The 92,459-nt window shown below is 67.3% G+C and carries 89 protein-coding genes, 1 tRNA gene, 1 pseudogene and 1 riboswitch; of the genes and pseudogenes, 55 read left to right on the top strand and 36 right to left on the bottom strand.

The window, feature by feature from the left end:
* Positions 1-79 precede the first annotated feature (79 nt).
* The 7 genes and pseudogenes from J0I42_RS17425 (at position 80) to J0I42_RS17395 (ending at position 8,124) form a co-directional block, all read left to right on the top strand.
* Positions 80-1,462, top strand: coding sequence for an aldehyde dehydrogenase family protein (locus J0I42_RS17425; protein ID WP_291656586.1), 1,383 nt, complete (start codon positions 80-82; stop codon positions 1,460-1,462).
* Between the two features lie 300 nt (positions 1,463-1,762).
* Positions 1,763-2,578, top strand: a pseudogene (gene efeU, locus J0I42_RS17420) (iron uptake transporter permease EfeU); the annotation flags it as partial.
* A gap of 114 nt (positions 2,579-2,692) precedes the next feature.
* On the top strand, positions 2,693-3,598 hold the full coding sequence (locus J0I42_RS17415; protein ID WP_465247691.1) for a cupredoxin domain-containing protein: 906 nt from the start codon (positions 2,693-2,695) through the stop codon (positions 3,596-3,598).
* The gene (gene efeB / locus J0I42_RS17410; protein WP_291656585.1) at positions 3,595-4,914 is read left to right on the top strand and encodes an iron uptake transporter deferrochelatase/peroxidase subunit; all 1,320 of its coding nucleotides are present in this window, start codon (positions 3,595-3,597) and stop codon (positions 4,912-4,914) included. Before J0I42_RS17415 ends, efeB begins: the two co-directional genes overlap by 4 nt.
* Position 4,915: 1 nt before the next feature.
* Positions 4,916-5,740 (top strand): iron uptake system protein EfeO, encoded by an 825-nt coding sequence (efeO, locus tag J0I42_RS17405; protein WP_291656583.1) that lies wholly within the window; start codon positions 4,916-4,918, stop codon positions 5,738-5,740.
* Positions 5,741-5,847: 107 nt separating this feature from the next.
* Positions 5,848-6,828, top strand: a complete 981-nt coding sequence (gene rocF, locus J0I42_RS17400) for an arginase (protein ID WP_291656581.1) — start codon at positions 5,848-5,850, stop codon at positions 6,826-6,828.
* A gap of 150 nt (positions 6,829-6,978) precedes the next feature.
* Positions 6,979-8,124: a Gfo/Idh/MocA family protein gene (locus J0I42_RS17395; RefSeq protein ID WP_291656580.1), complete on the top strand. Its 1,146-nt coding sequence runs from the start codon at positions 6,979-6,981 to the stop codon at positions 8,122-8,124.
* On the opposite strand, the gene J0I42_RS17390 is transcribed toward J0I42_RS17395, so the two are convergent.
* The 4 genes from J0I42_RS17390 to J0I42_RS17375 all read right to left on the bottom strand — a co-directional run bounded on the left by J0I42_RS17390 (position 8,113) and on the right by J0I42_RS17375 (position 9,894).
* Positions 8,113-8,598, bottom strand: coding sequence for a PALP domain-containing protein (locus J0I42_RS17390; RefSeq protein ID WP_291656579.1), 486 nt, complete (start codon positions 8,596-8,598; stop codon positions 8,113-8,115). The two genes, J0I42_RS17395 and J0I42_RS17390, sit on opposite strands and share 12 nt — an antisense overlap.
* Positions 8,599-8,649: 51 nt before the next feature.
* Positions 8,650-8,931 (bottom strand): hypothetical protein, encoded by a 282-nt coding sequence (locus J0I42_RS17385; RefSeq protein ID WP_291656577.1) that lies wholly within the window; start codon positions 8,929-8,931, stop codon positions 8,650-8,652.
* Between the two features lie 325 nt (positions 8,932-9,256).
* A tRNA-Ala gene (locus J0I42_RS17380) sits at positions 9,257-9,332 on the bottom strand.
* Between the two features lie 166 nt (positions 9,333-9,498).
* Complete coding sequence (locus J0I42_RS17375; protein ID WP_291656576.1) at positions 9,499-9,894, bottom strand: TIGR02300 family protein; 396 nt, start codon at positions 9,892-9,894, stop codon at positions 9,499-9,501.
* Between the two features lie 214 nt (positions 9,895-10,108).
* Between J0I42_RS17375 and aroA the strand changes: the two genes are divergently transcribed.
* From aroA to J0I42_RS17360, 3 genes are all read left to right on the top strand, one after another.
* On the top strand, positions 10,109-11,452 hold the full coding sequence (aroA, locus tag J0I42_RS17370; protein WP_291656575.1) for a 3-phosphoshikimate 1-carboxyvinyltransferase: 1,344 nt from the start codon (positions 10,109-10,111) through the stop codon (positions 11,450-11,452).
* Positions 11,449-12,099 (top strand): (d)CMP kinase, encoded by a 651-nt coding sequence (gene cmk, locus J0I42_RS17365; RefSeq protein WP_291656574.1) that lies wholly within the window; start codon positions 11,449-11,451, stop codon positions 12,097-12,099. Before aroA ends, cmk begins: the two co-directional genes overlap by 4 nt.
* Before the next feature lie 113 nt (positions 12,100-12,212).
* A complete protein-coding gene (locus J0I42_RS17360; protein ID WP_291656573.1) occupies positions 12,213-13,019 on the top strand; it encodes a DUF1194 domain-containing protein in 807 nt (268 codons plus the stop codon).
* Between the two features lie 2 nt (positions 13,020-13,021).
* On the opposite strand, the gene hrpB is transcribed toward J0I42_RS17360, so the two are convergent.
* Positions 13,022-15,526, bottom strand: coding sequence for an ATP-dependent helicase HrpB (gene hrpB, locus J0I42_RS17355; protein ID WP_291656590.1), 2,505 nt, complete (start codon positions 15,524-15,526; stop codon positions 13,022-13,024).
* A gap of 78 nt (positions 15,527-15,604) precedes the next feature.
* Between hrpB and trpA the strand changes: the two genes are divergently transcribed.
* The 6 genes from trpA to J0I42_RS17325 all read left to right on the top strand — a co-directional run bounded on the left by trpA (position 15,605) and on the right by J0I42_RS17325 (position 20,920).
* Positions 15,605-16,450 (top strand): tryptophan synthase subunit alpha, encoded by an 846-nt coding sequence (gene trpA / locus J0I42_RS17350; protein ID WP_291656572.1) that lies wholly within the window; start codon positions 15,605-15,607, stop codon positions 16,448-16,450.
* Positions 16,451-16,555: 105 nt separating this feature from the next.
* Positions 16,556-17,455, top strand: coding sequence for an acetyl-CoA carboxylase, carboxyltransferase subunit beta (gene accD, locus J0I42_RS17345; RefSeq protein ID WP_291656571.1), 900 nt, complete (start codon positions 16,556-16,558; stop codon positions 17,453-17,455).
* 26 nt (positions 17,456-17,481) lie between these two features.
* Positions 17,482-18,804, top strand: coding sequence for a bifunctional folylpolyglutamate synthase/dihydrofolate synthase (locus tag J0I42_RS17340; RefSeq protein ID WP_291656570.1), 1,323 nt, complete (start codon positions 17,482-17,484; stop codon positions 18,802-18,804).
* 41 nt (positions 18,805-18,845) lie between these two features.
* The gene (locus J0I42_RS17335) at positions 18,846-19,268 is read left to right on the top strand and encodes a hypothetical protein (protein WP_291656569.1); all 423 of its coding nucleotides are present in this window, start codon (positions 18,846-18,848) and stop codon (positions 19,266-19,268) included.
* 14 nt (positions 19,269-19,282) lie between these two features.
* Positions 19,283-20,125 carry an aldo/keto reductase gene (locus J0I42_RS17330; protein ID WP_291656567.1) on the top strand — a complete coding sequence of 281 codons (843 nt, stop codon included), beginning with the start codon at positions 19,283-19,285 and terminating at the stop codon, positions 20,123-20,125.
* 132 nt (positions 20,126-20,257) lie between these two features.
* Positions 20,258-20,920, top strand: a complete 663-nt coding sequence (locus tag J0I42_RS17325; RefSeq protein ID WP_291656565.1) for a L,D-transpeptidase — start codon at positions 20,258-20,260, stop codon at positions 20,918-20,920.
* A gap of 3 nt (positions 20,921-20,923) precedes the next feature.
* On the opposite strand, the gene J0I42_RS17320 is transcribed toward J0I42_RS17325, so the two are convergent.
* The gene (locus J0I42_RS17320; RefSeq protein ID WP_291656564.1) at positions 20,924-21,808 is read right to left on the bottom strand and encodes an aldose epimerase family protein; all 885 of its coding nucleotides are present in this window, start codon (positions 21,806-21,808) and stop codon (positions 20,924-20,926) included.
* Positions 21,809-21,943: 135 nt separating this feature from the next.
* On the opposite strand from J0I42_RS17320, the gene J0I42_RS17315 reads away from it, so the two are divergent.
* The 3 genes from J0I42_RS17315 to J0I42_RS17305 all read left to right on the top strand — a co-directional run bounded on the left by J0I42_RS17315 (position 21,944) and on the right by J0I42_RS17305 (position 24,417).
* On the top strand, positions 21,944-22,840 hold the full coding sequence (locus J0I42_RS17315; protein ID WP_291656563.1) for a 2-dehydro-3-deoxygalactonokinase: 897 nt from the start codon (positions 21,944-21,946) through the stop codon (positions 22,838-22,840).
* Positions 22,837-23,757 (top strand): ribokinase, encoded by a 921-nt coding sequence (locus tag J0I42_RS17310; RefSeq protein WP_291656562.1) that lies wholly within the window; start codon positions 22,837-22,839, stop codon positions 23,755-23,757. Before J0I42_RS17315 ends, J0I42_RS17310 begins: the two co-directional genes overlap by 4 nt.
* A 132-nt stretch (positions 23,758-23,889) precedes the next feature.
* Positions 23,890-24,417 carry a retropepsin-like aspartic protease family protein gene (locus J0I42_RS17305; protein WP_291656561.1) on the top strand — a complete coding sequence of 176 codons (528 nt, stop codon included), beginning with the start codon at positions 23,890-23,892 and terminating at the stop codon, positions 24,415-24,417.
* Positions 24,418-24,548: 131 nt separating this feature from the next.
* Here the strand turns inward: J0I42_RS17305 and J0I42_RS17300 are convergent, their stop codons facing one another.
* The 3 genes from J0I42_RS17300 to J0I42_RS17290 form a co-directional block, all read right to left on the bottom strand.
* Entirely contained in the window at positions 24,549-25,154 is a 606-nt protein-coding gene (locus J0I42_RS17300) for a TadE/TadG family type IV pilus assembly protein (RefSeq protein WP_291656560.1), read from the bottom strand.
* 6 nt (positions 25,155-25,160) lie between these two features.
* Positions 25,161-25,802 (bottom strand): TadE/TadG family type IV pilus assembly protein, encoded by a 642-nt coding sequence (locus tag J0I42_RS17295; protein ID WP_291656558.1) that lies wholly within the window; start codon positions 25,800-25,802, stop codon positions 25,161-25,163.
* 183 nt (positions 25,803-25,985) lie between these two features.
* Positions 25,986-26,486 (bottom strand): pilus assembly protein N-terminal domain-containing protein, encoded by a 501-nt coding sequence (locus J0I42_RS17290; protein WP_465247690.1) that lies wholly within the window; start codon positions 26,484-26,486, stop codon positions 25,986-25,988.
* Between the two features lie 415 nt (positions 26,487-26,901).
* Here J0I42_RS17290 and J0I42_RS17285 point away from each other — a divergent pair, with 415 nt between their 5' ends.
* The 9 genes from J0I42_RS17285 to J0I42_RS17245 all read left to right on the top strand — a co-directional run bounded on the left by J0I42_RS17285 (position 26,902) and on the right by J0I42_RS17245 (position 35,622).
* Positions 26,902-27,075 (top strand): Flp family type IVb pilin, encoded by a 174-nt coding sequence (locus tag J0I42_RS17285; protein WP_291656555.1) that lies wholly within the window; start codon positions 26,902-26,904, stop codon positions 27,073-27,075.
* A gap of 143 nt (positions 27,076-27,218) precedes the next feature.
* Positions 27,219-27,731 (top strand): A24 family peptidase, encoded by a 513-nt coding sequence (locus J0I42_RS17280; protein WP_291656554.1) that lies wholly within the window; start codon positions 27,219-27,221, stop codon positions 27,729-27,731.
* Positions 27,732-27,854: 123 nt separating this feature from the next.
* Positions 27,855-28,613 carry a Flp pilus assembly protein CpaB gene (gene cpaB / locus J0I42_RS17275; RefSeq protein ID WP_291656552.1) on the top strand — a complete coding sequence of 253 codons (759 nt, stop codon included), beginning with the start codon at positions 27,855-27,857 and terminating at the stop codon, positions 28,611-28,613.
* Complete coding sequence (locus tag J0I42_RS17270) at positions 28,610-30,058, top strand: type II and III secretion system protein family protein (protein WP_291656551.1); 1,449 nt, start codon at positions 28,610-28,612, stop codon at positions 30,056-30,058. Before cpaB ends, J0I42_RS17270 begins: the two co-directional genes overlap by 4 nt.
* Before the next feature lie 35 nt (positions 30,059-30,093).
* On the top strand, positions 30,094-30,837 hold the full coding sequence (locus tag J0I42_RS17265) for a CpaD family pilus assembly protein (protein ID WP_291656550.1): 744 nt from the start codon (positions 30,094-30,096) through the stop codon (positions 30,835-30,837).
* A complete protein-coding gene (locus J0I42_RS17260; RefSeq protein ID WP_291656548.1) occupies positions 30,837-32,102 on the top strand; it encodes a CpaE/TadZ family protein in 1,266 nt (421 codons plus the stop codon). Before J0I42_RS17265 ends, J0I42_RS17260 begins: the two co-directional genes overlap by 1 nt.
* Before the next feature lie 80 nt (positions 32,103-32,182).
* Positions 32,183-33,631: a CpaF family protein gene (locus tag J0I42_RS17255; protein WP_291656547.1), complete on the top strand. Its 1,449-nt coding sequence runs from the start codon at positions 32,183-32,185 to the stop codon at positions 33,629-33,631.
* 27 nt (positions 33,632-33,658) lie between these two features.
* On the top strand, positions 33,659-34,636 hold the full coding sequence (locus J0I42_RS17250) for a type II secretion system F family protein (protein ID WP_291656546.1): 978 nt from the start codon (positions 33,659-33,661) through the stop codon (positions 34,634-34,636).
* Between the two features lie 8 nt (positions 34,637-34,644).
* Positions 34,645-35,622, top strand: coding sequence for a type II secretion system F family protein (locus J0I42_RS17245; RefSeq protein ID WP_291656544.1), 978 nt, complete (start codon positions 34,645-34,647; stop codon positions 35,620-35,622).
* Between the two features lie 173 nt (positions 35,623-35,795).
* Here the strand turns inward: J0I42_RS17245 and J0I42_RS17240 are convergent, their stop codons facing one another.
* Positions 35,796-36,689, bottom strand: a complete 894-nt coding sequence (locus J0I42_RS17240) for a tetratricopeptide repeat protein (RefSeq protein ID WP_291656542.1) — start codon at positions 36,687-36,689, stop codon at positions 35,796-35,798.
* Positions 36,690-36,819: 130 nt separating this feature from the next.
* Between J0I42_RS17240 and J0I42_RS17235 the strand changes: the two genes are divergently transcribed.
* From J0I42_RS17235 to J0I42_RS17225, 3 genes are all read left to right on the top strand, one after another.
* A complete protein-coding gene (locus J0I42_RS17235) occupies positions 36,820-38,202 on the top strand; it encodes a leucyl aminopeptidase family protein (RefSeq protein ID WP_366509842.1) in 1,383 nt (460 codons plus the stop codon).
* An 80-nt stretch (positions 38,203-38,282) separates the two neighbouring features.
* Positions 38,283-38,636 carry a MarR family winged helix-turn-helix transcriptional regulator gene (locus J0I42_RS17230; protein WP_199091118.1) on the top strand — a complete coding sequence of 118 codons (354 nt, stop codon included), beginning with the start codon at positions 38,283-38,285 and terminating at the stop codon, positions 38,634-38,636.
* Between the two features lie 41 nt (positions 38,637-38,677).
* Positions 38,678-39,535 (top strand): C40 family peptidase, encoded by an 858-nt coding sequence (locus J0I42_RS17225; RefSeq protein WP_291656538.1) that lies wholly within the window; start codon positions 38,678-38,680, stop codon positions 39,533-39,535.
* 1 nt (position 39,536) lies between these two features.
* Here the strand turns inward: J0I42_RS17225 and mutS are convergent, their stop codons facing one another.
* A complete protein-coding gene (gene mutS / locus J0I42_RS17220) occupies positions 39,537-42,275 on the bottom strand; it encodes a DNA mismatch repair protein MutS (protein ID WP_291656536.1) in 2,739 nt (912 codons plus the stop codon).
* A 104-nt stretch (positions 42,276-42,379) separates the two neighbouring features.
* Here mutS and J0I42_RS17215 point away from each other — a divergent pair, with 104 nt between their 5' ends.
* Both J0I42_RS17215 and J0I42_RS17210 read left to right on the top strand, forming a co-directional pair.
* Entirely contained in the window at positions 42,380-44,212 is a 1,833-nt protein-coding gene (locus J0I42_RS17215; RefSeq protein WP_291656534.1) for a methyl-accepting chemotaxis protein, read from the top strand.
* Positions 44,213-44,332: 120 nt separating this feature from the next.
* The gene (locus J0I42_RS17210) at positions 44,333-46,618 is read left to right on the top strand and encodes an NADP-dependent malic enzyme (protein WP_291656532.1); all 2,286 of its coding nucleotides are present in this window, start codon (positions 44,333-44,335) and stop codon (positions 46,616-46,618) included.
* A 60-nt stretch (positions 46,619-46,678) separates the two neighbouring features.
* On the opposite strand, the gene J0I42_RS17205 is transcribed toward J0I42_RS17210, so the two are convergent.
* Positions 46,679-46,981 carry a plasmid stabilization protein gene (locus J0I42_RS17205; protein ID WP_291656530.1) on the bottom strand — a complete coding sequence of 101 codons (303 nt, stop codon included), beginning with the start codon at positions 46,979-46,981 and terminating at the stop codon, positions 46,679-46,681.
* A gap of 198 nt (positions 46,982-47,179) precedes the next feature.
* Between J0I42_RS17205 and J0I42_RS17200 the strand changes: the two genes are divergently transcribed.
* From J0I42_RS17200 to J0I42_RS17190, 3 genes are all read left to right on the top strand, one after another.
* On the top strand, positions 47,180-48,937 hold the full coding sequence (locus tag J0I42_RS17200; protein WP_291656528.1) for an ABC transporter ATP-binding protein/permease: 1,758 nt from the start codon (positions 47,180-47,182) through the stop codon (positions 48,935-48,937).
* Positions 48,938-48,979: 42 nt separating this feature from the next.
* On the top strand, positions 48,980-49,546 hold the full coding sequence (locus tag J0I42_RS17195; protein WP_291656526.1) for a hypothetical protein: 567 nt from the start codon (positions 48,980-48,982) through the stop codon (positions 49,544-49,546).
* A gap of 188 nt (positions 49,547-49,734) precedes the next feature.
* The gene (locus J0I42_RS17190; RefSeq protein ID WP_291656524.1) at positions 49,735-50,682 is read left to right on the top strand and encodes a lysylphosphatidylglycerol synthase domain-containing protein; all 948 of its coding nucleotides are present in this window, start codon (positions 49,735-49,737) and stop codon (positions 50,680-50,682) included.
* A gap of 10 nt (positions 50,683-50,692) precedes the next feature.
* Here J0I42_RS17190 and J0I42_RS17185 read toward each other — a convergent pair whose 3' ends face one another.
* The gene (locus J0I42_RS17185; RefSeq protein WP_291656522.1) at positions 50,693-51,442 is read right to left on the bottom strand and encodes a hypothetical protein; all 750 of its coding nucleotides are present in this window, start codon (positions 51,440-51,442) and stop codon (positions 50,693-50,695) included.
* Positions 51,443-51,568: 126 nt separating this feature from the next.
* Here J0I42_RS17185 and J0I42_RS17180 point away from each other — a divergent pair, with 126 nt between their 5' ends.
* Both J0I42_RS17180 and J0I42_RS17175 read left to right on the top strand, forming a co-directional pair.
* The gene (locus J0I42_RS17180; protein ID WP_291656520.1) at positions 51,569-52,204 is read left to right on the top strand and encodes a glutathione S-transferase family protein; all 636 of its coding nucleotides are present in this window, start codon (positions 51,569-51,571) and stop codon (positions 52,202-52,204) included.
* 160 nt (positions 52,205-52,364) lie between these two features.
* Positions 52,365-53,603 (top strand): multidrug effflux MFS transporter, encoded by a 1,239-nt coding sequence (locus J0I42_RS17175; protein ID WP_291656519.1) that lies wholly within the window; start codon positions 52,365-52,367, stop codon positions 53,601-53,603.
* A 138-nt stretch (positions 53,604-53,741) separates the two neighbouring features.
* Here J0I42_RS17175 and J0I42_RS17170 read toward each other — a convergent pair whose 3' ends face one another.
* Complete coding sequence (locus J0I42_RS17170) at positions 53,742-53,951, bottom strand: cold-shock protein (RefSeq protein WP_047581044.1); 210 nt, start codon at positions 53,949-53,951, stop codon at positions 53,742-53,744.
* Positions 53,952-54,268: 317 nt separating this feature from the next.
* Here J0I42_RS17170 and J0I42_RS17165 point away from each other — a divergent pair, with 317 nt between their 5' ends.
* Together J0I42_RS17165 and J0I42_RS17160 are read left to right on the top strand one after the other, a co-directional pair.
* Positions 54,269-54,955, top strand: coding sequence for a fumarylacetoacetate hydrolase family protein (locus J0I42_RS17165; protein WP_291656518.1), 687 nt, complete (start codon positions 54,269-54,271; stop codon positions 54,953-54,955).
* Between the two features lie 128 nt (positions 54,956-55,083).
* Positions 55,084-56,013, top strand: a complete 930-nt coding sequence (locus tag J0I42_RS17160; protein WP_291656516.1) for a dihydrodipicolinate synthase family protein — start codon at positions 55,084-55,086, stop codon at positions 56,011-56,013.
* Positions 56,014-56,220: 207 nt separating this feature from the next.
* Here the strand turns inward: J0I42_RS17160 and J0I42_RS17155 are convergent, their stop codons facing one another.
* Both J0I42_RS17155 and J0I42_RS17150 read right to left on the bottom strand, forming a co-directional pair.
* Positions 56,221-56,700 carry a copper chaperone PCu(A)C gene (locus J0I42_RS17155; RefSeq protein WP_291656514.1) on the bottom strand — a complete coding sequence of 160 codons (480 nt, stop codon included), beginning with the start codon at positions 56,698-56,700 and terminating at the stop codon, positions 56,221-56,223.
* Between the two features lie 109 nt (positions 56,701-56,809).
* Positions 56,810-57,187 (bottom strand): hypothetical protein, encoded by a 378-nt coding sequence (locus J0I42_RS17150; RefSeq protein WP_291656512.1) that lies wholly within the window; start codon positions 57,185-57,187, stop codon positions 56,810-56,812.
* Between the two features lie 412 nt (positions 57,188-57,599).
* Here J0I42_RS17150 and J0I42_RS17145 point away from each other — a divergent pair, with 412 nt between their 5' ends.
* From J0I42_RS17145 to J0I42_RS17125, 5 genes are read left to right on the top strand one after another with little or no spacing between them, the layout of a single operon-like run.
* The gene (locus tag J0I42_RS17145; RefSeq protein WP_291656510.1) at positions 57,600-57,848 is read left to right on the top strand and encodes a hypothetical protein; all 249 of its coding nucleotides are present in this window, start codon (positions 57,600-57,602) and stop codon (positions 57,846-57,848) included.
* Between the two features lie 7 nt (positions 57,849-57,855).
* On the top strand, positions 57,856-58,029 hold the full coding sequence (locus J0I42_RS17140; RefSeq protein ID WP_291656509.1) for a hypothetical protein: 174 nt from the start codon (positions 57,856-57,858) through the stop codon (positions 58,027-58,029).
* Between the two features lie 7 nt (positions 58,030-58,036).
* A complete protein-coding gene (locus J0I42_RS17135) occupies positions 58,037-59,155 on the top strand; it encodes a methionine ABC transporter ATP-binding protein (protein WP_291656507.1) in 1,119 nt (372 codons plus the stop codon).
* On the top strand, positions 59,145-59,810 hold the full coding sequence (locus J0I42_RS17130) for a methionine ABC transporter permease (RefSeq protein ID WP_291656505.1): 666 nt from the start codon (positions 59,145-59,147) through the stop codon (positions 59,808-59,810). The genes J0I42_RS17135 and J0I42_RS17130 overlap by 11 nt, the downstream gene beginning before the upstream one ends.
* Before the next feature lie 40 nt (positions 59,811-59,850).
* A complete protein-coding gene (locus J0I42_RS17125; protein WP_291656503.1) occupies positions 59,851-60,648 on the top strand; it encodes a MetQ/NlpA family ABC transporter substrate-binding protein in 798 nt (265 codons plus the stop codon).
* 89 nt (positions 60,649-60,737) lie between these two features.
* Here the strand turns inward: J0I42_RS17125 and J0I42_RS17120 are convergent, their stop codons facing one another.
* Positions 60,738-62,939 carry an esterase-like activity of phytase family protein gene (locus tag J0I42_RS17120; RefSeq protein ID WP_291656501.1) on the bottom strand — a complete coding sequence of 734 codons (2,202 nt, stop codon included), beginning with the start codon at positions 62,937-62,939 and terminating at the stop codon, positions 60,738-60,740.
* A gap of 70 nt (positions 62,940-63,009) precedes the next feature.
* Complete coding sequence (locus J0I42_RS17115; protein ID WP_291656499.1) at positions 63,010-63,435, bottom strand: hypothetical protein; 426 nt, start codon at positions 63,433-63,435, stop codon at positions 63,010-63,012.
* A gap of 125 nt (positions 63,436-63,560) precedes the next feature.
* Between J0I42_RS17115 and J0I42_RS17110 the strand changes: the two genes are divergently transcribed.
* Both J0I42_RS17110 and J0I42_RS17105 read left to right on the top strand, forming a co-directional pair.
* Positions 63,561-64,376 (top strand): helix-turn-helix domain-containing protein, encoded by an 816-nt coding sequence (locus tag J0I42_RS17110; RefSeq protein WP_291656497.1) that lies wholly within the window; start codon positions 63,561-63,563, stop codon positions 64,374-64,376.
* Positions 64,377-64,455: 79 nt separating this feature from the next.
* Positions 64,456-64,647 carry a CsbD family protein gene (locus J0I42_RS17105; protein ID WP_291656495.1) on the top strand — a complete coding sequence of 64 codons (192 nt, stop codon included), beginning with the start codon at positions 64,456-64,458 and terminating at the stop codon, positions 64,645-64,647.
* Positions 64,648-64,714: 67 nt separating this feature from the next.
* Here the strand turns inward: J0I42_RS17105 and dnaJ are convergent, their stop codons facing one another.
* Together dnaJ and dnaK are read right to left on the bottom strand one after the other, a co-directional pair.
* Positions 64,715-65,848, bottom strand: a complete 1,134-nt coding sequence (dnaJ, locus tag J0I42_RS17100; RefSeq protein WP_291656493.1) for a molecular chaperone DnaJ — start codon at positions 65,846-65,848, stop codon at positions 64,715-64,717.
* Positions 65,849-65,982: 134 nt separating this feature from the next.
* On the bottom strand, positions 65,983-67,896 hold the full coding sequence (gene dnaK, locus J0I42_RS17095) for a molecular chaperone DnaK (protein ID WP_291656491.1): 1,914 nt from the start codon (positions 67,894-67,896) through the stop codon (positions 65,983-65,985).
* 332 nt (positions 67,897-68,228) lie between these two features.
* Between dnaK and J0I42_RS17090 the strand changes: the two genes are divergently transcribed.
* Entirely contained in the window at positions 68,229-69,086 is an 858-nt protein-coding gene (locus J0I42_RS17090) for a hypothetical protein (protein ID WP_291656489.1), read from the top strand.
* Positions 69,087-69,233: 147 nt separating this feature from the next.
* On the opposite strand, the gene J0I42_RS17085 is transcribed toward J0I42_RS17090, so the two are convergent.
* From J0I42_RS17085 to J0I42_RS17040, 10 genes are all read right to left on the bottom strand, one after another.
* Positions 69,234-69,974 (bottom strand): hydroxyethylthiazole kinase, encoded by a 741-nt coding sequence (locus J0I42_RS17085; protein ID WP_291656487.1) that lies wholly within the window; start codon positions 69,972-69,974, stop codon positions 69,234-69,236.
* Positions 69,971-71,863 (bottom strand): phosphomethylpyrimidine synthase ThiC, encoded by a 1,893-nt coding sequence (gene thiC, locus J0I42_RS17080; RefSeq protein ID WP_291656485.1) that lies wholly within the window; start codon positions 71,861-71,863, stop codon positions 69,971-69,973. Before thiC ends, J0I42_RS17085 begins: the two co-directional genes overlap by 4 nt.
* Positions 71,864-71,940: 77 nt before the next feature.
* Positions 71,941-72,045: riboswitch (TPP riboswitch) on the bottom strand.
* Positions 72,046-72,149: 104 nt separating this feature from the next.
* Positions 72,150-72,350: a hypothetical protein gene (locus tag J0I42_RS17075; RefSeq protein ID WP_291656483.1), complete on the bottom strand. Its 201-nt coding sequence runs from the start codon at positions 72,348-72,350 to the stop codon at positions 72,150-72,152.
* Positions 72,351-72,411: 61 nt separating this feature from the next.
* Positions 72,412-72,702, bottom strand: coding sequence for a hypothetical protein (locus J0I42_RS17070; RefSeq protein ID WP_291656482.1), 291 nt, complete (start codon positions 72,700-72,702; stop codon positions 72,412-72,414).
* Positions 72,703-72,814: 112 nt separating this feature from the next.
* A complete protein-coding gene (locus J0I42_RS17065; protein ID WP_291656480.1) occupies positions 72,815-73,891 on the bottom strand; it encodes an OmpA family protein in 1,077 nt (358 codons plus the stop codon).
* A 1,127-nt stretch (positions 73,892-75,018) separates the two neighbouring features.
* Complete coding sequence (locus tag J0I42_RS17060) at positions 75,019-75,924, bottom strand: polysaccharide deacetylase family protein (RefSeq protein WP_291656479.1); 906 nt, start codon at positions 75,922-75,924, stop codon at positions 75,019-75,021.
* A 10-nt stretch (positions 75,925-75,934) separates the two neighbouring features.
* On the bottom strand, positions 75,935-77,647 hold the full coding sequence (locus tag J0I42_RS17055; RefSeq protein WP_291656478.1) for a dipeptide ABC transporter ATP-binding protein: 1,713 nt from the start codon (positions 77,645-77,647) through the stop codon (positions 75,935-75,937).
* Positions 77,644-78,522: an ABC transporter permease gene (locus J0I42_RS17050; protein WP_291656477.1), complete on the bottom strand. Its 879-nt coding sequence runs from the start codon at positions 78,520-78,522 to the stop codon at positions 77,644-77,646. Before J0I42_RS17050 ends, J0I42_RS17055 begins: the two co-directional genes overlap by 4 nt.
* Positions 78,519-79,493 (bottom strand): ABC transporter permease, encoded by a 975-nt coding sequence (locus J0I42_RS17045; protein WP_291656476.1) that lies wholly within the window; start codon positions 79,491-79,493, stop codon positions 78,519-78,521. The genes J0I42_RS17050 and J0I42_RS17045 overlap by 4 nt, the downstream gene beginning before the upstream one ends.
* A 22-nt stretch (positions 79,494-79,515) precedes the next feature.
* Positions 79,516-80,217, bottom strand: coding sequence for a creatininase family protein (locus J0I42_RS17040; RefSeq protein WP_291656475.1), 702 nt, complete (start codon positions 80,215-80,217; stop codon positions 79,516-79,518).
* Positions 80,218-80,356: 139 nt separating this feature from the next.
* On the opposite strand from J0I42_RS17040, the gene J0I42_RS17035 reads away from it, so the two are divergent.
* The 5 genes from J0I42_RS17035 to J0I42_RS17015 all read left to right on the top strand — a co-directional run bounded on the left by J0I42_RS17035 (position 80,357) and on the right by J0I42_RS17015 (position 85,303).
* Positions 80,357-80,893 (top strand): MarR family winged helix-turn-helix transcriptional regulator, encoded by a 537-nt coding sequence (locus J0I42_RS17035; RefSeq protein ID WP_291656474.1) that lies wholly within the window; start codon positions 80,357-80,359, stop codon positions 80,891-80,893.
* A 32-nt stretch (positions 80,894-80,925) separates the two neighbouring features.
* Positions 80,926-82,518, top strand: a complete 1,593-nt coding sequence (locus J0I42_RS17030) for an ABC transporter substrate-binding protein (RefSeq protein ID WP_291656473.1) — start codon at positions 80,926-80,928, stop codon at positions 82,516-82,518.
* Between the two features lie 75 nt (positions 82,519-82,593).
* Positions 82,594-83,541 carry an isoaspartyl peptidase/L-asparaginase family protein gene (locus J0I42_RS17025; protein WP_291656471.1) on the top strand — a complete coding sequence of 316 codons (948 nt, stop codon included), beginning with the start codon at positions 82,594-82,596 and terminating at the stop codon, positions 83,539-83,541.
* Positions 83,538-84,575 (top strand): ketopantoate reductase family protein, encoded by a 1,038-nt coding sequence (locus tag J0I42_RS17020; protein WP_291656469.1) that lies wholly within the window; start codon positions 83,538-83,540, stop codon positions 84,573-84,575. Before J0I42_RS17025 ends, J0I42_RS17020 begins: the two co-directional genes overlap by 4 nt.
* Complete coding sequence (locus tag J0I42_RS17015; RefSeq protein ID WP_291656466.1) at positions 84,548-85,303, top strand: SDR family NAD(P)-dependent oxidoreductase; 756 nt, start codon at positions 84,548-84,550, stop codon at positions 85,301-85,303. Before J0I42_RS17020 ends, J0I42_RS17015 begins: the two co-directional genes overlap by 28 nt.
* A 4-nt stretch (positions 85,304-85,307) precedes the next feature.
* On the opposite strand, the gene J0I42_RS17010 is transcribed toward J0I42_RS17015, so the two are convergent.
* From J0I42_RS17010 to J0I42_RS16995, 4 genes are read right to left on the bottom strand one after another with little or no spacing between them, the layout of a single operon-like run.
* Complete coding sequence (locus J0I42_RS17010; protein ID WP_291656465.1) at positions 85,308-85,742, bottom strand: VOC family protein; 435 nt, start codon at positions 85,740-85,742, stop codon at positions 85,308-85,310.
* A 31-nt stretch (positions 85,743-85,773) separates the two neighbouring features.
* A complete protein-coding gene (locus J0I42_RS17005; RefSeq protein WP_291656463.1) occupies positions 85,774-86,256 on the bottom strand; it encodes a DUF1579 domain-containing protein in 483 nt (160 codons plus the stop codon).
* 50 nt (positions 86,257-86,306) lie between these two features.
* Positions 86,307-86,852 carry an SRPBCC family protein gene (locus J0I42_RS17000; RefSeq protein ID WP_291656462.1) on the bottom strand — a complete coding sequence of 182 codons (546 nt, stop codon included), beginning with the start codon at positions 86,850-86,852 and terminating at the stop codon, positions 86,307-86,309.
* Between the two features lie 39 nt (positions 86,853-86,891).
* The gene (locus J0I42_RS16995; protein WP_291656460.1) at positions 86,892-87,239 is read right to left on the bottom strand and encodes an ArsR/SmtB family transcription factor; all 348 of its coding nucleotides are present in this window, start codon (positions 87,237-87,239) and stop codon (positions 86,892-86,894) included.
* Between the two features lie 154 nt (positions 87,240-87,393).
* On the opposite strand from J0I42_RS16995, the gene J0I42_RS16990 reads away from it, so the two are divergent.
* On the top strand, positions 87,394-88,848 hold the full coding sequence (locus tag J0I42_RS16990) for an AMP nucleosidase (RefSeq protein ID WP_291656459.1): 1,455 nt from the start codon (positions 87,394-87,396) through the stop codon (positions 88,846-88,848).
* 7 nt (positions 88,849-88,855) lie between these two features.
* On the opposite strand, the gene ubiB is transcribed toward J0I42_RS16990, so the two are convergent.
* Positions 88,856-90,412 carry a 2-polyprenylphenol 6-hydroxylase gene (ubiB, locus tag J0I42_RS16985; protein WP_291656457.1) on the bottom strand — a complete coding sequence of 519 codons (1,557 nt, stop codon included), beginning with the start codon at positions 90,410-90,412 and terminating at the stop codon, positions 88,856-88,858.
* A gap of 106 nt (positions 90,413-90,518) precedes the next feature.
* Complete coding sequence (gene ubiE, locus J0I42_RS16980) at positions 90,519-91,280, bottom strand: bifunctional demethylmenaquinone methyltransferase/2-methoxy-6-polyprenyl-1,4-benzoquinol methylase UbiE (protein ID WP_291656456.1); 762 nt, start codon at positions 91,278-91,280, stop codon at positions 90,519-90,521.
* A gap of 114 nt (positions 91,281-91,394) precedes the next feature.
* Between ubiE and mutM the strand changes: the two genes are divergently transcribed.
* Positions 91,395-92,291 (top strand): bifunctional DNA-formamidopyrimidine glycosylase/DNA-(apurinic or apyrimidinic site) lyase, encoded by an 897-nt coding sequence (gene mutM, locus J0I42_RS16975; protein WP_291656454.1) that lies wholly within the window; start codon positions 91,395-91,397, stop codon positions 92,289-92,291.
* Positions 92,292-92,459: the final 168 nt, after the last annotated feature.

Genomic DNA, 92,459 nt, shown 5'->3' with positions numbered 1-92,459 from the left:
GGCAGCGCTCCGGCATGGATCCCGGATCTTCGCTTCGCTACGTCCGGGATGACCCGCGCCATTCCGAGGAGAAAGACCCATGCTCCAGGTTGTTCAGGCCTATGACCGCGCCCCGATCACCGAGATCGGGACCGATGACGAGGCTGCGCTCGAACGCAAGCTGCAGGCGGCGCAAGCCGTCTTCAAGGACCGCGACAACTGGCTGAAGCCGCATCAGCGCATCGCGATCCTGCGCAAGCTCGCGGGCCTCCTCGAAGCCAGGCGCGACCATTTCGCCATGCAGATCGCGCACGAGGGCGGCAAGCCGCTGCCGGACGCGATCGTCGAGGCGAACCGGGCGGTCGACGGCGTCTACAATGCCGCCGAGGAACTCAGGAACTTCGCCGGGCGCGAGATCCCGATGGGGCTCTCGGCAGCGGCGGCCGATCGATGGGCCTTCACCACCAAGGAGCCGATCGGCATCGTCGCGGCGATCTCGGCCTTCAACCACCCGCTCAACCTGATCGTGCATCAGGTCGCGCCGGCGATCGCGGTCGGCTGTCCGGTCATCGTCAAGCCAGCCGGCACGACGCCGCTCTCCTGCATCGATTTCGTCAAGCTGGTGCATGAGGCCGGGCTGCCGGAAGCCTGGTGCCAGACATTCGTGCCCGCAGAGACCGCGCTGGCGGAGAAATTCGCGACCGATCCGCGCATCGCTTTCCTGAGCTTCATCGGTTCGGCCAAGGTCGGCTGGTACCTGCATTCCAAGCTCGCCCATGGCGCCCGCTCGGCGCTGGAGCATGGCGGCGTCGCACCGGCGATCGTCGACAGGAGCGCCGATCTCGAGGGGATCATCGAGCCGATCGTGAAGGGCGGTTACTACCATGCCGGACAGGTCTGCGTGTCGACGCAGCGCATCTTCGTCCATGACGCGATCATCAACAACTTCACCGAGCGGCTCGTGGCCCGGGTCAGGAAGCTGCGCACCGGCGATCCGACGCTGAAGGACACCGAGGTCGGCCCGTTGATCATCCCGAAGGAGGCCGACCGCGTCGCCTCCTGGATCGACGAGGCCGTGAAGGGCGGCGCGAAGCTCGCCACCGGCGGCAAGCGCCTGTCGGAGACGACGCTGGAGCCGACCGTTCTGATCGATCCCGATCCGGAAGCCCGCATCTCCAGCGAGGAGGTCTTCGGCCCAGTCGTCGCGATCTACCGCTACAGCAAGCTCGACGACGCGATCGCGCGGGCGAATTCGCTCCCCGTCGCCTTCCAGGCCAGCATCTTCGCGCAGGACATCGATGTCGCGATGCGCGCCGCGAACCGGCTCGACGCTTCAGCCGTGATGGTCAACGACCCCACGACCTTCCGCACCGACTGGATGCCCTTCGCCGGCCGGCGCGTCTCGGGCTACGGCACCGGCGGCATCCCCTACACCATGCGCGACATGACGCAGGAGAAGATGATCCTGCTGAAGCGTCGCTGAAGACGCAAGGCATCTCCGTCACGGTCGGGCCTGTCTCGACCATTCACGTTTCCGTTGTGAGACGCGACGCTCAGGACGTGGATGCTCGCCACAAGCGCGACATGACCGCAACTGCAAGACGACAACGGCAAAAGATGCACGGACTGTTTCGTATTCGATCAAGTATCCGCCGCATTCTCAATAGTTTACGATCATTCTAAACTATCCGGATTTGATTGACCCGCGAAGCGCTCTTGCCTAGTCACTGGCTGTCTGCGCCGCGAATAGCTGACCGCGACGCGCAACCGGGCCGGGTTCGCTGTGATCGTACCGTTTCTCATCATGCTCCGCGAAGGCATCGAAGCCGCGCTGATCGTCGGCATCGTCGCGAGCTATCTGGTCCGTAGCGAGCGGCGCGAGTGGCTGCCGGCGCTCTGGATCGGCGTCGCACTCGCCTGTGCGTCCAGCCTCGCTGCGGGCGCAGCGCTCGACATCCTCATCGGAGAATTGCCCCAGCGCGGGCAGGAACTGTTCGAGGCCGTGATCGGCCTGATCGCGGCGGCGATGCTGACCTCGATGGTGTTCTGGATGCGCAAGGCCGCCCGCTCGATCAAGGGCGAGTTGCAGGCCGGTGTCGACGCCGCGCTGTCCGGCGCCCATCAGGGGCTGGCGCTGGTCGGGCTCGCCTTTCTCGCCGTGGTGCGCGAGGGACTTGAATCGGTCTTCTTCCTGCTCGCGATCTTCCAGCAGAACAGCGGCTGGGCACCCGCGATCGGAGCCGGGCTCGGCATCGGACTGGCGGCCGTCATCGGCTACGCCATCTACGCGCTCGGCGTGAAGCTGAACCTACGCAGCTTCTTCCGCTGGACCGGCATCCTGATCCTGTTCGTCGCGGCCGGGCTCGTCGCAAATGCCGTGCGCTCCCTGCATGAGGCAGGTGTCTGGAACCAGCTCCAGCAGAGCGTCTACGATCTCGGCACGATACTGCCGGCCGACAGCGCGCTCGGCGCAATCCTCGCCGGCTTCTTCGGTTATCAGGAGCGGGCGGTGCTGGGTGAGGTCATCGCCTATCTCGCCTTCCTCGTCCCGATGCTCGCCCTGTTTCTCCTTGGCGGCCGCGAGGGGCAGGCAGCAGCAGCCACACCGCGCTCCGAACCCCGTCGTTCGCCGCGCCTGAAACTTGCCGGTATCGGTACGGCTCTGCTGGTCTTCATCGGCATCGGCGCGTTCGTCTATGCGGCGGGCACAGGCGTGCGGCGTGGTGCCGACACCGGCACGACCGACATCGCCATCGCGATCACCGACCGCACCTGCCAGCCGGCCGTGCTGACGATCCCCGCCGGCAAGGCCAGCTTCGTGGTGACCAATCGCGGCGAACGCGTGCTGGAATGGGAGATCCTCGACGGGGTGATGGTGCTGGAGGAGCGCGAGAACATCGCGCCCGGCCAGTCGCGGCGGCTGACGACGCAGCTCCATCCCGGCGAGTACGCCATCACCTGCGGCCTGCTCAGCGCCCCGCGCGGCCGCCTGATCGTCCAGGCCTCGACGACGCAACCCCGCCCGACCCTGACCCTGATGGATATGATCGGCCCCGCCGCCGAATACCGCGCCGTCCTCAGCGAGCGCTCGGCCGCGCTGGGCGCAGCGCTCGACGCGCTCGAACAGGCCCAGAGCACGGGCGCCTCACAGGCTGCTGACAAGGCCCGTCGTGAGGCCACGACGCTGCTGTCCGGCCTGCACCCAGCGACGGCAGGAGACACCGAGCTCGGCGCCCTTTTCGGCAAGCTCCAGGCGGCCCTCGCTGACGATGCGACCAACGCAGCATCCGGGATCAAGCCGGCCGCCGAGGCCTTCCGCGCTGCGCTCGCCCAGCGCACCGTCCTGCCGGACACGATGCTGGCCGGCGCGATCGACATCCTGTCGTCTCCCGACAACGAAACCGCCTCGCCCGAGGAGGTCGCTGCGGCGCGCGATATCGCAAAGCTGCTGCTGCCATTGGCCACGCGCATCGATCCCGAACTGGCGGGACGTGTCCGGGCGGATCTGGTGGCTTTGCCGGATGAGGCCAAGCCGGGCGGCTCGCTACGGGCGCTGGCCGAGGACCTCGCAACCATGCGCAAGGCGCTCGCTTTGCCCGAAGCGGAGCGCAAGTCATGACCAAGCCGTCCAATCCCTTCACACCCTCACGGCGCTTGCTTCTGACCGGTGGTGCGGCGGCTCTCGGCGGAGCCTCGCTGGCCCAGGCCGCAGGCGAGCCGGTCCAGAACCCGGCGGCGGCGCCGGAGAGCGACACCACCGCCCAGCGCCAGCCCTTCCACGGCACCCATCAATCCGGCATCGTCACGCCGCGCCCGGCCACGGGCCTCGTCGCGGCCTTCGACGTCACCGCGACCTCGCTCGACGAACTTGAACGGCTCTTCCGCCTGCTCAGCGAGCGCATCGCCTTCCTGATGCAGGGCGGGCCGGCGCCGACTGCCGATCCAGGCTTCCCGCCGCCGGACAGCGGCATCCTCGGCCCCGTCATCGCGCCCGACAACCTCACCGTCACCGTCGCGCTTGGCGCCTCGCTCTTCGACGAGCGCTTTGGGCTCGGGCCGCTCAAGCCCAGGCATCTCCAGCGCATGAAGCGCTTCCGCAACGACGCGCTCGACGGCACGCTCTGCCATGGCGACCTGCTGCTGCAATTCTGCGCCAATACCGCCGATACCAGCATCCATGCGCTGCGCGACATCCTGAAGAACGCGCCCGACCTCCTGCTGCTGCGCTGGAAGCAGGAGGGCACGGTACCGGTGCTCAAGCCGAAACAGAGCGAGCCGGCGGAGAGCGCCCGCAACCTGCTCGGCTTCCGCGACGGCACCGCAAATCCCGATGCCGCCGACACCGCGCTGATGGACCATCTCGTCTGGGTACAGTCCAGCTCGGGCGAACCGGATTGGGCCGCGAATGGCAGCTATCAGGTGGTCCGGATCATCCGGAATTTCGTCGAGCGCTGGGACCGCACGCCGCTCGGCGAGCAGGAAGCGATCATGGGCCGGGAGAAGGCGAGCGGTGCCCCCTTCGGCGGCAAGCGCGAGTATGACGAGCCCATTTATACCGACGACCCCGAAGGCAAGCTTACGAAGCTCGACGCCCATATCCGGCTCGCCAATCCGCGCCGGCCGGAGACGGAAGCCAGCCGCATGCTGCGCCGGCCGTTCAATTATTCCAACGGTGTCACCCGCGCCGGGCAGCTCGACATGGGGCTGCTCTTCATCTGCTTCCAGCAGGATCTCGAGCGCAGCTTCATCGCCGTGCAGAGGCGGCTCGATGGCGAGCCGCTGGAGGAATACATCAAGCCCGTCGGCGGCGGCTATTTCTTCGCCCTGCCCGGTGTGCCGGACGCCGGAAGCTATCTCGGCGCTGGCCTGATCCGCGCCGCGCGCGGGATCGCGCCCGCCTCGACCAAATCTTTCCCCCGCAAGACAGGAGACTGATATGCGCTTGCGTTTCGCAGGGCTGGCCGGTGCCAGCCTGATCGCCGCCGTGGCCGCCGGACCGGCACAGGCCGCCTCGCCGCTCGACCTCGTGGCGCCGGTCGCCGAGTACAAGCTCTATGTCTCCAAGGGCGTCGAGCAACTGGTGAAGGACACCAAGACCTTCACCGATGCGGTCAAGGCCGGCGACCTCGCCAAGGCCAAGGCGCTCTACGCGCCAACCCGCGTCTCCTACGAGAAGATCGAGCCGGTCGCGGAGCTCTTCAGCGATCTCGACGGCAAGATCGACTCGCGCGCCGACGATCACGAGAAGAAGGAGGAGGACCCGGAATTCACCGGCTTCCATCGCATCGAATACGGACTCTTCGCCAAGAACAGCACGGAGGGGCTCGCCTCCTTCGCCGACGGCCTGCTCGCCGACGTCACCGAATTGCAGGGCCGTATCAAGGGCCTGACGATTCCGCCGGACAAGATGATCGGCGGCGCTGCGGTTCTGATCGAGGAAGTCGCCGCGACCAAGATCTCCGGCGAGGAGGACCGCTACAGTCATACCGACCTCTGGGACTTCCAGGCCAATGTCGACGGCGCCAAGACAATCGTCGACCTGCTGCGCCCGCTCGTCGTCAAGGAGGACCAGGCGCTGGCCGGCAAGATCGACGCCAATTTCGAGACCGTCGACAAGACGCTGGCCAAGTACAGACTCAAGGACGGCGGCTTCGAGACCTATGACAAGCTGAGCGAGCCCGACCGCAAGGCGCTGGCGGCAATGATCACGACGCTGGCGGAAGACCTCTCCAAGCTACGCGGCGTTCTCGGCCTCGGCTGACATCAACCGGTTACGTAAGCGCGCCACTCGACAGGGGGGAGCCGATGCGCCATGGACGGCGCATCGGCGCGTGACGCCCATCGAAATCCTGCCAACGGATCGCCAGCATGACCGCCTCCAGCACGAACGCTCCCGCCGCCCACGGTCGCATCGCCCTGCTCGGTTGCCCGATCGAGGTCGGTGCCTCGCGCCGCGGCGCGCTGATGGGCCCGGCCGGCCTGCGCACCGCGGGCCTCGTCGGCGTTCTGGAAAGCCTCGGCTATACCGTCAGCGACCATGGCGACATCCTGCCGCGGGATCTCAAGCCAGTCGATGGCCCCGCCCCGGCCAATGCCCGCTTCTACAACGAGATCGCGGCCTGGATGCGCGCGCTCAGTGCCCGCGCCTACGAGCTCGCCCGCTCCGGCGACACGCCGATCTTCCTCGGCGGCGACCACAGCCTGTCGATGGGCTCGGTCAACGGCGTCGCCCGCCACTGGCAGGAGCAGGGCCGAAAGCTCTTCGTGCTCTGGCTCGACGCCCATGCCGATTTCAACATGCCGGCGATCTCGCCCTCCGGAAACATGCACGGCATGTCCTCGGCCTTTCTCTGCGGCGAGACCGGGCTCGACGACCTGCTCGGCACGGAGCCCCGCGCCTCGATCTCGCATGAGCAGCTCAGCCTGTTCGGCATCCGTTCGATCGACCCGCTGGAGAAGGCGGCCGTGAAGGCGCGCGGCGTCGACATAGCCGACATGCGCGCCATCGACGAGCACGGCGTCGGCATTCTGATCCGCCAGGTGATCGAGAAGGTGCGCGCCGCCAACGGCGTGCTGCATGTCTCCTTCGACGTCGATTTCCTCGACCCCCCGCTGGCGCCGGGTGTCGGCACCACCGTTCCAGGCGGCGCGACCTATCGCGAAGCGCATCTGGTGATGGAACTGCTGCACGATTCCGGGCTGGTGCGCTCGATGGATATCGTCGAGCTCAACCCGTTCCTCGACGATCGCGGCCAGACCGCCCGTCTCGCGGTGGAACTCGCGGGCAGCCTGTTCGGCCAGCAGATCACCGACCGGCAGACCCCGTCGAACGCGATCGGGGCGGCGTAAAGTATCCAGATTTTCCGCATTTTCTTCAAGCGAACCGGTACCCACTTCGCCCGAAAATGCTTCTGGTCGCGCCTTCGCGAAAGCCGATCTTCATTCTTGCCTGATAGAGGCCGTTCCATCGGCTTGTCGGTCGATGGAACGGGTTCAGGCATGAAGATCGCTATCGTCGGCACGGGGTTCGTCGCCGACTACTACATGACGACGCTGGCGAACCATCCGGCGCTCGCTCTCGCGGGCGCCTGGGATCGTGATACCGCGCGGCTTGAAGCCTTCCGCACCTTCCACGATGTCCCGGCCTATCCCAATCTCGATACTTTGCTCGCCGATCCGGCGGTGCAGATCGTCGTCAACCTGACGACCCCGGAAAGCCATTACGAGATCACCAGCCGCGCCCTCGCCGCCGGCAAGCATGTCTATTGCGAGAAACCGCTGGCGATGGAGCTGGCGCAGGCCGAGGCGCTGGTCGCGCAGGCAGAAGCCGCCGGCCTGACGCTCGCGACCGCCCCCGCCAACGGCCTCAGCGACGCGCATCGCCTCGTCGAGGATGCCTTGCGCTCGGGCCGGATCGGCGCGCCGCGACTGGTCTATGCGGCGATGGAGGACGGCCCGGTCTTCCGCGACACATGGTCTCGTTGGCGCTCGCGCTCGGGCGCGCCCTGGCCGGGGCTGCACGAGTTCGAGATCGGCTGCACGCTGGAGCATGCCGGCTACGCTCTGTCCTGGCTCGTGACGCTGTTCGGACCGGTCGAGAGCTTGACCGCCTTCTCGGCCGTGACCTTCCCCGACAAGGGGCCGGGCACCGGGCAGATCGTCATGGCGCCGGATTTCTCGGTCGGCTGCCTGCATTTCCGCTCCGGCGTCGTCGCACGGCTGACCAACGGGCTCGCCGCGCCGCGCGACCGTTCGCTACAGATATTCGCCGATAGGGGTTCGCTGACGGTGCGCGATCTCTGGGATAACCGATCCGTTGTTCATATCGAGGCTAGCGGCGCGCCACGGCCGCTGCTCGGACGCATCCTGACACGGGCGGAAGCGAAATTCGGGCGCGCATTGCCCTGGAAGCCCGCTCCGGGGCGCAAGCTGCCCTATCCCGCCCAGCCCATGAGCAAAGCCTTGCCCAGCTATCCCTCGCAGATCGATTTCATGCGCGGCGTGGCGGACCAGGCGGAGGCGATCGAACGCGGCGAAGCACCACGCTTCTCGGGCACGCTCGCGCTGCACATCACCGAGCTCGCGCTTGCCCTCAACAATGCTCGCGACCTCGCCCAGCCTTACCGACCGCGCTCAAGCTTCTGACCGGCGCTGCGACTGCTCGTGCAGTTCGAAAGCGGCCAACGCGTAACCGTGGGCGCCGAGCACGGCGTCGCCGACGATATGGGACGACCGCCCCTGCCGCTTCAGCTCCGCGGGCAACGCCCCCATCGCTACGTCGCGGTCTTCCTCGGCGACAGGGCCGACAAAACGCGTTTCCGCGCCGAACAGCCGGCTCAGGCAGGAGCGCTCGCGATTCGCAGGGTTATCCTCGCATTGCAGATGATCACGCAGTCGAGCCCCGCCATCGAGGCGGCGGCGGCGAGACGGCAGAAGATCAGACGTCAACCCGCCCGCGACAAGAATGATGTCGGCATGCTCGCGCAGTGCGGCGCCGAGCCAGAATTCGAGGCTGCGCAGCTTGTTGCCGCCGAGCGGGCGCTCGAAGCCGGGGAGGCGCTGCGGCGGCGTCGGCGCCTTGACCAGGTCATAGCGCGGCTCGCGCAGGATGCCCTGCAAAGCAGATATCGGCTCAGCACCCCTCGATCGCGTCCGAAACCGGGCGGCCTTCTACCCCGGTCGCTTCTTCCGGGCATCCTTGCGCTGATCCGGTTCGGCCACCGCCTTGGACGAACGGGCGATCGTCGCAATCGCCAAGGGCGGTTTGCCCGACTTCTCCGAGATGACCTGGTCCTGCTCCATGATAGCTGTCCGAGCTGGCTCATCGCCGTCCAGCCCGCCGAGTAAAGCCGTCAGAACGCGCCGGTTGGAGGTTCTCGATCCGTCTTCGTAGACGACGTCGAACATGGTGAACTCGGTATCGAGAGCTTTGGATTTCGTGCGCTTGGCCATTCCTGCTTCCTTCCACGGGGCGTGCGACTTGTCACCACGCTGATGCGCTTCTCTTGCCTCAAGGCAAGTTGCCGAATGATTCGCGCCGGCTGGCAGAGCAAAGGGAGGGGCCGGCGCGCACGATGCGATCATGAGGGCCGCTCGCCTGGCTCCGGCCCGCGGCCGAAATCATTCGCGATACCTGCCGGGCTTGTGCAAATCACGTGAGGCGCGGCGAACGATCGTGCAAACACATCCCGGCTCGTCCCGGAGCCGCGCGCCATGTCGGGCTGCGTCGCAATGTCGACCCTGAGGCTCGGCCGGATAAGTGCCTGCGGGGGAAATTTGGTGGAGCCAGGCGGAATCGAACCGCCGACCTCTTGAATGCCATTCAAGCGCTCTCCCAACTGAGCTATGGCCCCACTCGCGATGATCGGCTTGGGGACCGATCACCAACCGGATTCTGATACCGCCTCGGCGGTTCCGTCCGGGCCGCCCTGTCGGCGACGAAGCGCTCTATAGGCGGCCCGGGCGGAAGACACAAGCGCCTAATGTCGCTTTGTCGTCATCTTTTTTCAGGGCTGAGGATCAGTTGTCCTCGTCGCCTTCGATATCGCCATCGATCAGGTCGGAGACGTCGTCGTCGCCTTCCTCATCCTCCTCCAGGAAGGTGTCGTCCTCGTCGTCGTCGCCGACGTCCTCGACCTCGATATCGTCCTCGCTGGTGACGACGGGCTCCTTCTCGGAAGCCTCGGCATCCGCCTCGTCGAGCGAAACGAGCTCGACGGCGCTGTCGGCGGCCTCGGCCTCGTCTTCCTCGTCGGCATCGGGCTTCGGCGCGACGGCCTTCGCCTGCGGCTCGAACATCGCCCGCGGATAAGCCTGCCCCGTATAGGGCGAGACAATCGGGTCCTTGTCCAGGTCATAAAATTTGCGGCCCGTGACCGGGCAAACGCGCTTCGTTCCGAGTTCCGGTTTCGCCACTGCGTCGGACCTTCAATCATCGAGTTTTTAAAAGCAGGCGCGTCCGTTAGTCGGGGTAAGCGGCGCTGTCAAATGTTGATTTGCACAAGGCACCGAAGACAGGCCCCGGAGCGGCGTTTCGGCGCGCCGCCACGTGCTCGTCTTGGCGTGTCGCGCGCGGGCATGCTACGGCCCTGCGTGCATTCCTTTCGGCCAGCCCGCAGAGACCAGCCTCTTGTCCCACGACCATGACCCCGTTCCCGTCACCGCCCGCGCCGGAGGCCCGCTCAAAGGCCGTGTCCGCGTGCCCGGCGACAAGTCGATCTCGCACCGGGCGATGATCTTCGGCCTGCTGGCGATCGGCGAGACCAAGGTCTCCGGGCTGCTCGAAGGCGAGGACGTGATGCGCACCGCCGCAGCGGCTCGCGCACTCGGCGCCATCGTCCACCATGACGGGCCGGGCACCTGGCGCGTCCAGGGTGTCGGCGTCGGCGGCCTGCGTGAACCCGCCGGCGTGCTGGATTTCGGCAATGCCGGCACCGGCTCGCGCCTGATGATGGGTGTCTGCGGCTCTCACCCGATCACCACGACCTTCGACGGCGACGCCTCGCTGCGCAAGCGGCCGATGCGCCGCATCCTCGACCCGCTCGAGCAGATGGGCACGGCCGTCGTCTCGCAAGAGGAGGGCGGGCGCGTACCGCTGACGCTGCGCGGGCCGAAGGAGGCGATCCCGATCGTCTATCGTCCGCCGGTCGCCTCGGCGCAGATCAAGTCGGCCGTATTGCTGGCCGCGCTCGCCGCGCCCGGCGAGACGACGGTGATCGAGACTGAAGCGACGCGCGACCATACCGAAAAGATGCTCGCCCATTTCGGCGCAGAGATCACCGTGACGCCCGAAGGCGAACATGGCCGTCGCATCGTGCTGAAAGGCCAGCCGGAACTGAAGGCGGCGCCGATCGTCGTGCCGGCGGACCCGTCCTCGGCCGCCTTCCCGATGGTGGCGGGGCTGATCGTGCCGGGCTCGGACATCCTGATCGAGAGCGTGATGACCAATCCGCTGCGCTCGGGCCTCCTGACCACGCTGCGCGAGATGGGCGCCGACATCACGGTCGAGCGCGAGGCCAACGAGGGCGGCGAGACGGTCTGCGACCTGCGTGTGCGCGCCTCCAGCCTGAAGGGCGTGACGGTTCCGCCGGAGCGGGCGCCGGCGATGATCGACGAATATCCGGTGCTGGCGGTGGCTGCGTCCTTCGCCCATGGCACAACGCGGATGCGCGGCCTGCAGGAATTGCGCGTCAAGGAATCCGACCGTCTCGCGGCGGTCGAGGCCGGGCTGAAGGCAGCCGGCGTAACCTGCTGGATCGAGGGTGACGATCTGGTCGTCGAGGGTTCGGGCGGCGGACCGGTGCGTGGCGGTGGGCCGATCGCGACCCATCTCGACCATCGCATCGCGATGAGTTTCCTCGTCATGGGGCTGGCGACGCAGCAGCCGGTCGTGGTCGATGACGGGCTGATGATCGCGACGAGCTTCCCGAGCTTCGCCTCCCTGATGAACGGGCTCGGAGGCCAGATCGGATGAGCGCGGCCCGGTCCGGCCGTCTCGTCATCGCCGTGGACGGGCCGGCCGCATCCGGCAAGGGCACGCTCGCGCGCCGGCTCGCCGCGCATTACGGCCTGCCCTATCTCGATACCGGGCTGCTCTACCGCATGGTGGCGCGCGCCATGCTCGATGCCGGCCATGACATCCACGATGCCGCAGCGGCCGAGGCGATCGTCGGCAGCTTCGACGAGACCGCCTTCCCCGAGGAGCGGCTGCGCGGTCGGGAGATCGGCGAGGCGGCCTCCGTCGTCGCGGCCATGCCGGCCGTACGCGCCGGCCTGCTCACCCGGCAGCGGCGCTTTGCGGCGCAAGCCTGCGGAGCGGTGCTCGACGGGCGCGATATCGGCACGGTGATCTGCCCGGACGCGCCGGCCAAGCTCTTCGTCACCGCGACGCCGGAAGTCCGCGCCGCGCGCCGGCACAAGGAACTGGTCGGGCGCGGCGAGGCCGTCACCTTCGACGGTATCCTCGCCGATATCCGCCGGCGCGATGCCCGCGATTCCGGCCGCAGCGACGCGCCGCTCAGGGCCGCCGAGGATGCAGTCGTGCTCGACACCTCGGCGCTCACCGTCGAGGAGGCCGCCACCGCTGCGATCGGCATCGTCGAGGACCGCCGCGCCGCCTGAGAGCGCCGCTCGCGAATTTGCTATCGAAACAGGTGTCATCAGCCGGATTTCCGGCTTGGCGCGCATCCCGACCGGGCGCACACTTCCTTTCGCGAATGGCGACGGAGGTGGCGATGCGGCGCTGGCTGTACGGTCTCTCATGTCTGGCAGCGGCGGCGCTTTGGCAACCCGCCCCGCCACGAGCCCAGACGGCGACGGCACCGCCCGAGGAGGTCGATGTCGCGCTCGTACTGGCAGTCGATGTCTCCTATTCGATGGATCTCGACGAGCTCGCCCTGCAGCGCAACGGCTATATCGAGGCCTTCCGCTCGAAGCAGCTTCACGACGCCATCGACAAGGGCGCGGTCGGCAAGATCGCGGTGACCTATTTCGAATGGGCCGGCGGCAGCTTCCAGCACGTCGTGCGGCCCTGGAAGGTGATCGACGGGCCGGCGGCGGCGATCGCCTTCGCCGAGGAACTGGGCGAGGCGCCGACGCGGCGCGGCCGGCGCACCTCGATCTCGGGCGCGATCGATCTCGGCGTGCAATTGCTCGAACAATCCAACGTCACGGCGATGCGTCGCGTGATCGACATCTCCGGCGACGGCGCGAACAACGACGGGCGGCCGGTCACCGCCGCGCGCGACGAGGCCGGCGCCAAGGGCATCGCCATCAATGGCCTGCCGGTGATGCTGAAGCAGGCCGGCTATTTCGACATCGACAACCTCGACACCTATTACACCGACTGCGTCATCACCGGCATCGGCGCCTTCGTGATCCCGATCCGCGAGAAGAGCCAGTTCGTCGAGGCGACGAAGACGAAGCTGCTGCGCGAGATCGCCGAAGCGCCGGCCGACGCGACCGTCCACAAGGCACAGTCCGGCAATATCGCGACCTGTCTCGCCGGCGAGCGGCAATGGCGCGACCGGATGGGGAACTAGATCTACGTTCCGCGCGGCTTGGCCCGCGTCGTCGGCAGGGCAGCGGCGGGGTCGTCCGGCCAGAGATGGCGGGGATAGCGCCCCTTCATGTCCGCTTTCACCGCTGCCCATGAGCCGCGCCAGAAGCCGGGCAAATCGCGCGTGACCTGGATCGGCCGATGGGCAGGAGAGAGCAGCTCCAGGACGAGCGGCACGCGCCCACCCGCCAGAGCCGGATGGATCGCCAGCCCGTAAAGCTCCTGCACCCTGACCGAAATGGTCGGGCCAGCCTCGGCGGCATAGTCGACCGCAAGCGAAGAGCCGGTCGGCGCGGTGAAATGGGTCGGCGCCTCCTGATCGAGCCGGCGCTTCAGTTCCCACGGGAGCAGCCCTGCCAACGCAGAATCAAGATCGGAGGGCTGGATTGAAGCCAGCGAGGCGCGGCCGACGAGATGCGGCGCCAGCCAGAGTTCCGGCTCTAGCGCCAGACCTTCGTCGGAAAGGTCGGGCCAGCCGGCGTCCGGCTCGGCCTTGCGCAGGAAGGCGGTGCGTTCGCGCAACTGGTTCTGCCCCTTGGTCCAGGGCAGAAGATTGATGCCGAGCGCCGCGATGCCCTTGGCCAGCGCTTCGGCATTCTCCGGGGTGTCGGCGACGGAAAGGGGCCGTTCCGACAGCGAGAGCGCCCCGTAACGGCGCACAGCCCGGACGCGAAGGGCGCGTGCCGTACGATCGAAGCTTGCTTCTTCGCGCTCCGCGATGGCGAAAGGGGCCAGGCCATGGGAAACCAGCGTCGCGATCTCGGCTTCGCTGATCGCGGCGGCGGCCATGATGCGGGCCTGCTGGGCCGAACCTGTCATCTCGGCAACGACGACATAGGGCTCGCGTGCCAGACGCTGCGGCGGTTCCAGCGCCCCGCCGCGACCATTGGCGAGGAGATATTGGCCCGAGCCCAGCGCGCGCGCCTTGGCGACACGGTCCGGGTAGGCGAAGGCGAGAAGGAGGCCTGGCAACAGGGCTTCGCCGGCCTCAAGCCGATCCTTGCCGATGCTGCGCTCGGCGGTACGCGCCCAGCCTTCGGCGAGGCGGCGCATGTCGCCGGCCCGCCCGCCGCGCTCGCGGCCGTAGCGTTCCAGCCGTTCGGCCAGATCGATCACATCGCCGCCGAGGCCGCGCTCGACCAGCACGGCCGCCAGATCGGCCGCGACATCGGCCTGCCCGAAACGGGCCGCAGCCACGACCATGCGCGCGAGGCGCGGCGGCAAGGGCAGTGCCTGCAAGGCGCGTCCGTCCGGTGTGATGCGGCCATCGGCGTCGAGCGCACCGATGTTGGCGAGCAGGGCACGCGCCTCCTTGAGGGCCGGCGCGGGCGGCTGGTCGAGGAAAGCCAGCGTCGTCGGGTCGCCCACGCCCCAGGCGGCGCAGTCGAGCAGGAGCGGGCTGAGGTCGGCCGAGAGGATTTCGGGACGGGCAAAGGCTTCGAGCGCGCCGGTCGCAGCCTCCTCCCAGAGCCGGTAGCAGATTCCCGGCTCGGTACGGCCGGCACGACCGCAGCGCTGGTCGGCAGCCGCGCGGCTGACGCGGCGGGTCTCCAGCCGCGTCACGCCGATATCGGGCTCGTAGACCGGAACGCGGGCGAGGCCGGAATCGATGACGACACGCACGCCCTCGATGGTCAGCGAGGTCTCGGCGATGGCCGTCGCGAGCACGATCTTGCGCCTACCCATTGGTGCGGGGAGCACGGCGCGATCCTGCTCGCGCTGGTCGAGCGCGCCATAGAGCGGGGCGATCTCGACGCTCGTGTCGCGCAGTCTTTCGCGCAAGCGCTCCTCGACGCGGCGGATCTCGCCCTGGCCGGGCAGGAAGACGAGCTGCGAGCCCGGCTGCTCGTTGAGCGCCAGCAGCACCGTCTCGGTGACCTGATCCTCGATGCGCTTCAGCGGGTCGCGGCCGCGATAGCGCGTCTCGATCGGATAAGCGCGGCCCTCGCTCTCGATCACCGGCGCATCGCCGAGCAGTCTTGCGACGCGGGCGCCATCAAGCGTCGCGGACATCACGAGGATGCGCAGGTCCTCGCGCAGCCCGCCCTGCGCATCGAGCGCCAGCGCCAGGCCGAAATCGGCATCCAGCGAGCGCTCGTGAAACTCGTCGAAGAGTACGGCGGCAACACCGTCGAGTGCGGGATCGTCGAGGATCATGCGGGCGAAGACGCCCTCCGTTACGACCTCGATGCGCGTCCTAGGGCCGATCTTCGAGCCGAGGCGGACACGCAGGCCCACGGTCTCGCCGACGCGCTCGCCCAGCGTCTGCGCCATCCGGTTTGCCGCTCCGCGCGCCGCCAGACGGCGCGGTTCGAGCACGATCAGCTTGCCGCCCCTCGTCCAGGGCTCGTCGAGCAGGGCGAGCGGCACGCGCGTCGTCTTGCCGGCGCCGGGCGGCGCGACCAGCACGGCATTCGGCCGCGCCCGCAAGGCGGCGGCGAGATCGCCGAGAACGGCGTCGATCGGAAGGGGCGTGTCGAAGGCGCGCATGCCCGGCCGATGTGGCGCAGGCGCGTCGCGCACGCAAGCCACTCGCCAGCCAGCCTTCGTCATGCTAACCGCTGCGGCATGACAGAGACCGGCCAGACCCGCATCCAGAACCGTTTCCAGACCTGCGCCCGCGAGGGCCGGGCGGCGCTGGTGACCTTCGTCACCGCCGGAGATCCGGATTTCGAGACCTCCAGCGCGATCCTCGCGGCCCTGCCCGGAGCAGGCGCCGACGTGATCGAACTCGGCGTGCCCTTCACCGACCCGATGGCGGACGGCGTGCCGGTCCAGCTCGCCGGCCAGCGCGCGCTCAAGGCCGGCCAGACCCTCCGAAAGACGCTCGCCATGGTCGAGAGCTTCCGCAAGGCCGGCCATGACACGCCGATCGTGCTGATGGGCTATTACAACCCGATCTGGGCCTATGGCGTGGAAGCCTTCCTGACGGATGCCCGCCGCGTCGGCATCGACGGCCTGATCGTCGTCGACCTGCCACCGGAAGAGGATGAGGAGCTCTGCCTGCCGGCGCTGAAGGCCGGTGTCTCCTTCATCCGCCTGGCGACGCCGACGACCGACGACAAGCGCCTGCCCAAGGTGCTGCAGAACACCTCCGGCTTCGTCTATTACGTCTCGGTCACCGGCGTGACCGGCGGCGCCATCGCCGATTACGGCGCGGTCGGCGATGCCGTTGCGCGGATCAAGCGCCATACCGACCTGCCCGTCGCGGTCGGCTTCGGCGTCAAGACCGCCGAGGATGCCGCCACCATCGCCAAGCGGGCGGACGGCGTCGTCGTCGGCTCGGCGCTGGTCGAGCGCGTCCGCCTCTCGCTCGATGACCAGGGCAAGGCCACGGAAAAGACGGTTTCGGCTGTCACCTCGCTGGTCAGCGAGCTCGCCCGGGGCATCCGCTCCGTCGCCAAGGCGGCCTGAGCCCAGGTTTCGTTCCATGGTCGCGCCGCTTGCCCGCCGGCAGGCCCGACCCCATTTTCGGCGTGACGGCGCGCAAGCGCCGCAAGCCCATCAGGGATTCATCCGATGAACTGGATTTCCGAAGTCGTCCGGCCGCGCATCAAGACACTGTTCAAGCGCGAGAGCCCGGAAAACCTCTGGATCAAGTGCCCCGATTCCGGGCAGATGGTGTTCCACAAGGATGTCGAGGCCAATGGCTATGTCATCCCCGGCTCCGAGCATCATATGCGCGTCACCGCGCCGGAGCGCCTGCGCCTGACCTTCGACGACGGCAAGTGGCTCGACGTCGCCCTGCCGGAAGTTGCGATCGATCCCCTGAAATTCCGTGACGAGAAGCGCTATGTCGACCGGCTGAAGGACGCCCGCGCCAAGACCGGCATGCAGGACGCCTTCAAGATCGGCTATGGCCGGGTCAAGGGCCTGCCGATGACGCTGGCCGTGCAGGATTTCCACTTCATGGGCGGCTCGCTGGGCATGGCCGCAGGCGAGGCCTTCGTGAAGGGCGCCGAGACCGCGCTCGACAAGAAGACACCGTATGTCGTCTTCGCGGCGTCGGGCGGCGCGCGCATGCAGGAAGGCATCCTCTCCCTGATGCAATTGCCGCGCACGACCGTCGCGGTGCGGCGCCTGCGGGCAGCGGGCCTGCCCTATTTCGTCGTCCTGACCAACCCGACCACGGGTGGCGTCACCGCCTCCTATGCGATGCTGGGCGACGTCCATATCGCCGAGCCCGGTGCACTGATCGGCTTTGCCGGCCCGCGCGTGATCGAGCAGACGATCCGCGAGAAGCTGCCCGACGGCTTCCAGCGCTCCGAATATCTCAAGGATCACGGCATGGTCGACATGGTCGTGCATCGCCGCGACCTGCCGGAGACGCTCGCCCGGCTCGGCCGCCTGCTGACGAAGCAGCCGGTCGTGAAGGAAGAGCCGGCTGCGCCCGCGCGCCCGGTGGCCGAGGCGGTCTGAATTCTGCGGCGGGGGGCCGTCACGTCATGGGGTCTTCCGACGCCTTGCTCGCGCGCTTCATGGCGCTGCATCCAAAGCTTATCGATCTCTCGCTCGGCCGCATCCTGACCTTGCTCGAGCGGCTCGGCGATCCCCAGAAGAAGCTGCCGCCGGTGATCCATGTCGCCGGCACCAACGGCAAGGGATCGACCATCGCCTTCATGCGGGCGATCCTCGAGGCGGCCGGCCTCTCGGTCCATGTCTATATTTCGCCGCATCTGGTGCGCTTCCACGAGCGCATCCGGCTCGGTGCGCCCGGCGGCGGGCGCTTCGTCGACGAGGACAAACTGGTCGAGACGCTGGAGCGCTGCGAGGCCGCCAATGCCGGCGATCCCATCACTTTCTTCGAGATGACGACGGCGGCCGGCCTGCTGCTCTTCGCCGAGCATCCTGCCGATGTGCTGCTGCTGGAAGTGGGGCTCGGCGGGCGCTTCGATGCGACCAATGTCATCGCTCATCCGGCCTGCACGGTGGTGACGCCGGTCTCGCTCGACCATTCCGAGTACCTCGGCGACACCGTCACCAAGATCGCCGGCGAGAAGGCCGGTATCTTCAAGCGCGGCGCGCCGGCCGTGATCGCCCCGCAGGAGCCGGAGCCGACCGCCGTTCTGGAAGCAGCGGCCGAGCGCGCGGGTGCCTCGAAAATCCTGATCGGCGCGCAGGATTTCAATGTCCATGAGGCCGGCGGACGGCTGGTCTACGAGGATCAGGACGGGCTGCTCGATCTGCCCTTGCCGCGCCTCTCCGGCAGGCACCAGCATATCAATGCCGGCACCGCGATTGCCGCGCTGCGGGCCGCCGGCTATGGCGCCCTGCCTGCCAGCGCCTTCGAGGATGGCATGCGCAATGCCGACTGGCCGGCACGGTTGCAGCGCCTGTCCCGAGGCGCGCTGGCCGAGATCGTGCCTGATCGTGCCGAACTCTGGCTCGACGGCGGGCATAATCCCGATGGCGGGCGCGTGCTCGCCCAGGCGATGGCCGATCTTGCCGACCGCAATCCGGCGCCACTGGTGATGATCACCGGGCTGCTCTCGACCAAGGACGCGACCGCGACGCTGCGCCATTTCAAAGGGCTGGCGCAGATGCTCTACGCCGTGCCGATCCATAATTCGCTGGCCGCGCGCCCGGCCGAGGAGGTCGCGGAGGCAGCCCGCAACGCCGGGCTCGTCGCAGAAGTCTCGAGCTCGGTCGAGCAGGCGCTGCGGGCGATCGCCGCGCGCGACTGGCCGGCTCCTCCGCGCATCCTGATCTGCGGCTCGCTCTATCTCGCGGGCGAAGTGCTGTCGGATAACGGCACGCCACCAACCTAGAGCCTGTCCCGCTTCGATCTGCCTAGCCAACGGGGAAAGCCATGCCCATTCCCGGACTGACCCTCCTCGCTGCCACGCTGCTCTGCGGCCTGCTCGGCGGCTGCGTCACGACCGAGGGCGCCGCACCCGGGCAGGCCGACAGCACGGAACGGGTCGCATCGGGGAAGCGCACCTTCCTGCAGAAGACCTTCATGACGATGGACGCGCGCTGCCGGCCGATCTCCCGCCCCAAGGGCGTGCTGACCGAGCCGCCCCGGCACGGCAAGGTCCGGCTGGCGACGCGCAAGGCTGCGGCCGAGTACGGGCCCGGCCCGTTCCGGCATTGCAACGGCAAGGTCGGGCCTTCGCTCGCCTTCGAATACACGTCGAAGCCCGGCTATCGCGGGGCGGACAGCTTCCTCGTGCGCATCCGCTACAATGATGGCGAAATCCGCTACGAGCGGTTCGGGATCACCGTCGATTAGCTGGAGAAAGCGTGATGCAGCGCAGCTTCGGAGCCTCGGGCCCGCTCGTTCCCTCGATCGGCCAGGGGAGCTGGTATAGCGAGCAAGGCGACCGGCGCGAGGCGATCGCCGCCTTCCGCCGCGGGCTCGATCTCGGGCTGAGGCATATCGACACCGCCGAGATGTATGGCGATGGCCGCGCCGAGGCACTGATCGGCGAGGCCATTGCTAGCCGGCGCGACGAGGTCTTCCTGGTCTCGAAAGTGCTGCCGCACAATGCCTCGCGGCAAGGCGTTCGGGCTGCCTGCGAGCGCTCTCTGCGGCATCTTAGAACCAACCGGCTCGACTGCTATCTGCTGCATTGGCGTGGCCCCCATCCTCTCGCGGAAACCTTCGCCGCGTTCGAGGCGCTGAAGCAGGAGGGCAAGATCCTGTCCTGGGGCGTCAGCAATTTCGACGAGGACGATCTCGACGAGGCGCTCGCCGCGGCCGGCAAGGGCAAGATCGCCTGCAATCAGGTGCTCTACCATCTGCGCGAGCGCGCCATCGAGCATGCGGTGATGCCGTGGTGCGAGGAGCACGGCGTCGCCGTCGTCGCCTACAGCCCCTTCGGCCATGACGATTTCCCGGCTCCCGGCAGCGTGCAGGGCAAGGTTCTGGCCGAGATCGCCGCCAGCCATGGCGCGACGCCGCGGCAGATCGCGCTCGCCTTCCTGACCCGGCGCGAAAGCGTCTTCGCGATCCCAAAGGCCGGGCGCGTCGCGCATGTCGAGGACAATGCAGGCGCGTTGAATCTCGTGCTCTCCGAGGCCGAGATCGCCCGGATCGACGCGGCTTTCCCACGTGGGCGCAAGCCCGCTTCGCTGCCGATGATCTGAGCGGCCGGAAACCACGTTCCAGCTTCCAGCTTTACAAGGCACCGCCCTCGGCGCTTTCCTAGAGTCAAGGGCGGCAGCCGTCAGAGCTCGACAACGCCTCATCCAGCAGTCGCGTCTTTCGGAGTGAGTGTGATGCGTCGCGTTCTCGGCATCCTGGCCGTTCTCTTCCTGTCGGCCTTCGCCGGCACCGCCCATGCCGGCGTCGATGTCCGGGTCGATATCGTCGCCCAGCGCATGACGGTGACCACCACAGACGGCGAAGTCTACGACTGGAAGATCTCGTCGGGCCGCAAGGGCTTCCGCTCGCCCAACGGCGTCTATCGCCCGACCCGGCTTGAGAAGAACTGGTATTCCCGCAAGTATGGCGGCGCGATGCCCCATTCCGTGTTCTTCCGCGGCGGCTACGCGATCCACGGCACCACGGCCGTCGGCGCGCTCGGCCGCCCGGCCTCGCACGGCTGCATCCGCCTGCACCCGGCCAATGCCGCCAAGCTCTTCGCGCTGGTGAAGAAATACGGCTCCAGCCAGACGCGGATTGCGCTCAATGGCGCCGCGCCGGACAATCTCTCGCGCTTCGCCAAGGCTTCCTCGCCGACGAAAGCCAAGCTCGCGAAGGCCAGTCCGTCCAAGCACAAGATCGCCAAGGCGAAGCAGCGCAGCCACGCCATCAGCGTCGCCCAGCGTCGCGGCGGCAACTGGGAAGCAGCGCGCGGCCAGATCCTGCTGCGCCCGGCCCTTCCCGCCGGGGCCTACGGCTATCAGCCGTATTACCCGAGCGGCTACGGCTGGCGCTGAGTTTCAGAGAGCTTCCGGCGCGATCCTGAGCCAGCCTTCCAACGTCTCGCCGGGCACCAGGCGCTTGAGCGGTGCGGCGGCCCGCGCCGGCGGCTCGCTGGGAGCGCCGATCGCGTGGCTCTGCGGCTCGACGCAGAGGAAATCCGCCCCTGCCGGCGCCCAGACCACCGGGCAGTCGAGAGTGTCGCTCGCAGTGAGGGTGATGGCGAGGCCGGTCGAAGGCGTCTCGATCCGGGCCTTGCCGTCCCAGCCGAGGAAGCTCCAGGCAGTCACCGTCTCCCCGCGGAAGGGATGCGCTTCGGCATAAGGGCCACCATCAGCAAAGGCTTGCCGGCCTGTGGCGCGGAAGGCCTCGCCGAAGACCAGCGCGCCCTCGCTGCGCATGACGAGGCGCGTATCGGCCGCACAGGGAAACCACGGGTGGTGGCCGATGCCGAACGGTAGTGCCGTCTGCGCCTCGTTGGTAATCGCCAGATGAATGGTCATACCGGCTTCGTCGAGGATGACTTCCTGCCGCGCCCGGTAGCGATACGGGTCGGAGCCCTCGGTCCGGCGGTGTTCGAGAACGGTATGACCGCGGTCATACTCCAGAACGTCCCAGGCAGCCTGCCAGCCGAAACCGTGGATCGCGCCGCCGGGATCGTTCTGTGGAACGAGAAAGTGCTGCTCGCCATCGTCGACGACGCAGCCGAAGGCACGGTTGGCGAACGGCAGCAGCGCCCAGGTCCCGAAGAAATTCGGCGACGCCGTGCCCGGCTCCCGCCCGGCGGGCGGAGAGAGCACGTCCTGGCAGCGCCCGTCCGACCTGCGCCAGCTCAACGAGGAGACGATGCCGCCCATCCCGGGATGAATGACGGCGTCGAGGCCGCCTGCCTGCAGTTCGAGCATCCGGCTTGTCCGATTCGTTCGACCAGTTCCCCATACGGTTGCCGGGAAGGCATGCGCCGCACAAGCCTCCCGCAGCAAACTATTGACCCGGCACAGCGCGATGGAGACAGTCGCGCTCCATTGCCGGAGCCTGCCATGTCCAAACCTCTGATCGCACTCGACTGGGGCACGACCCGCGCGCGTGCCTTCCTGATCTCCGAGATGGGAGAGGTGATCGAGCGGCGCATCGCCGACCGCGGCATCCAGTCGGTTCCGGCGGGTGGCTACCCGGACGCTTTCGCGGAGCTTGCCGGCGATTTTCTGAAGGACGCGCCAGATGCCGCGATCGTGCTCGCCGGGATGGTCGGCAGCCGCAACGGCTGGATCGAGGCGCGCTATGTCCCCTGCCCGGCTTCATCCGCCGAGATCGCATCGGCCGCGATCCAGGTCGCGCTCGATTCCGCAACGACGGCGACGATCCTCCCCGGCCTGAGCTGCGACGACGGCGCCTTCGACGTGATGCGCGGCGAGGAGACGCTGATCGTCGGCCTCGGCCTGACCGACGGCATCGCCTGCCTGCCCGGCACCCATTCGAAATGGGCGGAGATCAGGCAGGGCCGTATCACGCGTTTCGCCAGTTTCATGACCGGCGAGCTCTACGGGCTGCTGCGCAACGATTCGATCCTCGCCCGGCTGGCCGAAGCCCCCTCGGAGGCTGATGCCGCCGATGGCCTCGCGCGCGGCCGTGCCGCGGCGGGACGGCCGGGCGGGCTGCTCAACACCGCGTTCGCGGCGCGCACCGAGGTCCTGGCCGGCCGGATGGCCGGCGGCGCGGTCGGCCCCTATCTCTCGGCGCTGCTGGTCGGGCAGGAGATCGCCGGGGCCGAAGCCCTTTTCGGCAAGGGCCAGCCCATCCATCTCGTCGCGGACGGAGCCCTGGCCGAAAGCTATGGCGCCGGTCTGCAGGCGAGAGGGCACGCCATCCAGCTCATCTCGCCCGAGGCGGCCTTCGTCGCCGGCGTGAGGCGGCTTGCGGCCGATCTCGCCGTATGATCATCGTCTTCGGCTCGATCAATATCGATCTCGTGACGCCGGTCGAACGTCTGCCGGGGCCGGGCGAGACCGTACTCGGCCCCGGCTATGCCCTGCATCCCGGCGGCAAGGGAGCGAACCAGGCGCTCGCTGCCCGCCGCGCCGGCGCCGAAGTCATGCTGGTCGGTGCGGCAGGCCGGGACAGCTTCGGCGATGCGGCACTCGCCCTGCTCGCCGCCGAAGGCGTCGATCTCGGTCATGTCGCACGGGTCGAGCAGCCTACGGGAGCCGCCTTCATCGCGACGGACCGGGAGGGCGCCAACCAGATCATCGTCGCAGCCGGCGCGAATGCCGCTGCTCAGCCGGATGCGTTGCGGCAGATCGAACTCGCCGCTGGCGATATCCTCCTGCTGCAACGCGAGGTTCCCGAGCAGGCGTGCCTCGAGGCAGCCCGCGCGATGAAGCGGGCCGGGGGGCGTGTGATCCTCAACCTCGCCCCCGCCGAGGCGCCATCGGCGGCCCTGCTGGACGAACTCGACATGCTGATCGTCAACGAGCATGAGGCGATGGTGCTTGCGCAGGCGCTCGGCTGGCCGGAACAGGACCCGGATGCGATCGCCTGCCGACTCGATGAGGAGCGGGGCATCGCCACGATCGCGACATTGGGCGCCGCCGGCGCCGTCGCCTGGATCGACCGCACCCGCCATCGGCTCGCAGCACCGCAGGTCGCGGTCGTCGATACCGTGGCGGCAGGGGACAGCTTCGCCGGCGCCTTCGCCGCCGCGCTCGCGGCCGGCCGCGACATGCCCGCGGCCCTGCGCGAGGGTCTCGCCGCCGGTTCGCTCGCCTGCACGCGGCGGGGAGCTCAGCCCAGCATCCCCTATGCAACCGAAGTCGCTGCACTCGCTGCCCGGCTCGCCGACGAACCCGGCCGGTAAGCCTGGATTAAGACTGACCGCAGTCCCCGGCTGTCCTCCCTCGGCTTGCACGCAAATCCATGCATCCCGTTCACGCTTCGTCAGGGCTCGTATCCGCATCGTGCGAGCACCGACGGAAGAACCGGAGGGACCGTGACGACATCACCGTTGACCTGGGCGTTGAGCGTAGCCGGTGCCATGGCCGTCGGGGCGCTGTCCTATACGCAATGGCTCGCCCCGCGCCTGGCGGACGATGCGCCTTCCCTCGCCGTCGCCACGGCGGCGCCGACGACGCCCGGGCCGCGCGTGCCCGCGACGCTCGCCGTCGCGGCGGATTATCGCGGGCATTATATCGTGCATCCCTCGATCGAGAACTACCGCATCACGATGATGGTCGATACCGGGGCCAGCATCGTGGCGCTGACCGCCGCCGATGCCCGCGCGCTCGGGATCAAGAGAGACGCCTCCACGCGCAGCATGACGCTCGGCACGGCCAACGGCACGGTCGTGGGCTTTCGGGCAATGCTGCGGGAGGTCCGGCTCGGCGAGATCGTCGTGCGCAATGTCGAGGCCGTCGTCCTGCCGGAAGGAGCGCTCTCGATGAGCCTGCTGGGCAATTCCTTCCTCGGGAAGCTGCGAGGCTACGAAGTCCAGACGGGACGCATGGTGCTGCGCAGCTAGAGCGTTCCAGCATCGAACGCCTGGCGGCTTCTACGCTCGCAACGGCGCAGAATGCGAAATCGGGAGGCGCCCCAAGCAAAGCCGCACCCTCCGGCCGGGCGTCGCCGGCTGGACCACGCGCCGCCGAACGGTCAGTTGAAGGGCTGGCAGGGATTGGTGCCGGTCCGCACCACCTGTTCGATGTTCCCGGTGCCGCCAGCCACACCGTTGCGCGGGCGCGCATAGATCGGACTGTCGCCGAGCGTGAACGTCCCGGTGAGGACATAGCCGAAGGCCGGCGTATATCTGTAGCTCGCGCGCGCCATGATGACGGAGGTGCTCGGGATCCGGACGCTGTCGGGAATGACCACCGCTGAGCCGCGTGCCGGTACCGTGCCGTTGCGCTGGTTGCTCCAGCAAACCCGCGCGACGCCCGCCGAATCGATGACGACACTGGCAATCGCCATCGAGGCCTTGCTGTTGTCATAAGGCATCAGGATCGTCTGCGCCGCGTTGAAGATATTCTCCACATCCGCGGGCGCAACCGACTGGACTCGTGCCGTGAGATCGCTGAGAGCCGAAGTCAGCTGCGTCACCTTGCGGTTGATCATCACCAACTGCACCACCTCCACCATCCCGACATAGGCGACGAGCATCACCGGCAGCAGCATGGCGAATTCGACCAGCGCTACCCCTTCCCGATCGCGGCAGAATCGGCGCCAGATACGCAGATCCGTCTTTTTCCGCATGCCCGTCATTCCCGATCAAGACCCCGCAGGAGGCGTCGGCCCCGACGCGACGAAGGGCTCGGCCCGGAACGCCATGCTCACGACGATGCCGCGCCGGCCCGACCCGATATTGGCCAGGCCCGCCGAAGCCCAGCCCGTGAGGAAGAGTTTGTAATCGAGCACGGCGCGCACGACGACGATGTCGTTGCCCTGCGGCTGGGTGTAGCCGAAGCTGGACGTGTTGAGCCCCCCGCCCGCAAGAGGATCGCTGCCCGCCGTCCCGGATGTCGCGGCGGAGAAACTGTTGTAGACGCGCACGTCGACATACAGTTTCGAGCAATCGATGAGCCCTATCGGCGCACGGGCGCAGATCGCGTCGCGGAACTTTGCCGCGTTCGCCGCGCCGGTGGGCGCATTGTAGAGCGTCCGGGACTGCCCCGTCACCAACGAGCGCGAGACCTGCGACAGCGACTCTTCCAGAATCTGATTGGACCAGAACATCAGCGCCGTCTCGAAGATCGCGAAGAGAAGCGCGAAGAACGGCACCGCGGCGAACCCGAACTCCACGGCAGCCACGCCGTCCTGGGATCGGCGGAAGCGCCGGAGCAGCAGGAAGCGGCCGCTGCAGCGCTGCGACCCAGCATTCGGCAAGGACTTATTTTTCGTTCGGTCGAACATCCGTTTGCCTCGTCGAGCTTCAGCCCAGGCCAGAAAGCTCTACCGCAAAAGAATTTCCGATCGGTTAGGGCCGTCTCCGGCCAGCCGGAAACGACGTGAAGCTTTCGCTAACCATGTCGTCTCGCGCGCGAGGACGTGCAGGTGCACGTACCTGACATGAGGCTCCGGTCACCCGGGTCCGCCCTAGTTCTGGGCGCCGCCTGTCGCGAGCGCGTTGCGTGCGGCCACCTGCCCCGCGGTGCTCCCGAAGAAGGGCTGGGCATCGCCCATCTGGATCGAAGGCTGGCAATTCGGATTGCAGGCATAGCTTTCACGATCCATGCCCCGCTGAACCGTCAGCACCTCATCCGACGCCGCGCCGACCCGCACCATCGATTCAGCCAGAAGCGTTCCATTGGCATCGAGCGCGATCAGATTGGTGATGCCGAAGCTCTTGCCGGTGACGATCATGACGCCGTTGCGCTGTACGGACACATCGGCGATGGCCGGATTGCCGACGACGACCGTCTGGGCCTTCTCGGGCAAGCGCACGACCTTGGCGTGGTCGACGAGGACGATCACGCTTTCGGATTTTCCGCGCGGCGGTGCTGCGGCAGCGGCGCCGGACAGGGTCACAGCAAGAGCTGCCACGGCCACCCAGCGAGGAAGCCGGCGACGCCCTTCTGGAGCTCGAACGATCAACATGGCGGCGCCTCAAGCTTTGCGACCCGCTCAATGAAGCCCAAAATGATGAATCAAATCCTAAGCATGCCAGCGGCAGCGATCTCACACGAACTGAACCGCCATGCCGCAGCGGAAGATTTACAGGACTGAGCGATCAGCCTCGAGCGATCTGGAAACAAACCCACACTATATAACCAGCTAAACACCTTGTTTACCGAAAAAAACTCATCGGAATGGCTTTGTATTCAAGATAATCGTCCATTTATTCCGGTTAAATTGAGCATTAACCACGGAAAAAACAGGGACGAAAACAAGCCAATTCTTCGATCCCTTTAACCGATCAGCAAGGCGAGCGGGCTAGTGTCGTTCCTGTCGCTGACCGAAGCCACCTCAGAGCACAGGCAGCCGTCAAACCGTGGTGTAAAGGAGTTTCAGCATGACCAATCTTTTCGCTCGCTTCGTCAAGGACGAGTCCGGCGCCACCGCCATCGAGTACGGCCTGATCGCCGCCCTGATCGCCGTCGCCGCCATCACTGCCATGACCACCGTCGGCTCCTCGCTGATCACCAAGTTCACCCGCGTCTCCAGCGCCCTGAACTCCGTGAACTAAGCCAAAAGCGTCCCGCAAGGGTAACGCGAGGCGCTCCGGGGCGACCGGAGCGCCTTTCTTTCTTGAAGCGAGCTTTCCGCGACCGCGTAAAGCTTTCGGTGATAAACCACCGTCAGGATGACACGCATCCGGAGCCTGGTTCCATGTCGCTGTCCCTTGTCCTCGTCCTCGGTCTTTTTCCGCTCGCCATGGCCTATGCGGCCGCGAGCGACCTCGTTTCGATGACGATCTCGAATCGGCTCTGCATGATCCTGATCGCAGGTTTCGCGATCTGCGCGGTCGTGCTGGGCTTTGATCTCGCCAAGCTCGGGACGCATCTGGCGGCCGGGGCGCTCGTGCTCACCGTTTCCTTCGGATTGTTCGCCGCCGGCTGGATCGGCGGGGGCGACGCCAAGCTCGCCGCCGCGACCGCCCTGTGGTTCGGCTTCGATCAGCTCATGCCCTACCTGTCGATCGCGGGCTTGCTCGGCGGCCTCCTGACCTTCGCCATCATCATGCTGCGCGCCCGCCCGCTGCCGGCCCCCATGGAGACCTGGCCGTGGTTGCGCAGGCTCCATGCCGCCAATGAAGGCGTGCCCTATGGCATCGCTCTCGCCTTCGCCGCGCTCCTCATCCTGCCGGAAACTGCGATCTGGCACGCCGCGATCGGCGTCTGACCCTCTTGCGGCCGTAACGTCAGCGGCGTTCAAAAAATATACGACCGATTAACCATAAGTTGACGTTTCCGAACGACGATCCGGGACGAGAGCCAATCACGCTTGGCTGAGGGTCGTTCGTCCATGAGTCCCGCACGCATCATCATTCTCGCGGTCGCGCTGGTCGCAGGGCTGGGCGCCGCACTGCTCGTCCAGAGCCCCGACACCCCCGCCCCCGTCGCCAAGATCCAACAGGCCCCGACCGTTCCGGTCCTTGTCGCGGCGACCGACATCCCCGTCGGCAACACGGTGGCGGCGAGCGACCTGCGCTGGCTCGACTGGCCGCTAGCCAGCGTGCCGGCCGGCATCATCCGCAAGGACGAGGCGCCCGAAGCCGAGACGGAAATCATCGGGCAGGTGGCGCGCTACGCCACTTTGGGCGCCGAGCCGATCCGCCGCGAGAAGCTGATCAGGACCGACGGAACCGGCTTCCTCTCGGCCGTCCTGCCCGCGGGCATGCGCGCCGTCGCGATCTCGACCGACAGCCGCGGCGCGAACACCGCCGGCGGCTTCATCCTTCCAAATGACCGCGTCGACGTCATCTCCACCCCGCGCGGCGAGGCGGAGGGCCCTGTCAGCGAAGTCATCCTGCGGAACATCCGCGTCCTGGCCATCGGCCAGAACGTGCAGGAGCGCAACGGCGAGAAGGTCGTGGTCGGCGAGACCGCGACGCTCGAAATCGAGCCCGGGCAGGTCGAGGGGCTCGTCCAGGCCCAGAAAAAGGGCACGCTCTCGCTGGCCCTGCGCAGCCTGAAGGATGCCGGCGAGACGACGCCGACTCAAGCCGACAACTCCCTGACGCTCGTGCGCTACGGTGTCACTTCCAAGAGCGTGAAGCCATGATCAGATCCTCTCTCCGCCTGGCCACGGCCCTCGCGCTCGCCCTGACCGCCGGCACCGCCGCCGCGCAGCCCACCGGGAGCGGGCCGGCCCCGGTCCTGAATGTCGGCTCGAGCGAGAACGCGATCTCCCGCAAGCTCGACCTCTCGATCGGCCGTTCGCTGATCGTCGAATTGCCGCGCGACGCCAAGGAAGTCTTCGTCGCCAATCCGAAAGTCGCCAACGCGGTGGTCCGGACGGCGCGCAAGCTCTTCGTGATCGGCATCGCCGACGGCTCCACCTCGATGTTCGTGATGGATGGCGACGGCCAGCAGATCACCGCGCTCGACATCAATGTCGGGCGTGACCTCAACGTGCTCAGGCAGACCTTGCGCACGGCCCTGCCCAACTCCCAGATCGAGATCAAGCCCGCGGGGGATTCGATCCTGCTCGTCGGGACGGTGCCGAACGCCTCTGACGCGACCCAGGCCGTCGATATCGCCAAGGCCTTCGTCGGCGGCGCCTCCTCCTGGCGAACCGGGACGGTGATCAACTCGCTGACCATCCGGGACCGCGACCAGGTGATGGTAAAGGTCATGGTGTCGGAGGTGTCGCGCAAGGCGATCAAGCAGCTCGGCATCAACACGACCGGCGAATGGAATCTGGGCAAATTCTCGGTCTTCCCGACGATCGACAACCCGTTCTCGCTGTCGCCGCAGGCCCTTTCGGCAACCGCCATCGCAGCCTCCGTATCCGGCGATCCGTTGAAGAAGAACATTACCATTCGGGCCCTGGAACGGGCCGGTATGGCGCGTGTCCTGGCCGAGCCGACGGTGACCGCAATATCCGGCGAAAGCGCGAAATTCACGGCCGGCGGTGAAATCCCGGTTCCCAGCGGCTATACCTGCGACCCGGCCAAGGCCGTCTGCTCGCTCGGCGTCCAGTACAAGCCGATCGGCGTCGCGCTGAACTTCACACCGATCGTGCTCTCGGCCAACAAGATCAGCATGCGCATCGCGACCGAGGTCACCGAGCTCGACTTCGAAAACCAGATCGTGCTCCAGGGCGATCGGAATCAGCCCACCGTCACGGTGCCCGCCTTCCGCGTGCGCAAATCCGATACGACGGTCGAGTTGCCGTCGGGCGGAACGCTGGCAACCGCCGGCCTGATCCAGCGTGTCTCGAAGACCTCGATCAACGGCCTGCCCGGGCTGATGAACCTGCCGATCATCGGCGTGCTGTTCCGCTCGCGCGACTATCAGCGCGAGGAGACCGAGCTGATGATCACGGTGACCCCTTATATCGCCAAGCCGATGCAACCGACAGAGGTCCAGCGGCCCGATGACGGCTTCGTCGAGACCCATGACTCGCAGGCGATCCTGCTCGGCCGCCTGAACAAGATCTACGGCAGCGGCGGCGGCCCGGTTCCCCAGGCCTACAAGGGCCGCGTCGGCTTCATCGCCGACTGAGCGCCCCAGCGACAACGATGATGGATGGCCCGACCATGACGGTTTCCTCCCGGATCGACTCGACAGGACCGCGCCTGATCGCCGCCCTGCTGGCGCTCGGCGCCCTGCTCGGCGGCTGCGCCAACCGTACGGCCGGGGGCGAAACGCTCGCCTACGGACCGGACGACGTGCGGGAACGCCATCCGATCGTGCTTCGCGACGCACCGCGCTCGCTCGACGTCTTCGTCGGACGTTCCGGCGGCAGGCTCGACGCCCGGCAGGCCGAGGATGTCGCCAGCTTCGCCCGCGAATTCCGCCGTTCGGGCCGGGGCGGCCTTGTGGCCGAGGTCCCGACCGGCGACCGCCGCGACCGCGCCGCCCACGACACGCTCAACGGCATCCGCGCGGCACTGTCGCACGGCGGCGTCTCACCCGGCGTTCTCAGCGTCCGCAGCTACCCGGTCCAGGACCCGGGCCTGGCCTCGCCGATCCGCCTGACCTTCGCCTCGCTCCAGGCGAGCGTGGCGCATCGCTGCGGGCAATGGCCGTCCGACATCGGCGCTTCCGATTTCAAGTTCTCCTCCTCGAACGCGCCCTACTGGAATCTCGGCTGCTCCTCCCAGGCGACGCTGGCCGCGCAGGTCGCCGATCCGCTCGACCTCGTCCGTTCGCGCGACGAAGGCCGCCCCGACATCGTCAAGCGCATGGGCGCCATCACCAAGATCCGCGAGGGTCGCGACCCCTCGACGCAGTACCGGCAGCAGACACCGCAGATCAACTCGACCGTCGGAGGCAACTGATGCACTCCGAGCCCCACGAGAATCCGGCGATCGACCTGCCCGGCGACGAGATCATCGCGCCGCTGCCGCGCATCACGCTGCAGGCTTTCTGCGAAACGCCGGCCGTCGCCGCGACCATGCAGGCCGCAGTCGCCGACCGGCGCATGGACAAGGCTCATGCCCGCGTCCAGATGGGCGGGCCGGCCGCAGCCGTAGAGGCATTCCGCACGGCCCCGACGCCCAACGTCATCGTGCTCGAAGCCGTGGCCGATGCGGCGACGCTGGTCTCGCACCTGGAATCCCTGTCCGAAAGCTGCGATGCCGGCACCAAGGTCGTCGTGATCGGGCATGTCAACGACGTCCAGCTCTATCGCGACCTGATACGCCGCGGCGTCAGCGAATACCTGATCGCGCCGCTCGAGCCGCTCGACGTGCTGCGTACGCTGTCGGAGCTCTACATCGCGCCGGAGGCCCGCAATCTCGGCCGCGTCATCGCGGTGATGGGCGCCAAGGGCGGCGTCGGCGCCTCGACCGTCGCGCACAACGTCTCCTGGGCGATCGCACGCAATCTCGACGCTTCCACCGTCATCGTCGATCTCGACATCGCTTTCGGCACGGCCGGCCTCAACTTCAACCAGGACCCGCCGCAAGGCATCGCGGAAGCGGTGTTCGCACCGGAGCGCCTCGATTCCAACCTGCTGGACCGGCTTTTGTCGCGCTGCAGCGACAATCTTGCGCTGCTCGCCGCTCCTGCGATCCTGGACCGGACAGTCGATCTCGACGAGGACGCGCTCGAGCAGCTTCTCGAATTGCTGCGCGCCAGCGTGCCCTGCATCATCCTCGACGTGCCGCATCAGTGGAGCGCCTGGGTGAAACGGACGGTGCTCGGCGCCGACGAAATCCTCATCGTCGCCGAACCTGAGCTCGCCTCCCTGCGCAATGCCAAGAACCTGGTCGATCTGTCGCGGGCCACGCGGCCGAACGACGCCGTCGCCCGGCTCGTCCTCAACCGCGTCGGCGTTCCCAAGCGGCCGGAGATCAATGCGGCCGAGTTCTCCAAGGCGCTCGGCATCGACGTGCTCAGCACGATCCCGTTCGACGCCCAGTTGTTCGGCACGGCCGCCAATAACGGCCAGATGATCGCCGAGGTGCAGGCCGGCAGCAAGGCGACCGAGGCCTTCACCCAGATCGCAAGCGCACTGACCGGGCGCGGCGAGGCCAAGCGCGGCCGGCGCAGCCTGCTTGAACCTTTCGTCGCGAAACTGAAGCGCCGCAAGGCCTCTTGATGAACAGGGACCGACGATGACGGGGAGACGCCCGCACGCCAGGCAAGAGACCGGCCCGGGCCGGGCGGGAGAGTGTTGAGATGTTCGGCAAGCGATCCGCAGGCGCAGGTCACGCGCCCAATCTGAACGCGAGAGCCCCCGCGGCCGTGCAGGCCGCGCCGCGCAAGCCCGAGCTCGCTGCGGCCCCCGTCGAGGAACGCAGGATCGCGCCGGTGGTCGAGACGACCCCGCGCTCCGAAGACTATTACCAGATGAAGAGCATGATCTTCGGGGCGCTGATCGAGGCCATCGATCTGTCGCAGCTCGCGAAGCTCGACGCCGAATCCGCACGCGAGGAAATCCGCGACATCATCAACGAGATCATCTCGCTGAAGAACGTCGTGCTCTCGATCGCCGAGCAGGAAGAGCTGCTCGACGACATCTGCAACGACGTACTGGGCTACGGACCGCTCGAACCGCTGCTGGCCCGCGACGACATCGCCGATATCATGGTCAACGGCGCCGGGCGGACCTTCATCGAAACCGCAGGCAAGATCCAGCTCACCAATATCCGTTTCCGCGACAACGCGCAGCTGATGAACATCTGCCAGCGCATCGTCAGCCAGGTCGGCCGGCGCGTCGACGAAAGCTCGCCGATCTGCGACGCCCGCCTCGCCGACGGCTCGCGCGTCAACGTGATCGCGCCGCCGCTGGCCATCGACGGCCCGGCGCTGACCATCCGCAAGTTCAAGAAGGACAAGCTGACGCTCGACCAGCTCGTCAAGTTCGGCGCCATATCGCCCCCGGGCGCCGAGATCCTGAAGATCATCGGACGCGTCCGCTGCAACATCGTCATCTCGGGCGGAACGGGTTCCGGCAAGACGACGCTGCTCAACTGCCTGACCAACTATATCGACGACGACGAGCGCGTCATCACCTGCGAGGACGCCGCCGAGCTCCAGCTCCAGCAGCCGCATGTGGTGCGCCTCGAAACCCGCCCCCCCAACCTCGAAGGCACGGGCGCGGTGACGATGCGCGACCTCGTCAAGAACTGCCTGCGCATGCGCCCGGAGCGCATCATCGTCGGCGAGGTGCGCGGACCGGAGGCGTTCGACCTGCTCCAGGCGATGAACACCGGTCACGACGGCTCGATGGGCACGCTACACGCCAACTCGCCCCGCGAGTGCCTGAGCCGCATCGAATCGATGATCACCATGGGCGGCTTCTCGCTGCCCTCCAAGACGCTGCGCGAGATGATCTGCTCCTCGGTCGACGTCATCATCCAGGCCCAGCGCCTGCGCGACGGATCGCGCCGGATCACTCACATCACCGAAGTGATGGGCATGGAGGGCGAGGTGATCACGACCCAGGATCTGATGCTCTACGATATCGTCGGCGAGGACGCCGCCGGCAAGCTCATCGGCCGACACCGTTCCACCGGCGTCGGGCGCCCGCGCTTCTGGGAGCGCGCGCGCTATTTCAACGAGGACCAGCGCCTCGCCGCCGCCCTCGATCAGCTCGAAGACGCAGGCACCAGCAATGCCATCTGACCGGACGCTCTCGCGGGGATCCCGGGCATGAACATGAGCACGCTCGCCGTCGCCCTGCTGGCCATGTTCGCCGTCGGCGGCGTGGTCTATGCGCTGCTCTATCCGACGCTCAGCGGCGAAAAGCGCGCGGAGAAGCGGCGCAAGGAGTTCGCCGGGCCGAGCACGGTGCGCGGCATCGACCGGGAGGCGCAGGCCCGCAACAAGCGCGGCCAGATCGCGCAGAGCCTGAAGGAGATCGAGAATCGCGAGAATGCGCGCGACAAGATCTCGCTCGAGCAGCGCATCGCCCAGGCCGGTTTGGCCTGGACCCCCAAGAAATATTACGGGATCAGCGCGGGGGTCGCGATTGCGGTCGGGCTCCTGCTCTGGCTCGCGAGCGGGAACTGGATCCTCGGCTTGGCCGGCCTCTTCATCGGCGGCTTCGGCATGCCTGCCTGGTTCCTGAAACGCTGCAAGAACAACCGCCTGAAGAAGTTCGGGGTCGAGTTCCCCAACGCGCTCGACGTCATCGTGCGCGGCATCAAGGCGGGCCTGCCCGTGAACGACTGTCTGCGCATCATCGCCAACGAAGCCGTGGAGCCGGTGAAGAGCGAATTCAGGATGATCATCGAGTCGCAGGCGCTGGGCCTGCCGCTGGCGGAGGCGGCGGTGAAGCTCCACGAGCGCATGCCCTGCGCCGAGGCCAACTTCTTCGGGATCGTCATCGCCATCCAGCAGAAGACCGGCGGCAACCTCTCCGAGACGCTCGGGAATCTGTCGCGCGTGTTGCGCGAGCGCCGCAAAATGCGCGACAAGATCGCGGCCGTATCGATGGAGGCCAAGGCCTCTGCGGCGATCATCGGGTCGCTGCCCCCGGTTGTGGCGATCCTCGTCTGGCTGACCACACCGAAATATATCGAGCTGCTCTGGATCACTCAGGTCGGCAAGGTCGCGCTGGTCGCGAGCGGCCTGTGGATGCTGATCGGCGTTCTGATCATGCGCAAGATGATCAATTTCGAGATCTGAGACCGAACATGATTGCCCAGATCGCCACCAGTGTCACCAATCCGCAGTTCCTGCTGGCGCTGCTGGCCGCCATTGCGGCGGCGGCGACCGTCCTGACGATCGCGATCCCGCTGACCGAGGGCAACAACCTCCAGAAGCGCATGAAGAACGTCGCCACGGAGCGCGAAAAAATCCGCGCCCGCGAACGTGAGAGATTGAACCGGCAGAACGAGAAGGTTTCGCTGCGGCAGGAGCCTAAAGCCTATATGCGGCGCATCGTGGAGCGCTTCAAGCTCGGGGACTGGCTCGGCACGGAGAACGCCAAGAAGCAGCTTGCAATGGCCGGCTATCGCGGCCCCCAGGCCGAAATCGCCTTCCTGTTCTTCCGTCTCGCCGCACCTGTCGGGCTGTTCCTGTTCACCTTGTTCTACGTCTTCGCCATCAACGATTTCGGCCAGAGCTTCACGATTAAGATCGCCATCGGCATCGGCGCCGCCTATCTCGGCATCAAGGCTCCGGAGATTTTCCTGTCGAACCAGGCCAGCAAACGACAGGCCTCGATGCGCCAGGCCTTTCCGGACGCGCTCGATCTGCTGCTGATCTGCGTGGAATCCGGCATGTCGATCGAGCACGCCTTCCGGAAGGTGGCCGGCGAGGTCGGCAACCAGTCGGTTCCGCTGGCGGAGGAGTTCGCGCTGTGTACGGCCGAGCTCTCCTATCTGACCGACCGGCGCATCGCCTACGAAAATCTCGCGCTGCGGACGGGCCTCGAAAGCGTGAAATCGGTCTCGACGGCTCTGATCCAGGCCGAACGTTACGGCACGCCGCTCGGCACCGCCTTGCGCGTGCTGGCCCAGGAAAGCCGCGACCAGCGCATGTCGGCGGCCGAGAAGAAGGCGGCTGCGCTGCCGCCGAAACTCACCGTCCCGATGATCGTGTTCTTCCTGCCGGTGTTGTTCGTCATCATCATGACCCCCGCAATGATCCAGGTCTTCAACTGGAAGTGAGGATCGCTCGACCGACCGTCGGGTTTCGCTTCCGCGCAAAGACCGCCAACACGGCTCCACGTGGCGGACAAAAGGCCCCACCGAATCGAAGAAGGCCGGAGCCCCTCGGGCTCCGGCCTTCTTCGATTCGGTGCGATCCTTCGACGTTTCGGCTTCGCCGGATAAATGCCGTCTCAGGCTGGCGGCACGGCAGCGGGCCGGACGCCCGCGCCCTGGAGCGCCGGCTGCCGGGTGGGCGCCTGGGTCCGTCCCTTGCCCCCCTTCAGCAGCTCCCAGCTGTTCTGCTGGCTGACGCTGCGCTTGAGATAGGCGATGGTTGCGGCGGCCTCGGCCGGGCTCTGGTCGCGGCGGGCCAGGGTCTCGGCCTCTCCGAAACGACCCTGCAGGCCGAGTACCAGCACGAGATTCTGACGGACGCGGGCGTCCGCCCGCTCGGAGGCCGCGGCCTCGGACAGAATGCGTTCGGCCTCCGGCAGTTTGCGCGAAAGGGCGAGCGACAGCCCGTAATTCGACATGATCGTCGGCTCGTTGGGAGCGAGCTTCAGGGCGGACTGGTAGAGCTGCTGCGCGCGGCTGTGATCGCCGAGTTGATCTGCGACGGTGCCCTGTGCCGAGAGAATCCGCCAGTCCGGGTTCTCCGGCGTGTGGGCGCGGCTGAGCACGTCGTCAGCCTCCTTCAGCCGGCCATTATCGGCGAGCGTGCGGCCATAGGCGCCGAGAAGCTCACGATCGTCCTGATGGGCGAGGACCGCACTCTGCAGCACGGCCAGCGCCTGCGCGTTCTGGTCGAGGCTCCGCAGCGCCCGCGCATAATGGAAGGCGGCGTCGCGATCCTTGGGATTGGCGTCGTAACGCTTGGCCCAGGTCTCGCGTTCGGCCTGCCAGTCCGACTCCGTTCGCGGTTGGGTCGCCTGACTGCGGCCGATCGAGCCGGTGATGTCGCCGAGGCCGCCACGGCCCTGGCAGCCGGCCAGGACGAGCGCGGCAAGGCAGACGGCAAGGCCGAAACCGGCACGAGAGCCCCGCACCGGCTCGTGGATTGAAGAATGGGGCCGGGCTGAAGACATGGGCCGGATCGCCTCCCGAAATCGGGGCCTCTGGATGGGTTCGTCTGGTCGATCCGGTGATAAAGCGTTAACCCTAATGCATTCTTAATCGCCTCCCCGGCACCCTTGCCCGAAACCGAAACAGCGCTCCGTGCACAGCCTCCTGATCTCTCCGCCCACCGCCGCCACTCCCGTTCACGTCGTCTCGGCTGCCAACTGGCCGATGCTTCAGGAGCAGCTCTCTCCAGCCAGTCGCGGCTTCGCCCTTGCGCAGGGTTTTGCGGCCCGCACCGGGCAACACTGCCTGCTGCCAGACCCGCAAGGGGAGTTGGCAGCCGTCCTGCTCGGCATCGACGCCGCGGGGCGCCGGCCCGATCCGTTCGCGGCCGGGCGCCTCGCCGCGCTGCTGCCGGCGGGCGACTATGCGTTATCGGGCGAGATCGGCGATCCGACATTGGCTGCGCTGAGCTGGCTGCTGCAAGGCTATCGCTTCGACCGTTATCGCAAGCCGAATCCTGCTCGTGCGCGGCTCGTCCTGCCTGAAGGCGTCGACGGCGAAGAGATCAGCCGGATCGCCGACTCCGCCATGCTGGCGCGGGACCTCGTCAACACGCCGGCGAACGAACTCGGACCTGGCGAGATCGAGGCGGCGATCCGCGGGCTCGCCACCGAATGCGGCGCGACGGTCACCAGCATCATCGGCGACGACCTCATCGCCCGCAATTTCCCGATGATCCACGCCGTCGGCCGCGCCTCGACGCGGGCACCACGGCTCGTCGACCTCGTCTGGGGCGACCCCGCCCATCCCAAAGTGACGCTGGTCGGCAAGGGCGTCGCGTTCGATACGGGCGGGCTCAATCTCAAGCCCGACGCCTCGATGCTGCTGATGAAGAAGGATATGGGCGGCGCGGCAGCGGCGATCGCGGCGGCGCGGATGATCATGCTGGCGGGGCTGCCGGTCAGGCTGCGGCTTCTCGTGCCAGCCGTCGAGAACGCGGTCTCGGGCAACTCCTTCCGACCCGGCGACGTCCTGTCGAGCCGCAAGGGCATCTCCGTCGAGATCGGCAACACCGATGCCGAGGGCCGGCTGATCCTGGCCGATGCGCTGGCGCTCGCCGACGAGGAGGCGCCGGATCTGCTCGTCGATTTTGCGACGTTGACCGGCGCTGCACGCACCGCGCTCGGGCCGGAATTGCCGCCATTCTACACCCATGACGAAATCCTCGCCGCCGAGATCGCGCGGCTCGGCATGGCGGTGAACGACCCGGTCTGGCGGATGCCGCTTTGGCCGCCCTATGACGGCCTGCTCGATTCCAAGATCGCCGACGTCAACCATGTCTCCGGTGGGGGCATGGCCGGATCGGTCACCGCAGCCCTGTTCCTCAACCGTTTCGTCGAGAAGACGCCATCCTACGCGCATTTCGACATCTACGCCTGGAACCCCGCCAACAAGCCAGGGCGACCGGAAGGCGGCGAATGCCAGGGCGCGCGAATGATCCACGCACTGGTCAAGCAGCGTTACCCGCGCGGTTAAGGCTGTTCCGCAAAGCCGATTGCGTGCTGCCGTGACGGGGATAATGATACGGGTCCGTAACGATCTGGACCCGTGCCTTTATGCCCCTGGAGATCAAGCCTTCGCAGGCGCTCAAGCTGTGGCGGCAGGTCCATCTCGATCTGGTGCGGGATCATGACGCCGATCTCTCGGCGCGCCAGACCGCGATCCTGCTGACGGTCTATCTCGAATTGCCGCCGCATACGGTGCGCGGACTGGCGAAGCAGCTCGGCGTGACCAAGCCGGTGATCACGCGCGCGCTCGACACACTCGGCAAGCTCGGCCTGCTGACGCGCAAGCGTGACGAGGCAGACCGCCGCAATGTCGTGATCCAGCGCACCGTCGCGGGAGCACTCGCCGTCGAGCGGCTGGCCGATCTGGTCACCGAGCATGCCAGGGAGATCGGCGGAAGCTGACGCCCCTCCCCCACGGTCTCCCGCCACGCTAGATTGCCACCATGAACGCGATTCTCGACCGCCGCATCCATGCCTTCCGCCCCGACCTCGCAGCACGCGCGCTGACCGGGCAGGTTGAAGCCACCCGCTTCGCCGATCCGCAAACGATGCGCATCGTCGCGGCCTCCGCGCCGGTGCGGCGCGAGCCGCGCCCGGACGCTGCACTCGACACCGAGGCGCTGGCCGGCGAACTGGTACAGGTCTACGAGCGCGAGGAGGGCTGGGCCTGGGCCCAACTCGCCGGTGACGGCTATGTCGGCTACATCCCCGACGACGCCCTGCGCCCGGACCGGCCCGCGCCGACGCATCGCGTCGCGTCCCTGCGGACCTTCGTCTACCCTGGCGCCTCGATCAAACTGCCGCCGCTGACCGCGCTCTCGCTCGGCGCCGGCGTCGCCGTCGTCGAGAGCAGGGGCGATTTCGCGGTGATTGCCGATGGCGGCCATGTCTTCGCCGCCCATCTCGCGCCGATCGACCAGCATGAAACGGACTTCGTCGCCGTCGCCGAGCGCTTCCTCGGCGTGCCCTATCTCTGGGGCGGCAAGACCAGCCTCGGGCTCGACTGCTCCGGGCTGACGCAGCTCAGCCTCGCGGCGGCCGGCATCACTGCGCCCCGCGATTCCGACATGATGGAAGCGACGCTCGGCCGACCGGTCGAACTGCGCGAGGACCTGTCGGGGCTCCAGCGCGGCGATCTCGTGTTCTGGAAAGGCCATGTCGGCATCCTGACCGCCCCCGACACGCTGCTCCATGCCAGCGGGCATGTGATGCGCGTCTATCGCGAGCCGCTGCGCGAGGCGCGTGACCGCATCCGCGCCAGGAGCTTCGGCGAGATCACTGCGATCAAGCGGCTGGGCTAACTCAGCCCAACCCCTTCAGGCGATAGAGCGCTTCCAGCGCCTCGCGCGGGGTCATTTCGTCCGGGTCGATCCCGGCGAGGGCCTCGCGCAATCCGTCCGGCTCGCCTTCGGCAACGACCGGCGCCGGCCGGCGCTGGGGCACGGCAAAGAGCGGGAGATCGTCGACCAGCGAAGCGACCGGCTTCTCGCGCTCTGTCTTCTCCAATTCGCCGAGGATGGCGCGGGCCCGCTCGACCACGGCCGGCGGCAGGCCGGCGAGCTTGGCGACCTGAATGCCGTAGGAACGGTCGGCCGCGCCCGGCACGACCTCGTGCAGGAAGACGACCTCGCCCTTCCATTCAGTGACGCGGACGGTCGCATTGGCGACGCGGTCGAGCCGGTCTCCCAGCGCCGTCAGCTCGTGATAATGCGTCGCGAACAGGCTGCGGCAGCGGTTGATCTCGTGGAGATGCTCGATCGCGGCCCAGGCGATCGAGAGCCCGTCGAAGGTCGCCGTGCCGCGGCCGATCTCGTCCAGGATGACCAGCGCGCGCGGGCCGGCCTGGTTCAGGATCGCGGCGGTCTCGACCATCTCGACCATGAAGGTCGAACGGCCGCGCGCAAGGTCGTCGGCGGCGCCGACACGCGAGAACAGCCGGTCGACGATGCCGATATGCGCGGAGGTCGCCGGCACGAAGGAGCCCATCTGGGCGAGCACCGCGATCAGCGCGTTCTGGCGCAGGAAGGTCGATTTACCGGCCATGTTCGGGCCGGTGATCAGGCAGATGCGTCCGCCCTTTGCATCGCCACCCGGCGGCGACAATTCGGTGTCGTTGGCGACGAAGGGCTTGCCGTCGCGCTTCAACGCGGCCTCGACCACAGGGTGGCGGCCGCGCTCGATGGTGAAGGCGACGCCGTCATCGACCTGCGGACGGCTCCAGCCCTCGCGGGCCGCGAGATCGGCCAAAGCCGTGGCGACGTCGAGCTCGGCCAGCGCCAATGCCGCCGCCTTGATCGGCTCGGCCTGGGTCAGGACGGCCTCGCCGAGCGCGGCGAAGATCGCGAGTTCGAGCTTCAGCGCCCGGTCGGCGGCGGAGGCGATCTTGGCTTCGAGTTCACCGAGCTCGACCGAGGAGAAGCGCATCGCATCCGACATGGTCTGGCGGTGGACGAAGGTCGCGCGCCAGGGATCGCGCAGGAACTCCTCGCCGGTCGCCTGCGGCACCTCGACGAAATAGCCCAGCATGGCGTTGTGCTTGATGCGCAGCGTCCGGCAGTTGGTTTCGGCGGCATAGCGCGCCTGCAACTGGGCGATGACCTTGCGCGAGTCGATCTGAAGCAGGCGCAGCTCGTCGAGCGCCGGATCGAACCCCTCACGCACGAAACGACCGTCGCGGCGGTTGAGCGGCAACTCATCCGCCAATGTCGCATTGAGACGAAGAGGCAGGTCGGGGTCGCTTTCGCCGAGCGCCCGCATGGCGCGCGTCAGTTCGACGGGAAGATCACCGCGCCGGACGAGCAGCGCAGCGATCGAGCGTGCCGCATCGAGCCCGGCACCGAGCGCCGCCAGATCACGCGGGCCGCCGCGGTCGAGCGAGAGTCGCGCCAGCGCTCGGGCCACGTCCGGCACCTTCTCCAGCGCCGAACGCAGATCCTCGCGCAGGCCGGCATCGGTGACGAGCAACTCGACCGCATCATGACGCGCGGCGATGGCGGTGGGATCGGTCAGCGGACCGGCGAGGCGCTCGGCCAGCAGGCGCGCACCGCCCGGAGTCACCGTGCGGTCGATCGTGGCGAGCAGGCTGCCCTGGCGCTCGCCGCCCAGAGTGCGCGTCAGTTCGAGATTGGCGCGGGTCGCCGCGTCGATCAGCATCGTCGCCGAACCGGCATCTCGCACCGGCGCCGAGAGCGGCGGGCGGGCGCCGAGCTGGGTGCGCTCGACATAGGCCAGCGCCGCACCCGCCGCCGCAATCTCGGCCCGCGTGAAGGCGCCGAAGGCATCGAGCGTGGCGACACCGAAAAATTCCTTGAGGCGGCGCTCGGCCGAGGCCGCGTCGAGCCCATCGCGAGCGAGCGGCGTCACCGGTACCGTGATCTCGCGCCAGAACTCCCTGAGCTCGGGATCGTCATGAATGGCGTCGGGGCAGACGATCTCGCGCGGCTCCAGCCGCGAGAACTCGATGGCGAGGCGCTCCTGCGGCGTCTCCATCACGGTGAAACGGCCGGTCGAGATGTCGATTGCCGCCAGCCCGTAGAGCGAGGCCACCTCGCCGGTTCTGCGGCGCGCGACGGCGACGAGGAGGCTCGCGCGGCCGGGTTCGAGCAGGCGCTCCTCGGTGATGGTGCCGGGCGTGACGAGGCGCACGACATCGCGCTTCACCACCGATTTGTTGCCGCGCTTCCTGGCTTCGGCCGGATCCTCGGTCTGCTCGCAGACGGCGACGCGATGGCCGGCGGCGATCAGCCGCTGGAGATAGTCGTCGGCGCGCTCCACCGGCACGCCGCACATCGGGATATCGTCGCCCTGATGCTTGCCGCGCTTGGTCAGCACGATGCCGAGCGTGCGCGAGGCGATTTCGGCATCCGTGAAGAAGAGTTCGTAGAAATCCCCCATCCGGTAGAACAGCAGGCAATCCGGATTGGCAGCCTTGATCTCGACGTACTGCGCCATCATCGGCGTGACGCGCTCGGCCGCGGCTGCCGGCCTGGCGGCATTCGACACAGCGGAACGGGCGGCTTCGGGGGAGGAACTCTGGTGCATCGCGCCGGCACGCTAGCAAAATGTCCGGCCAAGGCCATCCGTTAGGATGGCTTTCAACAATTCAAACTACTGTCCTGCAGCCGAATCCGGCCGGGGTCCCCACATTGCTGCTGATCAACCTCGCCGAAAGCCTGTTCTTCCTGCTGCTGGCGGGATTGCTGCTGACCGTGACCACACCCCGGTTCGGGGATCGCCCCTGGCTGCGCCAGGTGATCGTCGGCGTCCTGTTCGGGGCCGGCGCCCTGGTCAGCATGAGCAACCCGTTCCAGCTTCAGCCCGGATTGTTCATCGATTCCCGCAACAGCTTCGCGATTCTCGCCGGCCCGGTCGGCGGCCCGATCGCCTCCGTTCTGACGGCCGTGCCCCTTGTCGTCATGCGCTATCTCAGCGGCGGCGTCGGCATGGTCACAGGCGTGACCGGTATCATCGCTCGCGGCGCGATCGGCATCGCCTATGCGCTGTGGCTGGCGCGCCGCCGGCGTTCGCTGGGCATCGGCGATCTCGCTGTACTGAGCGCCATCGACGCGATCATCCTCGTCGCCTCGGTGGGCTTGATCCCCGGTGCGGCCGGCGAACGCTTCCTGCGCGAAGCCGTCCCGGTGATGGTCCTGGTCGGAACGATCGGCATCTTCCTGACCGGCATCATCGTCATCAACGACAGCGAAAGGCGCGAAACCGCCTATCGGCTGCGCACGCTGATCGATCGCGCCCCCGGCACGCTCTATCAGCGGATCATTCGGCCGGACGGCAAGATGACCTATCAGTTCGCCTCCTTCGCCATCGACAAGCTGCTCGGCATCACCAAGGAAGAGGTCGAACGGGACCCCGAGATCTGGCTCGGCAAATTGCTGCCCGAAGACCGCGCCCGGTTCGAACAGATGCGCCGCGCCCAGCAGGACACCGAGACGTTCTGGCGGTTCGAGGGGCGCTATTCCGCGCCGGATGGCAGCATCGTCTGGCTGCGCAGCGAATCGACCAAGCGGCGCCTGCGCGACGGAACGCTGGTCTGGGACGGCATCCTGCTCGACGTCACCGCCGAGAAGACGCTGGAAACCCGCCGCGGCGAGATCGAGGCGCTGCGCAAGACGACTCTGGATGCCCTTGCAAGCGATCTCGAGCGCACCGTCGGCAAGGCTCTGGGCGATGTCGGCGCCTCGTTGCACGGCATGCATACGGCCGCCGGCCAGATGGTGGAGAACGCCAACAAGACGACGCTCCGCGCCGAGAGCGTGACGCATGAGGCCGGCAGCGCCTCGCGCCGCGTCGGCAGCGTGGCGGTCGCGGCGGAGGAAATCGAGGCCTCGATCCGCGAGCTGACCCGCCAGACCAGCCATGCCGACGACACGGTGCGCGCCGCCGCATCCTATGTCCGCAGCACCCGCAGCGACGTCGCCGGGCTGACGGAAGCCGCCGACAAGGTTCGTGCCGTGCTCGATTTCATCGAGGAGATCGCGTCCCGCACCAATCTTCTCGCCCTCAATGCCACCATCGAGGCCGCCCGCGCCGGAACCGCCGGCCGCGGTTTCGCTGTGGTCGCCGGCGAGGTCAAGACACTGGCCGAGCAGACGCAGAAGGCGACCCGCGACATCGCGGAGACGCTCGCCGATATCCGCGCCGCCGCCGCGACCGCCTTCGAGGCCGTCGCCCATATCGAGGATACGATGACGACGATCGAGCAGACTTCGGGCGCGATCGCCGCCGTCGTCTGCCGCCAGGCCGGCCTCGCGTCGACCATCGCCGCCGATGCGCAGGCCGTCGCGCTGAGCGCCGATGCCGTCACCGTCAATGTCGGCGCCGTCGGCGTCGAGGCGCGCATCACCGGTGATGCCGCGATCCATGTCGCGGAGACCGCCCGCAAGGTCGACGAGCAGGCCGAGGCGCTCGACCGCTACGTCACCGATTTCGTACGCAGCGTACGCACGACCTCGCGCGCCTGATCCCGCGCCCGCCCGCTTCCACACCGACGGGAGTTGCGCGATCACTCGCCGCTTGTGATCGGCGGGCGCACCGCCGTATGGTCAGCCGCCCCTCGAAAAAACACAAGAAAAGACACTTCGATGAACGACCGCCCGACCACCAAGAAAGCCCGCCCGACCTTTACGGACCAGGAAGCCCTGCTGTTCCATTCGCAGGGACGGCCCGGCAAGCTGGAGGTGGTGCCGACCAAGCCGATGGCGACGCAGCGGGACCTCTCGCTCGCCTATTCGCCCGGCGTCGCCGTGCCGGTTCTGGCGATCGCGGAGGATCCGTCGCGCGCCTATGACTATACGACGCGCTCGAACCTCGTCGCCGTGATCACGAACGGGACCGCGATCCTCGGCCTCGGCAATCTCGGCGCGCTCGCCTCGAAGCCGGTGATGGAAGGCAAGTCCGTCCTGTTCAAGCGCTTCGCCGACGTCGACTCGATCGACCTCGAGGTCGATACCGAGGATCCGGACAAGTTCATCGAGGCCGTGCGCTATCTCGGCCCGTCCTTCGGCGGCATCAATCTCGAGGACATCAAGGCTCCCGAATGCTTCATCATCGAGCAGCGCCTGCGCGAGCTGATGGACATCCCCGTCTTTCATGACGACCAGCACGGCACCGCAATCATCGCCGCCGCCGGCCTGATCAATGCGCTTGATATCACCGGGCGCGACATCAAGACGACTAAGCTCGTCATCAACGGCGCCGGCGCCGCCGCCATCGCCTGCATCGAGCTGCTCAAGGCAATGGGTTTCAAACCCGACAACGTCATCCTCTGCGATACCAAGGGCGTGATCTACCAGGGCCGCACCGAGGGCATGAACCAGTGGAAATCGGCCCATGCCGTGGTCACCGACCGGCGCACGCTGGCCCAGGCGCTGGACGGAGCGGATGCCTTCTTCGGCCTGTCCCAGAAGGGCGCGGTGACGCCGGAGATGGTCGCCTCGATGGCGCCGAACCCCATCATCTTCGCCATGGCCAATCCCGATCCTGAAATCACACCGGAGCAGGTCCATGCCATCCGCGACGACGCGATCATGGCGACCGGCCGCTCGGACTATCCCAATCAGGTCAACAACGTCCTCGGCTTCCCCTTCATCTTCCGTGGCGCGCTCGACGTGCGCGCCACCACGATCAACATGGAGATGAAGATCGCCGCTGCCGAGTCGCTGGCGATGCTGGCACGCGAGGACGTGCCCGACGAGGTCGCGGCCGCCTATCAGGGTTCCCGGCCGCGCTACGGCAAGGACTATATCATCCCCGTCCCGTTCGATCCGCGCCTGATCCATGTCGTGCCGATGGCTGTCGCCAAGGCGGCGATGGATTCGGGCGTCGCCGGCAAGCCGATCGTCGATACCGCCGCCTACAAGGCACAGCTTTCGGCGAGACGCGACCCGATCGCCGGCACGCTCAACCGCATCTTCGAGCGCGTCCGCCGCTATCCCAAGCGCGTCGTCTTCGCCGAGGGCGAGGAGGAGCAGGTCATCCGCGCCGCCGCCTCATTCGTGGCGCAGGGGCTCGGCCAGGCCATCCTCGTCGGCCGCGAGGACCGGATCACCGAGGCCGCGACCTTCCTCGGCGTCGATCTCGAAGCCAAGGGCATCTCGATCCAGAACGCCCGGCTCTCGCATCGCAATGCCGCCTATGCGCAGTATCTCTACGAGCGGCTGCAAAGGCAGGGCTATCTGTTCCGCGACTGCCAGCGCCTGATCAACCAGGACCGCAACCATTTCGCCGCGGCGATGGTGGCTCTTGGCGATGCCGACGCGATGGTGACCGGCGTCACCCGCAACTACTCGATCGCGCTGGAGGAGGTTCGCCGCGTCATCGACGAGAAGCCTGGCCATCGCGTGATCGGCGTCTCGATCGTGATCTCGCGCGACCGCACCGTGCTGGTGGCGGACACCGCGATCACCGAGATGCCGACCGCGCGGCAATTGTCGGAGATCGCCATCGAGGCGGCCGGCGTCGGCCGCCGGCTCGGCTACGAGCCGCGCGTCGCGATGCTCGCCTTCTCGAGCTTCGGCCATCCCGCCGGCGAGCGCTCGGAGAAGGTGCGCGAGGCCGTGGCCTTGCTCGACGGCCAGCGCGTCGATTTCGAGTATGACGGCGAGATGGCCGCGGATGTCGCGCTCAATCGCGAGGTGATGAGCCAGTACCCGTTCTGCCGGCTCTCCGGGCCCGCGAACGTGCTGGTGATGCCGGCTTTCCACTCGGCCTCGATCTCCACCAAGCTGCTGCAGGAACTCGGCGGCGCGACCGTGATCGGCCCGCTGATCGTCGGCCTCGACAAGCCGATCCAGATCGTGCCGCTCGGCGCGAAGGATTCCGATATCGTCAACATGGCCGCGCTCGCCGCCTTCAATATCGGCGGCTAGGTCAAAACGCCTCTGCCCATTCTCGTCATGCTCGCCTTGTGGCGCGCATGACGACGAGTGTCAGGACGCATTCTTCTTCCGCGTCGCGGCGGCCTTCTTCGCCGAAGCGGAACGCTCGGCCTTCGGACGCGCAGCGGAGGCCGCACCGCCGAGCTTGCCGCCACGGCGTGCCGACGCGTTGGTGTCCGGCTTGCCGCGGCCGGAGCCGGACTTGTTGCCACCGCCGCTATCCTTATTGACGGTCGCCCAGGCCCGGCGCTCGGCCTCCTCATGCGGAACGCCGCGCTCCTCGTAGCTGTCCTCGATATGCTCGGCCTTGCGCTTTTGCTTGTCGGTATAGGCAGATTTATCTCCACGCGGCATGGCGGACCTCCCTCGCTGAGCTGAGCGGGGAACGCGGGGCACGCCATCGCTGTTCCGAACGGACACGCGGCCGATCCGTTCATGTCGAGTTCATTTTCGTCCAATCAGGTTTGAGCCAGAGGAGACCGGAAAACCGGCCCTGGGGGACAATTTTCAACCGTGCTGACGCCCGACGAGACGCCAGGCGCGAGATCGGCCGTGCCTGGAGATCGCCAGGTCGCGCTGCGATTCGTGCGCTTGACCCGCGATTTCTGGCGTGGCGAGACCGCGCGCTGCGCCTGGCTCTGGACGCTGCTGCTGGCAGCGGGCGTCATCCTCACCGTCTTCGCCAATGTCACGGTCAATCGCTGGAACGGCTGGTTCTTCGACGCGCTCGAGCGGAAGGACGGCCACAGCGCCCTCGTCGCCATGACCGTGTTCCCGGTGATCGTACTGGTGGTCGCCGGACTTGGCGTCCTCATCCTGAAATCGCGCGAGACCTTCCAGGTACACTGGCGGCGCTGGCTCACCGCCAAGCTGGTCGATGGCTGGGTCGGCGACCGCCGCTTCTTCCGCCTCGGTCTCTCGGGGAAGGAACCCGCCAATCCGGAATACCGGATCGCGGACGATGTCCGCTGGGCGACGGAGCCGATCGTCGATTTCGCGATGGGCCTGCTCTCCTCGGTCATCACCATCGTGATCTTCATCGAGATTCTCTGGGAGATCGGCGGCAGCCTGCGCCTGAGCTGGGGCGGGACCGAGATGACGATCCCTGCCTATCTCGTGCTCGCCGCGATCCTCTATGCCGTGATCGTCACCCTGCTCGTCACGGCCGTGGGGCGGCGCCTCGCCGGGCTCATCGCCAAGCGTACCGAGAGCGAGGCGGGCCTGCGCTTCGCGCTGATGCGCATCCGCGACCATGGCGAGGCGATCGCGCTCGCCCGCACCGAGGCGGGCGAGCGGCAGGCGGTGGCGCAGAGCCACGCCGTGCTGGTGCTGCGCTGGCTCTCCGTGATCACGCAGCGGGCGCGCCTGACCTGGATCACCAATGGCAGCAGCGCGCTGGTGCCGGTCGTGCCGCTGCTGCTGGCCGCCCCGAAATATCTCGCAGGCGAGATGACGCTGGGTGGCGTCGTGCAGGTCGCAGCCGCCTTTGTCGCCGTGCAGAACGCCTGCAACTGGCTGTTCGACAATTTCATGCGCATCGCGGAATGGCTCGCCGCAGCGCGGCGCGTCAACGAGCTCGCCGACGCGCTGGAAGAAGTCGGGCAGGAGCAGCCGGCACAAGGCCTCGTCGTCGAGGACGGACCGCATGACAGCCTGCGGCTGGAGGCGGTGACGCTACATGACGGTGCCGGCCACGCGCTCGCGGCAGGCATCAATTTCGTGCTGCCCGCGGGAGCCGTGCTTCATGTCACCGGCGATGCCGGCTTCGCCAAGAATGCCCTGATGCAGGCCATCGCAGGGCTCTGGCAGCAGGGCGAGGGCACGATCGTGCTGCCCAGGGGCGCTCGCATCGCCACCGTGCCTCAGCATCTGCAGTTGCCGGGAATCGGCCTGCGCCATCTCCTCCAGGGCGATCGGCCGCGCCCGGCACCGGAAATCGCCGCGGCCATGCGCCGCTACGGCCTGTCGACCCTGACCGCACGGCTCGACGGCGAGGATGACTGGAACAGGAGCCTGACGCGCGCCGAGCGGCAGCGGCTCGCGCTCGCCCGGACCGAACTGGCCGATCCCGCGATCGTGCTGCTCGACGAGGCGACGAGCGCGCTCGAAACCGATGCGGCACTGGATTTGCTGACCGAGCTGCGCGCAGCCCTCCCTCGCGCGATCATCATCGCCTTCGGGCAGAGCCCGGGCCTGACGGAAAGCGCCAGCCACCGGATCGTGCTGCGCCGTATCAGGGGCATCGCCGAGATCGTCGAGCGCGAGGGCTTCGCCGAGCCCCGCATCGCCACGACCAGCGAAGCCTGCTGAGCACCATCACAACAAGAAACCCATTCGGAGAGGAGAAACACCGTGAAGATGAATATCTGGGATGCGTTCTGGGGTCTCGAGATCGAGCAGTGCCCCTGCGACGTGCATTTCGTCGAGTGGCTGGAGCAGGAGAAACTCAGCGGCCGGCGCATCTATCATTTCGGCACCGGCGGGCATCATTATGTCGGCCTGCGCTGCGCCGAGCCGCATCTCGACAACACGGTGCTGGGCATCACCGCTTCGCCGCAGGAATACGAGTCCTTCATCAGGCTGGCGACCGACAATCCGAACGTCACCAAGACCTACAGCGCCTATTTCGGCGACATCTACACCAGCAATGCCCGCCTGCTGCCGCGCTTCGACATCGTGACGCTGTTCCACACCGGCGAGTTCCGCGGCGAGGCCAACGACGCCTATGGCGCGCTGACCGACCGCGAGGTGATGGACCTCTTCACCGCGCAGACCGACAAGGGCGGCCATATCCTGTTCTACAGGGGCTCCTACGCCTATGACGTGGCTGAGCGCCTGATCCCGGACTGGATGAAGGCGATGCCGGTGGAGGAGGTCGAGGGCTTCAAGACACTGCGCATCTTCCGCAAGACGGCCTGAGGCGCTCCATCATACGGGGATCCGGGTTCCCTCATGCGTCCTATTCGCCGCTGCGGCTTGTGCATTGCCGCCGAGGCGTTATCTGTCGGGCGGGGTTCATCCGAGCCCTGCCCGCCACCGCGCCGCCGCACTCCCGCGGCGCCGCGCAACCCCGAGAGCGCATGTCGTTCGGCCCGCATGAGCCCGGAATGCCCCTGCGCAAGCGCAGCCGCTGGTGGTGGCTCGGCCCGCTGGCGAGTTTCGTCATCTTCGGTGCCTCGCTGGTCGTCCTGTGGCACATCATCAGCGGGATGGAGCCCGGCCAGCTCGCCGGCGCCTTCGAGAATGCGAGCCTGCGCCAGCTCGGCCTCGCCATCGCCTTCACGGCGCTGAGCTATCTGCTGCTGACCGGCTACGACAAGCTGGCGCTACGCCGGCTCGGCCTCTCCATTCCCTATCGCACAACTGCGCTCGCCTCCTTCACCAGCTATTCGGTCTCGTTCACGCTCGGCTTCCCGATCGTGACCGGCGGCACGGTGCGCTACTGGATCTATTCGCCGAAGGGGGTGAGGGCGTCCGAGGTCGCCAGCCTGACCGTGATCGCCGGGATCACCTTCTGGCTCGGGCTCGGCGCCATTCTCTGCGCCAGCCTGTTCTACGCCTCGGAAGCAGTCGCGATGCTGGCGCGGACCTCGCCACTCGTCGTCCAGATCGTCGGCGGGCTCGTGGGCCTCGGCATCCTCGGCTATCTCACCTGGATCGCGACGGACGAGCGCACGATCCGCGTGCGCGGCTGGAACCTGCACCTGCCCGGGCTCGGCACCACCCTCGGCCAGATGGCGCTCGGCGCCTGCGAGGTCTGCGCGGCCGCAGCCGTGCTCTTCGTGCTGCTGCCCGGCGGCTACGGCCTGGAATACCCGACCTTCCTCGCAGCCTATATCTTCGCCTGCCTGATCGGCATCGCCAGCCACGCTCCGGGTGGGCTGGGCGTGTTCGAGGCGACGATGCTGGTCGCGCTCAACCGCTTTCCCTACGAGCAGGTGCTGGGCGCGCTGCTGATCTTCCGGGTGGTCTACTACATCCTGCCCTTCATCCTCGCGCTGGTGCTGCTGGCGCTGAACGAGATGGTCCGCCGCATCCGCCGCCACGAGCCGTAGGACGCGCCAGTTATTTCATCGCGACGATGATCAGCATGAAGGCCAGCATCAACAGGAGCAGGCGGAAGCTCCAGTTGATCCTACCCAGTTGCTCGGCCGCGCTTTCCGGCCAGTCTTCCTCGACCTCATGGACAGGGGGCGCTGCGGGAGCGGGAGCCGGCGTGGCCTCCACGGCGGCCGGAAGCGGGCGTGGCCGCCATTCGATGGTCTCGATGAAGCCGCGCGCGGGCTGGCTGGAGCGTCCGTCGGCGTCGAGGCCGAGATACCAGTCGAGCGGCTCGCCGTTCACGCACCCGCGATCCTCTTCGCGGATCCAGAGGCTGGTCGTGGCGCTCAGCGAGATTTCCTGCGCCAGGCCGGAAAGCAGGTCGGCCTTCAGTGCCTCGAAAACCGCGGGCGCCAGGAATGCCTCGGCGAAAGGCGAGGAGACGCCGTCCTCGTCGCGATAGCCGAGCATCAGTAGCAGGCGCGGCTGCTCTCCGGCCTGCGAGAGCGGGCGCAGCGTGAGTTCGATCGTGCCGGCCTCGCCCTCTGATCCAGCCCGGCGCAGGGCGCCGTCGGGCACAACCGCCTCGGCCAGAAAGCGCCGGCTCTCCTCCAGCTGACCCTCACGGCTCGCAAAGCCCCCGACAAAACGTAAGCCGGAGGCCGATAGCCGAAAACGCCGGGCCGCGCCCTGCACGTAACGGGTCGACAGGCCCTCGATCGCCATCCGCCCGTCGCTGACGGAAACGCGGCGGGCTGCGCGTGATTCGTCCATATCCTCGTCCTGTTTCGTTGCGACGATAGCAGCTTGGACTCGTCGCGTCAGGCGATGGGTTCCTGACAGCATCAGGCCGATACTGCAGGATAAGAACATCCTCGAACCGTGAGGGAGGCCAAGACGATGGCAGACGAACTCGTGCTCTACACGAACCCGATGTCGCGCGGGCGCATCGCGCGCTGGATGATGGAGGAGATCGGTCAGCCCTACCGCGCCGAGATCCTGGGATTCGGCGAGCCCATGAAGGGCGCCGCCTACAAGGCGATCAACCCGATGGGCAAGGTGCCGGCACTGGTCCATGGCGATACCGTCGTGACCGAATGCGCCGCGATCTGCGCCTATATGGCCGATGCCTTTCCGCAGGCCGGGCTCGCGCCCGAGCCGGCCAGCCGGCTGCGCGGCCCGTATTATCGCTGGATGTTCTTCGCCGCCGGCCCGATCGAGGCCGCCGTGAGTAACAAGGCCTTCGGCATGGAAGTACCGCCCGACCGGGCGCGCGCCATAGGCTACGGCACCTATGCCGATGCGATGGACACGCTCGAATACGCCGTGACCCGCGGCGAGTACCTGACCGGCAACCGGTTCAGCGCCGCCGATGTCTATGTCGGGTCGCAGGTGCTCTGGGGCCTTCAGTTCGGCACGATCGAGAAACGGCCGGCCTTCGCGGCCTATGGTTCCCGCCTCGCGGCGCGCCCGGCAGCACGCCGCGCAGCCGAGATCGACGATGCGCTGATGGCCGAGATGCAGAAACAGGGGTGAATTCGCCGCCCTGCGCCGGGAATCGCGCCTGGCGCATGACACATCGCCAACCGGACCGGTTGCCGCGCGCGGTCGGCAGGGTTAATCCTGCCGGTAGAAGCTTGCCCGCACTGCCGCATGACCGCAGCCGCCGGGTTCCGCCAGCCGGTTCGCGATCGCCATGAACGACATGTCCGCCCTTGCCCGGCCGCGCCACGGCATGGGCTTCTACCCCTTCGTGGGTCTGACCGCCGCCCTGATGGCGACGAATGCGCTCGCCATCGATTCGATGTTGCCGGCGCTGCCGCAGATGGCCGAGACGCTCGGCATCGCCGAAGCCAACCAGCGACAATGGATCATCACCGCCTATCTGCTCGGTTTCGGCGTCTCTCAGATCTTCTACGGCACCATCGCGGATCGCTATGGCCGACGCCCGATCCTGCTCATGGGCCTCGGCGTCTATGTCGTCGCGAGTACCGCAGCGGCCTTCGTCGGCTCCTTCGAAGCGATGATGGCGGCGCGCGTTCTGCAGGGCATCGGCGCTGCCGCGACCCGCGTGCTCGTGATCTCGATCGTGCGCGACTGCTATTCCGGCCGGGAGATGGCGCGCGTCATGTCGCTGGCGATGATCGTGTTCCTGGCGGCACCGATCCTGGCGCCCTCGATCGGCCAGGCGATCCTCTGGGTCGCGCCCTGGCGCTGGATCTTCGGTGTGCTGACCAGCTTCGGCGCCGTCGTGATGATCTGGGTCCTGCTCAAGCTGCCCGAAACCCAGCATCCCGAGGATCGCAAGCCGATCGAGCCCGCAAGCGTGCTCGCCTCCTTCCGGACGACGCTGACCAGCCGCATCGGCGTCGGCTACATGCTGGCCATGGCCTTCGTGCTCGGCGGGCTCTTCGGCTTCATCAACTCGGCGCAGCAGGTCTTCGTCGACGTCTTCCACGCGCCGGAGCTGTTCACCACCATCTTCGCGCTGATCGCGATGTTCATGGCGGCGTCCTCGCTGCTGAATTCGCGCATCGTCGGCCGACTCGGCATGCGCCGCGTCTCGCATGGCGCGCTGCTCGGCTATATCGCGCTGACGAGCCTCCATGCGCTGGTGGCGCTGGCCGGCCATGAATCGCTCTGGAGCTTCGCCATCCTGCAGGGGGCGGCGATGTTCTGCTTCGGGCTGATCGGCCCGAATTTCGGAGCCATGGCGATGGAGCCGCTCGGCCATGTCGCCGGCACGGCCTCTTCGGTGCAGGGCTTCGTGACCACAGTGATCGGCGCGCTGCTCGGCTTCTATATCGGCCAGCATTTCAACGGCACGGTCGTGCCGCTGACGCTCGGCTTCGCGCTCTGCGGCATCGCGGCGCTCATCGTCGTGCTGGTCGTGGAGAAGGGCCGGCTGTTCCATCCGGCGTCGGGCCGGTCCTGAAAGCACGCACTCTCGCACCGCCGCCTGCGGCGACGGGGATGCCTTGAACCTGCGCCGGTCCGACCTGGACCGAACGCGATCCGCCCTAGGCTCGGGACAGGCGCCGCCATCGCCTTCCCGTAGAACGCAGAAAAACGCTCAGGTTGTCTGCAGATTCACCGCCGAGTTCTTGCCGGTCTTGCGATCCGGCTCGAGATCGTAGCTGATCTTCTGCCCCTCGTTCAGGCCGCGCAGGCCGGCCCGCGTCACCGCGCTGATATGGACGAAGACGTCATTGCCGCCACCATCCGGGGTGATGAAGCCGTAACCCTTGGTCTCATTGAACCATTTCACGGTTCCCGTACTCACATGCCGTTCCTTCCATAGGCTCGCCGGTTCTCCCGGCGGGATAATGTAAGGAGCAAATCGCCCCGCTTGCAACGACGCGCCGCACAACCCGTACCGCGCTTGCGAAAAGCGGACCGCAATGCCTGCCGCGCAGGCCAGCCGCCGCCGCAAGCCGCTTGCGGTCCGGCCGCCGCTCGCCCATGAACGGCGCAAGTCTAGATCATCGCGCGTCCTAGCGGAGGCGATCACGATGATCTAGCTCATTGGGGTCGCATCGGATTTGTCCGCAAAGTGGATTCCACTTTGCGGTCCGATACAACGGAACGAGGGAGCAGCAGATGAGCAATTATGTGATCGATCCGCCGGCCGTGACGGCCGTTCCGGTCGCAGGCGGCGGCTCCTTTCCGGTGCGGCGCATCTTCTGCGTCGGGCGCAACTACGCCGAGCATGCCCGCGAGATGGGCCATGATCCCGATCGCGAAGACCCGTTCTTCTTCACCAAGCCGGCCGACGCGCTGCTGATCAACGGCGCCGATATGCCCTATCCGACCAAGACCGGCGACCTCCATCACGAAATGGAACTCGTCGTCGCGATCGGCACCGGCGGCAAGGACATCCCCGCATCCGAAGCCCTCGCCCATGTCTACGGCTATGCGGCCGGGCTCGACATGACCCGCCGCGACCTGCAGAACGTCGCCAAGAAGGCCGGCCGCCCGTGGGACATGGCCAAGGGCTTCGACCTTTCCGGCCCGATCGGCGAGATCGTGCCCGCGAGCCATGCCGGCCATCCCAGCGCAGGCAAGATCGAGCTGACCGTCAACGGCGTCGTGCGCCAGAGCTCCGATCTGGCCAAGCAGATCTGGAATGTCGAGGAAACGATCGCCTATCTCTCCGGCCTCGTCGAGCTGAAGCCCGGCGACCTGATCTTCACGGGCACGCCGGAAGGCGTCGCCTCGGTGAACAAGGGCGACGTGCTCGAGGGCGAGATCGCCGGCGTCGGCACCGTCCGTACCCGCATCGCCTGACCCGATAACCGGGAACACGGGACTGGATATCATTCGGTCCGATGTTCCCGGTTTTTGATTCTGCATCGGCTTCTTCCGAAAATTGCACCCCACTTTTCGGGCCGATGCTCCAGGACAAGGACCGCATCATGCACCTCACCCCCGACGCCTCCGGCGTCTTCCCGATCGCGCCGACCCCGTTCAACCCGGATGGCAGCGTCGACTGGGCCTCGGCAGACCGGCTGTTCCAGTTTTATCACGATATCGGCTCGGACGGTGTCACCGTGCTCGGCATCATGGGCGAGGCGCCCAAGCTGGAGCCCGATGAGTCGGTCGAGCTGGTCAAGCGCTGCGTCGCCCGGATGGGCGGCAAGCCGATCATCGTCGGCGTCTCGGCGCCCGGCTTCGCCGCGATGCGCTCGCTCGCCCGGCAGGCGATGGATCTCGGCGCCGGCGGCGTGATGATCGCCCCGCCCCCCTCGCTGCGCACCGACGACCAGATCACCGGCTATTACGCCCAGGCCGTCGAGGCGATCGGCAGCGACATCCCCTTCGTCATTCAGGACTATCCGCTGACGCTCTCGGTGGTTATGACGCCCGCCGTGATCCGCAAGATCGTCATGGACAACCCGTCCTGCGTGATGCTGAAGCATGAGGACTGGCCGGGTCTCGAGAAGATCTCGACGCTGCGCAAGTTCCAGAAGGAAGGCTCGCTCCGTCCGATCTCGATCGTGACCGGCAATGGCGGCCTCTTCCTCGATTTCGAGATGGAGCGCGGCGCCGACGGCGCCAATACCGGCTATGCCTTCCCGGAACTGCTGATCGACGTGGTGCGGCTGCAGAAGGCCGGCAAGCGCGACGAGGCCCATGACATCTTCGACGCGCATCTGCCGCTGATGCGCTACGAGCAGCAGCAGGGCGTCGGCCTTGCCGTGCGCAAGTACACGATGATGAAGCGCGGCATCCTCAGCCACGACGCCCAGCGCAAGCCGGGCTCGGTCCTCAGCGCCGCTGCCAGGGCCGAGGTCGATTATCTGCTGTCGCGGCTCGCGAAGCGCGATCCGCGCGCGAAGATCTGAGGCCCAACGCTGCCGACAAAAGCGCGGGGAACCCTCTCCCGTAGGGAGAGGGCAGGGTGAGGGGTAGGCCGTTGGACGCTTGAGCGCGACCTGACCGCTGCTGCGGTGAGGACCAGCGCAACTGGTCCAGGGGCCGACACCTCACCCCTGCCCCTCTCCTTACAGGAGAGGGGTTACCCGCAGATTTTTCGGCAATCAGCGCGGCACTCAGTGCCCCTTGTGCTCGCCCTCGCTGCCCTTGGCCGCGATTGCGTCGACCTTGAACTCGACATCGACGGTCCCGGCCTTCTCGAAGGTCAGCGTGCCCTTCATCATCTCGCCCTGCTTGAGCTGCTGCTTCAGCTCCATGAACATGATGTGATAGCCGCCCGGCTTGAACTCGACCTTCGTTCCGGCCGGCAGCTCGATGCCATTGTCCAGGGGCCGCATCGTCATGATGCCGTCCTTGACCGCCATTTCATGGATTTCGGAACGGCCTGCGAAGGGCACCGAAACCGAGACCAGACGGTCGACGGTCGTGCCGGTGTTCTCGATCGAGAGATAGCCGCCGCCGACCTTGGCGCCGGCCGGCGTGGCACGCGACCAGGGATGGCCGATCTTGAGCGGGCCGGCCTTGAACTCATGGGCCGTTGCGAAGCCGGCCGAGAGCACGAGAGCCACGGCGGCGAGCGAATAGGAAAGCTTCATGATGGATATCCTGAACGAACGGGCCGCTGGCGCAGCCTCGTGAAGAGGTGCCGTCGCTCATGGCAGAGCGGACAGGCCGGAATTGGATGCAGGTGGGCAGGCTGAGGTTTCAGCCCAGCGGCGGCGCGCGCGATTGCGCAAGCCCGGCCGCGAAACGATGCGGCAAGCCTTCCGCCAGCAGCTCAGGCACTGCCAGGCGCGTGGCGAGCCGCCCCGGCGCCGGCGCGGCCTCGATCGGCGGGCCGGCGAGAACGGGATTGAGCGGGCAGCCCTTGCAATGGGCGAGATCGCCAAGCGGGACCTGCTGGCCGTCATCCGGCACCGGCGCGCCGGAGCAGAGCACGACGCCGTCATGGCCGCTCAGCGTCGCCAAGGCCGGCGCCGGCGCGAGCGCCAGAGCCATGACGCAAAGCGCGTAGGCCATCGCCAGCCAGGCACCCAGCCCGGAGCGGCGAAGACGATCGAGAAGGGCGGCGCGAGCCTGCATGGCCGCAGATGGCCCCGCTTCCCCGGCTTCGTCAAGCCGCGCATTGCCGCATCCTTGGCGAGGCGCAAAGAGCACGCGGAGAAAATCCTTCTCTGCCGCCCCGTTTCTTCAAAAGAACGAACCGGTTGACAAAGAGGACGATCTTGATCAGATTGCAGGTGTTCCCGGAGCGATCGGGGAGCCGCGGAGATTTGAGCAGCAGCTTGCGCCGCGTCACCAAACGCTAAAGCGCCACGACCGGGTCGTGGGCTCCAGATCGAGGAGACTGACATGACCATTGCCGGAACGAGCCGAAGCCAGACCCGCTTCCGCCGAATGTCCTGCCGCTGTCGACGCTGAGATCGCGAGGCCGAAAGGCCATCCTCTAACGATCGTTTCGACGAACGCCGCCCGAGCGGCGAAAGGCAGTTTCATGTCCCAGATTCAGTCTCTTCCCGGCCGGGCCCGCCCGGCGCAGCAAGCCTATGTCATCGAGCTCGGCGAGGCCCAGATCGGGCTCGTGAGCCGCCGCTCCGACGAGCGCGACTTCACCTTCGTCTCGGCCTCCGCCGCCTTCCGGGCGCTGGACGGCCAGCGCTTCGCGACGCCCGGCGCCGCCGAGACCGCCGCACGCCGGCTCTCCCGCACGCTGCGGCGCTCGCCTCTGCTGCTGGCTTCGTGAGGCGGCGATGCGGCTCCTCTCCACCCTCTGGAACGGCATCGCGAACTGGTTCGCCGAGGCCGTTCCCGCCAGTTTCGACCCGCTCGACGCCGCGACCGCGGACGACCAGCGCCGCTCGGTCCATGACGTGACCATCGAGCAGCTCGGCATCGCCCACTGGTCCTGCCACACGCATTTCTGAGGACATGATGAACGCCCCCGTCAGACCCGGCACGCTCGATGCCGGAATAACATCCGTTCCCTTGCCCCTTGCCTTGCCCAAACCGGCCATCCGCTTCGAGCAGGTCGGCAAGACTTATCCGGGCCGCCGCGGCCAGCAGCCGGTCGCCGCGCTCGCCAGCATCGATCTCGACGTGCCCGCCGGCACCATCCTCGGCGTGATCGGGCGCTCCGGCGCCGGCAAGTCAACGCTGATCCGCCTCGTCAACGGGCTGGAGCGTGCCACCGAGGGCCGCATCCTGATCGAAGGCACGGATGTTACGGGCCTCAGCGAATCCGGCTGGCGCCAGCAGCGCCGGCGGATCGGCATGATCTTCCAGCATTTCAACCTGCTCTCGTCGCGCACGGTCTTCGACAATGTCGCGCTGCCGCTGGAGATCGCGGGCGCCGGCAAGGCCGAAATCGCGGCGAAGGTCGAGCGCCTTCTTGCGCTGGTCGGCCTTTCCGACAAGAGCGCGCGCTATCCGGCCGAGCTGTCGGGCGGACAGAAGCAGCGCGTCGGCATTGCCCGCGCGCTCGCAACCGATCCGAAGGTACTGCTCTGCGACGAGGCGACCTCAGCGCTCGACCCCGAGACGACGCGCTCGATCCTCGCGCTGCTGAAGCAGGTCAACCGCGAGCTCGGCATCACCATCCTGCTGATCACGCACGAGATCCCCGTCATCAAGGAGATCTGCGACCGGGTCGCCGTGATCGAGGGCGGGCGCATCGTCGAGCAGGGCGAGACTTTCGATGTCTTCACCAACCCGCAGCATCCGACGACGGCAAGCTTCGTCGAGACGGTGACCGGCGTCGAGGTGCCCGAGCATCTCGCCCATCGCATCCGCAAGGACGCACGTCCCGGCGACAATATCGTGCTGCGCATCACCTTCCTCGGCGAGAACGCCACCGCCCCGGTGATCAGCCGGCTGAGCGCCATCGTCGGCGTCGACGTCAACATCCTGGCCGGGCGGATCGACGCCATCGCCGGCCAGCCCTTCGGCAGCCTGCTCGTCTCGGTGCCCTCGCGCGCACCGGAAAGCGATGCCGTGCTCGGCGCCCTGAAGAGCCTCGGACTCAAGGCGGAGGTCGTCGGCCATGTCTCCTGAACTGATCAACCTCATCGCCCAGTCGACGCTGGACACGCTGGCCATGGTCGCGGTCGCGGCCGGGCTCGGGACGCTGTTCGGCCTGCCGCTCGGCGTCTTCCTCGCCACCAGCAAGCGCGGCGAATTGTTCGCGGCTCCTGCCGCCAACCTCCTGCTCGGCACGCTGGTCAATGCCACGCGATCGACACCCTTCATCATCCTCGTCGTCGCGATCATCCCGTTCACGCGCCTGGTCGCCGGGACCTCGATCGGAACGGCTGCTGCAATCGTGCCGCTGACCGTCGCCTCCACGCCCTTCATTGCAAGGCTGATCGAAGGCGCGGTGCGCGAAGTCGATCAGGGACTGGTCGAAGCCGCGCGCGCCATGGGCGCCACACCCGTGCAGATCGTGCGCAAGGTGCTGGTGCCCGAGGCCCTGCCGGCGATCGTGCTCGGCCTGACGCTGGCGCTCGTCAGCCTGATCGGCTTCTCGGCCATGGTCGGCGCGGTCGGCGGCGGCGGGCTCGGCGATCTCGGCATCCGCTACGGCTACCAGCGTTTCATGCCGGACGTGATGGCGGTGGTCGTCGCCGTGCTCATCGTCCTCGTCCAGCTCGTCCAAAGCATCGGTGACCGGCTCGCCCGCCATCTCAACAAGCGCCTGCGTCACGCCTGACGCTTCATCCCATTCGCTTCAGACCAAAGGAAACCGCATCATGACCGCCTCTTTCACTCGCCGCGCTGCCATCGGCGCCGGCTTCTCGCTTGCCCTCGCGGCCGGCCCGGCCTTCGCCCAGGCCCAGGTGCTCCGCATCGGCGTCACCCCCGGCCCGCATGCCGAGATCTTCGAGAAGGTGAAGCCGCTCGCGGCGCAGAAGGGCCTCGACCTCAAGATCACCGAGTTCTCCGATTATGTCGTGCCGAACCAGGCGCTGGACGCCGGCGAGCTCGATGCCAACGCCTTCCAGCACGAGCCCTATCTCGACAACCAGGTGAAGGATCGCGGCTACAAGATCGTCAAGGTCGGCCTGACCGTGAACTTCCCGATCGGCATCTACTCGACGAAGTACAAGAGCTGGGCCGAGATCCCGGACGGCGCCACGATCGCCATCCCGAACGACCCGACCAATGGCGGCCGCATCCTGCTGCTGCTGCAGGACAAGGGCGTGATCAAGCTGAAGGACGGCGTCGGCTTCAAGCCGACGGTCGCCGACATCACCGCCAACCCGAAGAAGTTCAAGCTCATCGAGCTGGAAGCCGCGCAGACCCCGCGCTCGCTGGCCGATGTCGCGGCTGCCGCGATCAACACCAACTATGCCGTCGATGCCAAGATCGATCCGACTTCCGCCATCCTGCGCGAAGATGCCAAGGGCCCCTATGTCAACCTGATCGCGGTCCGCGCGGCCGACAAGGACAAGCCCTGGGTCAAGACGCTGGTCGATGTCTATCAGAGCCCCGAGATCAAGAGCTTCATCGCCGAGCGTTTCAAGGGCGCCGTGCTCGCCGGCTGGTAACCACTCCTCCCACCTGGCTCTCCAGTCAAACAGCCAGGCGCCTTGCTCCGGATGCGGACCGCATCCGGGGCTTTTCTTTTGCGCGATGCTCAGCGCGGCAGCGGGCCGAAGGCGAAGAACTGGGTCTCGCCGGAGGAATCGTCGACGCCGTCATTATCGGTGACGACGAAGAGGTTGCCGGCCTTGTCGACCGCCATGCCCTCGACCTTGTCGAGACCGTAGCCGCCGGCCTTCATCAGGTCGGGCGTCAGGTCGCGCAGCAGGGTCTTCGTCACGGTCGGGATCTCCGCCGCTCCGATCGCGGCAGGCTTCAGACCCTTCACCGAGAAGGTCTGGAGCGTCTTCACCGCCTTGGCGCCGAAGCCGTTGTCGCGCTCGATGACAGCGAAGCGGTCGTCGCCAAGGGAGACCAGCTCCGACAGGCCCATCCAGAAGCCCGCGGCCGGCTGCGACAGCGGATAGTGCAGCACGCCCCATTCCTTGCTCGCCGGCTTGTAGGAGAGGATCTTGGCCTTGCCCTTGGGATCGTCCTTCCACTCGCGCTGGACAGCGAGCCAGACGGTCTCGTCCGCACCCGTGCCGGTCACCGCCACGCCCTCGAAGCCGAAGCGAACCGCGTGCCTGGCGAGCGCTTCCGGCAGGACGATCTCCTCCTCGACCTCGCCCTTGGCCGAGACACGCAGCAGCTTGTCGGCGAGCGGCGCATCCTTCTTCTCGGGATTGCCCTCGGAGGCCAGCCAGAAGCCGCCGCCTTCGCGGGTCGCGATGCCCTCGAGGTCGTAAGAAGCGGGCTTGCCGTCCTTGGTCACGGTGATGGCGCCCGTGATCTTCGCGGGCTTCTGGGCCGCGTCGATCTCAAGGATGCGCGAGGGCGTATAGGCGCTGTCGGTGACGGAGAAAAGCTTGTCGGGCACTGTCCGATCAGCGGCAAGGCCGGACAGTGCGCCCCAGCCGATCGGCAGGCCGTTCTCGTCGGCGGACTGGATCGTCGGATAGGCGGCCGCCTGCTCGGCGCGGCGATAGACCATCACTGCCGAACGCGCGCCGCCCTTCTCGCCGACATCGGTCTCGGAGGCCGAAACGAAGAGGTCGCGCTGCGGGATCGCGAGCAGGCCTTCCGGGCCGATGCCGGTCGGCAAGGCCTGGAGGAAGCGCGGCGCCTTGCCCGCACCCTCGTCCTTGTAGACCAGCACCAGCGAGGCACGTTCCAGCCCGACGAAGATCAGGCGGTCATTGCCATAGGTCGCGACCTCGATGCCCTCGGGCTCGCTGCCCTTCGCGGCCGAGCGCTTCTCGGGATAATGGCCCAGCCGCATGGCGATATGGTCGACATCGGAGCCGGAATCGAATTCGACCGTGCCGTCCTTGCGGAAGATCGTGAAGCCGCGCGAGCCGCCCTTCCAGTCGCCCTCGTTGGCGGTGACGAAGCGGTCATTGTCGAGCCAGCGCACCGCGTCGGGCTCGCGCGCCACGCCCTTCAGCTCCTCGGTCGGGCTGATCCTGCCGTCACGGGTCTTGTCGATGTTCTTCAGGTCGACCGAGCCGGCGGAGAAATGCGTCACGACCTTGCCGGTCTTCGAATCGACGATGACGAGGTGGTTGTTCTCCTGCAGCGTCACCACGACGAGCCCGTCCTGGTTCGCATCGACGAATTCCGGCTCGGGGTCGGTCGGCTCGACGGTGGCGAGCCCGGTCATGTCGACGACCTGGCGGGTGGCGCAGTCGATGGCGCCGTCCTTGATGCCGATCAGGGTGAGATTGCCGACGGGAAGCTGCGGCAGCGCGCCCTTGTTGAGCTTCTCGTCACGCTCGTTCTCTATGGCGATAACGATCTTGCCCTTGTCCTTGGTCAGCGTCACCGAGTCGGGCTGACCGCCGAGATCGCACTTGGCCACAACCTGCTTCGTCTTGAGGTCGACCGTGGCGAGATGGCCGGCCGGCTCCTTGAAATTGTCGCCGGAGGTGACGACTGCGACGAAGGCCTTGTCGCCGAGGATCGTGACCGAGGTGGATTCGCCTTCGAGCGGCACGAAGCCGGCCGGCCTGGGATTGGCGGGATCGGCGATATCGATGATGCCCAGCGCCTTCTGCTCCGCATCGGTATAGGCGAGCAGCGTGCCGTCGCCATTGGCGGCGATGATCTCGGAGACGGTCTTCTTGGCGGGATCGCGATCGGCCGGCAGGTTCTGCGGCACGGAGAAGGTGGCGATCCGGTTGAAAAGCGGCTCGGCCATGGCCGTGCCGCTGAGCAGGACAGCGGCGAGAGCCGCGAGGACGAGGGGCTGGCGCATGGGATCTCACCGCTGAGGGAAACAGAGACCCGTCGGCTAGTCAGCCCATGCGACAGTCAGATGACGATTTTCAGCGAAGGACCGCAGCGTCGCCGGCAGGCAGGGCCGCGCCCGAGCGCCTGAAGCCGATCACTTCGAGCTCGGTGACGATGGCGACCGCGGCCGCTTGCGCCAGGACGAAGGCAATGCCGAGCCCGGTCGGCGCGAACCAGCCCATCAGCAGGATCGCGATGCTGTCGGCGATCCAGAGCAGGTTGACGCCGATCACGGCATAGACGGCGAGACGCGGCAGAACCTTGCGGCTGGCGAACCAGCCGAGCAGAGCCGCACAAGGCAAAAGCACGAGCCCGGCGCCGCGCAGGAAATCCGCGGGCAGGCCGAGCGAGACGGCGAGCGGCCCGGCCGCGGCAGCGAGGATGAGGCCCATGCCGGCGCAGGCGGCGGCATCGAGGGCGAGAGCGGTGCGCAGCAGGGGCGAGGACTGGATGAGCGACATGTTATTCTCCCGGGTTCTGGGCCTCAGGCCCGTTGCGATGAGGGAATGCTGACGGAACCGCGTTGGCCGGTCGATTAAGCGGGAGGTAATTGGAACGACGCACCGGCGTCGCTAGCTTCTTCGCCATGAACACACATCAGCCTCCCCCGATCGGCGCGCTCCTGCGCGACTGGCGCCAGCTCCGCCGCTTCAGCCAGCTCGACCTCGCGCTCGAAGCCGAGATCTCGCAGAAGCATCTGAGCTTCATCGAAAGCGGCCGCTCGCGGCCCAGTCGCGAGATGGTGCTGCTGCTGGCCGAACATCTCGGCGTGCCCCTGCGCGAGCGCAACGCGCTGCTGCTGGCGGCGGGATATGCACCGATTTATCCGGAGCGCTCTTTGGAAGACCCTTCGCTCGATGCCGCCCGCAGCGCGATCGACCTGATCCTCAAGGGGCACGAACCTTACCCGGCCGTCGCCGTCGACCGGCACTGGACGCTGCTGGCCTATAACAACGCGGTGATGCGCCTGCTCGGCCTCGTCGCCGACGCGGAATTGCTGAAGCCGCCCGTCAATGTGCTGCGCCTGTCGCTCCATCCGCAGGGGCTTGCGCCCTTCATCGTCAATCTCGCGGAATGGCGTGCCCATCTCCTGGCGAGACTGCGCCAGCAGGTCCGGGCGACGGCAGACGCGCAACTCGGCGAATTACTGGGCGAGCTGATGGGCTATTCCCATCCCGGCGCAGGCACGCGCTACGAAGCCGAGGCGGAAGCCGCGATCGTGGTGCCCATGCAGTTGAAGCTCGGGGACGTCACGCTGTCGCTGATCTCGACGACCACCGTGTTCGGCACGCCCGTCGACGTCACCTTATCGGAACTGGCGCTGGAGACATTCTTCCCGGCCGATGCGGCGACGGGCGAAGCCTTGCGGGCGCTCGCCGCTCAGGCGGAAATCGCGCCCTGAGATCCGGAACCTTTCCGCGCAGTGCCGGTTCTTTCAGCGGAAAACGGCTGGGGGCCGCTCCTTCAGGAAAGATACCGCAATGGGCAGCACGACCGACAAGATCAAGGGCCTGGCCAACGAGGCCGCCGGTAACGTCAAGCAGGCCGCTGGCAAGGCGTTCAACAAGCCGGAATGGGAAGCCGAGGGCGCTGCTCAGGAACTGAAGGGCGAGGCCCAGCAGGCGCTCGGCAAGGGCAAGGACGCGGTCAAGAAGGCCGTCGACAAGGTCTGACACCCCCTCGGCAACAAAAAGGCCGCCCTCCGGGGCGGCCTTTTCCATGTCTGGCTTCGATGACCGGTCAGGCCGTGCCGCCGAGCCCGCCGAGGAAATCCTTGACCCTGCCGAAAAAGCCGGCCGTCTCCGGGTGGTTGGTGTGCGAACTCTCGCGCTCGAACTCCTCCAGCAATTCGCGCTGGCGCGCCGTCAGCTTCTGCGGCGTCTCGACCACAACCTGGATATAGAGGTCGCCGACATCTCGCGAGCGCAGAACGCTCATGCCCTTGGCCTTCAGGCGGAACTGCTTGCCGGTCTGGGTACCCTCGGGAATCTTCACGCGGGCCTGCTCGCCAGACAGCGTCGGCACCTCGATCTCGCCGCCGAGCGCGGCCGAGACCAGCCCGATCGGCACGCGGCAAAACAGGTCGGCGCCGTCACGCTGGAAGATCGCGTGCGGCTTGATCGACAGGAAGATGTAGAGATCGCCGGCAGGCCCGCCGCGCAGGCCGGCCTCCCCCTCGCCGGCAAGGCGGATCCGCGTGCCGTCCTCGACACCGGCGGGGATGTTCACCGAGAGCGTGCGCTCGCGCGTGACGCGGCCGGCGCCCTGGCAGTTCTTGCAGGGGTCGTCGATGACCTCGCCGCGGCCCGAGCAGGTCGGGCAGGTCCGTTCGACCGAGAAGAAGCCCTGGTTGGCACGCACGCGGCCATGGCCGCCGCAGGTCGGGCACTGGCGCGATTTCGAGCCGGGCTTGGCGCCGGTGCCCGAACAGGATTCGCAGGAGACCGAGGTCGGCACCCGGATCGACTCGTTCTTGCCGGTGAAGGCCTCTTCCAGCCCGATCTCGAGATTGTAGCGCAGGTCGGCGCCGCGCTCGCGGCCATTGGCGCCCCGCGCACCGCCGCGCCTTGCATCGCCGAAGAAGGAATCGAAGATATCCGACATGAAATCGGAGAAATCGGCATTGCCGCCGGCACCGCCGCCGCCGTTCTCGAAGGCCTGATGACCGAAGCGGTCATAGGCCGAGCGCTTCTGGCCGTCGGAGAGGACCTGATAGGCCTCGTTGATTTCCTTGAACTTGATCTCGGCTTCCTTGTCGCCGGGATTCTTGTCCGGATGATGCTGCATCGCGAGCTTGCGGAAGGAGGTCTTGAGTTCGACCTCCGTCACGGTCCGGCTGACGCCGAGAATCTCGTAGTAATCGCGCTTCGACATCGAAACGTGTGTCCCCGCAGCTTTGACGCGGCATGGCCGGGCAGCGAGCCCGGCCATCCGAAGAGCCTGCAATTCCCGGACGAGATGGCCGGGGCGAGCCCGGCCATGACGCCGCTTGCGTTACGAACGCGCGATCACGCGCTCTTCTTCTTGTCGTCCGAGACGTCCTTGAAGTCGGCGTCAATGACGTCGTCCTTCTTGGCGTCCTCGGCCGTCTCGCCCTCGGCGGCGGCACCTTCGGCCTGGCTCGCCGCATACATCGCCTCGCCCAGCTTCATCGAAGCCTGCATCAGCTCGTTGGTGCGGGCCTGGATGGCCTCGGCGTCCTCACCGGTCAGAGCGGTCTTGAGCGCCTCGACGGCGGTCTCGATCGCCGACTTGTCGGCCTCGGAGACCTTGTCGCCATAATCCTTCAGCGACTTCTCGGTCGAGTGAACGAGGCTCTCGCCCTGGTTCTTGGCCTCGACCACCTCGCGGCGCTTCTTGTCCTCTGCGGCGTTCGCCTCGGCATCCTTCACCATCTTCTGGATGTCGGCCTCGGAGAGACCGCCGGAAGCCTGGATCTTGATCTGCTGCTCCTTGTTGGTGGCCTTGTCCTTCGCCGTCACGGAGACGATGCCGTTGGCGTCGATATCGAAGGTCACCTCGATCTGCGGCATGCCGCGCGGGGCCGGCGGAATGCCCATCAGGTCGAACTGGCCGAGCAGCTTGTTGTCGGCCGCCATCTCGCGCTCGCCCTGGAAGACCCGGATCGTCACCGCGTTCTGATTGTCCTCGGCGGTGGAGAAAACCTGGCTCTTCTTGGTCGGGATCGTGGTGTTGCGGTCGATCAGGCGCGTGAAGACACCACCCAGCGTCTCGATGCCGAGCGAGAGCGGGGTCACGTCGAGCAGCAGCACGTCCTTGACGTCGCCCTGGAGGACGCCGGCCTGGACCGCGGCACCAATGGCGACGACCTCGTCGGGGTTGACGCCCTTGTGCGGCTCCTTGCCGAAGAACTGCTTCACGACCTCCTGAACCTTCGGCATGCGGGTCATGCCGCCGACGAGGACGACCTCGTCGATCTGGCCCGCCGACAGGCCGGCATCCTTGAGCGCCTTCTTGCAGGGCTCGATGGTGCGCTGGATCAGATCGTCGACCAGGCTCTCGAACTTGGCGCGCGAGAGCTTGATGGCGAGGTGCTTCGGACCCGAGGCGTCCGCCGTGATGTAAGGCAGGTTGATCTCGGTCTGGGCCGTGGTCGACAGCTCGATCTTGGCCTTTTCGGCGGCTTCCTTCAGGCGCTGGAGAGCGAGCTTGTCCTTCTTCAGGTCGATGCCCTGCTCGCGCTTGAACTCGTCCGCAAGATATTCGACGAGGCGCATGTCGAAGTCCTCGCCGCCGAGGAAGGTGTCGCCATTGGTCGACTTCACCTCGAAGACGCCGTCGCCGATCTCGAGGATCGAAACGTCGAAGGTGCCGCCGCCGAGATCATAGACCGCGATGGTGCCGGCCTGCTTCTTGTCGAGGCCATAGGCCAGCGCCGCCGCCGTCGGCTCGTTGATGATGCGCAGCACCTCGAGGCCGGCGATGCGGCCGGCATCCTTCGTCGCCTGGCGCTGGGCGTCGTTGAAATAGGCAGGAACCGTGATGACGGCCTGGGTGACCGGCTGGCCGAGATAAGCCTCCGCCGTCTCCTTCATCTTGGTCAGGGTGAAGGCCGAGATCTGCGACGGCGAATAGTCCTTGCCGTCGGCTTCGACCCAGGCGTCGCCCGAAGAGGCCTTCTTGATCTTGTAGGGAACGAGCGACAGGTCCTTCTGCGTCATCGGATCGTCGAAGGTCCGGCCGATGAGGCGCTTGATCGCGAAGAAGGTGCGCTCCGGGTTGGTGACGGCCTGGCGCTTCGCAGGCTGGCCGACAAGGCGTTCGCCGTCATCCGTGATGGCGACGATGGAGGGCGTGGTGCGCGCGCCTTCCGAATTCTCGATGACCTTGGGCGTCGTTCCTTCCATCACTGCAACGCAGCTATTGGTCGTGCCGAGGTCGATACCGATGACTTTACCCATGGATGGGATCCCTTTCGATTGAGCAGATCGCCGACCTGCGACGTTTGTGCGCCGCCTGCCGGCCCATGGACCGGATCGCCCCCGCTTCAGCGGCGAACGAAACCGGCATTCCACGTTTGACGGTGGTTAAACCGCCCCTTGGCGGCGTATATAGTGAGGGTGTTCCACCCCTTGCAAGACAGGCGAGCCGATTAAGAATCGGCGAGCGCCGCTCAAATCACCGCGGGGCGCGCTTTCCGAGCGAGTGTGACCTTCCCGTCCTTGCGTGAGCCCGCCCGCGCCTGCATGCAGAAAGGCCGTTCCGGTTTCGCTGTGCCGTCATGACAAGACCGATGCGCCTCATCCTCGCCTGGCTGACCTTCGCGGCAACCGTGACCTTGGCCCATGCGCAGCCACTGCAACTGCCCGGCGCCCAGCCGTTCAACGCGCCGGGAACCCAGCAGGCCGCCCCCTCCCAGCCCGGCGCTCCGGCCGCACCGAAGCCGCCCAGCATGCCCGCCATCAAGGTCGCCGGCGAGGACGCCATCCTCGGCAAGTCCTTGTATCGCCATGGACATCATGGCGAGGCGGTCTTCTCGAAGACCGCGACGGGTTATGGGCTCAAGCTCAATGTCGACGGCTTCGAAAGCGCCAATCTGGTCGAACCCTGTGCGGTGTCCTTCGGCGACGCAGCCCTTCCCGTCACCGCACTCGGGCGCCCGGCCGGCGTGCCGCGCTACAAGCTGGAGGCGCCGGTCTGCCCGATCGTCTTCGACGTGCTCGACGGCGCCTTCCTCGTCGTCGAGCCGGCCGAGCCCTGCATCGTGCAGGCCGCGCAATGCCGGATCGACCCGCGCGGACTGTGGGGGCCCGATGCGCGCACCGTCGCGGGCCAGGCCAAGGAAATCGAGAAGGCGCGCGGCAGCGCCGAGCGCGCCGTGCGCGAGGGCTACCGGACGCTGACCGCCAAATCCGATGCCGTCGAGCAACGCGTGATCGCCCGCGAGCAGGCCGGCTTCTCGGCCGAGCGCGAGATGATCTGCCGGGATTTCCAGCGCGAAGGCCAGTTCGGCTTTTGCGGCGCCCGCATCACGGAGGCGCGGGCCGCCTCGCTGCGCGCCCGGCTCGGGCTCAATACCGAGCCGAAGCCTGCCGCCAAGCCGAAGACGCGCCCCAAGCCCGCGCCGCTGCCGTTGACACCGACGCAGTAACGGGCAGCGCGTCGCGGCACGGGAGCGGGTGCGACGCAGACACCGGACCGCATGACGAGAGGTCGCCTTTTCCTGCGAACGACCCCGCACGCGACGCCGCACTCACCTGCTGCGGCGCGTGCGGGAGGACAATGGTGGGTGATGGCTTCAGCCCATCCGCGCTGCGAGCGCAGCCTCGTCGAGTCCGGCCAGTGCGTCGACCAGGTGCACCGCGAAGCTGCCGGGCCCAGCCGCACGCTCGGCCGCGATCTCGCCGGCGATGCCATAGGCGGTCAGCGCGGCGCCAGCGGCAATGACGGGATCGGGCTCGACCGCCCGGCAGGCCGCAACCAGCGCGCTCGATGCGCAGCCGAGGCCGGTCACCTTGCTCATCAGCTCATGGCCGTGCGTAACCGACAAGCTGCGATCCTCCGCCTCGATGCGGTCGACCGCGCCGGTGGTGACGCGCACGATGTCCCGCCTCAGCGCGAAAAGCGGTTCCAGCACCGCCATTTCCGTGGCGTTGCCGCGCACCAGCACGTCGAACAGTGCGAGCACGTCGCCGACCAGCCGCAGCCGCAAGGGCGAGAGCTCCACGAAGACCGGGTCCAGCACCAGCGGGATGCGGCGCTCCCGCGCCGTGGCGACGAGCTTCGGAATGGCGCGCTCGCCCTCGAGGCTGAGCGTGCCGAGATTAATCAGGATCGCGCCCGCTCCCGCGGCGACAGCCTCGACCTCGTCGGGATGACTTGCCATCGAGGGCACGGCGCCGACGGCAAGCAGCATGTTGGCGGTGACGTTCTGCGCCACCGTATTGGTCAGGCAATGAATGCGCGGGCAGCGCCTGGCCACCCGCGCGAGGATCGATGCGACGCTGCCCGCGTCGAGCTTTTCGCTGAAAGCGCTCATTCAGCAGCAGGTAGATAAATACTCCCGCCCTTGTCGAGAAATTCCTTCGACTTCGCCGCCATGCCTTCCGCTGCCATGGCTTCAAGGCTGGCGCGCTCGTTGTCGCTCATCGCCAGAACCTCGGCGCGCAGGTCCTGCGTGATCTTCATCGAGCAGAATTTCGGGCCGCACATCGAGCAGAAATGCGCGACCTTGTGGGCGTCCTTCGGCAGGGTCTCGTCATGGAAGGAGCGTGCCGTGTCGGGGTCGAGCGCCAGGTTGAACTGGTCCTCCCAGCGGAAATCGAAACGGGCGCGCGACAGCGCATCGTCGCGGATCTTCGCCGCCGGGTGGCCCTTGGCGAGATCGGCCGCATGGGCCGCGATCCGGTAGGTGATGACACCGGTCTTGACGTCGTCGCGGTCGGGCAGGCCGAGATGTTCCTTCGGCGTGACGTAGCAGAGCATGGCGCAGCCATACCAGCCGATCATCGCCGCCCCGATGCCCGAGGTGATGTGGTCATAGCCCGGCGCGATATCAGTCGTCAGCGGTCCGAGCGTGTAGAAGGGCGCTTCGCCGCATTCGCGGAGCTGCTTGTCCATGTTCTCCTTGATCTTGTGCATCGGCACATGGCCGGGGCCCTCGATCATCACCTGGCAGCCCTTGTCCCAGGCGATCTTGGTAAGCTCGCCCAGGGTCTCCAGCTCGGCGAACTGGGCGCGGTCGTTGGCGTCGGCGATCGAGCCCGGACGCAGGCCGTCGCCCAGCGAGAACGAGACGTCGTAGCGGCGCATGATCTCGCAGATCTCGTCGAAACGCTCGTAGAGGAAGCTCTCCTTGTGATGAGCGAGACACCAGCGCGCCATGATCGAGCCACCGCGCGAGACGATGCCCGTGACGCGATTGGCCGTCAGCGGGACGTAAGGCAGGCGCACGCCGGCATGGATGGTGAAATAGTCGACGCCCTGCTCGGCCTGTTCGATCAGCGTGTCCTTGAACACCTCCCAGTCGAGCTTGATCGGATCGCCGCCGACCTTCTCCAGCGCCTGATAGATCGGCACCGTGCCGATCGGGACCGGGGAGTTGCGCAAAATCCAGGAACGGATGTTGTGGATGTTGCGGCCGGTGGAGAGGTCCATCACCGTGTCGGCGCCCCAGCGGATCGCCCAGACCAGCTTCTCGACCTCCTCGGCAGCGCCCGACGTCACGGCCGAGTTGCCGATATTGGCGTTGATCTTGACCAGGAAATTGCGGCCGATCGCCATCGGCTCCAGTTCGGGGTGGTTGATGTTGGCCGGGATGATGGCGCGGCCGCGGGCGATCTCCTCGCGGACGAATTCGGGGGTCACGAATTCCGGCACGCTCGCGCCGAAGCTCTCGCCATCGGCGTGGCGCTCGCGCGCCCCTTCCAGCATGGCGGCGCGGCCGAGGTTCTCGCGATGGGCGACATAGATCATCTCGGGCGTGACGATGCCGGCCCTGGCAAACTCGTACTGCGTCGTGAGCTGGCCGGGCTTCGCCTGCAGGATCGGACGCTCGGCGGGGCAGGCGGGAACGAGCTGCTCGGCTGAGATATTGCCGTTATCGGCAGCGGTGACGGCGCGTCCCGCCACCTGCTCGAAGCCGCGCGCATCGAGCCAGGCGCGGCGCGGCTGGACGAGACCGGCATTGAGATCGATCTTCGCATCGGTTTCGGTGAAGGGGCCTGAAGGATCGTAGAGACGCACCGGCGGCTCGGCATCGGTCGTCAGCACGACCTCACGGAAGGGCACGCGCATGTCGGGATGCTCGGGCGCGGCGACATAGATCTTGCGAGAGCCGATGATCGGCCCGGTCGTCACGCCGGTCGGGGCTGAGAATTTGGGCGCGGTCTTGGCGCTGTTCTTCTGGGGTTCGGTATGGGCATTCATGAGGATCTCCTCCTTGGTACAGGTCAGGAGATCCGGCGTCGAAGCGGTTCAAGTGCTGTGATGCGGATGCAGGCCAGGGCCGCGCCGCGTTCCAGTCCCTCCGCCGGTATGACCCGGATCAGGTTCGATGGGTTCAGCTTCGAAAGCCGTCTCAGCCCTTGCGGGCACCCCTCGGAACGAAACGGAGGTTAGAAGCGTCGCGGCCGGGACGCAACCGGCGCAGGCAGCACAACGCCGCCGCGCAACCATGCGCGGGCGTCAGGTCTGTTGCCAGAGGATCAGGGGGTCAGACGGTAACGTCGAGATGCTGGCCCTGACCCAAGGGCAGCGCGGCCTTCTGCTCCTCGATGCTGCGCTCCAGCATCTCGACCAGGCCCTTCTCGGCATCGGCCTGCTGCTTGACCATCTCGGTCTGCAAGACATGCCGCGTGGCCTCGGCACGCATGGTGACGAAGCTCTCCGCGATCAGAAAAGGTGAGTCGCTCATGCTCTCCTCCCTCGCCGCCACGTTAGGCAGCGAATCTTACCCGAATCTGAATCCGTCGATTCTAGCGGCTGGGTGCGATGATGGAGGGCACCGGCTTGGGCATGGGCAGTTCGCGGTCCGGCTGCAGCGGGGGGCGCTCGCCGTTCTGGCCGCGCCGATCACCCTGGACCTTGCCTCGATCATCGGGTTTCGCGCGGCTGGCCTCGTCGGGGCGAGGCACGGGCGGCGCGCCCGGTATGCGCTGCTTCGTCGTCGATGACGGGGGCGGAGGCGGATTCTGGGCCTGCGCCGCTGGAGCCACGAACATCATCGCAGCGATCAGGCCCGTCAGCGCCAGGGTGAACTTTATCATGGCGTCGTCTCCCATCGGACTTTTCCTCAGCCGATGAAACAGGCGCAGGGAACGGCTGTTCCCTGCGCCTGATGAAGAGCGGGGCTGCTTCGAGAGCCGCCCCGCCGGGTCGTCACTGGTTCTGGCCGCTGAGCAGCGGGGTGATGCGCCGGAGCGTGACGCGCCGGTTTTCGCGCGAGGCTTCCTGCGTGTTCACCTTCAGATACTGCTCGCCATAGCCCTGGGTGGTCAGGTTCTCCGGCGGAATCTGGAAGTCGCGCGTCAGGATTTCCGCAACCGACTGCGCCCGGCGATCGGAGAGCGAGAGATTGTCGACATCGGTGCCGATCGCGTCGGTATGCCCTTCCACGAGGAAGACCTCGTTGGGCGAGCGCTGCAGGGCACGCTTCACCGAATCCGCGATCACCGAAAGGCGTCGCGCCTGGTCCTGCCCAACCTGCCAGGAGCCGGTATCGAAATTGATCGTGTCGATATCGACGCTGCGCATGCGGGCACGCAGGTCCGGCGAGTAGCGCACCTCGTCCAGCGTGTAGCGGCGCGGGATCGCGGCGATCGGCGGAGCGGTGATCGTCTCGTAGATCAGGTCCTCGTCGGCCCGCTCCGCATCGACGATATAGCGCTCGCGCGGAATCGGCAGCGGCGGCGGCGGCAGCACGACGACATCGTCGGCGAAGCGCCCCGGGCGATCCCGCAGCGTGTTGTCGATGATGATCACCTCGCGGTTGTCGCGGTCGATGCGGGTCCGGCGGATCAGCCGACCCTGTTCGTCCGTGACAGTGACGATCCGCGTGCCGTCGGGCCGCTCGAAGATCGTGCGGGTCTCGTCACCGCGACGCTCGGAGCGGCCTTGCCAGCCGAGATCGCGGAAACGCTGGTCCTCGTCGCGGCGGATGATGGCGCGGCCGTCATCGTCGCGGATGATGGTGCGGCCGGGCTCGCGGATGATGGTGAGATCGCCCTCGCGCTGCTCCCGCCGCTCCCGGCGGATGTCGTCGAAGCGCTGCGCCCCTTGCGTCGCCATGATGCCGCCGAGGACGCCGGCACCGAGGCCGATCGCCCCGGCGACGCCCGGCGAGATGCCGCCGCGACGGCCCTCACGCTGGGGCGGCTGGCCCGGACCACCGGCCGGCGGCTGAGCCGGAGTGGCGCCGGACTGCGGGGCCGTGCCGGGCGCCCCGCCGGATGGCATTCCGGGAGCCGGGCGGTTCGGCTGGGCCGGCGCGGCGCCTGCCGGCGCAGTCGGAGCTGCGGCGCCGGGTTGAGCGGGCACCGGTGCGCCGGGCGCTCCGGCCGGAGACGTTCCGGGAGCGGGACGCGAAGGTTGGGCGGGAGCTGTCCCTGCGGGCGGAGGCGGCGTCGGGGCAGCAGGCGCGGCGGGTTGGGGCGCCGCAGCCGGGGGACGCTGCTGTGAAGGCTGGGCCGAAGGCGGAACGGCGGGGCCACCGCGCGGAACGGCGGATGGTGGCGCACCCGCACCCGGCTGAGACGGAGCCGCCGGCGCCGTGGACGGCGGCGTTCCCGGCTGACGGGGCTGGGTCGGCGCAGCCGAAGGCGGAACGGCCGGGCCGCCACGCGGAACGGCCGACGGCGGTGAGCCGGTACCCGGCTGGGATGGCGCGCTCGGAGCCGCCGAAGGAGGCGTTCCCGGCGGGCGGGGCTGAGTCGGCGCAGCAGAGGGCGGCACGGCCGGACCACCACGCGGAGCGGCTGAGGGCGGCGCGCCGGAACCCGGCTGAGGCGTTGCGCGCGGCGGCGTCGGAGCCGTCGGTTCGGACGGTGGGCGCGGCGGTGTCGGGCGGGCTGCAGGCGCCTCGCTCGGGGACGGCGCTGCGCGGGGCGCCGGGGGAGCTTCACGCGGCATGGCGGGACGTTCCGGCTGCGGACGCGCGGCTGGCGGCTCGGCACGCGGCTGGGGCGCGGGCATGGCCGGCGGCTGCGGCCGCGGGACAGACGGGGCGGGCTGCATCTGTGGCGGGCGCGGCGCCTGCGGCTGGGCGGGCGCCGTCGGAGCGGCAGGCCTTTCCGGGCCGCGCTGGCCGGGGTGAGCGCCCGGCTGCTGCGGGCGCCGCGGCCCGCGCGGGTCATCGTCTCCGGCGGCGGGGGCCTGGGCGACCCGATATCCGGCCTCGGCGAAGGCCTGCCCGGCTTGCGAAAGGACGAGGGCCGGCAGGACGGTCCCGACCAGCAACCAGCGTTTCGTGCGCATCTTTTTTCCCGTCGTTCGTTTCAACGTGCGGGTATCAGGCCGCTTCCGGCCTGAACCCCCGATGAAGCGAAAACGGCGGGAATCGGGCAGTGGTTCCCTTGGGTAGGCGATCAGATACCCGCCTGCGCCTTCACATAGGCCGCGATCTCGGCATGGGTCGCGAACCAGCAATCGCCCTTGGCCTTGGCCAGGCGCACCAGTTCCTCGAGGATCCAGAAGCGTGAGCGATAGGTGATGACATGCGGGTGCATGGTCAGCAGGAAGAGCCCGCCTTCGGCATAGGCGCCCTCGAACTCGCGGCGGAAGATGTCGAAGACCGCTTCCGGAGAGGTATAGGGCCTCAAGCCCTGGAAGCGGTTCATGCTGAGATAGGGCGCGTCGTCGCGAATCCACTCGACCGGCAGCTCGACGATGCCGGTCGGTTCGCCCTTCTCGACGATCTCGTAGGGGTCGTCATCGGCGAAAAGCGAGGAATCGTAGAGCAGGCCGAGCTCGCGCTCGATCGAGAGCGTGACATCGGAGAAATCCCAGGACGGGGTGCGCATGCCGACGGGGCGGACGCCGGTGACCTTCTCCAGCGTATCGGCCGAACGCAGGTGCAGTTCGCGCTCGTTTGCGGGCGGCACCGCCGTGTTGACCTCGTGGATCCAGCCATGGAGACCGATCTCGTGGCCGGCACCGATGATGCGGCGCTGCTCGTCCGGGTAGAGCAGGGCGGTGACGGCAGGGACGAAGAAGCTCGCCGGAATGTCCTGCCGCTTCAGGAGGTCGAGGATGCGGGGCACGCCGACGCGGTTGCCGTACTGGCCCCAGGACAGGCGGCCGACCGACTTGCCGCCGTCGCGCAGTTCGTTGGTCTCGTGGTCGACGTCGAAGGAGAGCGCCACCGCGCAGCGCGCGCCGTTCTTCCACTTAGCCGGCTTGAGATTGCGGCCGGCCCGCACTTGCTCGACCTTTCCGCGCCAGACCTCTTCCGGCCATTGCCAGGGCAGGAGTTCGTTGGGCTGGCTCGTCATGGCGGTCTCCTCAGGTCGTCGCAGTGCCCGGCAGCACCGGCACGGCGGCGAGCAGGCGCTTGGTATAATCGTGCTGCGGGTGGTCGTAGATCTCGCCGGCCGGGCCGCTTTCGACGATCCGGCCGCGATACATGATCGCGACGCGGTCGCAGAGATGGCGGACGACCGAGAGGTCGTGCGAGATGAAGATCAGCGTCAGGTCGAGTTCCTGCCGCAGGCGGATCAGCAGGTTGATGATCTGCGCCTGGATGGAGACGTCGAGCGAGGCGACCGGTTCGTCGCAGACGACGACATCCGGCTGCATCGCGAGCGCGCGGGCGATGGCGACGCGCTGGCGCTGGCCGCCCGAGAACTGGTGCGGGTAGCGGTCGGCGAAATCGGGATTGAGCCCGACCGCCGCGAGCCATTGCCGGACATAGGCCTTGGCCTGCGCGCGCTCGACGAGCCCATGTGCCAGCGGTCCCTCGGCGATGCTGTCGCCGACCGTCATGCGTGGATTGAGCGAGGCGAACGGGTCCTGGAAGATGGTCTGGACCCGCGTCGTGACCTTGTGCGGCTGCTCGCCCGCGCTCATCACCGGCGCACCGTCGATACGAACGGAGCCGCTGTCGGGCGCATAGATGCCGGCGGCGACGCGCCCGAGCGTCGACTTGCCGGAGCCGGATTCGCCGACAAGGCCGAGCGCCTCGCCGCGCTTCAGCACCAGCGTGACGTCGTCGACCGCCTGCACCGCGGCCGGTGCCTTCGACAGGCCGGCCTTCTGCGCGAGCTTGCGGAACAGTCCGGGCGTCTGGGCGAAGCGCTTGGCGACATGTTCGATGCGGACATAGTGAGCGGCGTCAGTGACGGCCGGGGCCGCCTGCTTCGCGGCGCGCGGCGGCGGCGCGACATCGGAGCCGACGCCCCCGGCGAGCAGCTTGCCGGGCTCGGAGCGAGAGGGCAGCGCGTCGAGCAGGGCCTGCGTGTAGGGGTGCTGCGGGTGGGTCAGCACCGACAGCGTCGGCCCGGCCTCGACGATCCTGCCGTGGCGCATAACGCAGACATGGTCGGCGAGTGAGGCGACGACGGCGAGGTCATGGCTGATCCAGATCAGCGCCGTGCCGAGCTCGGCCACCAGCTCCTTCATCTCGGACAGGATTTCGGCCTGCACCGAGACGTCGAGGGCCGTCGTCGGCTCGTCGCAGATGATCAGCTTCGGCCGGTGCAGCAGGGCGATCGCGATGGCGACGCGCTGGCGCATGCCGCCCGAGAACTGGTGCGGGTAGAAATCGACCTTCGCCTCGGCATCGGGAATGCGGACCTGCGCCAGCGCCGCGACGGCGCGGCGGCGCGCCTCGGCGCCCGAGACCGTCTCATGCGCTTCCAGGGCCAGCCTGATCTGCGTCCCGATGGTCAGCATCGGGTTCAGCGTCATCATCGGGTCCTGGAAGACCATCGAGATCTGCTTGCCGCGGATTTTTCGCAGATCGGCGGGAGGCAAACCGACGAGTTCGCGCCCTTCCAGCTTCACCGAGGAGCCGGGCTCGACGCGGCCGGGCGGATCGATCAGGCCGATGATCGAGAAGCCGGTGATGCTCTTGCCCGAGCCGGATTCGCCGACGAGCCCCATCACCTCGCCGCGCTTCAGCGTGAAGGAGACACCATCGACCGCCTTCACCACCCCGGCGCGCGCATGGAAATGGGTCGCGAGGTCGGCGACCTCGAGGAGAGGCGCGTCGCTCATCGCTTCAGCCTCGGATTGACCTGATCGCGGATGCGGTCCCCGACGAGGTTGATCGCGACGATCAGCACGATCAGCGCGATGCCCGGATAGATCGAGATCCAGTAGCGGCCCGAGAGCATGTACTGGAAGCCGTTGGAGATGAGCATCCCGAGCGAGGGCTCGGTCACCGGCAGGCCCACCCCGAGGAAGGAGAGCGTCGCCTCCAGCGCGATGGCATTGGCGACCTGCACGGTCGCGACCACGATCAGGGGCGGCAGGCAGTTCGGGAAGATGTGGCGCAGCACCACGCGCCAGCCCGGCAACGGCGTCGAGAGCACGGCCTCGACATAGTCCTTGCCACGCTCGGCCGAGGCCGCGCCATGGGCGGTGCGGGCGAAATAGGCGTATTGCGCGGCGGCGAGCGCGGCGATGAGCTGCATCTTGCCCTGGCCGAGCAGGGCCGAGAGCACCAGCGCGAGCAGGATCGCCGGGAAGGCGAGCTGCAGGTCGATGACGCGCATGATGAAGGCCTCGCGGCGCCCGCCGGCATAGGCTGCTCCGATGCCGAGCGCGACGCCGAGCGTGAAGGCGATGGCGCCCGCGACCAGCCCCATCTGCAGGGAGATGCGCAGGCCGTAGAGGATGGCCGAGAGCAGGTCGCGCCCCTGCGCATCCGTGCCGAGCCAATGCGTATAGCCGCCCTCGCCGACATAGCCCGGCGGACGGCGCGCGTCGGAAAGCGAGAGATTGGCGAGGTCGTACGGGTTCTGAGGTGCAACGAGCGGGGCCAACAGGGCGATGCCGATGATCAGCACGACCACGGCGAGCGCGATGACTGCGGTCCTGCTTTCGCGGAACTCGCCCCAGAAGCGGGCGACGGGGGAAGCGTCCTTCATCGCGCAGCTCCCTTCCTGAGCCGCGGATCGAGACCGACATAGGCGAGATCGACGAGGAAGTTGATGGTGATGAAGACGAAGGCGACGAGCATCAGATAGGCGACCATCACCGGCCGGTCGAGCGACTGGATGGAATCGATGATCAGCTTGCCGATGCCGGGCCAGGAGAAGATCGTCTCGGTGACCACCGCGAAGGCGAGCGTCGAGCCGAACTCGAGCCCGAAGACGGTGACGAGCGGGATCGCGATCAGCCTGAGCACATGCCGGCGCAGCACGGTCCATTCGGAGAGGCCGGCGGCGCGGGCGAATTTCACGGTGTCCGACAGCATGGTCTCGCGCGTGCCGGCCCGGGCGAGACGCGTCATCAGGGCGAGCTTGAAGAAGGCGAGGTTCAGCGCCGGCAACAGCAGATGGCTCAGGCCGTTCAGCGTCAGGAAACTCCACTCGACGCCGAGGATCGAGACGGTCTCGCCGCGCCCGCCGGCCGGCAGCCATTGCAATTCGACGGCGAAGGCCATGATCAGCACGAGGCCGATCCAGAAGGTCGGCACGGAGAAGCCGAGGATCGAGACGGTCATGATCAGTTTGGAGGCGAAGCCGTCCGGTCTGTAGCCGGCATAGATTCCGGCGGGAATGCCGATCAGCGCGGCGCCGCAGACGGCGGCCAGCGTCAGTTCCAGCGTCGCCGGCAGACGCGACAGGATAAGGTCCATCACCGGCATGCCGAAGACGAAGGAGCGGCCGAAATCGCCATGCAGCACGCGGCCGAGGAAGGTCAGGTACTGTTCCCAGAGCGGCCGGTCGAGCCCGTATTGAGCAATGGTCTGGAGGCGCAGTTCCTGGCTGACATCGGGGCCGATCAGCACGTCGATCGGGTTGCCGATCGCATAGACGCCGACGAAGACCAGCACCGACATGACGAGCATGACGACGAGCGCCTGGGCCAGCCGGACGGCGACATGGCCTAGCATCGGTGAAACGTCCGCCGCGGCCTCACGGCCAGTTCTCCACCATGGCCGCGCGCGTCTCCTCGACGCCCACCTGCCAGAGCCTGAGCATCTCCTCGTCCGGCCGCTGATAGAGGCCGTGGAAATTACCGTCGCCCAAAATCTCGCGGCGCTTCGCCGGGCTCGCGGCCTGATATTCGGCCGCGTTGAAAGGAGGCTTCAGTGTCTCGGGCATGGCGACGCCGGCGAGTCGCGTCCAGGGGAAGTTCTCCATCCAGGAGGCGTGAGAGGCGGCAGGATCGACGGCCTTCACCGCCGCCTGGAATTGCGGGGCCGCCCACCAGTTGTGCAGGCGCACGCTCGCGTCGGGATGGCCATCCAGCCATTCGGTCGCGAAATTCAGGGCCGGCGAATTGCCGCCATGGCCATTGACGAGCACGATGCGCCGGAAGCCCGACCGATAGAGCCCGTCGAAGATGTCGCCGAGCAGAGCCGCATAGGTGCTCAGGCGCAGCGAGATGCTGCCGGGAAAATTCAGAAAACCCGGCGTCAGGCCATAGGCCAGAACCGGGAAGACGGGGATGCCGAGCGGCTCGGCCGCCTCCTGCGCCACCCGCTCGGACAGGATCACGTCGGTCGCGAGGCTCAGGTAGGCATGCTGCTCGACACTGCCGAGCGGCAGCACGCAGCGATCATCCCGCAGAGCCTGAGCCTCGATCTGCATCCAATTCAAATCGGCGACACGCACGGCGCGATCCTTGCTTCGCTCTGACAAGCGGTAGACAATCCCGGCAAGCGGCGCCGGCCGACCGCAGGAGCGATCCTTGACTCCGGCGCCCGGACGCGTCAAGTTCCATTTGGAACTAAATCGGCCGAGAGATTTCCCGATGCGGCGCGCGCCGACCCACCCTTCCCGCGTCGACCCCCAGCGCGAGGCCGCGCTTGCCGATCTCGATCCGCTGACCGTGACCAAGCTCTGGGACAATCCCTGCTGGCTGTCCTTCCGGCTGAACTTCATCGCCTTCCGCTTCAACGATCCGGTCTATCGCTGGATCGAGACACGCTATGGCCTCGTCCGGCCCGAATTCGTCGCGCTCTATGCCGTCGGGCTCAAGGGGGGCGTCGCCGCCAAAAACATCGTCGCCTCCTCGGGCCTGCCGAAGAACACGCTCTCGCGCGCCGTGCAGAAGCTGCTGCAGCGGCGGCTGCTCAAGCGCGAGAGCGACCCCACCGACCTGCGCAGCTATGTGCTGCATCTCACGCCGGCCGGCCGCAAGATCTTCGACGAGACGATGGTACCGATGGTCGAACACCAGGCGACGATGCTCGCGGGCCTCAGCGAGGAGGAGCAGCGGCAGCTCTGTGCCCTGATGGACAAGCTCGTCATCGCCTCGCCGACCTGGCCACAGGAACTCTCGTCATAGCGATAAAACCGCGAAAAACAGGGGATACCGTCATGAAATTTGCCCAAAGCTTTCGCCTTGCCGCCTTCGCCGCCCTGCTTGGCGCCACCGTGTCGACCGGCGCGCTGGCCCAGACCCTGACCATCGGCGTCCGCGCCGGACCGGAATCGATCGATCCGCATTTCACCGCGACCGGCACCCATGCCGAGGCGCTGAAGCATGTCTTCGACACGCTGACCTGGTCCGGCGACAAACTGCAGATCGAACCGCGGCTGGCCCTGAGCTGGAAGACGCTGGAGCCGACGGTCTGGGAATTCAAGCTGCGCCCCGGCGTCAAGTTCCATGACGGCTCCGACTTCACCGCCGAGGACGTGAAATTCTCGATCGAGCGCATCCCGGTCGTTGCCGGCCCGAACCCGACGACGATCTACGTCCGGCGCGTCAAGGAGGTGAAGATCATCGACCCGCTGACGGTCCACATCGTTACCGACGGACCGGCGCCCAACCTGCCCAACGATTTCATCCGGCTGTTCATCGTCTCGCACAAGGCCGCCGCCGGCCTGACCAAGGACAACGCCAACGAGGCCTTCAACTCCGGCAAAGCCGCTGTCGGCACCGGCCCCTACAAGTTCGTGTCCTGGACGCCGAAGGACCAGATGGTGCTGGACCGTTTCGACGGCTACTGGGGCGCGAAGGAGCCCTGGGCCAAGGTGGTCCGCAAGGAGCTGCCGAACGATGCCGCCCGTGTCGCGCAGCTCAAGGCGGGCCAGGTCGACATCATCGTGCGCGCGCCGGCCTCCGACGTGCCGACGCTGAAGCGCGACGCCAAGCTCAACGTCACCACGATCGAGAGCGTCTATCTCTTCAACATGGAGCTCGACATGCGGGACAAGTCTCCGCAGATCAGCGCCAAGGACGGCTCGGCCCTGCCGAAGAACCCGCTGCAGGACGTGAAAGTCCGTGAGGCGATCGACCTCGCCATCGACCGGCCGGCGCTGGCGGAGATCGCGATGGAGGGGCTCGGCACCCCGGCCAACCAGTTGGTGACGCCGACCATCGCGGGCTTCAACAAGAGCCTGCCGGCGCTCAAGCCGGATATCGCCAAGGCCAAGAAGCTGCTGGAGGAGGCGGGCTATCCCAATGGCTTCAAGATCTCGTTTTCCTTCACCAACGACCGACTGCCCGGCGACCGGCAGGTCGGCACCTCGATCGCGCAGATGCTGGCCCGGATCGGCATCGAGGTGAACGCCAATGCCCAGCCCGGGGCTGTGTTCTTCCCGGCGCGCCTGCGCGGCGATTTCTCGATGTCGATGTCGGGCTGGGGCACGCTGACGGGCGAAGCGAACTACACGCTGTCCTCGCTGGTGCATTCCAACGACCCGGCCAAGAAGCTCGGCGCCTTCAACGTCCAGAACTACGCCAATCCGCAGGTCGACAAGCTGATCGAGGACGCCGCCGTCGAGATGGACGAGGCCAAGCGCAACCAGATGCTGGCCGATGTCGCGACGATCGTCGCCAAGGATCGGCCGCGCCTGCCGATCGCCGCCGTCGGCTCGGCCTGGGCGATGCAGAAGGACAAGGTGACGATCAGCCCGCGCGTCGACGAGGACACGCTGGCGATGGACATCAAGCCCGCCAAGAAGTAACGGGGCCGCCTTCGACGCCATGGCCGGCCTCGCCGGCCATGGCGGATCACGTTCGAGACCCGACAGGATACCGATATGACCCTCGCGCTTGCCATCCATGGCGGCTGCGGCACGCTGCCGAAGGCCGAAATGACGGAGGCCGAATGGGCCCAGGCCCGATCCGACCTCGCCAGCGCGCTGCGCGCCGGCTGGGCGATCCTGAGCAAGGGCGGCGCAGCCGTCGACGCGGTCGAGGCGGCGGTGCGGGTGATGGAGGATTCCCCGCATTTCAATGCCGGCCATGGCGCGGCCTTCAACACCGAGGGCGAGCATGAGCTCGACGCCTCGATCATGGACGGCGCGACACTGGCCGCCGGCGCGATCTGCGGCGCCAAGCGCATCCGTAATCCGATCACCGCCGCCAAGGCACTGATGCTGCGCGGCGATCCGCTGCTGCTCGCCGGCCCCGCCGCCGATGATTTCGCCGAGCATGAGGGCGTCGACACCGTCGCCAACGAGCATTTCTCGACCGAGCGGCGCCGCAAGAACCTGGCCTCGATGAAGCTGCGCGAGATCGTCGGCACGGCCGCCGAGGCGAGCGAGGCCGAAAAGCACGGCACGGTCGGTGCCGTCGCCTGCGACGCGCAAGGCCATCTCGCCGCAGCGACCTCGACCGGCGGCTATACCAACAAGCCGGTCGGCCGCGTCGGCGATTCCCCGATCATCGGCGCCGGCACCTATGCCCGCGACGGGCGCTGCGCGGTGTCCGGCACCGGCAAGGGCGAGTATTTCATCCGCTACTGCGTCGGCCACGAGATCGCGTCGCTGATCGCCTATAAGGGCCTCTCGCTCAAGGCGGCCACGGATGCCGTCCTCGCGGAACTCTCCGAGCACAAGGTCGGCGCGGGGCTGGTGGCGGTCGGCGCCGATGGTTCGATCGTCGCTCCCTACAACACCGAAGGCATGTATCGCGGCTGGGTGACGGAAGACGGTCTGATCCATGTCGCCACCCATGACCATGTCGAACTGGCGGGGCAGGCGTGAGCGAACCCATCCTGATCTGGGGCGCCGGCGCGATCGGCGGCACGCTCGGGGCCTATTGGGCCCGGGCCGGCGTGCCGGTCCTGCTCGTCGACATCGTGCCCGAGCATGTCGAGGCCTGCCGAACCAGGGGGCTCGCCATTTCCGGACCGGTCGAGGCATTCACGCAAACCGTGCCCGCCGCGACGCCGGCTGAACTGACCGGCCGCTACAGCAGGATCGTGCTGGCGGTAAAGGCGGGAGCGACGGAAGCCGCGCTCGCCGCGCTGAAGCCGCATCTGGCAGAGGATGGCTTCGTGCTCTCCGCCCAGAACGGATTGAACGAACTCACCATCGCCAGGGCGGTCGGCGAGCGACGCACGATGGGCTGCTTCGTCAATTTCGGCGCCGATTGGCTCGGGCCGGGGGAAATCCTCTACGGCAATCGCGGCGCGACGGTCGTCGGCGAGCTCGACGGGTCGAAGAGCGAGCGGGCCGTCGAGATGCACCGCCTGATGACGCTGTTCGAGCCGGACTCGATCCTGACCGACAACATCTTCGGCTATTTGTGGGGCAAGCTCGCCTATGGCGCGATGCTGTTCGGGACCGCACTGACCAATGATTCGATGTCGGCGAATTTCGCAGACCCGGAACGTCTGCCGGTCTGGCTCGCGCTCGGGCGCGAAGTCGGCGCCGTCGCGGCGAAGCGCGGCGTGAGCTCGCTGGGCTTCGGCGATTTCGATCCGATGGTCTTCGCGCCGGGCAGGCCGGAGGGGCCGCAAATCGAAACGATCCGCTGGCTGGCGCGGTATACGTCGCAAACGGCCAAGACCCATTCCGGCATCTGGCGCGATCTCGCCGTGCGCAAGCGCAAGACCGAGGTCGATCCGCAGATCGGCATCATCGCGAAACTCGGCCGCGAGGTCGGCATCGCGACACCGGCGCTGGAGACGCTGGTCGCGCTGATTCATGACATCGAGGACGGCCGCCGCCCGATGGCCTTCGAAACGCTCAAGGTGCTGATCGACCGATGCAGATCCGCTTCGACAACCGCGTAGCCCTCGTCACCGGCGCAGCGCAGGGCATCGGGCGCGCGATCGCGGCCGCGCTGGGCAAGTCCGGCGCGCGCGTCCATCTCGCCGATATCGACGCGGCCGGGGTGCAGGCCACAGCGACAGAGATCGGCGCGGTCGGGCATGCGGCCGATCTCGGCTCGCCCGAAGCGGCACGGGCGCTCATCGGCGACATCGTGGCGGCGGACGGCCGGCTCGATCTTCTCGTCCATGCCGCCGGCGGCGTGCGCGGGCAGGTCGGCCGGGCGATCGAGGAGATTTCCGAGGCGGATTGGCGGGTGATCTTCGCTGCCAATGTCGATGCCGCCTTCTTCCTGGCGCAGGCGGCGGCGCCGGTGATGAAGCAAGGCCGCTATGGCCGGATCGTGACGATCTCGTCCGGCGCGGGCCTGCGGCCGAGCCTCACCGGCATCCAGGCCTATGCCAGCGCCAAGCATGCGCTGGTCGGCTTGACCAAGCAGCTCGCCTGGGAGTTCGGTCCGCATGGCATCACGGTGAATTCGGTGGCACCGGGTTTCGTGCGCTCCAATCCCGCAACCGAACGGCAATGGCAGAGCTATGGACCCGAGGGGCAGAAACGCCTCGTCGAGAGCATCCATACCCGCCGGCTCGGCACGCCCGAGGATATCGCCAGCGCGACGCTGTTCTTCCTGAGCGAGCAAGCCGGCTGGGTCAGCGGGCAAGTGCTCTCGGTGGATGGCGGCCGGTCCTAGGCCTTCACCCGCAATTCGCCTGATCCGCCGGCATCTCGGCCCCGACCATCCAGCTGGTGCCGAAGCGGTCGGTCAGCATGCCGAAACGCGGCGACCAGAAGGTCTCGGCCATCGGCATCGTGATCTTGGCGCCGCCCTCGGACAGGCCGGCGAAGATGCGCTCCGCCTCCTCCGGGGTCGCCACGCCGACGCTGACCGAAACCGAGCGCATCGGGCCGTCCGAGCGATCCGGCGGGGCGTCGGATGCCATCAGCATCTGGCCGTCGATCTCAAGGCAGGCATGCAGGATCTTGTCCCGCCACTCCGCCGGGACATGCTCCTCGGCCGGTGTACCCTTGTGGTCCATCATCGCCAGCATCTTGCCGCCCAGCACCGTCTCGTAATGGGCGAAGGCCTCGCGGCAATTGCCGTCGAACATCAGATAGGTCGACAATTTCATTGCGTATCCTCCTCAATGCTACGCGAGGTGCTCAGCGCTTGCGATGGTACTGAGCAGCCATGAATTCGGTCCACTGGCCGTCCGGGCCAAGAGCACGCGAGGTCAGGGTGCGGTGGTCCGGCGACAGGAACGTGATGATGTCCTGATATTTCGCCGTGGAGCCATCGCCGGCCATGCTCGGACCTTCGGTGTCGAGGATCAGCGACTTGCCGTCGGCGGAAAGCGCGCCGTCATAGGTCCACATCATCGTCATCATCGAGGCGACGAAGCTGCCGACGAAGCGGCTTTTTGCCGGGTCGAAGCCGAGCGTGATCAGGCTGGTGACCGGCTTGCCGTCGGGGGAGTCGCCCCGCCCCTCGCCGAGCGTCCAGAGCCCGCCGAGCGAGCGCACACTCTCCGTGCCCTTCGAGGCCGAGGGCGGCTGATCCGGCCCCATCGAGCAGTTCATCTCCGCGCTCCAGTCACCGACCAACTGGTGGAGCCACTCATGTTCCTTCTGCGGTTCGCCCATCATGATCTCTCTCCTCCGTTTTTCCTTCTGCGGGGATCGATCTTGCGCCCGCCTCAGGCGGCGCGCTCGGCCGCGGCCTTCATGGCCTTGAGGCCGCTTTCGAAATCGCTGCCGACCATGCGGTCCATGTCCATGAAGACATGCATGATCTTGCCGAGGAACGGGGTCGGGCCGGTCATGATCCAGGTCACGTTGGTGCCCTGGCCCTGCGGCGTCAGCGCGAAGACGACGTCGTTATGCGCCTCGAAGGGCTTGAGGAAATCGAGCTTGACCCCCAGCTTGCCCGGCGCGCGCGCCTCGGTGATGCGCATGCTGCCCTCGCCGACATTCCTGTCGCCGGCCCAGGCATAGGTCGCACCGACCCCCGTTTCGGCTCCGCCATAGGTGCGCTTCATCCCCGGGTCCTTCTTCTCCCAGGGCGACCAGGCTCCCCAGGCCCTGAAATCGGCGATCAGCGGATAGATGCGATCCGGCGCGGCATTGATCGCGATGGAGCGGGTGACCTGGAAGGTATCGGGCTTGCGGGCGGCCAGGATCAGCACGACGACGATACCGGTCGCGACGAGCCCGAGCAGGCCGAGAAGAATGGTCTTGAGCATGGAAACACCTGAAATGAGCTTGAAGGAATGGCCATGGCGTCAAACGCCTGATTTATCGGGTGGTTTCGCCTTGATCTCGCGGAGCATCTCGTCCAGCCGCCCCAGACTCCGGTCCCAGAAACGACTGTAATGCTCCAGCCATTCCGAGACGTCCTGCAGCGGGCCGGGGTCGAGCCGGCAAGGCCGCCACTGGGCTTCCTTCCCCCGCGTGATCAGACCCGCGCGCTCCAGCACCTTGAGGTGCTTCGAGACCGCCGGCAGGCTCATCGCGAAAGGCTCGGCCAGTTCCTTCACCGAACTCTCGCCTTCAGACAGCCGGGCCAGGATGGCGCGGCGCGTCGGGTCGGCGAGGGCTGCGAAGGTCAGGCTGAGCGGGTCCGCCATCATCGTATGAAACCGATCAGTTAATTAACTGATCGGTTTACTAATATCGCTTCCTTCTCCTGTCAACCGGCTTAGACGGAGAATGCCGCGCGCCACCACCGGTTGTTGTCAGGAGCGCGGACACGCGGCTAGAACCAGTGCGATACGAGGAGGATTCATGAGTTTCGAGACCGCAGCGACACCGCAAGCCGCCGTGGACCGGCTCGAACGGCTCTATGACGAGGCGCGCTCGGCACTGCGCCACGACCTCCAGCGCTTCTTCGACACCGGCGAGGCACCGACGCCGGAGGACCGGGAGCGTTACCGCTACCCGATGCTGCGCGTCACCTACGAGCCCTCGAAACTGCCGGCAGCGACGCGACGCGGCTATGCCAAGTTCGCGGTACCCGGCATCTATTCGACCACCGTGACGCAGCCAGCCGAGTTCCGCACCTATCTGCTCGATCAGCTCGAGCCGCTTGTCGCCGAATATGGCGCGACGATCGAAACGGGCGTCAGCACGCAGGAAATCCCCTACCCCTACGCGCTCGAAGGCGGCGACGAACTGGGGCGCGGCAAGATCACCGCCGCGGAGCTGGCGCGCTATTTCCCGACGCCGCTGCTCGCACTGGTCGGCGACGAGATCGCCGACGGCACCTATGAGCTCATCGAAGGCGAGCCGCGCCCGCTCTCGCTGTTCGACGCCGTCCGGGTCGATTACTCGCTGCGGCGGCTGGTGCATTATACCGGCACCGACTGGCGGGCGGTGCAGCCCTGGGTTCTGCTGACGAACTACCACCGCTATGTCGACCAGTTCGTGCGGCTCGGCCTCGCCGAGATCGAGGCCGGCACGGCCGAGGCCCTGATCGCGCCGGGCGGCATCCGCATCGACAAGGACGGCATCGACGTCTCGGCCGCCGAGCGGGTGATGTCGGCGCCCTGGCACCGCTTCCAGATGCCGGCCTATCACCTGATCCGGAAGGGCGGCGAGGGCGTGACCCTGGTCAATATCGGCGTCGGCCCCTCCAACGCGAAGAACATCACCGACCATCTCGCGGTGCTCCGGCCGAATTGCTGGCTGATGGTCGGACATTGCGGCGGCCTGCGCCAGACGCAGATCATCGGGGATTACGTGCTCGCCCATGCCTATCTCCGGCAGGACCGCATCCTCGACGATCTCGTGCCGCCGGATATCCCGATCCCGGCGCTGGCGGAGGTGCAGGTCGCGCTGCAGCAGGCCGCCGCCGACATCACCGGCGAGAAGGGCGACCGGCTGAAGCAGCGTCTGCGCACCGGCACCGTCGTGACCCAGGACGACCGCAACTGGGAATTGCAATGGACCAAGGAGCGGCGGCGCATCAACCTGTCGCGCGCCATCGCTGTCGATATGGAATCCGGCACCATCGCTGCGCAAGGCTATCGGCTCAGGGTGCCCTACGGCACGCTGCTCTGCGTCTCCGACAAACCGCTGCATGGCGAGATCAAGCTGCCCGGCGCCGCCAACGCCTTCTATGAGCGCGCGGTCGGCGAGCACCTGCGCATCGGGCTCGACGCGTTGGAGAAGCTGAAGGTCACGGGCTCGGCGATCCACTCGCGCAAGCTCCGCAGCTTCGACGAGCCGCCGTTCCGGTAGGCTTGGCCTAACCGAAGACGCCGTAGGCCAGCAATCCCGCGATCACCCAGAGCGCGATATTGCCCCAGCGGTTGCGCCGGGCTTCGGCCCGGCCGATCGCCTCGACGCTGCGTTCGTCCAGCGAGAAGCCGTGGCGCGAGGCGTCCTCGAGCTGGCCGAGCACGCGCTCGGCGCGGACGACCGTATCGGGCAAGGTCGCGAGCGAGCCGAGCAGGGAGCGGACGCCGCGGCCTGCCTCCTCCAGGCGGCCGATCGGACCGAGATTATGGGTGATCCAGCTCCGCACCACCGGATCGGCCGTGCCCCACATGTCGAGATGCGGATCGAGCGTTCGCGCCACGCCCTCGACCACCACCATGGTCTTCTGGAGCATGACGAGCTCGGTGCGCGTCGCCATGTCGAACATGCCGGTGATCTCGAAGAGCAGGGTCAAAACCTTGGCCATCGAGATCTGATCGGCGCGCTTGTCGTGGATCGGCTCGCCGACGGCGCGGATCGCCTGGGCGAAATCCTCGACATCGTGATGGGCCGGGACATAGCCCGCCTCGAAATGCACCTGCGCCACGCGGCGGTAATCGCGGGTGATGAAGCCGAGCAGGATCTCGGCGAGGAAGCGCCGCTCCTTCAGGCCGAGCCGGCCCATGATGCCGCCATCGACCGCGACGAGGCGCCCCTCGGCATCGACGAAGAGGTTTCCGGGATGCATGTCGGCATGGAAGAAGCCATCGCGGATCGCGTGCTTCAGGAAGGACTGGATGATGTTGCGGGCGAGCTCCGGCAGATCGTGCCCGGCGGCGCGCAGGCCCTCGACATCCGAGAGGCGGACGCCGTCGATCCACTCGTCGACCAGCATCTCCCGCGCCGTGAGCTGCCAGTCGGGCTCCGGCACGCGAAAATCCGGGTCGTCCTTGGTATTCTCCGCGAATTCGGAGAGGGCAGCGGCTTCGAGCCTCAGGTCCATCTCCATCGCGACGGAGCGCGCCAGGGTCTCGACCACGCCGGTGAAGCGCAGGCGGCGCGCCTCGGGGGAGCGCGCCTCGGCCGTCTCGGCGCCGAAGCGCATGGCAGCGAGATCGCGGTTGAAACGGTCGCGGATGCCCGGGCGCAGGATCTTCACCGCGACCTCGCGGCCATCCTTCAGCCGGGCTCGATGGACCTGGGCGATCGAGGCGGCGGCGACCGGCTCGCTGAACTCGGGAAACAGCGTCTCCAGCTTCACGCCATGCGCGGCCTCGACGATGGCGCGGGCCTCGGCCATCGGGAAGGCGGGCATACGGTCCTGCAGGGCGGAGAGATCCTGCGCGATCTTCATGCCAACCACGTCGGGTCGCGTCGCCAGGAACTGGCCGAACTTCACATAGGACGGGCCGAGCCGGGTCATCGCCGCCGCGAGCCTTGTCGCGGAGGAGCCGGCGCCACGCCGCTCGATCAGGCGGCCGACGCGGATCAGCCCCCGCGCCAGCGGCGGCAGCACTGAAGGATCGACGAGCGCCAGCGCGCCCTCGCGCGCCAGCACGAAGCCGACGCGCGCGCCGCGCAGCATGTGGAAGAAGGAGGAGATCATGCGGTTATGGCCGTCATGGTCGGGTCTGACCCGACCATCTCTGGAAGGGAGCTCTTTCCGGCACGAGATGCCCGGGTCAAGCCCAGGCATGACGCCAACGCTCGCATCACAGCTTCCAGCCGGAATGCAGCGCCACGACGCCGCCGGTCATCGGCGTGAACTTCGCGCGGCGGAAACCGGCATCCTCGATCATGCCCGCGAAGGCCTGCGGCTTCGGGAACTTGCGGATCGACTCGACGAGATACTGGTAGGGCTCGGCCTCCCCGGTGACCATGCGGCCCATCGGCGGAATGACCTTGAAGGAATAGGTCTCGTAGATCTTGTCGAGCAGCGGCACGTCGACATGGCTGAATTCGAGGCAGAGGAAGCGCCCGCCGCGCTTCAGTACGCGATAGGCCTCGGCCAAAGCCTTGTCGATGCGCGGCACGTTCCGGATGCCGAAGGCGATGGTGTAGCAGTCGAAATGGTTGTCGGGCAGGCCGAGCGCCTCGGCATTGCCCTGAACGAAGCGGATGCGATCATTGTCGGGGAAGCGCTTGTCGGCGCGCTCGCGCCCGACGCGCAGCATGTCGGCATTGATGTCGAGCACGGTGACATCGGTCTCAGGGCCGCCGGCCTCCAGCACCGAGAAGGCGACATCGCCCGTGCCGCCGGCCACGTCGAGATGGTGGAACGGCCGGTCCTTGGCCGGATTGATCGCGGTCAGGAGCGCGCTCTTCCAGGCCCGGTGCAGGCCGCCCGACATCAGATCGTTCATCAGGTCATAGCGGTTGGCGACCTTGTGGAAGACGTCGTCGACCTTCGCCTGCTTCTCGGCGAGCTTCACCGTCTCGAAGCCGAAATGGGTGGTGTCGGAAGCTGCTGTCACGGTCGGGCCGGCCTTGTGCAAATCTGTCTTGTATTCGCCTGAGCCGATCAATAGCCAAAGGCGGCGGGCTTGTCGCGGGCCCTCTCGACGCAGGCTTTATTTGAGGTCGTTGACATGCCGGAGCTACCCGAGGTCGAAACCGTCCGGCGCGGGCTGGAGCCGGCCATGCTGGGCGAGCGTTTCCAGCGCGTCGAACTCCGCCGGCCGAACCTGCGCTTTCCCCTGCCGGAGCGCTTCACCGAGCGCCTGACAGGGCGGCGGATCGAAGCCCTGTCGCGGCGGGCGAAATACCTGATCGCCGATCTCGACGACGGGGAAGCGCTCGTGATGCATCTGGGCATGAGCGGGCGCTTCATCGTCGAGGCGCCCGGCACGAAGCCGACCGAGCCCGGCTCCTATTACAATGAGATCGGCCGGCACCTGATCCACGACCATGTCGTGTTCGAGATGGGGACCGGCGCGCGCGTCACTTATAACGACGTGCGCCGCTTCGGCTTCATGGACCTCGTGCCGCGCGCCGAACTCGCAACTTCGAAGCATTTCGCGGGCATGGGCATCGAGCCGCTCGGCAACGAACTCTCCGGCGAGACGCTGGCGAAGCTCTTCGCCGGCAAGTTCGCGCCTTTGAAGGCCGCGCTGCTCGACCAGCGGCTCGTGGCGGGCCTCGGCAATATCTACGTCTGCGAGGCCCTGTTCCGGGCCGGGCTCCATCCGGAAGCGGAGGCCGGGACGATCGCGACGCCGACCGGCCGACCGCGCGAGACTGCGCATGAACTCGCCCGCATCATCCGCGAGGTGCTGGAGGAGGCGGTCGCGGCCGGCGGCTCGACGCTCCGCGACTTCGCCCATGCCGACGGCTCGCTCGGCTATTTCCAGCATCGCTTCAAGGTCTATGACCGCGAAGGCGAGATCTGCGTCACGCCGGGTTGTGGCCATCTGGTGAAGCGACTGGTGCAGTCGGGGCGCTCGACGTTTTATTGCGAGAGCTGCCAGAAGCGGGCTGTTCGCTAGGGGCTTGCAGTCCGCTTCAGGTCGATTGCGTTGAAAAAGTCGGCTGTGGGTCGGCTGCTGATTGAGGCTGAACGGATCGCTGAGAGTGCGTGCGCCCTTATGCCGCCAGGGACGGTGCTCCGGCCGGCATCAGCTTCGCCATTTTCCTGAGGTTCTGGGCGGTGGCTG

It is taken from the genome of Allobosea sp. (assembly GCF_017308015.1).
Lineage (GTDB): Bacteria > Pseudomonadota > Alphaproteobacteria > Rhizobiales > Beijerinckiaceae > Allobosea.
This window is presented reverse-complemented; position numbering and strand designations above follow the sequence as displayed.

Bases quoted from the DNA above. Each gene is read 5' to 3' on its own strand.
- J0I42_RS17425 (WP_291656586.1), top strand. From the start codon at position 80: ATGCTCCAGGTTGTTCAGGCCTATGACCGCGCCCCGATCACCGAGATC.
- efeB (WP_291656585.1), top strand. From the start codon at position 3,595: ATGACCAAGCCGTCCAATCCCTTCACACCCTCACGGCGCTTGCTTCTG.
- efeO (WP_291656583.1), top strand. From the start codon at position 4,916: ATGCGCTTGCGTTTCGCAGGGCTGGCCGGTGCCAGCCTGATCGCCGCC.
- rocF (WP_291656581.1), top strand. From the start codon at position 5,848: ATGACCGCCTCCAGCACGAACGCTCCCGCCGCCCACGGTCGCATCGCC.
- J0I42_RS17395 (WP_291656580.1), top strand. From the start codon at position 6,979: ATGAAGATCGCTATCGTCGGCACGGGGTTCGTCGCCGACTACTACATG.
- J0I42_RS17385 (WP_291656577.1), bottom strand. From the start codon at position 8,931: ATGGCCAAGCGCACGAAATCCAAAGCTCTCGATACCGAGTTCACCATG.
- cmk (WP_291656574.1), top strand. From the start codon at position 11,449: ATGAGCGCGGCCCGGTCCGGCCGTCTCGTCATCGCCGTGGACGGGCCG.
- J0I42_RS17360 (WP_291656573.1), top strand. From the start codon at position 12,213: ATGCGGCGCTGGCTGTACGGTCTCTCATGTCTGGCAGCGGCGGCGCTT.
- hrpB (WP_291656590.1), bottom strand. From the start codon at position 15,526: ATGCGCGCCTTCGACACGCCCCTTCCGATCGACGCCGTTCTCGGCGAT.
- trpA (WP_291656572.1), top strand. From the start codon at position 15,605: ATGACAGAGACCGGCCAGACCCGCATCCAGAACCGTTTCCAGACCTGC.
- accD (WP_291656571.1), top strand. From the start codon at position 16,556: ATGAACTGGATTTCCGAAGTCGTCCGGCCGCGCATCAAGACACTGTTC.
- J0I42_RS17340 (WP_291656570.1), top strand. From the start codon at position 17,482: ATGGGGTCTTCCGACGCCTTGCTCGCGCGCTTCATGGCGCTGCATCCA.
- J0I42_RS17335 (WP_291656569.1), top strand. From the start codon at position 18,846: ATGCCCATTCCCGGACTGACCCTCCTCGCTGCCACGCTGCTCTGCGGC.
- J0I42_RS17330 (WP_291656567.1), top strand. From the start codon at position 19,283: ATGCAGCGCAGCTTCGGAGCCTCGGGCCCGCTCGTTCCCTCGATCGGC.
- J0I42_RS17325 (WP_291656565.1), top strand. From the start codon at position 20,258: ATGCGTCGCGTTCTCGGCATCCTGGCCGTTCTCTTCCTGTCGGCCTTC.
- J0I42_RS17320 (WP_291656564.1), bottom strand. From the start codon at position 21,808: ATGCTCGAACTGCAGGCAGGCGGCCTCGACGCCGTCATTCATCCCGGG.
- J0I42_RS17315 (WP_291656563.1), top strand. From the start codon at position 21,944: ATGTCCAAACCTCTGATCGCACTCGACTGGGGCACGACCCGCGCGCGT.
- J0I42_RS17310 (WP_291656562.1), top strand. From the start codon at position 22,837: ATGATCATCGTCTTCGGCTCGATCAATATCGATCTCGTGACGCCGGTC.
- J0I42_RS17300 (WP_291656560.1), bottom strand. From the start codon at position 25,154: ATGACGGGCATGCGGAAAAAGACGGATCTGCGTATCTGGCGCCGATTC.
- J0I42_RS17295 (WP_291656558.1), bottom strand. From the start codon at position 25,802: ATGTTCGACCGAACGAAAAATAAGTCCTTGCCGAATGCTGGGTCGCAG.
- J0I42_RS17290 (WP_465247690.1), bottom strand. From the start codon at position 26,486: ATGTTGATCGTTCGAGCTCCAGAAGGGCGTCGCCGGCTTCCTCGCTGG.
- J0I42_RS17285 (WP_291656555.1), top strand. From the start codon at position 26,902: ATGACCAATCTTTTCGCTCGCTTCGTCAAGGACGAGTCCGGCGCCACC.
- J0I42_RS17280 (WP_291656554.1), top strand. From the start codon at position 27,219: ATGTCGCTGTCCCTTGTCCTCGTCCTCGGTCTTTTTCCGCTCGCCATG.
- cpaB (WP_291656552.1), top strand. From the start codon at position 27,855: ATGAGTCCCGCACGCATCATCATTCTCGCGGTCGCGCTGGTCGCAGGG.
- J0I42_RS17270 (WP_291656551.1), top strand. From the start codon at position 28,610: ATGATCAGATCCTCTCTCCGCCTGGCCACGGCCCTCGCGCTCGCCCTG.
- J0I42_RS17265 (WP_291656550.1), top strand. From the start codon at position 30,094: ATGACGGTTTCCTCCCGGATCGACTCGACAGGACCGCGCCTGATCGCC.
- J0I42_RS17260 (WP_291656548.1), top strand. From the start codon at position 30,837: ATGCACTCCGAGCCCCACGAGAATCCGGCGATCGACCTGCCCGGCGAC.
- J0I42_RS17255 (WP_291656547.1), top strand. From the start codon at position 32,183: ATGTTCGGCAAGCGATCCGCAGGCGCAGGTCACGCGCCCAATCTGAAC.
- J0I42_RS17250 (WP_291656546.1), top strand. From the start codon at position 33,659: ATGAACATGAGCACGCTCGCCGTCGCCCTGCTGGCCATGTTCGCCGTC.
- J0I42_RS17245 (WP_291656544.1), top strand. From the start codon at position 34,645: ATGATTGCCCAGATCGCCACCAGTGTCACCAATCCGCAGTTCCTGCTG.
- J0I42_RS17240 (WP_291656542.1), bottom strand. From the start codon at position 36,689: ATGTCTTCAGCCCGGCCCCATTCTTCAATCCACGAGCCGGTGCGGGGC.
- J0I42_RS17230 (WP_199091118.1), top strand. From the start codon at position 38,283: ATGCCCCTGGAGATCAAGCCTTCGCAGGCGCTCAAGCTGTGGCGGCAG.
- J0I42_RS17225 (WP_291656538.1), top strand. From the start codon at position 38,678: ATGAACGCGATTCTCGACCGCCGCATCCATGCCTTCCGCCCCGACCTC.
- mutS (WP_291656536.1), bottom strand. From the start codon at position 42,275: ATGCACCAGAGTTCCTCCCCCGAAGCCGCCCGTTCCGCTGTGTCGAAT.
- J0I42_RS17210 (WP_291656532.1), top strand. From the start codon at position 44,333: ATGAACGACCGCCCGACCACCAAGAAAGCCCGCCCGACCTTTACGGAC.
- J0I42_RS17205 (WP_291656530.1), bottom strand. From the start codon at position 46,981: ATGCCGCGTGGAGATAAATCTGCCTATACCGACAAGCAAAAGCGCAAG.
- J0I42_RS17190 (WP_291656524.1), top strand. From the start codon at position 49,735: ATGCCCCTGCGCAAGCGCAGCCGCTGGTGGTGGCTCGGCCCGCTGGCG.
- J0I42_RS17185 (WP_291656522.1), bottom strand. From the start codon at position 51,442: ATGGACGAATCACGCGCAGCCCGCCGCGTTTCCGTCAGCGACGGGCGG.
- J0I42_RS17180 (WP_291656520.1), top strand. From the start codon at position 51,569: ATGGCAGACGAACTCGTGCTCTACACGAACCCGATGTCGCGCGGGCGC.
- J0I42_RS17175 (WP_291656519.1), top strand. From the start codon at position 52,365: ATGAACGACATGTCCGCCCTTGCCCGGCCGCGCCACGGCATGGGCTTC.
- J0I42_RS17165 (WP_291656518.1), top strand. From the start codon at position 54,269: ATGAGCAATTATGTGATCGATCCGCCGGCCGTGACGGCCGTTCCGGTC.
- J0I42_RS17160 (WP_291656516.1), top strand. From the start codon at position 55,084: ATGCACCTCACCCCCGACGCCTCCGGCGTCTTCCCGATCGCGCCGACC.
- J0I42_RS17155 (WP_291656514.1), bottom strand. From the start codon at position 56,700: ATGAAGCTTTCCTATTCGCTCGCCGCCGTGGCTCTCGTGCTCTCGGCC.
- J0I42_RS17150 (WP_291656512.1), bottom strand. From the start codon at position 57,187: ATGCAGGCTCGCGCCGCCCTTCTCGATCGTCTTCGCCGCTCCGGGCTG.
- J0I42_RS17145 (WP_291656510.1), top strand. From the start codon at position 57,600: ATGTCCCAGATTCAGTCTCTTCCCGGCCGGGCCCGCCCGGCGCAGCAA.
- J0I42_RS17140 (WP_291656509.1), top strand. From the start codon at position 57,856: ATGCGGCTCCTCTCCACCCTCTGGAACGGCATCGCGAACTGGTTCGCC.
- J0I42_RS17135 (WP_291656507.1), top strand. From the start codon at position 58,037: ATGAACGCCCCCGTCAGACCCGGCACGCTCGATGCCGGAATAACATCC.
- J0I42_RS17130 (WP_291656505.1), top strand. From the start codon at position 59,145: ATGTCTCCTGAACTGATCAACCTCATCGCCCAGTCGACGCTGGACACG.
- J0I42_RS17125 (WP_291656503.1), top strand. From the start codon at position 59,851: ATGACCGCCTCTTTCACTCGCCGCGCTGCCATCGGCGCCGGCTTCTCG.
- J0I42_RS17120 (WP_291656501.1), bottom strand. From the start codon at position 62,939: ATGCGCCAGCCCCTCGTCCTCGCGGCTCTCGCCGCTGTCCTGCTCAGC.
- J0I42_RS17115 (WP_291656499.1), bottom strand. From the start codon at position 63,435: ATGTCGCTCATCCAGTCCTCGCCCCTGCTGCGCACCGCTCTCGCCCTC.
- J0I42_RS17110 (WP_291656497.1), top strand. From the start codon at position 63,561: ATGAACACACATCAGCCTCCCCCGATCGGCGCGCTCCTGCGCGACTGG.
- J0I42_RS17105 (WP_291656495.1), top strand. From the start codon at position 64,456: ATGGGCAGCACGACCGACAAGATCAAGGGCCTGGCCAACGAGGCCGCC.
- dnaJ (WP_291656493.1), bottom strand. From the start codon at position 65,848: ATGTCGAAGCGCGATTACTACGAGATTCTCGGCGTCAGCCGGACCGTG.
- dnaK (WP_291656491.1), bottom strand. From the start codon at position 67,896: ATGGGTAAAGTCATCGGTATCGACCTCGGCACGACCAATAGCTGCGTT.
- J0I42_RS17090 (WP_291656489.1), top strand. From the start codon at position 68,229: ATGCGCCTCATCCTCGCCTGGCTGACCTTCGCGGCAACCGTGACCTTG.
- J0I42_RS17085 (WP_291656487.1), bottom strand. From the start codon at position 69,974: ATGAGCGCTTTCAGCGAAAAGCTCGACGCGGGCAGCGTCGCATCGATC.
- thiC (WP_291656485.1), bottom strand. From the start codon at position 71,863: ATGAATGCCCATACCGAACCCCAGAAGAACAGCGCCAAGACCGCGCCC.
- J0I42_RS17075 (WP_291656483.1), bottom strand. From the start codon at position 72,350: ATGAGCGACTCACCTTTTCTGATCGCGGAGAGCTTCGTCACCATGCGT.
- J0I42_RS17070 (WP_291656482.1), bottom strand. From the start codon at position 72,702: ATGATAAAGTTCACCCTGGCGCTGACGGGCCTGATCGCTGCGATGATG.
- J0I42_RS17065 (WP_291656480.1), bottom strand. From the start codon at position 73,891: ATGCCATCCGGCGGGGCGCCCGGCACGGCCCCGCAGTCCGGCGCCACT.
- J0I42_RS17060 (WP_291656479.1), bottom strand. From the start codon at position 75,924: ATGACGAGCCAGCCCAACGAACTCCTGCCCTGGCAATGGCCGGAAGAG.
- J0I42_RS17055 (WP_291656478.1), bottom strand. From the start codon at position 77,647: ATGAGCGACGCGCCTCTCCTCGAGGTCGCCGACCTCGCGACCCATTTC.
- J0I42_RS17050 (WP_291656477.1), bottom strand. From the start codon at position 78,522: ATGAAGGACGCTTCCCCCGTCGCCCGCTTCTGGGGCGAGTTCCGCGAA.
- J0I42_RS17045 (WP_291656476.1), bottom strand. From the start codon at position 79,493: ATGCTAGGCCATGTCGCCGTCCGGCTGGCCCAGGCGCTCGTCGTCATG.
- J0I42_RS17035 (WP_291656474.1), top strand. From the start codon at position 80,357: ATGCGGCGCGCGCCGACCCACCCTTCCCGCGTCGACCCCCAGCGCGAG.
- J0I42_RS17030 (WP_291656473.1), top strand. From the start codon at position 80,926: ATGAAATTTGCCCAAAGCTTTCGCCTTGCCGCCTTCGCCGCCCTGCTT.
- J0I42_RS17025 (WP_291656471.1), top strand. From the start codon at position 82,594: ATGACCCTCGCGCTTGCCATCCATGGCGGCTGCGGCACGCTGCCGAAG.
- J0I42_RS17015 (WP_291656466.1), top strand. From the start codon at position 84,548: ATGCAGATCCGCTTCGACAACCGCGTAGCCCTCGTCACCGGCGCAGCG.
- J0I42_RS17010 (WP_291656465.1), bottom strand. From the start codon at position 85,742: ATGAAATTGTCGACCTATCTGATGTTCGACGGCAATTGCCGCGAGGCC.
- J0I42_RS17005 (WP_291656463.1), bottom strand. From the start codon at position 86,256: ATGATGGGCGAACCGCAGAAGGAACATGAGTGGCTCCACCAGTTGGTC.
- J0I42_RS17000 (WP_291656462.1), bottom strand. From the start codon at position 86,852: ATGCTCAAGACCATTCTTCTCGGCCTGCTCGGGCTCGTCGCGACCGGT.
- J0I42_RS16995 (WP_291656460.1), bottom strand. From the start codon at position 87,239: ATGATGGCGGACCCGCTCAGCCTGACCTTCGCAGCCCTCGCCGACCCG.
- J0I42_RS16990 (WP_291656459.1), top strand. From the start codon at position 87,394: ATGAGTTTCGAGACCGCAGCGACACCGCAAGCCGCCGTGGACCGGCTC.
- ubiB (WP_291656457.1), bottom strand. From the start codon at position 90,412: ATGATCTCCTCCTTCTTCCACATGCTGCGCGGCGCGCGCGTCGGCTTC.
- mutM (WP_291656454.1), top strand. From the start codon at position 91,395: ATGCCGGAGCTACCCGAGGTCGAAACCGTCCGGCGCGGGCTGGAGCCG.